We start from the raw sequence: 115,343 nt of genomic DNA, 5'->3' as shown, positions 1-115,343 counted from the left end.
AATCTACAAAGGAATATCTGTTTTCTACAGAACAGCATTAGGATGGATTCCATTCAGCATTGGAGACCTTGTTTATATAATCTTTGCATTAATTTTTATAAGATTTTTATATGTCATTTTTAGGGATAAAATGACAGAATTACGCTCTTATCGACTGTCTATTGGTGCAGCATTATCTGTATTGTATTTTTTATTTTACTTTAGTTGGGGAATGAATTATTATCGAATTCCTTTGGCTCAAAAACTTCAATTAGAAAGAGAAAACTACAGTACCGAGACACTCAATCATTTTACTCTTAAAACTATTGAGACTATTAACAGGCTTCATTCCTCTGTGGTTAAAAATGACACCATCCCTTATAGAATTCCATATACTAAAATAGAACTCTATAAAAAGACTAAGGTTGGATTCTATGAATTATCAAAAACGCATCAAAATTTCAAATATCAAGTTCCCTCTATTAAACACTCTTTGCTAAGTACACCTTTAACCTATATGGGATTTGCAGGCTACCTGAACCCTTTTACCGGAGAAGCGCAAGTAAATTCAAAAATTCCATTATATACATACCCATTCACTATTAGTCATGAAGTTGCGCATCAACTAGGCTATGCCGCAGAAAACGAGGCTAACTTTATCGGCTATCTAGCCTGCACAAAACATCCTGATATTTATTTTCAACTTGCTGGTCATGTTACGGCCTTAAAATATTTATTGAATGAATTGGCTAAAAGAGACGAGGATCTCTATAAAGAAGCGACTCAAATACTTCACCAAGGAATTTTAATCAACTTTAGGGAATCCTATAATTTTTGGAATTCTTATGAAAACCCATTAGAACCTATTTTCAAAAAATCTTATAACGTTTATCTAAAAGCAAACAAGCAAAAATCTGGAATCAAAAGTTATAACTATATGGTTGATTTGTTAATTCATTACTCAATAGACAAATAATAAACTTAAAACCTGCGTGAAGACACAGATAAAATAACTGATATAAATCATTGATTTATATTTATTTAATTCTTAAATTAGGGTAATTAATAAAACAAGTACTGTTTATAAACTTTTGTTTATTTACACCCCTAGTGTTGTTGAGTTAGTCTATTGTATAATGTTCTAAATCAATTGCTATGAAAAGAATTTACACACTTATTGGGCTCCTCATGTTCGCCTTGCTCATCGCTTGCGACAATTCTGAAATATTACCGAGAGAAGATAACTACAACTATGAAATCGCGGTAAACATTCTCAACTATTCAGATCTTGAATTCCCTGAAGGTACCTTTATTTACATCGGCGCAACCGTTAAAGACACCTTTATCGCGGTTGACTCCATGAAAATCAACCAAGTAATACCTTCTAAAGAAAACTTAAGCGGCAAATCACATTCCAAAATTGTTGTTCCTCAAAAAACAAGAGCAGAAGAGCGGCTGAAACTTTGGGAAATAAATTTGCTGAAAGTAAAAAACATCTCAAACAATGGTTGTATTCTAATTAGATTTCCTGAAAAGAAATATGAAATTGTCTGTCATTCCTTTAACTTTAATGAAAACACAAACGCTATATTAGAATTAGAAATGGAATTTACTGAATATGGTGAATATTTCTATAGCATGGATATTGACATTGACCAATATAATCTTAAAGACCGAAAAAGCTCTAAATTAGTTTTCAAGCAATTATAAAAATTACCAAAGCCTCTTTTTAGGACATATGGATTATTAATTTATTTTTGCACAAAACAAAATTGATGCATAAAAAAATTTCCAGCTTACAAAATCCACTGATAAAGGAATTGGTACAATTGAAAGAAAAATCAAGAGTTAGAAAAAAAAGTGGAAAATTTTTATTGGAAGGACAACGGGAAATTGAACTAGCAACTCTGGGAGCATATACATTAGAAAAAATAATTTATTGCTCCCAGATTTCAAGTCTAGATAAAATAAATTCCTTAGAGTCTAGCCTTAATCCTTCAATTGAATATTTAGAGGTTACAAAAGAAGTGTATCAAAAAATTGCGTACAGAGAAACTACAGAAGGAATTCTAGCAGTTGTCTGTGCAAAAAAACACGAATTAGAAAACATTGTCTTCAAAAGAAACAAACCGCTATTATTAATTGCAGAAGCACCAGAAAAACCAGGTAATATAGGTGCCTTATTGAGGACTGCCGACGCGGCAAACGTAGATGCTGTTTTGATTGCCAACCCTAAAACAGATTTATACAATCCAAATATTATTAGAAGTAGTGTTGGTTGCCTATTTACTACACAAATTGCCACTGGTTCAACTAACGAAATTTTAACCTACCTCAAGAATCATAATATTACCTCTTACGCTGCTGCTTTAAAAGAAGATTCTCAACCTTATCAAAATCAAGATTTTAAAGAAGCAAGTGCCATTGTTGTTGGTACAGAATCTACAGGACTTTCAGATTTATGGCTAGATAACGCCTCCAAAAAAATAATCATTCCAATGAATGGAAAAATAGATTCAATGAATGTTTCTGTTGCGGCTTCAATTCTTATCTTTGAGGCCAGTAGGCAAAGAAACTTCGAGTAATTCTGCAGAATATAATAACCTGAAACATTTTGCACAATCCTGAAACAATCTTCCTATTTTTGTAATCTTAAACCATTTCAATTAATTAAACATGACTGCATCTTTAGTATTTAAAATTTTAATTGGAATCATAATTATTAATTTCATCAAGGAAGAAGTTCTTTCTTTCTTAAACGCGAAACATTTTAACGACAAATTACCAGATGAGTTAAAAGATGTTTATGATGATAAAGCCTATAAAAAATCTCAGAATTACAAGAAAACTAATTATGATTTTTCATTTTATACCAATAGTTTTTCTATCATTCTCACATTATCTTTATTCTTTTTTGAAGGTTTTGCTTGGATTGATTCCTTTGTTAGAGGTTTCACGAACAATGAAATCACTCAAACCTTAATATATTTTGCAATTTTGTTTTTCGGAAGTGATATTTTAAACACTCCCTTTGCATTCTATAAAACCTTTGTAATCGAAGAAAGATTCGGATTTAACAAGTCGACCAAAAGACTTTTTATTTTAGACAAACTAAAAGGATGGGCTTTAGCTATCGTTGTTGGAGGACCTCTTTTAGCCTTAATCACATGGTTTTATCTAAAAACAGAAAATAATTTTTGGATCTACTCTTGGGCAGTGATTACCCTATTTACTTTATTCATGAATTTATTTTATTCTTCATTAATTGTTCCATTATTTAACAAACAAACAGCCTTAGAAGCTGGAGAATTAAAAACAGAACTAGAAAACTTTGCTGCAAAAATTGGGTTTCAATTGGATAAAATATTTGTCATTGATGGCTCTAAAAGATCAACAAAAGCAAATGCATATTTTTCAGGTTTTGGTCCTAAAAAGCGTATTGTACTTTACGACACGCTGATAAAGGAACTCACAACACAAGAAATTGTTGCAGTCTTTGCTCATGAAGTAGGCCATTATAAAAAAAAGCATATTATTTTTAATTTATTTGCTTCCATATTATTAACAGGGTTCACTTTATTCATATTATCCCTTTTGATTGGAAACCCCTTACTATCAGATGCTCTACGTATTGAGGAACCAAGTTTTCATATTGGACTGATAACATTTAGCATACTGTATAGTCCAATCTCAGAAATTACAGGCCTTGCTATGAATGCAATTTCTCGTACTTTTGAATATCAAGCAGACAGTTATGCTAAAAAATATACAAATGCAGAAAACCTGATAAGTTCCTTGAAAAAACTATCCAAAAATAGTTTGAGTAACTTAACACCGCACAAAGCAACTGTTTTTGCGCACTACTCTCATCCTACTTTATTGCAACGTATTCGTAGTCTGAGAAAATAATATTTAGAATTAAAATGTCTTTTATTTTATGACGTATAATGTAACTATAGAAGAAGAAAATAAAGAAATAGCCAATAGGTATAAAGATCTTTTAAAAGGTACTTATCAAACATTATCCGAAAGTGATAAAGTTTTAATTAGAAAAGCCTTTGATCTTGCACTTGAAGCGCACAGTGATCAAAGGAGAAAAACAGGAGAGCCTTATATTTTTCATCCTATTGCTGTTGCGAAAATTGTGGCCTATGAAATTGGTTTAGGTGCAGAATCCATTGCTGCTGCTTTATTGCATGATGTTGTTGAAGACACTCCTTACACTGTTAATGATATGGAACGTCTTTTTGGTGAAACCATAGCCAAAATTGTAAGTGGACTTACCAAGATTTCCAGACTTAATAAGGAACAAGACGCCTCAATTCAAGCAGAGAATTTTAGAAAAATGCTACTTACATTACATGATGATGTTCGTGTAATTCTAATCAAAATTGCTGACCGTTTGCATAATATGCAAACCATGGAATCAATGCCTGGTTACAAACAGGTTAAAATTTCCTCAGAAACACTATATATCTACGCTCCTTTAGCACATCGTTTAGGACTTTATAATATCAAAACGGAACTAGAAGACTTAGGTTTGAAATATACAGAACCAGAAGTATTTAATGATATTAAAGATAAACTTAATGCAAACAAAGAAGAACAGAACGCATATATTGAACGATTTTCTGATAACATTCGAGAGAATCTAGATAAAGAAGGTTTCTCATATAAAATTAAAGGGCGTACAAAATCTATCTATTCTATTCGCAGAAAAATGCGAGCGCAGAATGTTTCCTTTGATGAAGTTTATGATAAGTTCGCCATTAGAATTATCTATGATTCTGATGTAAACAATGAAAAATTTGATGCATGGAAAATCTACTCCATCATCACAGAACAATACAACCCGAACCCTTTACGATTAAGAGACTGGATAACAAATCCAAAAACCACTGGATATGAATCCCTGCATATAACTGTTATGGGTCCAGGTGGTAACTGGGTAGAGGTTCAAATTCGTTCAAATCGAATGGACGAAATTGCTGAAAAGGGATATGCTGCACATTTTAAATACAAACAAGGAAACCAGAATGAAAAAGGTCTAGAAACTTGGTTAGATCGTTTAAAAGACTCTCTAGAGAATGGTAACATCAATGCTGTTGATTTTGTAGAAGATTTTAAATTAAATTTATATTCAGAAGAGATTTTTGTTTTTACTCCAAAAGGGGAATTAAAAACACTTCCAAAAGGTGCGTCGGCTCTTGATTTTGCCTTTTCAATTCATACGGATATCGGCCTAAAATGTAGGGGAGCAAAAGTAAATGGTAAACTGACACCGTTAGATACTGTTTTAGGAAGTGGAGATCAAGTAGAGGTCCTCACCTCTAACGTTAAAAAACCTAATAATAGATGGCTAGAATTTGTAGTGACTGCAAGAGCACGTGCTAGAATTAGAGCCGCTTTAAAAGAAGAAGAAAAAGGAATCGCAGAAGAAGGAAAAGTTTTATTAACTCGTAAATTACGACAACTAAAAATTCCTTTTAATGATAAAACAGTAAACGACCTTGTTCGTTTTAACAAATTAAAAACTAGCTTCGATCTATTTTACAGGGTTGGAACTGGGGCAATTGAAAACTCTGAATTAAAAGCATTTGCAAATCAAAGAAGTAATTCTATTTACAACTTCTTTAAAAATAAAATTCAACGAAGCGGGAGCAACAAAAAAGGAAAAGACCAGGAACCAGATGAGCTTACCAATAATTATGATTTATTAGTTTTTGGAAAAGACGAGGAAAAACTAGAATACAAATTATCTAAATGTTGTAATCCTATTCCGGGTGATAAAGTATTTGGTTTCCTAACAATAAACGATGGAATAAAAGTTCATAAGCATGATTGTCCCAATGCAATTAGCATGCAATCAAACTATGCCTACCGTGTTATGTTTGCAAAGTGGATTGATTCCTCAAAGCAAAATTTCAAAGTGACCTTAAAAATTAGTGGTGAAGATAAACTTGGAATTCTAAATAACTTGACTCGAATTATATCTGGGAATTCCAATATGAACATCTACAACATCAACTCTGTTACTAGAGGTTCTATTTTCCAAGGAAAAATTACTATTGATGTAAAGAATAAAACCCAGTTAAAAAAGCTAACTGAAAACATTCTTAAAATTGATGGAATCAATAAAGTCTCAAGAGTAGACTAATATAAAGCCCATAAAAACTACCGTTTTTCACTTAAAAGAGATCGGTAGTTTATATGTATCTGACTTCCTAAAATTCAATTATTTGCTTTTAAGTATTTTTTCTTTAAAATCAGGTAAATAAATTGACAAATCCACTCGTCTAAATGAAAAATAAAGTTAAATTTGCGTTTTGCTATTTTAAATAGTTTATAGGATGAAAGAAAACAATAATAATCAAGAAACAGTTAAGGCCGTTTTTGTGAAGTTTCTAGAGAAACACAGTCACAGAAAAACACCGGAAAGGTTTGCTATACTTCAAGAAATCTATGATTTAGATGATCATTTTGACATTGAATCTTTATACATAAGTATGAAGAACAAGAACTACCGAGTAAGTCGTGCTACCTTATACAATACGATTGAATTATTATTAAGTAGTGGTTTGGTAAGAAAACACCAATTTGGTCAAAACCAAGCTCACTATGAAAAAAGTTTCTTCAACAAACAACATGATCACGTAATCCTAGATACTGGTGAGGTTATTGAATTTTGCGATCCAAGAATTCAAAATATCAAAAAATCAATAGAAGAGTTTTTCAATATAGATATTGAAGATCACTCGCTATATTTCTATGGGAAAAAAAGACAATCAAAACAATAAAACAAATTAATTTTTAGATAATGGCTGTAGATTTATTATTAGGCTTACAATGGGGAGATGAAGGGAAAGGTAAGATTGTAGACGTTCTTACAAAAAATTACAACTTAATTTCTCGTTTCCAAGGAGGACCTAACGCAGGACACACTTTGATTTTTGATGGACACAAACACGTGTTACATACAATTCCTTCAGGGATATTTCATGATGATGCTTTAAACATTATTGGAAACGGAGTAGTTATTGACCCTGTTATCTTTAAAAAAGAATTAGAAAACTTAGATAAGTTTAACTTAGACTTGAATGCTAAAATTCTTATTTCAAGAAAAGCGCATTTAATTCTACCAACGCACCGTTTATTAGATGCTGCTTCTGAAGCATCAAAAGGTAAGGCTAAAATTGGTTCTACTTTAAAAGGAATTGGACCAACTTACATGGACAAAACAGGACGTAACGGAATGCGTGTTGGTGATTTAGAATTAAGTAACTGGGAAGAAATTTTTGACATCTTAACTCAGAAACACTTAAAAATGTTAGAGTTCTTTGATGTAGCACTAGAATACAACTTAGAAGAATTAAAAGCTGAATTCTTTACTGCTGTTGCTCGCTTAAAAGAAATGACTTTTATCGATAGTGAAGAGTACTTACATAAAGCAATAAAATCTAACCAAACAATTTTGGCGGAAGGTGCACAAGGTTCTTTATTAGATGTTGATTTTGGAACATACCCATTTGTTACTTCTTCAAATACTACAGCAGCTGGGGCTTGTACTGGTTTAGGAATTGCTCCTAACTCGATTGGTGAAGTATACGGTATCTTTAAGGCTTACACTACTCGTGTAGGATCTGGACCATTCCCAACGGAATTATTTGATGCTGATGGTGAAAGAATGGCTAAAGTAGGTCATGAATTTGGAGCTACTACAGGTAGAGCTAGAAGATGTGGTTGGTTAGACTTAGTAGCTTTAAAATACGCTTGTCAGGTAAACGGAGTTACACAACTAAATATGATGAAAGGTGATGTTCTTTCTGGTTTTGAAACTTTGAAAGTATGTACTGCTTATGAATACAAAGGAGAAGTAATTGAACACTTCCCATACAATATTGAGCCAGAAAACGTAAAACCTATTTACACGGAGTTTAAAGGATGGAAAGAAGATATTACAGAAATTTCTTCTGAAGCAGAATTCCCAAAAGAATTATCAGAATACATTGCATTTATAGAAAAAGAAACTGAAATTAAAATCAGTATCGTTTCTGTAGGACCTGATAGAAAACAAACAATTGTAAGATAATTACAAATCGTTTAAATGTAAAAAAAAGCCCAATCTTAACAGATTGGGCTTTTTTATGAACTCAAGTAATTATTTTTTTGCTTTTGCTTTTGCTTTTTCTTCCTTTGCATGAGCCCAATACTTATTCATTTGTTTTTTACCTCCAACAGCTTCTGTTTGAGCAGCTACAAAAGGTGCTATAAGTACCTTAAACTTTTCATTACTTACCTTTTTACCGCCGTTCGCCTGTTTCGCTTCGTAAATAGCCTTTTGCTTTTTTACCTCTTCATCATATACAATTTTCGTTTGTGCATCATCCAAAGACAAAAATGTTTTCATATCCTGAGATACAGCTGTTGCTTTTTTATCTATCCATTTTGGTGTTTTTTGTGCTGATACAGAAAATGCAAAAAATAAAACTGCTACGATACTTAATAATTTTTTCATGTTTAATTGTTTTGGTTATTAATTATTATAAATATAATTTAAAAATATATAAATTCTGACATACCAATGTCAATAACAGTTCTTAAAATGTATTTATCTGTCAAAATCAAAAAAGCACCTCTTTAAAGAGATGCTTTTTTTAATATAAATAAGATGTAGGTCTTTAACTATACATCTTTTTTCTCTGTTCTTTTACTTTCGGATCAGACAAATACTCATCAAATGTAGCATATTTGTCAATCACTCCTTTAGGAGTAATTTCAATAATTCTATTGGCAACAGTTTGCGCAAACTCATGATCATGCGTAGAGAACAATACAGTACCTTTAAAATTAGTCAAAGAGTTATTCAATGCCTGAATCGATTCCAAATCTAAGTGATTGGTTGGCTCATCTAACATTAAAACATTTGCTCTTACCATCATCATACGAGACAACATACATCTCACTTTTTCTCCTCCAGAAAGAACGTTACATTTTTTCAATGCCTCTTCCCCACTAAAAATCATTTTACCTAAAAACCCTCTTAAATGAACCGCTTCACGCTCTTCTTCAGTTTTAGCATATTGACGTAACCAATCTACCAAGTCCAACTCAGCATTCTGAAAGAACTCTGCATTTTCTAATGGTAAATAAGATTGATTTGTAGTCACACCAAAATCAAACGAACCTGAATCTGCATCCAAATTACCATTCAAAATTTCATAAAAAGAAGTTACCGCTTTAGAACTTTTAGATATTACCGCAACTTTATCTCCCTTTGCTAAATTGATATTTACATTCTGAAACAAAACTTCTCCATCAATTTCTTTTGATAAATTCTCAACATTTAAAATCTGATCTCCAGCCTCACGTTCTCTTTCAAAAATGATCGCAGGATATCTTCTACTTGAAGGCTTGATATCATCAACATTTAATTTTTCAATCATCTTCTTTCTACTGGTAGCCTGTTTAGACTTTGCCATATTTGCAGAAAAACGACGGATAAACTCTTCTAGTTCTTTCTTTTTATCCTCTGCCTTTTTATTTTGTTGCGCTCTTTGCTTGGCAGCTAGCTGACTTGACTCATACCAAAAAGTATAATTTCCTGAGTATTGATTTACTTTTCCAAAATCAATATCTGAAATATGCGTACATACAGCATCTAAAAAGTGACGGTCATGAGAAACAACAATTACAGTATTTTCATAATTTGCCAAAAAATGCTCTAACCAAGCAATTGTTTCAAAATCCAAATCATTGGTTGGCTCATCCATAATCAATACATCTGGATTACCAAACAAAGCCTGAGCTATTAATACACGTACTTTTTGTTTACCGTCCAAATCGCCCATAAGCGTATAATGCATATCATCTTTAATTCCCAAAGACGACAAAAGCGTGGCTGCATCACTTTCTGCAGTCCAACCTCCCATTTCTTCAAATGTAACTTGAAGTTCTCCAATTTTATCAGCATTTTCATCTGTATAATTGGCATACAAATCATCAATTTCTTTCTTTACACTAAACATTTCCTTGTTCCCCATCATTACTGATTCTAAAACTGGAAATTCGTCAAAAGCAAAGTGATCCTGAGATAAAACAGACATTCTTTTACCTTTCTCCAAAGAAACATATCCTGAAGTAGGCTCTAATTGACCCGTTAATATTTTTAGAAAAGTAGATTTACCGGCTCCATTGGCCCCAATAATTCCATAACAGTTTCCTTGAACGAATTTTGTATTTACTTCGTCGAATAAAACACGTTTACCGAACTGAACTGATAAGTTTGATACTGAAAGCATTGTATGATTTTTTATTTTTTTGCAAAAATAAATAAAAAGCATGATATATGCCTGAAAATGTAAGAATACTTAAGGTATTAAAGTAATTTCTATTGTTTTTGAAGCTGACGCAAACCTTCTCCTAAAGCCATTGCAACGGCATTCCCTAAATTAAAACTTCGCACAGTACCTGGGAAAGGAATTTTAATACATTGTTTTATATAGGTATCTACAATATCTTGAGATAAACCATCTGATTCTCTTCCAAAAATCAACCAATCTCCTTCCCTATAGTCCACATCGTAATAAGCCTTCTCCGCACGTGTTGTAAAAAAGAAGACTCTAGAGATATCTGGTATACTTTCTATCAATTTTTCAAAATTCTCATGATATGAAAGATTCAAATCGCCCCAATAATCTAAACCTGCTCTTTTTACGCGACTGTCTGTAATTTCAAAGCCCAAAGGTTTTACCAAGTGCAATGTACTCAAGCTACCCACACACAAACGTCCTATATTCCCCGTGTTATTTGGAATTTGTGGATTGACTAAAACAATATTAAAATTAGGTTTCACGTTTTGATTATTCGACATTGGCTCAAAAGAAAAAATAGATTAAACAGCAATAAAAAAAATTTACTTAAAACGATAAGTCTATTTTATTTGAGTTTCTAAATAATGTTCCTCAATACCATAAGTAGTTTTGATTCCCTTAATTTTCTGATTCAAAGCCTTTTCATCAACTTCTTTATTAGATTTTGTTGCAACCAACATTACATTTTTACGTGTATGTTCATTGGATACAAATTCGAAAATTTTAGTCTGGTAGTGCCTCTTCTCTAAAATCAATGCACGAATAGTATCCGTTACCATTTCAAATTGACGCTCTTTAAAAATTCCGTATTTTAAAATAGGATCTTCCTGCTCCTTCCCTTTTAAGGACTGACGCACTTGTTTATGACAACAAGGAGCACAAACTATCAAACCTGCCCTTGCCATAATTCCTTTCGTTATAGCATCATCAGTAGCAGTATCACATGCGTGCAAGGCAATTAAAATATCAATTTTTTTATTTTCATATTCTTGAATTGGTTTGCATTCAAACTTTAAATTCTCAAACTCACACTTTTCAGCAACATCATTACAGTAATCTACTAATTCTTTTCGTAATTCTATTCCGGTAACTGTAACGTTCATTTTTCTTTGAACTACCAAATAATCATACAAAGCGAAAGTCAAATATCCTTTACCTGATCCCATATCCACAATTTGAATCTGCTTCGGTAATTTAGCATTAGAAATCAAACCTTCCATGATTTCCAAATATTTGTTTATTTGACGGAATTTATCAGCCATTTTAGGAATCACAGTATTACTAGCATCTGTTACCCCTAAATAACGCAAATACGCCCCCATTTCCGCACGTTTTTCTTTTGGTTTATCGTGTGTTATCGGTGGCTTATTCGTAAAACTTGGTGCCCCTTTTTTAAATGAAACAACTTTCTTTTTTGAAACAAAAACTTGTAAATCCTCTCTCAGTGTAAAAACTACAGCTGTTCTAAAGGTAGTTAATAAAAAGTTTTGCAACTCTTCAATCCCTTCATTAATTCCATAGTTCTTCACCTGATCATTAGTTTTGTAATGATAGGTGAAAGACATTTTTACTTCCTCTTTAATCAAAACCAGTCGAACATAGATATTTCTTAATCCATCGTTTTTACGAAGCGGTTTACTTAAAGTAATTTTAACAAAATCATCTGCTGCAATACTAGTTTGTATTACTTCTGAAAATGTATCAAATGAGCTCATGATTCTGTTTTTTAATATTGAAATTAATATACTTTAATTATTATAGTGCAGCAAGGCTCGCCTTTAACGTTTCTATTTTAGCCAAAGCATCTGCTTCCTTATTTCTCTCTAAGGTAATCACTTTTTCAGGGGCGTTATTTACAAAACGCTCATTGCTTAACTTCTTTTGAACGGACTTTAAAAAACCTTCAGTATATTTTAATTCTTCGGTAATTTTTGCAATCTCTTCCTCTACATTAATGGCTCCTGAAATTGGAATAAAATACTCGTTTGATTTGATTCTAAAACTTAAAGCTCCTTCAACAGCAGCATCAACTTTATTAATTTTTGAAGTATTCCCTAGTTTTTCAATAACAGCATCAAAAGTGGCACTTGACTTCTCATTGTCTAAAACAGATAATTCAATGGCGTCTTTAAAACTGATATTTTTATCTTTTCTAATTTTTCTTATTCCAGAGATTACTTCTGAAGCAAACTCAAAATCATGGATAATTTTTTCATCAAAAGAAACCAATTCCGGATATTCTGCAATAATTAAAGCTTCTTCTGTTGATCTCTCCTCTAAGTGTTGCCAAATTTCTTCTGTCAAGAAAGGCATGTAAGGATGCAAAACCTTAAGATTATCCTCTAAGCAAGAAATAGCAGCTTTATAGGTAACCGCATCAATTGGTTGTTGGTAACCAGGTTTGATCATTTCTAAGAACCATGAAGAAAAATCATCGTAAATCAATTTATAAATTGTCATCAAAGCCTCAGATATTCTGTATTCTTCAAATGACTTTTCGATACTTAACAATGCCTTTTGGAACTTTGCGTTGTACCAAGCAATCGCTGTTTTAGAAGATGCTGGTTGTTCAATTGCTTCTGAAACTTCCCATCCATTAATCAAACGGAAGGCATTCCAAATTTTACTAGAAAAATTACGTCCTTGTTCACATAATTCTTCGTCGAATAATAAATCATTTCCAGCTGCTGCACTTAACAACAACCCTGTACGAACACCATCTGCGCCATATTTTTTCATCAACTCAATCGGATCCGGTGAGTTTCCTAAAGATTTAGACATTTTTCTTCTTTGCTTATCTCTTACAATTCCCGTAAAATAAACATTGCTAAATGGTTTAGCATCTGCAAACTCATATCCTGCAAAAATCATTCTAGCAACCCAAAAGAAAATAATATCCGGCCCAGTAACCAAGTCATTTGTAGGATAATAGTAATTAAATTCTTCGTTATCCGGATTTTTTATTCCATCAAATAACGAAATTGGCCATAACCAAGATGAAAACCATGTGTCCAAAGCATCTGGATCTTGTTTGATTTCGTCTAAAGTCAATTCTTTATTCCCTGTTACCTCTTGAGCATTTTGCAATGCTTCCTCTTTAGATTCAGCCACTACATAGTCTTCTAAACCTTCTCCATAGAAATATGCGGGAATTTGGTGTCCCCACCATAATTGACGAGATATATTCCAATCTCTAATATTTTCTAACCAATATTTATAAGTGCTGTTATAATGCTTCGGATAAAATTTAATATCCTCATCCTTCAATACAGCGTCCAACGCAGGCTTTACAATTTCTTCCATTTTAAGGAACCATTGTACTGATATTTTTGGTTCAATTACAGCTTTAGTTCTTTCAGAAACCCCCACCTTATTGATGTGCTTTTCTGTTTTTACCAATGCGCCTAAAGATTCTAATTCTTCAGCAATTTCTTTTCTAACTACAAAACGATCTTTCCCTTCATAGTGTAACCCTAAAGAATTTAAAGATCCATCATCATTCAGAATATCAATCACTTCCAAATTATGCTTCTCTCCAATCGCCTTGTCATTTTGATCATGCGCTGGTGTAATTTTCAAACACCCGGTACCAAATTCTAAATCTACATATTCATCTTCTATGATAGGAATGACTCTATTTGCAATAGGTACGATAACTTTTTTCCCCTTTAAATGTGCAAAACGTTCGTCTGTTGGATTGATACAAACTGCAGTATCTCCTAATAAAGTTTCAGGCCTTGTTGTAGCAACAGTAACTGTCTCTTCAGATCCCTCTATTTTATAGTTTATGTAGTATAATTTACCTTGTTTTTCAACAAACTCAACTTCCTCATCAGATAATGTTGTTTTTGCTTCAGGATCCCAATTCACCATTCTATATCCACGATAAATAAGTCCTTTCGCATATAAATCAACAAAAACCTTAGTTACTGCTTCACTCAAATCATTATCCATAGTGAAAGCTGTTCGCTCCCAATCACAAGAAGCACCTAATTTCTTAAGTTGCTCTAAAATGATTCCACCATGTTTATCAGTCCATTCCCAAGCATGTTTTAAGAACTCATCACGAGTTAAATCGTCTTTATGAATCCCCTCTTCTTTCAACTTTGCTACTACTTTTGCCTCTGTAGCAATAGAAGCATGATCCGTTCCTGGTACCCAACATGCATTGAAACCTTTCAATCTAGCACGACGAATCAAAACATCTTGAATGGTATTATTCAACATGTGCCCCATATGCAATACACCCGTTACATTAGGTGGAGGAATGACAATAGTGTAAGCCTCTTTTTCGTTAGGTGTAGAATGAAAATATCCATTCTCCATCCAATAGCTATACCATTTATCTTCTACTTTTTCCGGATTGTATTTATTTGGGATCATTTGAAATGAATTGAAATTATTTTTCTTTTTATTCTAAAAGTCTTCTTAACTTTTTAGGTGATGGCAAAAGTACAATTATCTCTTTTAACTAAAAAGTTAACAAACCTATATTTTGTAGGGTCATAAATATGTTTATTTTTGTTTTTGTAAAACTATAATTATGAAAAATATATTAATGGCTATAGCCTTGTTTGCAGGGACTTTTGCTATCAATGCACAAGAAACCACTGTACCAAAAGATTCACTTAATTCTCCAATAGCACAACCCGTTGAAGATTTTGATGCAAATGCTGCAGTATTTCAATTTGAAGAAGAAGTAATTAACTATGGTGTCATAGAAAAAGACTCTGATGGGAATAGAGTTTTTAAATTTACCAATACAGGAGGAAGTCCACTAATTATTGCGAATGCAAAAGGTAGCTGTGGATGTACAGTTCCTACCTATGATAAAGAACCAATCATGCCAGGAGAATCTGGAGAAATAAGAGTAAAATATGCAACAAACCGAGTAGGACGTTTTTCTAAAACGGTAACGTTAACCTCAAATGCCTCAGAGCCTAAAAAAGTATTGAGAATAAAAGGGGAAGTATTACCTGAAAAAAAATAAAGATTCATAAAAACAAAAAAAAGCCTTTCAAATGAAAGGCTTTTTTTATGACTAGTTTTTGTAAACTTTAGTCGCTTCAAAAAGATGTTTTAATATTTCTTTATCTTTAATATCAAAGTTTCCTTTTTTCAATTCACACATTTTTTGTGCATCTACAATAGCTTTTTCCATTTCGTACTCATGTTGTGCTTCACTCCCCCCCCAACTAAACGAAGGAACAAACTTGGAAGGAAAACCAGATCCAAATACATTTGATGAAACGCCAATAACTGTTCCTGTATTTATCATTGTGTTAATTCCTAACTTTGAGTAATCTCCCAGAAACAGACCGCAAAAACGCAAACCTGTGGTCACAAAATCATTTTCTGCATAATCCCATACACTTACTTCACTATGGTTATTTTTCATATTTGAAACATTGGTATCAGCCCCAAAATTACACCACTCTCCTACTACAGAATTTCCTAAATATCCATCATGCCCTTTATTAGAATTCCCCAAAAAGACCACATTCTTAATTTCTCCTCCAACCGTACAATTAGGCCCCACTGTTGTTCCTCCATATATTTTAGCCCCCATCTTTACAACAGCATTCTCTCCTATTGAAATAGGACCTCTTAGTAAGGATCCCTCCATCACAACAGCACTTTTTCCAATGTACACAGGTCCGTCCATTACATTAATCACAGCACACTCCAAAACAACACCTTCTTCTAGAAATACATTATCTCGGGCTCCTACTATTGTATTGGTACTAGAAATTTCTGCAGAAGTTCTATCTCCTTTTAACAACTTGAAATCCTCATTAATCTCCTTATAATTATTTAAAAAAATATCTGATTTTGTTTCTAGTTTATAAAATTCATCTTGAAACTCTACCAATTCGTAAGATTCAAAATCTATTTCTTCTTGCTCTTTTGAAGCAAAAAACGCAATCATATCTTCATTACTCATCAAAGCCTGATTCTCGCAAAGAAAACTTATCTCGGTGGCTAGCGTTTTATTAGGAATCACAGAAGCATCAATATAAATATTTTCATCAAACTCAACTATAGGAAATTTGGATTCCAAATATTCTTCTGTCAGATAAGTAACAGTACAACCAAGCAATTTCTCCCATTTTTCTTTAATTGTAAGAACCCCTATTCTCATCTCAGAAACAGGTTTGGTAAATGTAAACGGCAATAGATTATCCCTTGTTGGGCCATCAAATAAAATATAATTCATTGTCAATTTCTTTTAAGCAAAGGTATCGAATTGACATCAAATTTTGCTCTCATAATTCATATGGTTTCTCTATATCAATTAAAATCATTAATTTTAATAACATCATCTTTTGTAAGATGATGCTATTAAATCGACCAAAAATCAAACTAAACTTATTTATGAAAAAAATCACAGCCGCGGCATTACTATCTATCATATTGATATTTGGGGCCTGCTCCTCTTCAAGTTCTGAAGAAATCGAAACAAAGACTTTTACAACTCAACTCTCTGGAACCTCTTTAAGTTTCGGAAATGTAGAAGTTACCCAAACCACCGAAAAAACATTTACAGTTACAAATACAGGGACCGAAGAAATTACTATCAGTAACATCACTACCCCTGAAGGTTTTACAGTTACCCCTACTTCTGGTAGTATTGCTACAGGAACTTCTAAAACCTTTACCGTTGGGTTTAGTCCAACAACAATCTCCAGCTATAATGGAAGTATGGCTATTACATCAAATTCAACCAGTACCGCTGCTACAATTAGTGTTTCAGGTACAGGTATCGCTTCAACTAGCGCGAAAACCTATGACAATACCATTGCACCAATTATGGCACAAAGTTGTTCAACGACAGGTTGTCATAGTGGTAACAACCCAGCAGGTCAAGTGGCACTAACAACTTTTACTGAAGTTAAAAATGGATTTACAATTGATGATTCCTGGGGAGAAATAGAATCAGGAAGGATGCCAAAGGCTGGTGTGCCAGCTTTAACACAAGAAGACAAAGACAACCTGCAAGAATGGATAAATTCCGGATATCCCTCTGGAGAATTGGTAACCGTCAGTTATGTTAATGACATTGCTCCCTTGGTCAATCAAAGTTGCGCCACAACTAACTGTCATGGCGGAGCAACCTCTCCAACACTTACAAGCTACTCTTTAGTAAAAACGGCTTTTGAAGCAACAGGGGCAAGCAGTTCTATAGGCAGAATTGAAAGCGGTAATATGCCTAAAAACAGCTCAAAATTAGCACAGTCTAATATTGATTTATTAAATACTTGGATTGAAACTGGTTTCATTCAACAATAGCAACCGTACAATTTTACTACAACTCTTAAACAAACTCACTGTATTAGATAAAAAAAGGCTTTCCAAATGGAAAGCCTTTTTAATTTTCAAAAGCGATTCGCTTTTATTTATTTAAGTACATTTTTCTTCTTGAGTACAACTCATAAAATGCATCATCTTTAAGATCATCTATAAACAAGATACTCTCACCTGTTGATTTCATTTCAGGTCCTAATTTCTTATCTACATTCGGGAACTTATTGAAAGAGAAAACTGGTTGCTTGATTGCAAAACCTTCCAATTCAGGTTTGAAATCAAAATCAGTTACCTTATTTGCTCCTAACATCACTTTTGTTGCATAGTTCACATAAGGTTCCCCATAAGCTTTTGCGATAAATGGAACCGTACGAGATGCTCTTGGGTTTGCCTCGATAATGTATACTGTATCATCTTTTACAGCAAACTGAATATTGATCAATCCTTTAGTTTTTAAAGCAACCGCTATTTTTTTAGTATGCTCCTTGATTTGATTCATTACAAATTCCCCTAAGTTAAATGGAGGCAACGTAGCATTTGAATCCCCAGAGTGTACTCCACAAGGCTCAATATGCTCCATAATTCCGATAATGTAAACATTACCATCCTCATCACAAATTGCATCAGCTTCAGCTTCAATGGCACCTTCTAAATAGTGATCCAATAATAATTTATTTCCAGGAATAGAACGCAATAACTCAACAACATGAGCTTCTAATTCTTCTTTGTTAATTACAATTTTCATTCCCTGCCCTCCTAATACATAAGATGGACGAACTAATATTGGGAAATCTAAATTATCTGCAATCTCTAATGCTTCATCAGCATTTGTAGCCGTTCCAAATTGTGGGAAAGGAATTTCTAAAGATGTTAACATATCAGAGAAACGACCTCTATCTTCTGCTAAATCCAACGCCTCAAAACTAGTTCCCATGATTTTTACACCATACGCTTCTAATTTCTCAGCCAATTTCAATGCTGTTTGTCCACCTAACTGAACTATCACTCCTTCTGGCTTCTCATGACGAATAATGTCATAAATATGCTCCCAGAACACAGGCTCAAAATATAATTTATCAGCTGTATCAAAATCTGTAGAAACAGTTTCTGGGTTACAGTTGATCATTACAGTTTCATAACCTGCTTCTTTTGCAGCTAATACACCGTGTACACAACAGTAATCAAACTCAATCCCTTGACCAATTCTATTCGGTCCAGAACCTAATACAACTACTTTTTTCTTATCTGTAACAACAGACTCATTTGCAGAAAAAGTTTTTCCATCTGCAGTAGTCATGGTATTTTCAAAAGTTGAATAGTAGTATGGTGTCTGTGCAGCAAACTCAGCAGCACAAGTATCTACTAATTTATACACACGGTTGATGTTTAACTCCTCACGTTTTTTGTAAACTTCAGATTCTAAACAACCTAACATATGTGCAATTTGTCTATCACCGTAACCTTTTTGCTTTGCCTCTAACAACAAGTCTTTAGACAAAGTATCTAATTTGAAAGAAGAAATTTCTTTTTCCAAAGTAAATAACTCTTCATATTGCTTTAAGTACCACATATCAATTTTAGTGATATCATGAATCTTACTTAAAGAAATTCCAGCTTTGATTGCATCGTAAATAGAGAATACTCTATCCCAAGATGCATAAGTTAATTTAGAGATAATCGTATCATAATGAGTTTCCTCTTTACCATCCGCTCCTAAACCGTTACGTTTAATTTCTAATGATTGTGTTGCTTTGTGCAATGCTTCTTGGAAAGAACGTCCAATTCCCATTACCTCTCCTACCGCTTTCATTTGAAGACCTAAAGTTCTATCAGCCCCTTCAAATTTATCGAAGTTAAAACGAGGAATTTTTACAATTACATAATCCAAAGTTGGCTCAAACAAAGCAGAAGTAAATCCTGTAATTTGATTGTTCAACTCATCTAAACTATACCCTAGAGCTAATTTAGTTGCAATTTTTGCTATTGGGTATCCAGTCGCTTTCGATGCCAATGCAGAAGAACGAGATACACGTGGATTAATTTCAATAGCAATGATATCTTCTTTCTCATCTGGAGAAACTGCGAACTGAACGTTACATCCTCCTTCGAAATCACCGATTGAACGCATCATATGGATTGCCATATCACGCATTTTTTGGAAAGTAGAATCACTCAAAGTCATTGCCGGTGCAACAGTGATTGAATCTCCAGTATGGATTCCCATTGGATCCATATTTTCAATAGAACAAACGATTACAACATTATCATTACGGTCACGTAACAATTCAAGTTCGTATTCTTTCCATCCCATCATTGCTTTATCGATCATCACCTCATGAATTGGAGAAATTTCCAAACCATGTGATAATAAATCATCAAAATCAGCTTCATCATAAACAATTGCAGCTCCTGCTCCCCCTAAAGTAAACGAAGAACGAATACATAATGGGAAACCAAACTCTTGAGCAATTGTTTTTCCTTGTAAGAAAGATGTTGCCGTTGCTTGAGGCGCCATATCAACACCTATTTTCCCCATTAACTCACGGAATTGTTCTCTATCTTCTGTAATATTAATGGCGTCAATATCCACACCAATCATATTTACATTAAAATCTTCCCAAATTCCTTTTTCGTCAGCTTCAATACAAAGATTCAACGCTGTTTGACCACCCATTGTAGGTAAAACCGAATCAATGTTTGGATGATTTTTTAAGATTTCAATAATTGACTTTGTAGTCAACGGCTTCAAATAAACATTATCCGCTAATGACGGATCTGTCATAATTGTTGCAGGGTTAGAGTTGATCAATGTCACCTCAATACCTTCCTCCTTTAAAGATCGTATAGATTGAGAACCTGAATAATCAAATTCACATGCTTGTCCAATTACAATTGGACCAGAACCTATAATTAAAACCGACTTAATGTTTTTGTTTTTTGGCATCCTATTAATTTTATAACGAAAAGGTAATCAGCACCTTTAATTTTTAACTTACTTCTGATTCGTTTATTCAAAAAAAAGGTGTTACTAATAAATAGTAACACCTGTTTTATATGAATTAAATATTCATTATTTTTTTGGTCTAGCTGAAGATGAAACAGATAATCTCTTTCTTCCTTTAGCTCTTCTTCTAGCTAAAACTTTACGTCCATTAGCTGAAGCCATTCTTTCTCTAAAACCGTGTTTGTTTCTTCTTTTTCTCTTTGATGGTTGGAATGTTCTTTTCGGCATTACTTATATTTTTAAAAATCTTATTTTATTTATACTAGCTTCGGTACAAAAACCATCCACTAAAAGCGTTGGCAAATATACAAAACCTTTTACGTCTAGCAAGATGTTTTTCAAAAAAAATAAAAATATTTTCTTCCCCACTTACAACATCAATTTACAAAAAACTTAAAGCATTAGTTTTAACAAACTTAACAATCAAAACACAGATAATTTATATTTTAAAATCATATAAATTAATGGTCCAATAGGCAATGCTTATAACTTTATCTTCAAATGCCAACTTGTCAGCCAACACTGTCTTGTAGTCAGAAAACTCTTTTTGGTATTTTTTTTGTCAAGTAAATGGTATTCTAAATTAAAATAATAATTAAAACATATAATTATGGCTAAAGGAAACATTAATGTATCGGTAGAAAATATCTTTCCGTTAATTAAAAAATTCTTGTACTCTGATCACGAAATATTTTTACGTGAATTAATTTCAAACGCTACAGATGCAACTTCAAAAATGAAACACCTTATTACTATGGGTGAAGCTGGAAGTGAAGAGTATGGTAATCCAGTTGTAGAAGTTATTGCTGATAAAGAAAACAAAACACTTCGAATTATTGATCAAGGAATTGGTATGAACGAAGAAGAAGTTGAAAAATACATCAACCAGATTGCTTTCTCTGGAGCTGAAGAATTTATCGACAAATACAAAGACAAAGTTGAAGATTCTGGAATTATTGGTCATTTTGGTTTAGGATTTTACTCTGCCTTTATGGTTGCCGATAAAGTTGAAATTATTACAAAATCTTTCAAAGATCCAGCTGCTGTTAAATGGACTTGTGATGGATCTCCTAATTATGAAATTGAACCTGTTGAAAAAGAAACAAGAGGTTCTGAAATTATACTTCATATTGCGGAAGACTCATTAGACTTTTTAGAAGACTCTAAAATAAATGAGCTTTTAAACAAATACAATCGTTTCAATCAAATTCCAATTAAGTTTGGAACTAAAGAAATCAATGATCCAGAATTTACTCCGCAGACAACTACGGATGCTGATGGAAAAGAAACTACAGAGCCGCACAAGCAAATTACTGTTGATAATATCATCAATAATGTGAACCCAGCATGGACAAAAAAACCATCTGATTTAGAAGCGGATGACTACAATTCTTTTTACAGAGAATTATATCCTACTCAATTTGAAGAGCCATTATTCAACATCCACTTAAATGTTGATTATCCATTTAACTTAACAGGAATCTTATACTTTCCTAAATTAAGTCAAAGCATGGATATCCAAAAGGATAAAATTCAATTATACCAAAACCAGGTGTTTATTACAGATAACGTAGAAGGAATTGTTCCTGATTTCTTACAAATGTTAAAAGGTGTAATTGACTCACCAGACATTCCTTTAAATGTATCTCGTTCTTACTTACAGGCTGATGGTGCTGTAAAAAAGATTTCTGGATATATCACTAAAAAAATTGCAGACAAACTAACATCATTATTCAAAAAAGACCGAGCAGATTTCGAACAAAAATGGAACGATATCAAGGTAATTATTGAGTACGGAATGTTGTCTGATGATAAATTTTACGACAAGGCTAAAAAATTCTCTTTGTTCCCAACAGTAGATGATACTTTCTTTACTATTGAAGAACTTCAAGAAAAAATTAAAGCTGCTCAAACTGACAAAGATGGAAATACAATTGTATTGTATGCAGCCAACAAAGAAGCACAACACGGATACATTCAAGAAGCTAAAGAAAAAGGTTACGAAGTATTACTTTTAGATTCTCCTATTGTATCTCACTTAATTCAGAAAATTGAAGCAAGTAATGAAAAACTTAAATTTACTCGTGTAGATTCTGACCATATCGACAACCTTATCAAAAAGGATGAAGAGAAAATCAGCAAACTTTCTGATGAAGAAAAAGAAGCGTTAAAACCTATTATTGAAGCAAATGTGCCAAAAGAGAGCTACACCGTTCAATTGGAAGCTTTAGATTCAAACGCAAATCCATTTAGCATCACTGTACCAGAATTCATGAGAAGAATGAAAGAAATGAGTCAGACCGGTGGCGGTGGAATGTTTGGAATGCAAAACATGCCAGAAATGTACAATTTGGTTGTAAATACAAACAATGATTTAGTAAAAGAAATTCTTGACAATAAAGATGAAGCGATCCAAAAAGAACTGATTGGTCAAGCTTTTGATTTAGCAAAATTATCTCAAAACTTACTTCATGGTGAGGAATTGACTAATTTTATCAAACGTAGCTATAAAATGATCAAGTAATTGATTTTACCCAAACTGACTAAAATCGTCGTTACTCTGGTAGCGACGATTTTTTTTTAACAAGCAAGCCGTAAACTGCAGGAATATCAATTAAAGAATCCGATTCAATTACAACTTATCGTAATTAATAATTTACATTTGCATTCAAATTAAAATCATGTTTAGCAAAGAAGAAGCAGCTAGGTTAAGAAAACATTTCTGGACAAGTTACGGCAAATCGTTTCCAAGAAAATGGCTCCTATACAATACAAAAATCAAAGGCTTTAGTTTTAAATTTTATGCAGACAACAAAACGGCAATGGTCCTTTTGGATATAGAACCCAATAGCGAAACCAAAAGAGATTTATTGTACCAACAAGTAGCTGCTTTAAAAACCGTTACAGAAAACGACTATATTCCTGAAGTTATATTTGATGAACAGCATGTTTTAGAAGAAACCGGAAAAAAAATCTCTCGAGTCTACGTAAAACTAGATCAAAAATTCAGTATCTACAACCAGAATACATGGGGTAATGCTTTTCAGTTTTTTAATAAAAACATGTCTGCTTTTGAACTTTGGTTCTACGAATTCGAAGACTTTATCAAACAAGCGGATATTTAAACCACCACAGAAACTCTAAACAATAAATAGTATCTTTGATATTATTACACCTAGTATTATGAAAAAAGCAGTTTTTCCAGGATCTTTTGACCCTATCACTTTAGGTCATTATGACATTATCAACAGAGCTTTACCTTTATTTGATGAAATTGTTATCGCAATTGGAATCAATGCAGATAAAAAATATATGTTCTCCCTTGAGCAACGCATGAATTTTATCAAAAAAACCTTTCAAGACGAACCCAAAATCACAGTTACTACTTACAAAGGATTAACCGTTGATTATTGCAAAACTATTGATGCTGATTTTATTTTAAGAGGCTTAAGAAATCCTGCCGATTTTGAGTTTGAAAAAGCAATTGCCATTGCCAATCGAAAATTATCTGGGATTGAAACTGTTTTTTTACTTACAAGTGCAGAAACTTCTTATATTAGTTCAAGTATCGTTAGAGACATTATGAGAAATAATGGTGACGCTAGTATTCTTGTTCCAAACAGTGTTTTGGAAACGAATTAAACTAGTGTAAAAAGAAAAATTGCATACAGACCAAACCTCAAAAATCGAAATAAGCCTAAATACACTACCCATTTAAATGGGTATCCTGTCAATCCGCAAATCATAAGTACGATAGAAAACGGAATAGGCAATAAGGCAGAGATAACAACAAAAAAACCTCCCCATTTTTTCAGGTTCTTAAACAGTTCCCCATACTTCTTAAGCGCCCAATCATGTATTTTAGGTACATGAATTAATTTGGCTCCAATAAAATAGGAAATCAATCCTCCTACATAGGAAAGACAAGCCAAGAATAATGTAAGCAACCAAGGATTAATACCAATATCTCCTCCCAACTCTTTAGTCCATACAATAAAAAAATCAGGAGGCAACAACCCAAGGAATGATTCTGAAACAATAAATATCACAAAAACCATCCAAGCTTCAACGTTATCCACAATAATAGAGAAAACCTCTTTCAAAGAAATCACAAACTTCTCTAACAAAAATACCGTTGCAAAAAACAAAGCAACAACAGCACCTAATTTCAACAAGTTTTTACCTAAAAACTGAAATAATCCAGATCTATTTAAGTATTGATAATATAAATTTAGGTAACGCTGCATCGTAGCTTTTTATTTAGAATAAAGTCCTTTAGTAAATCTTTCTGGATTGGCAGCAAGATGGTAACGAGGGTCATCAATATCCTGAATTATCAAACGCTCAAATTTATCATCTCCTTTTGTTAACAAAATCTTACACTCTTCGCTTAAATGTTTCAAACGAATTGTTTTCCCCGCTTCTTCGTATTTAGCAACTATATTAGAAATAGCCTCAATCGCAGAGTGATCACTAATACGCGACTCCACAAAATCAATTTCTACGTGATCTGGATCATTCTTTATATCAAACTTTTCTAAAAATCCTGAAACAGAACCAAAAAACAAAGGCCCCCAAATTTCATAAATTTTTGTTCCATCCTCTTTTACACGTTTTCTCGCTCTAATTTTAGTGGCATTTTCCCAAGCAAAAACTAGCGCAGAGATAATTACACCAACAAATACTGCAATTGCTAAATCAAAAACAACAGTAACCGCAGAAACAATGACTAACACCACAGCATCCGCAACAGGAATTTTTCTAATAATTCTAAAACTAGACCAAGCAAAAGTTTCTATAACCATCATAAACATCACTCCAACTAATGCGGCAATCGGAACCTGTTCAATATATTTATCTGTAAACAAAATAAACGTCAATAAAGTTAGAGCCATCATAATACCAGACAAACGACCTCTACCTCCTGCATTGATATTAATAACTGTTTGCCCAATCATTCCGCAACCACCAGTTCCACCAAACAAACCACTTACAATATTTCCAGCACCTTGAGCCACACATTCTCTATTTCCATTTCCACGTGTTTCCGTCAAATCATCAACTAGATTCATCGTCATCAATGATTCAATCAGACCAACTGACGCCGCCAAGAAGGCATATGGCAATATAAATTTTAACGTATCTAAATTGATTGGTAAATTCTTCCAAAGATCCGTATTTGGCGTAGGAAACTCTCCTTTTAACCCTTCTCCTCCACCTTCAACAATATAAGAACCAACCGTACTTACATCCAAACCACCAAATACAACAACTGCTGTTGTTACTAAAATAGCTGTTAAGGCCGCTGGGATTTTGGTTGTTATTTTTGGTAAGAGCCATATGATCCCCATCGTTAACCCAACCAAAGCAAGCATCGTATACAATTCCACTCCCTCCATTGGAATATTGAGATATTGTTTTACTCCATCAGCTGCAACAGACATTTCTTTATGTGAAAACATTCTCACTTGAGCCATAAAGATTACAATTGCCAAACCATTTACAAACCCCATCATTACCGGGTGCGGAATCAATCTTACAAATCTTCCTAGCTTCAAAACTCCTGCTCCTATTTGAATGATCCCCATCAATACAACCGCCGCTAAAAGATAAAAGTACCCCATATTCTCAACTGGCGCATCGAACAACATCCCTTTCGAATGACCTTCAGCAATCATGTTTACAAAAATCACGGCTACAGCACCTGCAGCACCAGAAATTAAACCGGGTCTACCTCCAAAAAATGCCGTTATCAAACCAATCATAAAAGCCCCTGATAGCGCTACTAATGGATCTATTTGAGCAACAAATGCAAATGCTACCACTTCAGGAATCATTGCCAAAGAAACTGTAACCCCAGCTAATATATCATCTTTAGGATTTTGAGCAATTTTTCTAATAAATTCAGTCATTTCTCGTGTTTTTTTTGAATTGCAAAAGTACAGCTATTATTTGCACTGGCAATATGAAACCTAAAAAAACAAAAGTCCCGATTTTAAGCAGGTTAATTATCAAAAAAATGAAATCTTTAGATTAATAAATTATTAAAATAATAATCTAATATTAGGATATGTATTCTCTAAAGCCTGTACTAAATCTTCTCCTTTTTTAAAAGCTACTTTTGTAATTCCTTCTTCTAGTTGAGCAACTAATTTATCGTTATAAGTAGTTTCCATCAAATACCAATAGGTAACTTTTAAACGCAGCTCTTCTTTATAATAAAATGAATGATAGGTAGTTTCTAAAGACTTTAAAATAGACAATCCAGAAATACCACACTCCTCCTCTACTTCTCTAATTGCGGCGGTTCTCCTATCCTCACCAACTTCTATATGTCCCTTTGGTAAATCCCATGTATCAAACCTGTAAATAAACAGTATTTCATTTTCAGCATTCAATACTTTTCCTCCAGCTGCCTCTATTACTTTAAAGTTCTCTTGAAAAGAAATCCAGTCTTTATTTAAATCCCTTGACTTTAAAAAAACACATGAAACATCCTCTGAATTTATAAGTGCTTGTACTTCTGTGAATTTAATTTCATCAAACTCAAATACTTTACAATTTTTTAATTTCTGTGAAGAATCGGCAATGATAATTGGCTTATCATTCATAAAAACTTTATACATTTGCAACATGATTTTGAACAAAGATACAGCAAATGCTACAGCAAAATTGCTTTTACAAATTAAAGCAATAAAATTAGAACCTAAAGAGCCATTTACATGGGCTTCTGGATGGAAATCACCAATCTATTGTGACAATAGAATCACATTATCATACCCTTCTATTCGTAATTTCTTAAAGGAAAACATGGCCAAAGCCATTGTAGAAAAATACGGAAAACCAGATGTTATTGCTGGGGTTGCCACAGGGGCAATCGCTATTGGAGTATTGGTAGCTCAAGAACTAGGAGTTCCTTTTGTATATGTGCGCCCTGAAGCAAAAAAGCACGGTCGTCAGAATCAAATAGAAGGATTCTTGGAAACCGGAAGTAACGTTGTAGTGGTAGAAGATTTAATAAGCACTGGAATGAGTAGTTTACTTGCTGTGGATGCTTTAAATGCTGCAAATGTAAATGTGAAAGGTATGATTGCCATATTTACTTATGGTTTTGAAGTAGCACTTGAAAACTTTAAAAAAGCAAACGTAGACTTAACTACTTTAAGTGATTATGAAAACATGTTAAAACAAGCTCATAAAGATAGCTATATCTCAAAAAAGGAATTAGATACTTTATCAGAATGGAGAGAATCTCCAAGCACTTGGAACCAATAACAAATATTTAAACCGCATCCTATGAAATTAGAAAGTCGAAAAATTACTGTATCAAAATCATCTGAATATCTTTTTACTACTTTAGAACAATTGAATTCTTATGAAGGATTAATGCCTGAAAGTATTGAAAAATTTGAAATAGACAACGACTCATTCATTTTCGGACTTAAAGGAATGCCAGAAATTAGATTGGTTTTAAAAGAAAAAACACCAAATTCTAAAATTGTTTTAGGAGCTGCAAGTAGTAAAATGCCATTTACCCTTGAAGTTAACATTAATGAAACTACTTCAGATTCTTCTGATGTACAGATGTTTTTTAACGGTGAGTTCAACCCGATGATTAGCATGATGGTTAAAAAACCATTATCAAAATTCATGGAAACGCTGATTGATAATATTGAAAAATTATAATTTATTTGGGCTTAACGTAAAAATTCAATTTCTTTAAGCCCAAAATTTTCCACAGACTCATCTTCTAATTCTATTTCTAAATCCCCTTTAGAATTTACGCCTACGATTTTCCCTATAAAAACTCCCTTTCTAGAATTCCTAAACATTGCGGGAATCTCCATTTTATAAAGCAAAGAGAGATAGGTGTCTTTCAATTTCAAGAAATTTTCTGAGTTACATTTCTCTATCTGCTTTTTTATATTTTTTACAACAAAAACTAACAAATTCTCTCTGTCAATAGTTTTTTCGATACAATTTTTCATCGAAGTTGCACTACTAAGATCTTCTGGGAATATTTGTTGATTTACATTTAAACCGATTCCAATAATTGTGTTTTTAACAACATGATTGTTAAGAGAATTCTCTATTAATATGCCACATAACTTTTTGTTACCTGCCAAAATGTCGTTAGGCCATTTTATTCTTAAATTAGGAATTCCATATTCATTTAGAGACTCATACAAAGCAATTGAAACGGCATAATTCAGAAACACAGAATTCTTTGTACTTAGCTCTAAGTCCTTAATATACACACTAAATAAAAGGTTTTTCCCTGGTTCCGAAATCCACTTTGCTCCCATCTGTCCTCTACCTCCAAATTGGCTTTCAGAACTAACAATTGTATAATTTTCCATAACCTGTTTTGTCACTAATTCTTTCAAAAAAGTACTGGTAGATTCAATGGCATCAAGTTTGATTATATGCATTTGTAAAATATAATGGAAACAAGGTTTTATTTCGTGTTTTGTTACGGAAAAAACGATAACTTTGCCACAAATTAAATAAAATTTAATGTCTAAAAAAAATATAAGTACCGACGAATTAATTTCTATCATCATTAAAGGAATTGAAGAGGTAAAAGGAGAAGATATCCAACTATTAGACCTAAGAGAAATAGACAATACTGTATGTGATTATTTTGTAGTTTGTTCAGGAAACTCAAACACTCAAGTAAAAGCTATATCCAATTCTGTACAAAAAATTGTAGGAAAAGAAGGTCAAGAAAAAGCATGGCACGTAGAAGGTGAATCTGTTGCTGAATGGATTTTAATGGACTACGTAAACGTAGTTGTTCATGTTTTTCAAAAATCAATTAGAGAATTTTATGATATTGAAGGTTTGTGGGGTGATGCTAAAATCACTACAATCTCAACATCTAAATAATTCAAATCTTAAAGAATTACCACGCTATGGCTACAAATAACAAAAAAGACAAAAAAAATATAATCAAAGATTCAAACTTCAAACCCAAGTTTAATTTTTACTGGGTGTATGGAGCTTTATTTGTTTTATTTGTCGTATTTCAATTTTTTAACAGTGAGAATTTAACTCAAAAAGAAATCTCACAAAATAAGTTTGAGAGCATTTTAGAAAGCAATGACATTTCTAAAATTGTAATTCTTAACAGAAGTATTGCGCAACTTTATATCAAAGAGGAAGCTCTTTCTAAGGATGAGTATTCTAAATTGTCTAATGGTAGTCCCCTTTTCAATAAAAACGCACCAATGTTTGAATACAATTTTGGTGATCTACAAAATTTTGAAAAAAAGTTAGCAGAACTGAAAAAAGAAAACGATTTAGACTTTGATAAGCAAAATGATGAACAAACAGACCTGTTTGATTCTTTACTTTCTTATTTACCATTTATCTTTTTAATTGGATTGTGGATCTTTTTTATGAGAAGAATGTCTGGTGGTGGAGCTGGTGGTGGTGCCGGTGGACAAATCTTTAATATTGGAAAATCTAAAGCAAAATTATTTGACGAAAATCAAAAAGTTAAGGTAACCTTTAAAGATGTGGCTGGTTTACAAGGAGCCAAAGAAGAGGTGCAAGAAATTGTTGATTTCTTAAAAACACCTGAAAAATATACATCGTTAGGAGGAAAAATACCGAAAGGTGCCTTATTAGTAGGTTCACCAGGAACTGGTAAAACTTTGCTTGCGAAAGCTGTAGCCGGAGAAGCTGGCGTACCTTTTTTCTCTTTGTCAGGATCTGATTTTGTTGAAATGTTTGTGGGTGTAGGTGCCTCCAGAGTTAGAGACTTATTCAAACAAGCACAGCAAAAGTCTCCATCAATTATTTTTATTGATGAAATTGATGCTATTGGACGCGCACGTGGTAAAAATAACATGACAGGTGGTAATGACGAACGCGAAAATACACTTAATCAGTTGTTAACTGAGATGGATGGTTTTGGTACTGATACAAATGTAATTGTATTAGCAGCAACCAACCGTGCAGATGTTTTAGACAAAGCTTTAATGCGTGCAGGTCGTTTTGATAGACAAATATTTGTAGATCTTCCTGACTTAAATGAAAGAAAAGCGATTTTTGAAGTACATATGAAACCTCTTAAGCTAGGGAAAGATGTGAATGCTGATTTCTTATCTCAACAGACTCCTGGTTTCTCCGGAGCAGATATTGCGAACCTTTGTAATGAAGCTGCTTTGATTGCTGCACGTAAAGGCAACAATGAAATTCATAATCAAGATTTCTTAGACGCTGTAGACAGAATTGTAGGTGGATTAGAAAAGAAAAATAAAATCATTTCTGTAAAAGAAAAGAAAACCATCGCTTACCATGAAGCAGGACATGCAACAGCAAGTTGGATGTTAGAGCATGCTGCACCTTTAGTAAAAGTAACGATTGTTCCTAGAGGACAATCTTTAGGAGCTGCCTGGTATTTACCTGAAGAAAGAATGATTGTTCAAACAGAACAAATGTTAGATGAAATGTGCGCAACATTGGCAGGTAGAGCTGCTGAGAAAGTGATGTTTGATAAAATTTCAACAGGGGCATTAAATGATTTAGAAAAAGTTACACGTCAAGCAAAAGCAATTGTGAGTGTCTATGGATTGAACGAAAAAATTGGAAATATTACTTATTACGATTCTTCCGGGCAAAGTGAATATAGTTTCTCTAAACCTTATAGTGAAGAGACTGCTAAAACAATTGATGAAGAGATTTCTACAATTATTGAAACTCAATACCAAAGAGCGATTACTATCTTAACAGAAAACAAAGATAAACTAGTCACTTTAGCAGAAAAACTACTTGAAAAAGAGGTTATTTTTAAAGATGATTTGGTTCATATTTTTGGAGAAAGACCCTTTGAAACTGAAGAATTGGTTTCAAAAAAAGAAGAGACTGTAGAGATCCCTGCAGAAATTGTTGAAGACGATAAAAAAGTAGCAGAATAACTCTACTACATTTTAAACGAACTAGAATACAAAGACCCGAGAATGAATTTTTTTAAAAAATTATTTTCTAATAAATTAGAGTCGCCTAAAGAAAAGAATATCCAGAAACAAGAGGTACATCTTTCTTTAGACGACTTATTTGTTCATAATTTCATTAATAAAGGTGGTAAGTTTTTATACTGTACAAGCAACCAAGAAGTATTAGACAACCTTGTTGGTATACTTGATGAAAACAAATGGAAAAGCATTACCTGTTTAGACGAAAATAATTTATCCAATTTTACAGACGCTTTGTCTATTGACATTAGTTTTGATATTAATAATACAGCTCCAATTTTTACCACATGTGAGCATATTATATCGGATTCAGGAAGTGTATTATTTTCATCACATCAATTGAAAGAAAAGAAGATTCACGAACTCTCTAATAACTTTATTGTTTTTGCCAAAACGAGTCAACTAGTAAAGGATATGGGGCAAAGTCTAACTGGAATTAAAAATAATTATAAAGAATCTATACCCACAAATATTAGTGCTATAAAGAATTTTGCTCCTGAAAAAGACGAAGATAATTTCCTTTCGACTCCGAATAGCAATTCAAAAAATTTATATTTACTTTTGTTCGAAGACCTATAACCTATGAACAACATGCTAACCAGAGCAATTTCAGGTGCTGTATTTGTATCAGTTCTTGTATTCTCTATCTTATACAGCCCTATTACCTTTCTTGGGTTGTTCCTCCTACTGATGCTTGTAAGCGTCAACGAATTTTCTAAAATGCTTAAGCTTAAAGGACTCGATCCTTATCTCATAAGTATTGCGTTATTTATCTCTACTATACTACCGTTTTGGGGTTATGATTCCTTTTATACCGACACACTAAGTATTCTTATCATTCTTTTTGTTTTTATAAAAGTACTTTTCAAACAAAACAGCAATGCAATTGAACAACTAGGAAAACTAATGCTCTGTGTTGTATACTCATGTGTAAGCTACCTTTTTATTGTTAAAATACCATATACTGTCGACCCAACTGAATATAATGGAATTTTAATCCTTGGTGTTTTTGTTCTTATTTGGTCTAGTGACACATTCGCCTATTTAACTGGTGTTACCATCGGAAAAACAAAATTACTCGAAAGAATTTCTCCAAAAAAAACAATTGAAGGATTCGTTGGTGGCGTAATAGCAACCATGTTGATTTCTTATTTAATTTCATTAAAATTTACTATACTACTCCCGCACCAATGGATCATCCTAGGAGTCATTGTTAGTGTATTTGGAGTGATTGGAGATCTTATCGCATCTATGTTTAAACGTCAAACAGGTGTAAAAGACACCGGGAAAATTATTCCAGGTCATGGAGGAGTTATAGATCGCCTAGATAGTATTATCTTTGCGGCACCATTTATCTATTTATATTTAAAATTTATCACGGAACATGTTTCATAAAGAAGGAAATGCAAGTATTGCAATTGCTGCTATTGTAGTAGCTGGAGGTTATTTATTAACAGATCATTTTATCAGTATTGCTTGGTTACAATACACAATCTATTTTGCATTACTGTTTTTGTTAGTAATCATTCTTCAATTTTTCAGAAATCCAAGTAGAAAAACTTCGATTGGAGAAAACCACGTAGTGTCTCCTGTAGACGGAAAAGTGGTTGTTATTGAGGAAGTTTATGAACCTGAATATTTTAAAGATAAAAGAATACAAGTTTCAATTTTCATGTCTCCGATCAACGTACATGTTACCAGATATGCCTTAAGTGGAATCGTGAAATTTAGCAAATACCATCCAGGTAAATATCTTGTGGCTTGGCACCCTAAAGCTTCAGAAGAAAATGAAAGAACGACGGTGGTATTAGAAAGCCCTGTATTTGGAGAAGTTTTATACCGACAAATTGCTGGAGCCTTAGCAAGAAGAATTGTCAACTACGCAAAAAAAGATATGCAAGTTGTTCAAGGAACTGACGCTGGATTTATTAAATTTGGTTCAAGAGTAGATTTATTCTTACCTTTAAATTCAAATATTAAAGTTGAATTAAATGATGTAGTAAAAGGTGCTGAAAACATTATTGCTACTCTATAAAATGTAAGATTAATGGGTGTAGATAAAGAACTACATGAAGAGTTTGAAAAGGCATATGCAAAAGCTAGTGCCATGGAAACTCCACTTCCACAAGACGTTATGTTATTGTTCTATGCATATTACAAACAAGCCACTGCAGGAGATAACTTTTCTTTCAATGCAAATTTTGATGTTCGTAATGCTTTTAAATTTAATGCATGGATGCAATTAAAGGGAATTAGTCCGGATGAGGCTAAAAGAAAATATATAGATTTAGTAAATAAATACTCAAAATAATTATGAAAAAAGTTCTTCTATTCGTTGCTGTTATTGCAATTTCCATGTCTTCAACTTCTTGTAAGCAAAAAACGGGAAAAGAAAAAAAAGTTGAAACACAGGAAAAACAATTCTCGATAAACACTAACAAGTCGGAAATTAATTGGACTGCATTTAAAACTACTGAAAAGGTACCAGTAAAAGGAAAGTTTACCAAACTTAATATAAAGAAAAGTACTCCAGGAAAAACATTCGCAGAAGCTTTAAATGGAACTGAATTTTCAATCCCAGTAAGCAGTATATTTTCAAATAATGCAGATAGAGATCACAAGTTAAAAACACTTTTCTTTGGGGTTATGAAAAATGCAGAAATCCTTTCAGGAACCATTCATATAGACACACCTCAATCTGGTTATGTAGACTTTTCTATGAATGGAATTATTGAAAAACTTCCTTTTTCTTATACAACAACTGAAAACTCATTAGAAATTAAATCAATTATGGATACGAATAACTGGCAAGCGCAAGCTGCTATCGAATCTATAAACAAAGCTTGTTTTGAACTACATAAAGGAGCCGATGGAATTAGTAAAACTTGGAGCGATGTAGCGATAGATATTTCAGTTTTTTTTAATTAATAAACGAACAAAATAAAAAAAAAGGTCTTTCATAAATGAAAGACCTTTTTTTATATCCTATCCGCAATCATTAATAAACTCCACCATAAAACAGGAATTCCTTCTACCCAAAAAGAGGCATAAAATTGAGATTGTTTTCTTGTAGATTTTAGAACCAATAATAATAAAACTATACTTACGACTCCTTCAACTTGAAAAAAAACAAACGGAATATTCATATTTCTTGTTATTAACAAAGAAACTAGTAATATCACAATAGAAAGCAGCTTTGTATATTTCAGCCCAATCACTCTAGGAATCGTTTTTAAATCATGCGAATCAAAGTCAAAATCCCTAATATCAAAAGGAATTGTCCATACAATAACAAATAATAACCGGTTTATAAATAACAATAATTCATCACTACCGATTTCATAAAAATTATGATAAGCAGGGTATAAAGTTGTCAATCCAGCCCAAGAAAAGGCAATTAAAAATATTTTAAGCCCCGGAACATTTCTTAAAAAAATACTTTTTTTAAAAATAACGACTGAAGGCAACATATAAAAAAGTGTACAAAGAGCAAAAGGAATGATAAAAATCACTTCACGTAATGTTAATTTCATTACACAAAAAAGCAACAAAATAAACACCATAAAATTCAAAGCCAACAATGACTTTAAATTTTGATCAAACCAAATTTTTATTTCTTGCTTGAGCAACTTATTATCGGACTTCAAGAACCTAATAAGATTATAGGAAAAAAAAGTGGACAACCCTACAAAAACTGCCGGAAACAAAGTATTTAAATTCAAATACTTTCCTGTAATCATCACCAATAACGCAGCAGATATTGACACATGAATATTACTTTGCACATAAAACAAAAACAGTTTGGCTATCAATGACATTAAGCAATCTTTTATGCAACGTATATTAATGTAAATAGTTGCAGATGTAAAAAGTTGATACTGCGAAAATAACAAATGTTCAGAGAACAATAATTATTTCCACCAAGAACATCAGTTAATTCCTACCCCATAATTAATATTGTTCATAACCCTGTTCCTTTCGTTAACAATTTAAGATGCTTTATTCATAACTTGCTTTATTTATATTTATTTTTGCAGCACAAATTTGACACAATAATTCATATTAAACACGAATGAAGACAGATTCTTTTGTTGCGAGACACGTTGGTCCAAGAGGTACAAATGTTCAAGAAATGCTAAAAACCATTGGAGTTGATTCAATGGACGAGTTGATAAAAAAAACAATTCCTTCAGATATTTTTATTTCTAAAGGCTTGAATTTAGACAAAGCAATGAGTGAACATGAATATTTAGGCCATGTTCATGACTTATCTATTCAAAATAAATTGTTTAAAAATTACATCGGTTTAGGATATCACCCAACAATAACTCCTGGAGTAATTCAAAGAAATATATTAGAAAACCCTGGATGGTACACTGCTTACACTCCCTATCAAGCTGAGATAGCTCAGGGTAGACTTGAGGCGTTACTGAACTATCAAACAATGGTTTCTGAACTTACAGGAATGGAACTTGCAAATGCTTCTTTATTAGATGAAGGAACTGCAGCAGGTGAGGCAATGATAATGCTTTACAATACACGTTCTAGAAGTCAGAAAAAGAATAATTCTATGCAATTTTTCGTTTCGGAAAATGTGTTACCACAAACCATAGACATTTTAAAAACAAGAGCTACTCCACTAGATATCGAATTAATTATTGGAGATTATGAATCAATTACTTTTACAGAAAATTATTTTGGTGCCTTAATCCAATACCCTGGGAAAAACGGTCAAGTTTTAGACTACTCAGACTTTACGAAAGCAGCGAACGAAAAAGAAGTTCGTGTTGCCGTGGCCGCGGACCTACTAAGTTTATCAATACTTACTCCACCTGGAGAATGGGGAGCAGATGTCGTTATCGGAACTACTCAAAGATTTGGAATTCCAATGGGATATGGAGGACCTCATGCTGCCTTCTTTGCTACAAAACAAGCTTATAAACGTAATATTCCTGGTAGAATTATAGGTGTAACAAAAGATGCTAATGGAGATCGTGCTCTTCGTATGGCGTTACAGACAAGAGAGCAGCACATCAAAAGAGAAAAAGCAACATCTAATATTTGTACCGCTCAGGTGCTATTAGCTGTTATGGCCGGTATGTATGGTGTATATCATGGTCCTAAAGGATTAAGGTATATCGCGAATACGATTCATCAACTTGCCTATACATTGCACGATGAACTAACAAAATTGGGGATCTTACAAATCAACAAAACGTTTTTTGATACCCTTAATATTGAGGTGAATGATATCAAAACAATTAAAGATAATGCTGAATTGTTAAATGTAAATTTTTATTACACAAACAAAAATACAGTTAGCATTTCCCTTAACGAAACTACTACCCTAGAGGATGTCAATGAAATAGTAAAAATCATTGCGAAATCTGAAGGAAAAATATTTACGGAGGTCACTTCAATAAACCCACAAATAACGATACCTCAAAACCTTTCAAGGACATCTGAATTTATGCAGAATCCTGTTTTTAATAGCTATCATTCAGAAACAGAAATGATGCGTTACATAAAAAAACTTGAAAGAAAAGATCTATCTCTCAACCATTCCATGATCTCTTTAGGTTCATGTACTATGAAATTGAATGCCGCTTCTGAGATGTTTCCACTAAGTTGGGCAAACTGGGCTAATATCCACCCTTTTGTCCCAATCGAACAAGCTGCAGGGTACCAAGAGGTTTTTAGACAACTTGAAAGTGATCTAAATGAAATCACTGGTTTTCATGCTACTTCCCTTCAACCCAATTCAGGTGCACAAGGTGAATATGCAGGATTACTTGTTATCAAAGCTTACCATGAAGCTAGAGGAGATCATCATAGAAATATATGCTTGATTCCATCTTCTGCTCACGGTACGAATCCTGCCTCAGCTGTAATGGCGGGAATGAAAGTCGTTGTTACCAAAGCAACAGCAGAAGGTAATATTGATTTTGATGATCTTAGGGAAAAGGCGCTATTACATAAAGACAACCTTTCTGCTCTAATGGTAACCTATCCATCTACTCATGGTGTTTTTGAAAGTGGAATTAAGGAAATCACTCAATTAATTCATGAAAATGGTGGACAAGTTTATATGGATGGAGCTAATATGAACGCACAAGTAGGTTTAACAAACCCGGCAACTATTGGTGCGGATGTTTGTCATCTTAACTTACACAAAACCTTTGCGATACCACATGGTGGTGGTGGACCTGGAGTAGGACCTATATGTGTTGTTGAACATTTAGCACCTTATTTACCTTCGAATCCCGTCATCCCTACTGGTGGAGATTCTCCGATTACTTCTGTATCTTCAGCTCCTTGGGGATCTGCTTTAGTGCTTTTAATATCCTATGGTTATATAAAAATGCTTGGTGCTAACGGACTTAAAACCGCTACAGAGAACGCTATACTAAATGCAAACTACATCAAGAAAAACTTGGAAGATTCTTACGATATTTTGTACACAGGTGAAAATGGATTTTGTGCTCATGAAATGATCGTTGACTTCCGATCCTTCAAAGAAAAAGGAATAGAAGTTGTAGATATTGCTAAACGACTAATGGATTATGGTTATCATGCTCCTACCGTTTCATTCCCAGTAGCAGGAACCTTAATGATTGAACCAACGGAAAGTGAATCAAAAGGGGAATTGGACAATTTTATTACAGCTTTAAAAAGTATCAAAAAAGAAATTGAAGCTTCTGAGAAGCATGGTGAAGAGTCTATTTTGAAAAATGCACCACATACGCAACAAATGCTAACTAGTGATGCTTGGAATTTCTCATACACTAGAAAACAAGCTGCTTTTCCAATGGACTCGATAGCAGATAATAAATTCTGGCCTTCAGTAAGACGTGTTGATGATGCCTTTGGCGATCGTAATTTAATTTGCTCTTGCACACCAATTGAAGCCTATATGTAATAACATATTTTAGATTTTGTTAGATGATTCATAAAAATCATCCAAAAAACAGAATAAAATTACGATACCCACATTCTTAATTCTGTTAAAAAACAGTTTACAAATTGTAAAATTGCAAAAAAGCCAAACTAAAATGTTTGGCTTTTTTGTTTTTAACTACCAAAAATTGCCATATTCAAAGTTATGACGTTCAGCAACAAAAAAAGTACTTAGAATACTTCAATATGATACAGTAATATATTATTTTTGCGGTCATACTTTGAATAATTATTAAAATTCATCATGAAAGAAATTACAAAAGAAACATACATCAATTGGTACAAGGACATGTTATTCTGGAGAAAATTTGAAGACAAATTAGCTGCAGTTTACATCCAACAAAAAGTAAGAGGTTTCTTACATTTATACAATGGTCAAGAAGCTATCTTAGCTGGAGCTTTACACGTGATGGACCTTTCAAAGGATAAAATGATTACCGCTTATAGAAATCACGTTCAACCAATTGGAATGGGTGTTGATCCTAAAAGAGTAATGGCTGAATTGTATGGAAAAGTAACTGGAACTTCTCATGGTATGGGAGGTTCTATGCATATCTTCTCTAAAGAAAAAGGTTTTTACGGTGGTCACGGTATTGTTGGTGGTCAAATTCCTTTAGGTGCTGGAATGGCATTTGGGGATAAATATCACAACACCGGTGCTGTAACAATCTGTTGTTTTGGTGATGGTGCTGCTCGTCAAGGATCGTTACATGAAACCTTCAATATGGCTATGTTATGGAAATTACCAGTAGTATTTATTGTTGAAAACAATGGATATGCAATGGGAACTTCTGTAGAAAGAACTGCAAACCATGAAGATATCTGGAAACTAGGATTAGGATACGAAATGCCTTCTGGTCCTGTTGATGCCATGAATCCAATTAAAGTTGCTGAAGCAATGGACGAAGCTATGGAAAGAGCTCGTAGAGGAGATGGACCAACATTCTTAGAAATGAAAACATACAGATATAGAGGACACTCAATGTCTGATGCACAACACTATCGAACAAAAGACGAAGTTGCAGAATACAAAAAAATTGATCCAATTACACAAGTTTTAGATATCATTAAAGAAAATGATTATTTATCTGCTGATGAGATCAAGCAAGTTGAAAAAGACGTAAAAGCTAAAGTATCTGAATGTGAGAAATTCGCTGAAGAATCTCCATATCCAGAAGTACAACAATTATACGATGTAGTTTACGAACAAGAAGACTACCCATTTATCAAAAGTGTTTAAACCACTTGTTCTAACAACTTATATTAAAAACATAACGAAATAATAGTATGGCACAAATTATTACAATGCCCCGTTTGAGTGATACAATGACTGAAGGAGTCGTTGCTAAATGGTTGAAAGCTGTGGGTGATAAAATTGAAGAAGGAGATATTCTTGCTGAAATTGAAACTGACAAAGCAACCATGGAGTTTGAGTCTTTTAACGAAGGTACTTTATTACATATTGGTCTGCAAGAAGGTGAAACAGCACCTGTTGATAGCTTATTAGCTATTATAGGAGAAGAAGGAGAAGATTTTTCTGCTTTACTTTCTGGTGATGCTGCCGCTGCTCCAGCTGCCGAAGCTGAACCAGCATCAGAAGCACCTGCAACGGAAGCACCAAAGGCTGAAGCTGCTGCTCCTGCTGCAGCCGCTATTCCTGAAGGGATTACAGTTGTCACCATGCCTCGTTTAAGTGATACAATGACGGATGGAACTGTTGCTACTTGGCTTAAAAAAGTTGGTGATGAAGTTTCTGAAGGAGACATACTTGCTGAGATTGAAACGGACAAGGCTACCATGGAATTTGAATCTTTTAACGAAGGTACTTTATTATATATTGGTCTTGAAGAAGGACAAACTGCACCAGTTGATAGTTTGTTAGCTGTTATTGGTGATGCAGGAACTGATGTTTCTGGTGTTGTTTCTTCTTTTCAAATTGGAGGAGGTTCAAGCGAACCAGTTGTGGAAGCACCGAAAGCTGAGGCTACTCCCGCTCCTGCTGCAACAGAAAAAAAAGCTGCTCCTGCGGCTCCAAAACAAGCGACAGGTTCTACAGCAAGTGCTACAAAAACTGTAAGCAACATAAAATCTGAAAATGGAAGAATCGTTGCTTCTCCTTTAGCAAAAGCGTTAGCTGCTGAAAAAGGAATCAACCTTGCGAAAGTTGTTGGTACTGGTGAAGGTGGACGTATTGTTAAAACCGATATTGAAAACTTTACGGATGTTGTCATTTCTGAAGCTCCTGCTGCAAGTGTTGTTGCTGCTCCTGCTGGAGAAGTTAGTCAAACAGAAGTTAAAAACTCTCAAATGCGTAAAGCAATTGTAAGAGCTTTGGACAACTCTCAGACTACTGCTGTGAATTTCACTATTGGAATGGATATCAATATGGATAATGCTATTGCATCTCGTAAAGAGATCAACAGTTTACCTGACACAAAAGTTTCTTTCAACGACTTGGTTGTAAAGGCATGTGCTATGGCATTAAAATCACATCCACAAATTAATACTCAATGGACAGATGAGCAAACTATCTACAACAACCACATTAGTATTGGAGTTGCTGTGGCCATTGAAGATGGACTAGTGGTGCCTGTTATTCCTTTTACTGATACAAAGAGTTTAACTCAAATTGGTGCTGAAGTAAAAGATTTAGCAATCAAGGCTAAAACTAAAAAATTAACTCCTGCAGAGATGTCAGGTTCAACTTTTACTGTTTCTAACCTAGGTATGTTTGGTGTTGATAATTTTACTTCCATCATAAACCAACCAAACTCTGCAATTTTATCAGTTGGAGGAATTAAACAAAAGCCTGTTGTAAAAGACGGAGCGATTGTAGTTGGAAATATTATGAATTTAACTTTAGCTTGTGATCATAGAACGATTGATGGTGCTGTTGGTGCCGCATTTATGAATACTGTAAAGCAATATATTGAGAATCCAGTTACTATGTTAGCTTAAGATTCTACTTAATCATATCTGAAGCCCTTGTAAATATACAAGGGCTTTTTTTGGCTCCTATTCTAGCCTAATATTATGTTAAAGTCTGTAAAATATAAGATTTGTCTTCGTCTATAAATTGTATATTTGAAACTCAATAAAACAATCTAAAATGAAAAATATAGTATTAGTTATAGCATCAGTCTTTTTATTTTCATGTACTAATGAAAAAAAAGATTATTTGACTATATCAGGAACTGTTGTAGATAAGTCTGAAAAAGTTTTGATAATTGAAAATCAAAATTACAACAAGCAGATTAGCATCGATGAAAATGGACACTTTAAAGATACTTTGCATCTTAAAAAAGTTACAGAACTAGCTTCTTATGAAGAAAATTTTTATGGCATAACAGTCGGTCAAAATAGAACATTTTCTTACATCCAAAATGGTTTTGATTTAAAATTAACAATTAGTGGTGATGAATTTACATTTGACGGAAAAGGAGCTCAAAACACTAATTATATTAAAGAAAAGCTAGAAACAGGAAGTAAATTTATGAATATTCCTGAGTACTTTAGTTTAGAAAAACAAGATTTTGACTCAAAATTAAATGAAGCTAAATCAACTTTTGACCAATTATTGATAAAATATAATGATCTAGATCCAGCTTTTGCCAAAGCCGAAAAAGATAATAACGAGCAATTATATACTACTTTAACTGAAAACTACGAGGAACAACATAATTTATTAAAAAGCACGGCTAAAGGTAGTGATTCTCCTAAATTCCAGAACTACGAGAACTTTAAAGGAGGAACAAGCTCATTAGACGATTTTAAAGGGAAATACGTTTATATTGATGTTTGGGCTACTTGGTGTGGTCCCTGTAAACAACAGATTCCATTTTTACAATCTTTAGAGAAAAAATACCACGGTAAAAATATCGAGTTTGTTAGCATATCAATTGATAAACCCAATGCGAAAAATGCTTGGAAACAAATGATTACTGATAAAAACATGGGCGGAGTTCAACTTTTTGCAGGTACTGATCAATCTTTCGCCAATTCTTATCAGATATCTGGAATTCCTAGATTTATCTTAATTGACCCTCAAGGGAAAATAGTTGAAGCAAATGCTCCTAGACCCTCTGACCCCAATTTAACATCTATTTTTGATGAACTAGGTTTATAGAATTACCATAAAAAATAAAAAAGTCCCATTATAAATATAATGGGACTTTTTTATTTGCTCTTCTTGTATAAACTAAAAGAAATCTATTTATGTCTTCCTTTCAATTCGTTTTCAATATCCTTTAAAGTAAATCCTTTTGCTTGAAGTAACATTAAATAGTGAAATAATAAATCTGCTGATTCATACAAAAACAACTCATCGTTGTTATCCATTGCTTCAATAACAGTCTCTACTGCCTCTTCTCCGACCTTCTGAGCTACTTTATTGATACCTTTAGAAAACAAACTTGCTACATAAGATTTTTTAGTATCCTTGTTTTCTACTCTTTCTGTTATCACGTCCTCTAAGGTTGAAAAGAAACCATAAGTTTGTTTGTTCTCTTCTTTCCAACATGTATCCGTACCGGTATGACACGTTGGCCCAACAGGGTTTACTTTTACTAATAAAGAGTCGTTATCACAATCATTTGCAATGCTCACAAGCTCTAAAAAGTTACCACTTTCCTCTCCTTTTGTCCATAAACGCTCCTTGCTTCGGCTAAAAAAAGTTACTTTTCCAGTTTCCATTGTTTTATCAAAAGCATCTTGATTCATATAGCCCAACATCAACACATTTTTTGTTGTGGCATCTTGAACAATTGCCGGTACCAAACCGTTGTCTTTAGAAAAATCTATTTTCATTATTATCTATTTTTTATAAGCCTTAAACTAGTCAAACGGCTCTTTATTATGAAAACTTAGAAAAAACTAAGTCTACGAAACTATTCCTTATATTCTAACAGCAATCCCTTGCTTTTTCAATTCCTTTTTTAGGTCTTGTATATCAATTTCTTTAAAGTGAAAAACACTTGCAGCCAATGCCGCATCAGATTTACCTTTGATAAAAGTATCTGCAAAATGCTGCATATTCCCCGCCCCACCAGAAGCAATTATCGGTATGTTTAACATTTCAGATAAAATTTCTAAGGCCTCATTAGCAAATCCATCTTTAGTTCCATCATGATCCATTGAGGTAAACAAAATTTCACCAGCTCCACGTGCTTCAACTTCTTGAGCCCATTCAAATAAGTTAATATCTGTAGGTACTTTTCCTCCAACCAAATGCACATACCACTCTCCTTCAATTTGCTTTGCATCAATAGCAACTGTAATGCACTGAGAACCAAATTTAGCGGAAGCATCATTTATTAATTGTGGATTTTTGACTGCTGATGAATTAATAGAAACTTTATCCGCACCTGCATGCAAAAGATTGTCAATATCTTCAACAGAAGAAATCCCACCACCAACGGTAAATGGAATATCCACCGCTGCAGCCACACGCATTACTAGATCTAAAAGCGTTCTTCTTTTTTCTTCCGTGGCCGATATATCCAAAAACACCAATTCGTCCGCTCCTGTGTCCGCATAAATCTTTGCCAATTCAACTGGATCTCCAGCATCTCTTAAATCTACAAAATTTACTCCTTTTACAGTTCGTCCATTCTTGATATCTAGACATGGAACTATTCTCTTTGTTAACATTCTATTGAGTATTAAGTATTTTACATCCGCCATTTTAGCTTTATGCAAAATACATTTTTACACTAATCTTTTTTAAACTACTAGCTGGCAGAAACAATATAGTTTTCTAACTGTTTCAAGCTTATTTTATTCTCATAAATAGCTTTACCAATAATCGTTCCTTCACAACCTAACTCCGCTAGTCTAGGTAATTCCTCAAACGTAGAGATTCCACCACTTGCAATCAATTTTACTCCCGGAAGTTGCTCTAACATTTTTTTATATAAATCAAAAGAAGGTCCTTGCAACATCCCGTCTTTAGCAATGTCCGTACAAATCACATAAGATACACCATCTTTCATGTAACTTTCTACAAATGGAATCAACTCTTTATCAGATTCTTCTAACCAACCACTAATAGCTATTTTTTCATTATTGGCGTCTGCACCTAAAATAATCTTGTCTGCTCCAAACTTAGACAACCAATTTCTAAATACTTCTGGCTGTTTTACAGCGATACTTCCTCCGGTAATTTGACCAGCACCTGACTCAAAAGCAATTCTTAAATCATCATCTGTTTTTAAACCACCACCAAAATCAATTTTCAAACTTGTTTTAGTTGCAATCTCCTCTAAAACTTTATGATTTACAATATGACTTGCTTTCGCACCATCTAAATCTACCAAGTGCAGATGTTCAATTCCATGAGCTTCGTATTGTTTTGCGATCTCTAAAGGGTTTTCATTGTATACTTTTTTAGTATTGTAATCTCCTTTCGATAACCGAACACATTGTCCGTCTATTATATCAATTGCGGGTATTAATCTCATTTTTCAACTCGTATTTAATATCAGGTATCAAGTACTCGATACTTTTTTATTTATAAAATAAGTAACATTACGAAATCAATTCTTGATGCTCGCTAGCTGCTACTTGATTCAGAACCTATAGGTTCAAAAAATTCTTTAATATTTGTGTTCCTGCTTTGCTACTTTTTTCTGGGTGAAATTGTGTTCCATAGAAATTATTCTTTTGCAAAGCCGTTGAATATTTCAATCCATAGTTTGTAGTTGCAATAGTTTCAGAACAAATCGGTGCATAAAAACTATGAACTAAATAAATAAACTCATCTTCTTTAATTCCGGCAAATAAGTCACTTTTTAATTCAGCAACCTGATTCCATCCTATTTGAGGCACTTTTACATCATTAGAAAATCGATGCACATCTACATCAAAAATACTCAAACCTTTTGTATCCCCTTCTTCACTTGAATGACACATCAGTTGCATTCCCAAACAAATACCTAATACCGGTTGTTTTAAATTAGGTATAATTTCATCTAAACCTGTAGCACGCAACATTTTCATTGCACTACTAGCTTCTCCAACTCCAGGAAAAATAACCTTATCCGCAGCCTTTATCTCTTCAGCATCATTACTTAAAACAGCTTCATGTCCTAAACGTTGCACTGCAAATTTAATAGACTGAATATTTCCTGCTCCGTAATTTATTATTACTATTTTCATATATTTTCAGTAGTTAAGGAGTTAAGTAAATAGGAAGTTAGCATAATCATAACTTCAAGATTCTTAACTACTCAATTATAACATTCCCTTTGTACTCGGTAAAAACATTTTATTCGCATCTCTTTTCACCGCCATTTTCATTGCTTTTGCAAAGGCTTTGAAAATTCCTTCTATTTTATGATGTTCGTTTACACCTTCTGCTTTGATATTTAAATTACATTTTGCACCATCTGAAAATGATTTAAATAAATGGAAAAACATTTCCGTTGGCATGTCACCTATCATTTCTCGCTTAAAGTCTGCATCCCATTCTATCCAAGGTCTACCTCCAAAATCAACCGCAGCTTGTGCCAAACAATCGTCCATTGGTAAACAGAAACCGTATCTTTCAATACCTAATTTATTCCCCAAGGCTTTACTAAACAACTCCCCTAAAGCAATCATTGTATCTTCTATGGTATGATGTTCATCAACTTCTAAATCACCATCAACTTTTACAGTCAAATCCATAGCTCCATGACGTCCTATCTGATCTAACATGTGATCAAAAAACTTCACTCCTGTTGAAATATCATTCTTTCCTGAACCATCTAAATTTAATTTGATATAAATTTTAGTTTCATTTGTGTTTCTTGTAATTTCAGCTGATCTATCTTCCAGTTTTAAAAACTCATATATCGCTTTCCAATCAGTACTTGTCAGTGCTATACAATCAATTATTTCTTGCTTATCAGACTCTATTTCATCAGCTCCTAATTCTGGGTTCTCAGATAAATAAATACCTTTAGCTCCAAGATTTTTTGCCAATTCCATATCTGTGATTCTATCGCCTAACACAAAGGAATTTTCTAAATCGTACGCTTCAGTATTTAAATACTTCTTCAACAATCCTGTACGAGGTTTACGTGTTGGAGCATTTTCATGAGGAAATGTTCTATCAATCGCTATGTCAGAAAAAACTACACCTTCATTTTCAAAAGCCTGAATAACCTTATTTTGAGCAGGCCAAAAAGTATCTTCAGGAAATGAATCCGTTCCAAGTCCATCTTGATTGGTTACCATCACTAAATCATAATCCAACTCAGCAGCAATTTTTGCCATGTATTGGAATACTTTAGGATAAAACTCTAGTTTTTCTAAACTATCTAATTGATAATCTACAGGAGGCTCAATACATAAAGTTCCGTCTCTGTCGATAAATAATACTTTCTTCATTCTGTCTTTTATTTAGCTAAATACAATTTTATCAAACAATTATGATGTATTAGATTTTGCTATCTTTTAATTTCTATTCTATACTTTCTAAAGCTTCAATCAATTTCTTGTTCTCTTCCTTAGTACCAACGGTCAAACGTAACGTATTTTCGCATAAAGCTTGAGTTGTTCTATTACGAATTACAATTCCTTTTTCAATCAACTGATTATAACGTTTGTTCGCATCATCCACTTTTACCAAAACAAAGTTTGAATCTGATGGATATATTCTAGAAACATAAGAAATGGTCTCTAGACTTTTTTCTAGATCTACCCTACTTTCTAAAATTCTAGCTATTTCTTCTTTAACCTCATCATATTTCAACAAGCGTTCTTTTGCTCTTTGCTGTGTTAACTCATTAACATTATATGGAGGTTTAATCCTATTCAGCACCTCAATAATTTCCTCTGATGCATAACAAATCCCTAAACGAATTCCAGCCATTCCAAAAGCTTTAGATAAGGTTTGTGTTATAATTAAGTTTGGATATAATTTTAATTTTTCTAACCAACTCTCTGAACCAGAAAAATCTATATATGCCTCATCGATCACTACTAACCCATTAAATCCTTTAACAATTGCCTTTATCTTTTCTTCAGAAAAAGCGTTCCCTGATGGATTATTAGGAGAACATAAAAAGATAATTTTGGAATGCTCCGATACACTAGCTAAAGTTTCTTCTACTCGGATATCAAAATCTTCCGTAAGTAATACCTCTTTTGTCTCAATATTATTTAAAGCCGCTAAAACCCCATACATTCCATAGGTAGGAGGTAAAAACACGACATTATCCTCTTTTGGCTCGCAAAAAGCTCTGAATATAAGATCCAATACTTCATCACTTCCATTCCCCAACAAGATCTGTTCTGTTGGAATCCCTTTCAACTTAGAAAGCAATTCTTTTACATTCTGCTGTTTGGGATCAGGATAACGATTTACCCCATTTTGAAAAGGATTTTCGTTTGCATCCAAGAAAATCATATTTGCAGTCGCCTCTTCAAATTCATCCCTTGCAGAAGAATAAGCTTTTAACTTTGCAATATTATCTCTTACTATTTTATTTAAATCAAATTTCATTTCTTTTCTCTAAACTTTATCAAGGAAACTTATGACTCCTTCTCTATAGCTTTCAACCTCAACGTTACTGCATTTTTATGAGCTTGTAACCCCTCTGCTTCAGCCATTAATTCAATAGCTTGTCCTATATTCTGAATCCCTTCTTTTGAAAGCTTCTGAAAGGTAATCTTTTTGGTAAAAGCATCCATATTGACACCACTATACATACGAGCATAGGCATTAGTTGGTAATGTATGATTCGTACCAGAAGCATAGTCACCTGCACTTTCTGGCGTATAAGGACCAATAAAAACAGACCCTGAATTTACGATTCTATCTAAATATAAATCCTCATTCTGAACATTTAGAATCAAATGCTCTGGAGCATATTCATTTATAAAATCAATTTGATCTACCAAACTTGGAATTAATACAAACTGAGAATTATCAATTGCACTCTGTGCCATTTCTTTTCTTGGTAAAACCGCTAATTGAGAAGCAACTTCCTCTTGAATTGCCTCTAAACTCTCCTTAGAATTTGAAACACAAATAACTTGACTATCATGCCCGTGTTCAGCTTGCGACAATAAATCAGAAGCTACAAAGGCAGGAGAAGCCATTTGATCTGCCACCACCATCAATTCTGAGGGTCCCGCTGGCATATCAATCGCAACACCTTTTGTTAGAGCGAATTGTTTAGCTCCTGTAACAAATTGATTTCCTGGTCCAAATATTTTATAAACATTTGGTACGGATTCCGTTCCTAACGTCATGGCTGCAATTGCCTGTACTCCACCAAGTTTAAAAATATCTGTGACCCCTACTAATTTTGCAGCGTACAAAATAGCCGGATTGATTTTTCCATTTTCATCAGGAGGTGTACAAAGAACAATCTCTTTACAACCAGCTAATTTTGCCGGAATCCCTAACATTAATATCGTAGAGAACAATGGAGCTGTACCGCCTGGAATATACAAACCAACTTTTTCAATAGGTCTCATTTCTTGCCAACATTCAACACCTTCTGTAGTTTTAACTACTTTTTTAGATATGAATTGGGAGGCATGAAAGATTTTAATATTTTGTTTTGCTAAAGCAATAGCATCCTTAAGTTCCTCCGAAACTAATGAAACTCCCTGATTGATTTCCTCTTCAGAAACTTTCAAGCTTCTTAAATTCGCCTTATCAAACTTTAGCGTATATTCTTTCAAAGCCTTATCTCCTTCCGCTTCTACTTTATCGAAAACTTCAGATATAATTTTCCCTAGATCACTTGCTTCTTTAGCCGGACGTTCCGTTAAAGAGTTCCAAGTTTCTCTTGCTGGGTTTTCTATAATATTCATTGCTTTTATAATTAAGAATAAATTACAATACCATTTTCTCTATCGGTACCACCAAAATTCCTTCAGCACCACGTTTTTTCAATTCATCTATGATATCCCAGAATTTCGTTTTTCCTTCAACCACAGTATGAATAGAACTCCACCCCTCTTGAGCAAGTGGCAAAACCGTTGGGCTTCTCATTCCTGGTAATAACTCTAAAATTGAATCAATTTTATCATTAGGAGCGTTTAATAGGATATATTTAGAGTTCTGACCTCTCAAGACTGATTGAATACGGAATTGAATTGTATCTAATATTTCTTGTTTTTCAGCAGATAAATTTGGTCCAGCAGTTAAAACAGCTTCGCTTTCATCCATCTTCACCACTTCCTTCAATCCATTTTTGAACAAAGTACTTCCACTAGAAACAATATCACAAATTGCATCCGCTAATCCAATATTCGGTGCAATCTCTACAGATCCGTTAATGATATGTAAATCAGCTGAGATTCCATTTTTTGCAAAAAATTTCTTTACTGTATTTGGGTATGAAGTTGCAATTCTTTTACCATCTAAATCTTGCAAAGTATTAAACTCAACTTCCTTAGGCACCGCTAAAGACACTCTACATTTAGAAAAACCTAAACGCTCAATTATCGCAAGATCTTCACCTTTTTCTACCAAGGTATTTTCACCTAATATAGCAACATCAACAACTCCATCTCTCAAATATTGAGGAATGTCACCGTTTCTTAAATACAAAACTTCTACAGGAAAATTACGTGCTGAAGCCTTCAATTGATCCTTTCCATTATCTATAGAAATTCCACAATTTTTTAATAAACCTAACGATTCTTGGTTAAGTCTTCCTGATTTCTGAATGGCGATTTTTAATTTTGTCATTTTGATTTTTAATTGTGTTTAAGCAACTGTCAATGATTTTATTTTTACTAAAAAAACCCATTTGAGCTACTCAAACGGGTTTTTTGAAAATATGTTTATAAACTACATAACATTCCTAGCTCGTTTGATCACAAGATTTAGAATGATGATGATGTAGTTTATTTGTATTCATTTGTTTTATTTTTACGACGCAAATATAATTAATTTAATTATAAATTACTTCACCAATTCCTGCTTTTTTTAGCAGCTCACAAGAATTAATCTTTTGTTAACTGACTACCCCACCAATCCTTATTTGGTTCAAAATTCTCCTTCAGCATTTTCTTTCGGTATTTTTCTAAAATCACCTTGTATTGTTGTTGTTTTGCAGCCCTCATTTTGCCTGCAATAACTTTGCTATAAGTACTATCAACAGTCGGATATTTCGCTCCTACTTCCTTAAGATATGCTTTTAACATGGTATGCATGATTCCTGTTCGTTCTATTAACTCTGAAGACAAATCATTATCCTCATGTATATCATTTTCTAGATCGTATAGCTCATTTCTTGAATCCTCATAATAATGAATCAACTTCCATTTCCCTAATCGAATAATAGAGGAAGGCTCTCCCCCTTGATTCCCATAATGAGGGTAATGCCAATACAAAGGCCTTTCTTTAATAGATTTACCCTCTAATAAAGGTTTTAAACTTATTCCATCTCTATGTTCAGAAGGCATAAGTGACATTCCAGACAAATCTAATAAAGTTGGATACAAGTCAGTTCCCGTTACAGGTATATCTATAAAGTTTATCTTAGTATTCAACCAAGGAACCTTTATAAAATATGGCTCTCTTATTCCTCCTTCCCATTGATAACCCTTCCCTCCTCTTAACGGCAAGTTTGAAGTAGAAAAAGCATCACCAGAAGCAACTCCTCCATTATCAGAGGTAAAAACCACTATCGTATTTTCTTCTAAACCAAATTCCTTTAAACTATTCAAAACTTTCCCAACAGCGGAATCCATCGACTCAACCAAACCAGCATAAATAGGATTATCCTGACTTACACGTACAGGTAAAACACGTTCCAACTGGTATCCTTCATCAGACAAACCTAATGCTACGGCCTTATTCCTGTATTTCATTCTAAGTTCCTTTGTTGTTTGCAAAGGACCATGTACGGCATAAAAAGATAGAAATGCAAAAAATGGTTCTTCTTTATGCTCTTTCATAAATTCAACTGTTTCATTAGCTAAACGCATTGAAAGATTCTCTCCAGCTATTTCGTCCTTTAATTTCGGATTTTTAAAAGGTGAAAAATATCCTCCTGCTGGACTTCCTTTATGATAACCAGCTTTATTGATATCAAAACCATGATCTTCGGGCAACGACCCAACACCGCCTAAATGCCACTTTCCAGCAAAAAAAGTTTTGTAACCTTGATTTTGGAAAGCTTCTGCTAAAACAATGTTTTTAGCAGGCAACTCTTTTTTATAATTAGCCGGCAACATTTTATCATATCGATTCAAATCTCTCCATTGCTCTCCTGATTTAGCTCCAATCCAATCCGTAACCCCATGTCTTGCGGTAGATTGACCTGTCATAATACTTGCCCGAGAAGGACTGCACACCCTACAACTAGCATACCCCTGTGTAAACACAGTGCTTTGATTCGCTAAACTATCGATATGAGGTGTTTCGTAAAACTTACTTCCTGAACTACTGGTATCATACACCCCAAAATCATCTACCAAAATAAATAAAACATTAGGACTGTTTTTGTTTACCTTCTTTTCTTTTTCGCAAGAGAACAAAAATACAAATACCATTATTCCCCAAACATTTTTTATCATTTTTATATTTTTTAAATACATCTAATATTTAAGTTCTTTAACAGGCATTACTTTGCCGGGCTCTAAACTTCCCAACAGGATATTCCCAATTCTTACACGCACCAATCTTAATGTAGGAAAACCAACTGCAGAAGTCATTTTTCTAACCTGCCTAAACTTTCCTTCCTTGATTCGAACTGAAATCCATGAAGTGGGTCCATGCCGATCATCACGGATTTTTGTAGATCGGTCTGCAAAATCAGGTTCCTTTTCTAACAACACACAAATACTTGGTTTGGTAATATACTTCACGCCTTTTATTCCAATCTCAACACCCTTGTTTAATTTCTGTAATGCCTCAGCATTCATCACGCCATCAACCTGCACATAATACTCCTTTTCAACTTTCGTACTGCAAATAGTATGACTTAACTTACCATCAGTAGTTAATAATAATAAACCTTCCGATTTTACATCAAGTCGCCCAACAGCCATGGTTCCCTCTGGAAAATCATGTAAATCTCCCAATAACTTTTTCTTTCTAGTTTTATTATTTACAAACTGAGAGATATAACCAAAAGGTTTGTGAATGATAAAATGTGAATGTATTTTCTCTGACATATTTATGTATAAAAAAACCATCTATAAATAGATGGTTTTTAATATTTACAGCGATTTACTATTCTTTGTAAACTCCCATGTTCTCATATTTAGCAATACGAGATTCAATCATTTTCTCTACAGATAACTTTTTGATCGCAGCCAATTCATCCATTACTGTTTTCCTTACTGTTTCAAAAGTCTCTTCCCTATTAAAATGTGCTCCTCCAACAGGTTCTCTAATCACCCCATCAACTAAGTTAAGACTAGACATATCTTTAGATGTCAATTTCAAAGCAGATGCAGCTTCAATTTTATAATCCCAACTTCTCCACAAAATAGTAGAACAGTTTTCAGGAGAAATAACAGAATACCATGAGTTCTCCATCATCATTACCCTATCACCAACACCTATACCTAAAGCTCCACCTGAAGCTCCTTCTCCAATAATTACAGTAATAATAGGCACTTTCAACACACACATTTCAAAAATATTACGAGCTATTGCTTCCCCTTGTCCTCTTTCCTCTGCCTCTAAGCCAGGATAAGCACCAGGAGTATCAACAAAAGTAAGTACAGGGATATCAAACTTTTCAGCCATACGCATTAAACGCAATGCTTTTCTGTATCCCTCAGGATTTGCCATCCCAAAATTTCTATATTGACGTGTTTTTGTGTTGTAACCTTTTTGCTGTCCGATAAACATAAAAGATTGATCTCCTATTTTACCTAAACCACCAATAATAGCTTTATCGTCTTTTACACTTCTATCTCCGTGTAACTCCATAAAAGTATCTCCTGCTAATGCTTTTACATAATCCAAAGTATACGGTCTGTTAGGATGTCTTGACAACTGAACTCTTTGCCAAGGAGATAAATTTTTATAGATTTCTTTTTTAGTTACCTCTAATTTCTCTGTTAATTTCTTACATGTTTCAGAAACATCAACAGCACTTTCCTCTCCGATCACTTGGCATTTATCCAATTGTTCTTCAAGTTCCTTAATTGGTAATTCAAAGTCTAAATATTCCATATTGTTATTGTTATAAGATGACAAAGATACTAACTTAATGAAAGTATCAAAATCATATTTTTTATTTTTTTGATTTTAAATACAAGTAAAAGGCTAACGCCCCAAATGCTATATTCGGCATCCAGATAAGTAACACAGTATTGCTACCCGCAACTGCACCTAGCACTTCTGCCACTTTCATAAAGAAAACATATATAAACATCAACCCAATTCCTACAGCCATATTGATTCCCATTCCTCCACGTTTTTTACGGAAAGACAAACAAACAGCTAGTAATGTCATGATATAAGAAGATACAGGTAATGTAGTTCTCTTATAAAGCTCCACATAATAGGCATTCAAATTTTTCACACCTCTATCTTGTGATTTTTTTATAAAATTCTTTAGTTCCGCAGAAGTCATCTCTTTAGACAAGTAATCAACATACAAAAGATCTTTAGGAGAAAAATCAAAAATAGTATCAAACTTTCTTCCAACTTCGATACTATCCATATCATTAAACCTCTTTCTTTTGGTAAAATTCTTTAAAGAAAATGTACTGTCTTTTTTAGACCATGTGATTTCGTTTGCAGTCAAACGATACTTCATTTTTAATCCATCATATTCTTCATATGAAAAATCATACCCTCTATTAGTTCTAATACCAAAATTCTGAATATAAATATACCTCCCTTTTCCTAGGCGCATACTAAATTCTTTTACATAATTTTCTTTAACATTATTTCTATTTGCTAAATACTTTTTATCAAATTTTGTAAGCGTTTCATTACTATTTGGCACCACATAATGATTCATAAACAAAGCATAAACCGTTACAAGTGTAGCTCCTATAAAATAAGGTTTTAAAAACCTGGTAAAGGAGATACTTGCACTATTAATGGCAATAATCTCTGTATTATTTGACAGCTTTGAGGTAAAGAATATTACAGATATAAACAAAGCCAATGGCATAAACGTATTGGCATAATAAATAATAAAATTGACGTAATAATCTTCTATTATCTCTCCTACTGATAAATTAGTATGACGTAAGAATTTATCAATTTTCTCTGACACATCAATCGCTATTGCAATGGGTATCAAAATAAATAAGGTAAAGAAAAAAGACCCTAAGTATTTTTTTAATATGTATTTATCTAATATTCTCAAGTTCAAAAATTGAATCGTAAATATATAAGAATTACAAACGGTTATTCATTTGACGAACCATTTTATTTTTCCACTCAGCAAAATCACCTGCCAAAATATGTTTTCTAGCTTCACGGGTTAGCCATAAATAGAATCCTAAATTATGAATAGTTGCAATTTGCTTCCCTAACATTTCATTAGAAGCAAACAAATGACGCAAATAAGCCTTTGAATAAAAAGTATCTACATAAGTAATTCCCATAGAATCAATTGGAGAGAAATCATCTTCCCATTTTTTGTTTTTTATATTAATACTACCATAAGCTGTAAACAACATTCCATTCCTAGCATTACGTGTTGGCATAACACAATCAAACATATCTACTCCAAGAGCTATATTCTCTAAAATATTAATCGGTGTTCCAACCCCCATTAAATATCTTGGTTTATCCTCTGGCAATACACTACAAACAACATCTGTCATTGCGTACATTTCTTCAGCTGGTTCCCCAACAGACAATCCTCCAATGGCATTTCCTTCAGCTCCTACACCAGCAATAAACTCTGCAGATTGTTTACGCAAATCTTTATAAGTACTTCCTTGAACAATTGGAAAAAACGTTTGTGAATACCCATATTTAAAAGGTAGTTTTTCTAAATGCGTCATGCACCTATTCAACCAACGATGCGTCATATGCATAGATCGCTTTGCATATTTATAATCGCATGGATAAGGTGTACATTCATCAAAAGCCATGATAATATCAGCCCCAATGGTACGCTGTGTTTCCATCACATTTTCTGGAGAAAAGAAATGATAAGAGCCATCAATATGACTTTTAAACTTCACTCCTTCTTCTTTAATTTTTCTCCTACCAGACAAAGAGTATACTTGATATCCACCACTATCTGTCAAAACAGGTCTATCCCAGTTCATGAATTTATGAATCCCACCTGCTTTTTCAAGAATATCCATTTTGGGACGTAAATACAAATGATAAGTATTCGCAAGAATAATATCTGGATTTACTTCTTCCTTTAATTCTTTTTGGTGCACTCCTTTTACGGTTCCCATAGTTCCTACGGGCATAAAAATTGGAGTTTCTATAGGACCATGATCAGTTGTCATTACACCTGCTCTGGCTTTACTTTGTGGATCTTTCGATTTTATTTCAAACTTCATAAGCGACAAAGATACTTAGAAACAAATGAAAACTAAAAGTTAATTTTTTAAAAGTTATAGACAAGAAATTATAATAAATCCTTAAAAAAACGGAACTCGATTAAAAGTAAAACATCAACCCAAAACTGATTCGCATAGCATCTCTAGCTTTATTGACATCCAATTCAGCTCCATTAACCTGACCATTCATGACTAACCTTTTTGCTCCATAATCTAACTCCACCCCATAGGTCATCCTACTATAATGGTCATACATAATATTTACAATCCCATAATAATGAATATGATCTACATCACCGTTTAAAACAACAAGCTCTGGACTCTCATTTTCAGAAACCAGAAATCTAGAAATATCATTTGTAAAAAATCTTGTATAACCACCTACTAAATTTGTATGTAATTTATCTGTCCAAAAATGTTCATAGGCCATCCAACCTCCATAGGAAGGTGTCGCATCAAGCTCATTGTTAACAGTAGGAAATCCATCATACCCAAACCCTGCAATACTCGTTATATAAGAGGTTATTCCTTTTCCGGCCGTTCCTTGAAATTGAAAGCTATTTTTACCTTTCAATAATCGTCCTGAAAAAGAAACACCATATCCGAAAAACGAACTTTTGACATCATCATACTCATAATTGATATTTCGAAACATTGTTGACATTCTCAAATGTCCCCATTTTTTTTCATGTTTCACACCCAAAATAAGATCCGGAGTTGTTTGATGTGCATTCCCAATTAGTGGTTCAATTTCATCATACCTATTATAATCAGTAATCGGTGCATCTAAGGCAATAATATATCTCCAGTCAGGATCATTTCCTATTTTATTGAAATATTTAATATGTGGACTACGAACCCAAACCCCTGAAGGTGGTCCTTCCCACTCCAAAATATTCGGCCATAAAGCTTCGTCTCCAAAGGATGCCCACCCCTGACCTATTTGCCAATGATCAAACTCAACATAAGCCTTTCTTAAACGCATGGTTCCATTTCCTCCCCAAAAATCAAATTCTACAATCGCATAAATACGTTCTCCTTCTTTAGTCATAATCGTAGACTCAAACTTTAGTTGCGTTTGATACATGTCCATTTTAAAACTACCTGAATCATCTGTTCCAAAAACATTAATCTTACCTATATTAAACGTCTCACTATCCTGAAGTCCACCAAAAACATCATAATAACCGTTCAATTTAATATTGGCTCCAAAACTACTTTTAAAATAAGGTTTCCCATTAATAGAATCTTTTGAAGTTACTGTCAAAAATCGATCTTGCGCAAAACTTTGAAAGCCTACAGATAGAAAAAACACAAAGCCTAAAAAATAATATTTCATATCATAACATTTATTAGAAATTAAATTTAAGCTTTTTATTTAATTCCTTTTTATGAAACAACTCTATTTGATGTAGCGTAAAATATTATGATAACAGAACCTACTTTGAAAACCAAAATATCTAAAAAGAAATTCATCCAAGAATAATAGAATTGTGATGTTAAGTATAGAAATATTTTATCTTTTTTATTTGAATAATACATAAAATAAGTATCTTAGTTTTTATATAGCTACCTGAACAAACTACTTTTTAAGTCTGCCGATAACAAAACCAAAAGGCGTAAACCATTTTTAAAACGTAGTGCTATTTATTAAAAAATAATAATTTATGAAAAAGTGTATCTTAATTGATGATGATGCTACTGCAAGATTGATAACCCAACAAATGATTTCTAAAGTAGAAGATTTAGAGGTAGTTGGAGATTTTGAAAATGCAATTGATGCCATTAAATTTTTAAATGACCAAACGGTAGATCTCATTTTTCTTGATATTCATATGCCTACTTTTTCTGGATTTGATTTTATAAAAACGCTTAAAACACCTCCTAGTATTGTTCTTGTAACTTCTGACAGAAATTTTGCTTTAGACGCCTTCGAATATAACTGCGTAGTAGATTATCTTGTAAAACCTTTGACATTTGAAAGATTTCAAAAATCCATGGACAAAATATCTTCATTGGGAGCACCAATTCAACAGAAAAAAGAAGAAAACAAGGATACTACAGAAGATAAACTTTATGTAAACATTGATAGAAGATTAGTAAAAATACATATCCCTGATATTTATTTAATCGAAGCCAAAGGCGACTATATAAACATCAAAACAGAGAGTAAAAACTATATTGTACATTCTACTTTAAAAAAAATAGAAAACAAATTACCTTCTCAGACTTTTATAAAAGTACACAGATCTTATATTATTAACTTTAACAAAATAGTTGATATTGAAGACAACAGTGTTCTGATAAAACAAGACATAATTCCTGTAAGCAGATCAAATAGAAGTGAATTAATGCGACGATTAAATTTACTTTAACCCTTCTTTGTTTTTGTACCAAGGACCACGTCTCAAAACGGTATTTGCTTATGGTATAAACCAAAATAATGTTGTTACATTTCAAAAGAAAACAGCTTCAAAACATTTCAACAAAAACTCTGATAAGACAATCTCATTAGCTATCCTTAGAAATTTATAGTTGTTTACTAGCTATTAACACTTAAGAGAGATTAATTGATATCTTTGTCACTAGACATTACAATAAATTACAAATGAACTATTACTATATAAAGGCCTTACATATAATTTTTATCGTTACCTGGTTTGCAGGTTTATTTTACATAGTTAGATTATTTATTTATCATGTAGAAGCAGACAAAAAGCAACAACCTGACAAAGGGATTTTACAAAGGCAATACAAAATTATGAGCAAAAGGCTTTGGTATATTATTACCTGGCCCTCTGCAGTACTGGCTAGTTTTTTTGCGTTTTGGTTACTTTATGAAAACCCTACTCTTTTAAAACAGCAATGGATGTGGATCAAACTATCGTTTGTAATTTTATTATATTTTTATCAATGGGGATGTCATGTCATCTACAAACAACTTCAAGATGACATTATTAAATATAGCTCAGCTAAACTAAGGTTATGGAACGAAGTGGCAACAGTGGTTTTATTTGCGGTAGTCTTTTTGGTAGAATTACAAAACAACATAGATTGGATATGGGGTGTTGTGGGAATATTTTCTTTTGGAATAATTTTAATGCTACTTGTAAAACTTTACAAAAAATCTAGAAAAAAGAGAAGCTGGGATCCAGATGATTCACTAGAGTAAATCAATGATTTCTCCTCGTCCATCAGAAGAATTACTACCGATTACATAATGGGTATCTTGCGAATGGATTTTATAAATTAGTTTATCGGAATGTAATGTAGAAATCAGATCAATTATCTTTTCATAGTTTAAAGAAGATTCATCTAACCACACTTCTTCTATTTTATTTTTCTGAGCGTAGCGCTGTAATTGTTTCATAGAATTAAACTTGACAAAACTTAATTTTCTACGAATATTTTTATCTATCGCTACTTTTTTATCTCCAACATACAATACATTTTCTCTGTCTTCAATAAGAATTGTTTGATCTGAAAGCTGAAAATACTTAAATAAATACCACAATTTGATGCAAATCTTCATTCCTGCATCCTGAAAAAAGTTGGAAGTAAAATGTTTTTTGTAAAATATTTCCATAGCTCCATGAAAATATTTTAAATATTTCACATCCTTTCGAGTAGACTCTCCTTTAAAATGAATGCATTTCAAACTTCCTAAATAATAGTTTTTGTAACCTGCCTGTAGTAACTTATAACTAAGATCAATGTCTTCTCCATACATAAAGTAATCCTCATCGAAACCACCAACCTCCTTGTAAACTTTGGTTTTAAGAAACATAAACGCCCCTACAAGTATCTCAATCTCGCCCTCTCCATCTTGCTCTACATTGTTAGCATAGTAAGTTCCTTTATTTTTATCTTTCCCTAAAAACCTATTGAACGATGCTTTTAGGGTAGGGATTCCACGTTTACTTTCTGGTAAATATGCACCAGTACCGTCTACCAATTGCACTCCCACGGCTCCCATATTTTCATGTTCAACTGCAAACGACAATAACTCTAAGAAAGTTGATTCACCAACAACTGTATCGGGATTCAATATTAAAACGTACTCTCCTCTTGCAAGAGCTACTCCTTGATTATTCGCCTTAGAAAAACCAATATTATCTTTATTACAAATAAGGTTTACAGATGAAAAGTTTTTAGAAATTAAAGCGCAGCTATTATCTGTAGAAGCATTGTCTACAACAATAATTTCCGCATTTAAGTGCAAACATGCTTTTTCAACACTTCTTAGACATAAATCTAAAAAATGATACACATTATAATTGACTATAACAACGGAGAGTTGAATGTTAGGTTTAGAAGTCAAGTAAGTTAATTAAATTGGTTTCTGTATAACGAAAATACAGAGTGGTTATTGTATTTGAAAGATAAAAAAATTATTGATTTAATGAATCACTAAAAGGCACCCTATTTGCAATACTTCTACCTAAAGTGACTTCATCAGTATATTGCAGCTCATCTCCCACGGAAATACCTCGTGCAATGGTAGAAATAGTAATAGAATAATTTTGTAATTGTTTATACAAATAAAAATTCGTGGTATCCCCTTCCATAGTAGAACTAAGAGCCAATACAACTTCAGTAACACGCCCCTCTTTCACTTTATCTATAAGACTTTCTATAGTTAAATTATGAGGACCTATGCCCTCCATTGGTGAAATTCTACCACCCAAAACATGGTACAAACCCTTATATTGAACTGTATTCTCAATAGCCATTACATCTCTAATATCTTCAACTACACAAACAATATTTTCACTACGATTATGGTTTGAGCAAATTTCACAAAGCTCTACATCAGAAATATTATGGCATTTTTCACACAACTTTACCTCTTCTACCAAATCATTCAAAGCGTTCGCTAAATGATTCGTATGAGATTTAGGTTGCTTTAAAAGGTGTAATACAAGTCTTAACGCAGTTCTTTTACCTATTCCAGGTAACTGTGAAACTTCATTCACAGCTTTTTCTAACAATTTTGATGAAAAATTCATATCACAAATGTACTAATTTAGACAAGTAAATAGCTACATCATCAAATCAAAAAACGATAAAAACTAATCAATTTGTATTAATTCCAGAATAATTCTTCTCAAATAAGCCGCTGCTAATAAATCTTTAGTATTTTCACTTTTTTTAACACTTTATTTCATGCAAGCCTATCAAATAGTTTTTATTGTCTTAGCCTACTTTTTCGTACTGTTAGGAATTTCTTATTTCACTGGTAAAAACGACTCCAATGATTCCTTTTTTAAAGCCGAAAAAAAATCTCCTTGGTATGTTGTTGCCTTTGGTATGATTGGTGCTTCTTTGTCTGGCGTCACATTTATATCAGTTCCTGGTTGGGTGCAAGCAAGTCAATTTAGCTATATGCAAATAGTACTAGGGTACTTAGCTGGATATATAGTGATCGCCTATATTTTACTCCCAATATATTATAGAACTAACATTACTTCTATTTATGAATACCTACAAAATAGATTCGGAAATGTTACCCACAAAACAGGGGCTTTATTTTTCTTTGTTTCTAGGGTATTAGGTGCATCATTTAGACTTTTCCTAGTAGCTTCTGTTTTTCAGTATTTTATTTTTGACGCTTGGAATATTCCGTTTGAATTCACGGTAGTAATCTCGATTTTATTAATCTGGATGTACACCTATAAAGGAGGAATGAAAACAATTGTTTGGACAGACACACTTCAAACAACTTTTATGTTAACTGCTGTAATAGTTGCTATTTATATAATTTGTGATAGTTTTAATTGGACCATCATTGAAGCATTTCAATCTCATGAATTTAAAAATTATTCAAAAATATTTTTCTATGATAACTTAAACAACAATAAGCATCTTGTAAAATCATTTTTTGGAGGAATGTTTATTGCCATAGCAATGACTGGACTAGATCAAGATATGATGCAAAAAAACCTCACTTGTAAAAGCACAAAAGAGGCTCAGTGGAATATTTTATCTCTTGGTTTTGTTCTCATTTTTGTCAATTTTATTTTTTTATCTCTAGGAGCTCTATTATACATATATGCTGACAAACATGGAATTTCAATACCTATGGTAGATGGGAATCCAAAAACAGATTTATTATTTCCAGAGATTGCCTTAAACCAAAACTTAGGATTCCCTATCGCACTTGTTTTTATTTTAGGCTTGATCGCAGCAGCCTATTCAAGTGCTGACAGTGCTCTTACATCCTTAACAACTTCATTCTGCTATGATTTTCTTTCTATTGAAAACCTGCCTGAACTCGACCAAAAAAAGACAAGAAAAAAAGTACATATCGGTGTTTCAATTTTATTAATCTTTGTCATCATATTATTCAAACACGTACTAGAAGACAATGTTATTAGCAGTCTCTTAAAAGTTGCTAGCTACACTTATGGTCCACTGTTAGGACTATTCGCATTTGGAATATTTTCAAAAAACAAAATTCAAGAAAAAAGAGTACCTTTTGTTGCGATTGTTTCTCTATTAATCACTGCGTTATTAGATATTTATGCTGAAACATGGTTTTCAGGTTATAAATTCGGCTATGAATTGTTAATTTTAAATGGATTGATCACTTACGTTGGCCTCATTTTTTTGAAGATTAAAACCAATAAAATAGGGTAAAAACAACGTTTTCATTCCAAAATATAAGTATTTTTACAGCATGGAAAAAGACCTAAGTAACTATAGAAAAGTTTACGTAAAAAAAGAACTCCTAAAAAAAGATGTTCCCGAAAACCCAATGGAATTATTTCAAAAATGGTTTCATGATGTAGAACAATCAAATACAGTTGATGAAGCCAATGCTATGACTATTTCAACAATTGGAACAGACGGTTTTCCAAAAAGTAGAATTGTACTATTAAAAAAGTTTACTTGGGAAGGTTTTATCTTTTATACAAATTACACAAGTGAAAAAGGGAAGGCAATTACTGCGAATCCAAATGTTTGTCTATCCTTTTTTTGGCAAGGAATGGAGCAACAAATCATTATTAAAGGACAAGCTGAAAAAATTGCAGAAAATTTATCTGATGGTTATTTTGAGTCTAGACCTAACGGAAGTAAACTTGGAGCATGGGCCTCTAATCAGAGTGAAGTGGTAACCTCAAAAAAGGTATTAACTTCTAATTTAGAAAAATTTGAAAATCAATTCAAAGACAAAGAAATCCCAAGACCCGATCACTGGGGCGGATATATAATTAAACCTCAGTCAATTGAGTTTTGGCAAGGTAGACCCAATAGAATGCATGATAGAATCAGATATCAACTTCAAAAAGATTACAGCTGGAAAATTGATCGGCTAGCTCCATAAAAACAACGATACAAACCAGTTATTAATAGGGATTAACCAAGAGTAATTAGCAAATTAATCAGTCCCCATAAAACATTTTTAGTATCTTTGAACCATTAATTTGTATACATGAAAACAGTATATATTGTACGTCACGCCAAATCTTCTTGGGAGTACAAGGGCATAGAGGACATTGATAGACCCTTAAAAAAGAGAGGTATAAAAGACTCTTATTTAGTTGCCTCGGCACTTGTTAAAAAAATTGATAAGCCTGATGTTTTTATTACCAGTAGTGCATCTAGAGCCCTATCAACAGCGGTAATTTTCTCAAATGTTTTTAGCTATCCTCTCTCAAACTTGCAAATAAAAAAATCTTTGTATAATTTTAGTGATGGCTATTTGGTAAAAACCATAAAAGCACTTGATGATGAATTTGATTCTGCAATCATTTTTAGTCATGATCATGGAATCAATGATTTTGTAAATAAATTTGGTGACACTTTTATTCCTCATGTTCCTACATGTGGTGTTGTTGCTATTCAATTTGAAAACAATCATTGGAAGAGTGTAAAAAAGGGAAAAACTTTGTTTCAAGACTTTCCTAAAAACCACAAATAAAAACGAATTACATTGTTAGAAATTAAAAAATATGCAGCCATAGATATAGGATCTAATGCTGTGCGCTTATTAATATCAAATATTGTTCTTGTTAAAGACGAAGAACCTAAATTTAAAAAATCAGCTTTGATTCGTGTTCCAATACGTTTGGGGGCAGATGCTTTTATATCTGGAACTATTTCTGAAGAAAACTCTATTAGAATGATAGATGCAATGAAAGCATTTAAACTTTTAATGAAAGTACATGGTGTAGAAAAATACAAAGCATGTGCTACTTCTGCAATGCGCGACTCCTCTAATGGTAAGGAACTGATTGAAAGAATTAAAAAAGAAGCGGACATATCCATTGAAATAATTGATGGGAAAAAGGAAGCTCAAATTATTGCTTCTACAGATTTATCTCAATTAATTGAAGGTCATAAATCTTATTTATATGTAGATGTAGGTGGTGGTAGTACCGAGTTTACCGTCTTTTCAAAGCAAAAACTGGTTGCTTCAAAATCTTTTAAAATGGGAACTGTCCGTTTGCTTAATAAAGAAGTGGACAAAAAAGAAACTTGGAAAGAAATAAAAAAATGGATTGAAGCCAACACCAAAGACATGAAAAAAATCGTGTTGATTGGTTCTGGTGGAAACATTAATAAGATTTTTAAAATGTCTGGCCAAAAAATTGACAAGCCACTTTCTTATATTTATATGAATGCGCATTATCAATTTTTAAAGAAAATGAGTTATGATGAACGTATTTCTGAACTTGGGCTTAACCCTGACCGAGCAGATGTAATAATTCCAGCAACAAAAATTTATCTATCTGCCATGAAATGGAGTGGTGCTAAAAAAATCTATGTCCCAAAAATTGGTCTTTCAGATGGAATTATTAAAAGTTTGTATAGCGGAGTTCTAGAAGCATAATCAATGTCGAAATATATTCCGTTTTTAATTTGTTGTATGTTATCTATTGTCGTTTCATGTAAAACTGAAACTACTAAAAAAGAAACTAATGTAGAAAGCAAACAAACCGAAATAAAAGTAAAAAAAACGCCTCAAAAAAGACTTTTAGCACCTGAAGATCGTCAATATATTTTTGATTCTATCAGTACTGAAAATGCGGTTGCTTTTTTTACTGAATACGGAAAATCTCATCCACAAACAAAATTAAAAATAACTACACGATTAGGAGATATTTATGTTCGTTTATACAAAGACACACCAATACACAGAGCCAGTTTTCTATATTTAGTAGAAAAAGGCTATTACGATACAACTTGCTTTTATAGAATTGTTCCTGATTTTATTGTACAAGGAGGAAGTTCTGATAACTTAGTAACACCAGCGTACAAAACTCAATTAAATGATTACAGAATCCCTTCTGAGTTTAGAAAAAATAGAGTTCATAAAAGAGGCTGTATGGCAGCTGCTCGAGACTGGGAAAACAATCCCACAAAAGAATCTACACCTTTCGAATTTTATTTTATTCAAGCAACCAAAGATCAGTCACATTTAAATTATGAACACACTGTTTTTGGCGAAATTACAAAAGGACTAGATGTTATTGATAAAATAACACAAGTAAGCATTGACAGATACGAATGGCCCGAAAAAGACATTCCTATGAAAATAACAATCTTAGATTAATTATTTAATCAAACCAAACAACAAAGGTCTTTGGCTTCACCAAATTAGGTATTTGTTCTAATTGCACATCATTCGTTTGAATTGTGTTAATTCCCAAATCCAACTTATCCAAAGTCATAGTAGCATTCATTTTATCCAAATACAAGACCACTTTAGTAAAAGTAGACTCAATTTTAGACACATTCATTGCCAAATTTATCTCTTCAAATTTAGACCCCAATCCAACGCCACCTTGCTTTGTAATATATTTTGCATCGTGAATATCAACCGTTCTTATGGTAGATAAAGAATCTAATGATTCTTTTGGTGTTAAGGTTAACAAATGCTTCCCTTCCTTTGAGTATATCAAATAATAATCATCTTCTTGAGCGTACCTTCCCTTATAACCAAGTATTCCTTCACTCAACCTTTTTACAACGGAATCATTTTCAAATAAAGATTCTATTTCCATTACTTTAGTCTCTGAAGTAAGCACTCCCACCCTATTTTTCTCAACGGTATATTCATCTTTATTAGAACAACTGGAAAGCAATATCGCTAAGACTAAGATGGAAAAAGATTTAAAACTAAATTTACGCATGGCTATTTGGGTATTATATTATAATGGCTAAAAGTAGTTTTTTTCTTTTAAAAAAGCTGCTATAATTTTCACAAAATGACCACAAAAGAAGGGGGCATAACTTTTATATTCTCCTTGCTACACTATAAATTTCAAATAAAAATATAATTATTCTAGATAGCTTGTAAACTATTTGGTTTGAGTATCTTTGCACCCTGAAATTTAGATTATGAGTACGGAAAACAATAAAGAATTAATTGCCTCTGGAGAAATGCTCCCATTAATGGAAGAATTTTATACCATTCAAGGGGAAGGTGGTTATACCGGTACAGCAGCATATTTTATTAGAATTGGTGGTTGCGATGTAGGTTGTCATTGGTGTGATGTTAAAGAAAGTTGGGATGCTAATTTACACCCTCCTACCTTAACCGACACGATTGTTTCTAATGCTAAAAACTATGCTAAAACGGTTGTTGTTACTGGTGGAGAACCCTTGATGTGGTCTCTAGATTATATCACCTCAAAATTAAGAACCGAAGGAATTCGTACCCATATTGAAACTTCAGGCGCTTATAAACTTTCAGGAACGTGGGATTGGTTCTGTTTATCTCCTAAAAAGACAAAACTTCCATTAAAAGAGTGTCATCAAGCTGCAGATGAACTTAAAATGATAATTCACAACGCAAACGATTTTATTTTTGCAGAAGAGCAAGCGGCAAAAGTTTCTAGTTCTTGTCAATTATACCTGCAACCAGAATGGAGTAAAAAAGAAAAAATGATTCCTCAAATCATTGATTATGTAATGAAACACCCTAAATGGAAAATTTCTTTACAAACTCATAAATACTTAAACATCCCTTAGTCCATAACTACTTTTGCAGCTTCTAAATAGTTATTTATAACAAGCTTGTAAATAAAACTTTAGTCCCTATCTATTTATATTTGCTACTTAGATTTTGTCACATCCTTTCAAATTGTAAATAACTTCTGAAAAAGTTATCTATTTCCTTCTATTGAAAATTATATATTCGCTTGCATTCATTTTGCTACAATAGAATTATAGAAACCAAACAGGATCAATGAATAACGTAAAGAATTGGCTTAATTACTATCGAAATAGTTTATTTGATAGTGAAAATTTAGCTGTTGATATTGCTCGTATCAAAAATTTATACCACCAAGTTAATTGCAACCTAGAAACTGGAACCATCCAGGAGAAAAATGCAACACAAATGTTGGATCTTGAAGAAAGAAGAATCAACAGACTTAAAGGTATCACTAAAAAAGATAGTCCGAACTGGTACGAAGTAACGGATACTGAAATCATCATTGCTCCCTTTGAGTTGGAATTACAAAATTCAAATTTTAAAGCTGCTCCAATCCACCCTTTTTGGATCAGAGCTAGGGTGAATAGGTCAGGTCAATTAACGGCTCCAAAAGATATGTTTCCGCTAATCGTAAGAAACTATTTAGCTCCTATTGCTGATATAGGAAACGATTTTATTTTTTCAAAAATGGATCTTGTTGAAGAAGCCAGAGAAATGGAAGAACCTTTTCCTTTAGATGATGAAGAACTTGTTTCTTGGGATATTTACTGGGCTTATATCAATGATGTATTTGAAGCTATTGCTTTTAGCGACATGAATTATTTTAATGCTGAAGGATACACAACACGACACAAAGTAACTTATTTTGCGAAAAGCTCAAAAATTGCTACCGCTAAAAGTATTCTTTTTTTGTATGAAAATCTTCTCAACGAAACCATTGATTTTCCATTAATTGAGAAATTAGTTGACCCAATTGATAGAGAAAGAAAAACTGCAATTACTGATGATGGTTTTTTAAATTACAACCACTTGCATTTAGGGCAAATGTCCAATGAATTCCCACTCTCAATAAGTCAAAGAAAAACACTTTTATCGTACCTCACAGCAGAAGCCAATTCAGTAACTGCGGTAAACGGCCCTCCTGGGACAGGAAAAACTACGTTGTTACAAAGTCTAGTTGCCACCGAAGTTGTTAGATCTGCGATAAAAGGTGAAGAAGCCCCAGTGATACTTGCCTGCTCTACGAACAACCAAGCTGTAACAAATATTATTGATAGTTTTATAAATTCTGTCAGTACCATGGATGACCTTTCTGAACGCTGGATCCCAGGTTTTCATGGGTATGCAACTTACCTACCTTCGAATTCAAAGAGCGAAAAAACTTTAAAAAATATAAATTTCTTAAAAGGAAATCTATTCGGACATGAAGGAACCCTATGTGATCTTGAAAACGAAACATTTGTATATGATGCTGAAAACTTTTTCTTTGACAAATACTACGACTACTTTGGTTTTGAAGCCGACTCACTTGAGGATGCCTGCGACCATCTTCAAGAAGAAATAACAATTGTTGAAGACAATCTAATCAATGGGGTTAATATTTCAAGAGAATTTATTCAATACATCAATAAAACCAATAAAGTTTTAATTGATGACCAACAATACATCAAAAAAGATCAAGTCAATGTCTTAAAAATTCAACAATGGAGAAAATCACTTACAGCATTAAAATCCAAATCTAAAGACCTAGATTTTAAAGATCAAATTTCGACTTTTTTTAAGTTATCGGAATCACAAGAAATTAGTGCTTCTCAAATATTTATTATCCCGTTAGACATTCTTGAAAACATAGAATCTGCATTGGACTTTATAAAACAAGTAATTTCTGACCTGAATGGTGTGTTGAATTCTTTCGCTCGATTAAAAGAATGGAAAGAACAAAATAACATCAAAGGGTTCCCTTTAGTTTCTGAAGAAGAAATGTGGAATTATGAATATGAGAAAATGGATACCAAAGATTTTTCTCAGCGATTTTTCTATGATGAAATTGATATCACATTAAGACATAAAGCATTCTTATTAGCCACTCATTACTGGGAAGCAAGATGGATTAGTGCTACGCTGGAAATGTTAGAGGAAAACACCGAGAAAGGAACAGGGGAACTTGTAATTCAACAAAAATGGAAAAGAAGAGCGATGTTAACTCCTTGTTTTGTAGCTACTTTTTACATGGCTCCAACACATTTTGTTTACAGCCAATTTCAGGGTGAGAACGAAGAAGGAAATCCTATATTTGAGTACCTCCCACTTTATAATTTCTTGGATTTATTAATTATTGATGAAGCCGGACAAGTAACTCCAGAGGTGAGTATTCCATTATTTTCTTTAGCACGTAAAGCGATTGTAGTAGGTGATTTAAAACAAATAGAACCTATTTGGATGATCCCTCCAGGCATTGATGCCGGTAACTTGAGTAATCAAAATATCACTTCGTCAAAGGAAGAAAACAGCTACTTAGAAAACCTTGGTTTCCTTTCATCAAGTGGAAGCATCATGAAAATGGCTCAAAATGCTTGTGAGTTTGAAACCCCATTAATTAAGGAAGCTGAAAAAGAAAAAGGTCTCTTATTACTAGAACACAGAAGGTGTAATGACGAAATTATCGGTTTTTGCAATGAACTTGCTTATGGTGGAATCCTAAAACCTATGAAGGGTACCGCAAAACCTGATCAAATTTTCCCTTCAATGATGGCTTATCATATTGAGGGTGTAAGTGAAAGAAAATACAACAGTAGATGTAACCTTATTGAAGTAAAGTCAATTGTTTCTTGGTTAAATAAAAATAAAGAAGCGATTAAAGAGGCTTATAATGTAGAATCTGTAGAAAAAGTTTTAGGAATAATTACTCCCTTTACAAGTCAGAAAAGCGAACTTTCCAAAGCGCTAACCGACTCAGGATACAAAATAAATGACATCAAACTAGGAACCGTACATGCGTTGCAAGGAGCTGAACGAAACATCGTTCTATTCAGCTCAGTTTACACTAATGAAGACGAAGGAACTTTATTTTTTGATAGAGATAACAAACCTAATATGCTAAACGTTGCAGTATCTAGAGCGAGAGATAGTTTTATTTTGTTTGGGGATACACGTGTTTTTGATGAAAATAATGAAACACCATCAGGGGTTCTAAAAAAACATCTCAATTTAGTAGAAGTAGAACATTAACTAAAATATTTTATACAAAAGAGAGTCGCAACTCAACTTTTCAACAATTTGAAAGTCAACAACCATCCTTAAAAACTATTAAGTAGCATCCTTAAATACTGCTAGTCTGCGCAATAAAAAATCAGTTAGTGTTTTTCCACTAAAAACAACACAAAACACTACAAACCAACAACTTAAAAATTAAATGTATTAAATACAGGTTAAAATAATTGCATTTTTTTTTTAGATACTTGTTGTTTTTATAAATAATTATTTCCTATCTTTACTATGCTATGAAAAGGGACTTATTAACATTACGAATATTTCTAAATGAAACAATGTTTTGACTCTGTTTGAAAAATTTCAAACAAAGAATTGACATTTCATTTAGAAATATTTTTTTTCATAGCCGATTGACGGAAATTAATTTATGACAACCTCACATAAATTAAAGGTAAAATGATTTTTTTACAACGTTTTATTCAACCAACTACCAATTATACTGACTATGAATTCACTATTAACCCAAATTGAATCGTCTCAAGATGCTATTAATTTTTTGACGAAAAATGTTTCACTTGACAACTGGAATTACATTGAGGAATCCTTAATTATGGCAAAATTTAAGGCTGATTTAAATCTTGACAAGGATTTATTCGATGCTTTAGATTGGCCTTTAGACAGAACTTCTTATTTAAATTACTTAGAAAGTTTCCAAAAATGGGTACCACAACAAAGTAACTCTAAAGTCTGGAAAAAACCTGGTACACCACACAGCCAAGAAGTATATGATCGTTTGTGCCATTTTTATTTCCTTGTAGACCAACAAACGGGAATTGGTGTTTTATCTGAAAATATTGAATGGTTTACGGAGTTTTTACTTCATTTCTCGGAAAACTGGGGATCATTCCTAGACACTAATGAATCTTTTAATGATGCCATTTTAACAGAACACATTAAATTTTCACCACAATACCGTGTGCAAGACTCCTTAATTAACGGAAGACCCAATAGTAACTGGGATTGCTTTAACGATTTTTTTGCCAGAGAATTAAATCCTGGATTACGAAAAATAGATAGCCCAGAGGATAACTCAATCGTTACGAGTCCTGCAGATTCTACCTTTAAAAAGAAATACTCTATAAATTCAAATTCCGAAATTGAAGAGATCACCATAAAACAAACGCATATATTTAATAACATTCCGGACCTATTAAAAGATAGTAAATACAAAGATTCTTTTGCTAATGGGACTTTTGTCCATTACTTTTTAGGTCCCTATTCTTACCACAGATTCCACTCTCCTGTGTGTGGATTAGTAAAAGAAAGTTATCCTGTTTATGGTTTGACTTCTTTGGATGTAAACATTGAAGACAACGGACAATTTAATACTACTAGTAATGCAGCAAATGGCTATCAATTTTCTCAATCTAGAGGAATCTTGATATTAGACACAAGAAACTCACCTTATGGAGACATGGGCTTAGTAGGTGTGGTTCCAGTTGGAATGTCTCAAATCTCATCTGTGCATATGTTAGCTACGCCGGATACAGTGATTGAAAAAGGAGAAGAATTTGGTTACTTCAAATTTGGAGGATCTGATGTGATTTTACTTTTCCAAGAAGGAAAAGCTCCTGAAATTAATGAATCCGAAGGATATCGCCATTATGGGAATAGCGTAAGCAGAGCACAAAAAAACATAAAATAAATATTGAAACTAGTTCGCACAATATGGATCGGGGGAAAAAATATTGTTTAAAGGCGAATTAGTTTCATTTTTAAGACTTTTCGTAAATTAAGGTTAAGTTAGATTTTAAAACTAATCCGAATAACTATTAAATAGGGGGTATTTGATAATTATTTTTTCGGATTAGTTTTATTTATTTGTAAGCAGTATTTTTGCCGACATGGAAAACAGAAAGTCGGTTTTAAAAAAACTTCACAGGGCAGTTGGAGAATCTATTGAGCAATACTCAATGATTCAAGATGGAGATAAAATAATGGTTTGTCTCTCGGGAGGTAAGGATAGTTACACCCTTCTCCATATGTTAATGCACTTTCAAAAAGTTGCTCCTATTAATTTTGATATTATTGCAGTCAATCTAGATCAAAAACAACCTGGATTTCCAGAAGAGGTTCTACCTACCTATTTAACAAAATTAGACGTCCCTTTTAAAATTATCGAAAAAAACACCTATAAAGTGGTGATGGAGAAAACTCCTGAAGGGAAAACCACCTGTAGTTTATGCTCGAGACTAAGGCGAGGAACACTCTATGAAGCGGCCAAAGATTTGGGCTGTAATAAAATTGCACTTGGACATCATAGAGATGATATTCTAGAAACATTTTTACTTAATTTTTTCTTCTCAGGAAAACTTGAAACGATGCCCCCTAAATTTTTAAATGACGCAAAGGATTTAGAAGTGCTACGTCCTCTTGCTTTGTGTAAAGAAAGTGACATAGAAGCATATGCAAGTCACATGAATTTCCCTATCATCCCTTGCAACCTTTGTGGCTCACAAGAAAATTTGCAGCGAAAAAAAGTAAAACAGATGATTTCAGATTGGGAATCCGAATTCCCAGACAGAAGCTCTATTATGATGAATGCATTATCAAATGTATTTCCGTCACACTTACTAGATAAAAAATTATACAATTTTAAAGAGTTAAAAGGAAAGGATTTATCATCATTAGTTTAATTTTCATTTTTTTTATAACTTAGAAAAAAACTAACTTATGAAAAAAACAATCTTTCTTTTACTTCTATTTGCTATAACTTTTCAATCACAGGCACAGACCATAATCGGACAATGGGAAACATATGATGACAAAACAAATGAGAAAAAAGCCATTATAGAAATTTATAAACAGAACGAATCTTATTTTGCCAAAATCGTCAAAAATTTTGTTAGAGATGAAAATGCTGTGTGTGAAAAATGTGAAGGTGCTCAAAAAAACCAACCGATAATTGGCCTTGTGATCATAGAAAACCTAAAAGAAAATAAGGATGAGTACGACGGAGGAACTATTCTTGACCCTGAATCTGGTGATATCTACAAATGCTACTTAAAATTAGTTGAAGACAACAAGCTTAAAGTAAGAGGTTTTATTGGCTTTTCTCTTCTAGGAAGAACGCAGTATTGGCTCAGAAAACAACAGTAATCCTTATAGTTTGGTTAATTAACCAAGCTTTATGATTCTATAAACCACATATCTTTCATTGCAGCGGTGAGAGTTAACACCACTACTATCAATTTGAAATAGATGAAGGGAATTCAATTTTCATTTTCTCTGATGAAATTAATTTATCAAAAAAAGAATTTAAGAAAACCTGATATTTAAAAGAAAACTTGCCCTTTCTCAAATCAAAATAACAGCTAAAATTTTGTATCTTTTAATAAAAAAAAATAATGAAAAATATTCTCCTATTACTTGCATTTGGGTCAATTATAATGAGTTGTACCCCAAAAAACACTCCTTCTAAGGCGGTTAAACCAAACATTTTATTGTTAGTAGGAGATGATATTGGTTTCGGAGACTTAAGTTCATATGGATCAGAAATAGAAACACCCCACATGAACAAACTTGCAGAAGCTGGTGTAAGATTTACAAATTTTCATGCCTCACCCGTTTGTAGTGTTACTCGCTCGATGTTAATGACTGGTTGTAACAATATTGAAATTGGATTAGGTTCTTTCGATTACTCCTTTTACCCACCTACAAAAGGAAAATCGGGTTACGAAGGTTATTTAACTAAAAATGCAGTTGCAATTTCTGAATTAATGAAAGATGCCGGCTACGAAGTATATAAATCCGGAAAATGGCATTTAGGTGGAGAAGCAGCAGGTGGATACGGCCCTTTAGAATGGGGATTCACAAAAGAATTTGGTATTTTATCAGGTGGCTCAAACCACTGGAATAACTGGGCAATGACACCAGATTTTAGTGATCCAAATGGATTAAACGTAAAAAGAAAAGAACATTTTACACTAAATGGAAAACATTTTGAAAGACCAAATGGTGTATACTCAGGAGAGCTATACACAAATCAAATGTTAGAGTTTATAAAAGAAGGTGCTTCTGAAAACAAGCCTTGGTTTGCATATATGGCTTTTACAACAGCACATTTTCCTATTCAAGCACCGGCTGATAAAATTGACAAGCACTATAAAAAATATTTAAAATTAGGATTTTCAGGTCTCAAAAAAGAACGATACGAAAGTTTAAAAAAACAAGGATTAATAACTAAAACAGCAACAGAACCTTTGTTTAATGATATTACCCATAAATGGGAAAGTTTATCTCAAAAAGAAAAAGAAATACAGGCTAAGGTAATGGCAACTTATGCTGCTATGATTGAGGATCAAGATGACAGAACTGGACAAATTTTAAATTATTTAAAAACTTCTGGGCAGCTTGACAATACCTTAATTATATACCTTACTGACAATGGTCCTGAAGGTTTCGAAGCTACCCATCCGAAAACAGGAAATCCTGAAATGGCAAAATGGATTGAAACACAATTTGATCAAAGTTTTGAAGCAATAGGTAGCGCTAATTCTGAACATACAATTGGGGTTTCTTGGGCAAATGCAGCAACAGGAGGTCTTCAATGGTGGAAATGGTTTATTGGTGAGGGAGGAATTAGAGTTCCTATGATGATCGTTCCACCAGGAGCATTTTCAACCGATTATAGCAAAGCAGGACATATTTCAAATGCTGTAATTTCTGTTAAAGATTTACCAATGACAATTTTAGATTATGCAGGTATCAAGCACCCACAAACAAAATACAAAGACAGAGAAATTGTAGCACCATCAGGAGTTAGTGCTCGACCATTTTTAGAAGGACAAAAAAAACATGTACGATCGGAAGATCAATGGTATGCATTTGAACTTTTTGGAAATGGGTATCTAATGCAAGGTAATTATAAAGTAATAAAAGTTAGAAAAGGGATGTTTGGTGATGGTAAATGGCATTTGTATGATGTTGTTTCTGATCCATCTGAAATGAAACCCTTAGAAGCAAGTATGCCTGAAAAATTTATTAAGATGAAAAACTTATATTTATCCTATGCCAAAGAACATAATATAATGGAGGTAGTTCCCGAATGGAATCCTTTCAAGGCCGCAAGTGAATAAATCTGAACCATATGAAATACATCAAATTATTGTTATTTATTTTGATTTTTGGATTAGGGCTTCCAAGCTGTTCCAAGAACAATGAAAAAAGTGATGTTATCAAAGTAACAGGTAAACTAGAAGAATTAGGAATGACGACCTTTCAATATGGAACACATCGTATCAATAGTTATGTCGTTAAAAGTGAAAAGATCCAGCTTGAAAATTATTTAAACAAGACCATTACAATCTCTGCAAAAATTGCTAAAGGCTATCCTATAGAGGGTGGCCCTACCCTATTAATCGTTGACAGTATTAAAGAATAAAATTTACAATCCTGTTTGACAATCTTTTTATATTTACACTCCCATAATCGCAAACCAAAACCGTTTCCAATCAAAAAAATGAAATTTAAAAATCTTTCTATTCTTATAATTTTAGGGCTATTACTATCATGTTCGACTATCCCTAAAAAAGCGCAAGCAGTCACACCTTTTTCAAAAGAACGTTATTTAGGAAAATGGTTTGAAATTGCACGGTTAGATTTTAAATTTGAAAAAAACTTAAACAACACGACGGCAGAATATAGTCTCAACACCAACGGAACAATTAAAGTGGTCAATAAGGGATATGATATAAAAAAAGAGAAATGGAAACAAGCCATTGGCAAAGCTAAATTTGTTACCGCAGATTCTATAGCAATGCTCAAGGTTTCATTTTTTGGACCATTTTATGGTGGATATAATATACTATCTATCGATGATGATTATAAATATGCTTTAGTTGGTGGCGGATCCTTAAAATATTTATGGTTCCTTTCCAGAGAAACAACTATTCCTGAAACTATAAAGATTAAATATCTAAAAATTGCCAAGGAAATTGGTTACAACACAAACGAACTTATTTGGGTAAAACAAACAGCACAAAAGAGCTAAACAAAAAGTGAACCTTACCATTCTTTCAAAATTCCCTACCAAACATCAAAAGCCAAATCTAGATTAAATTGAGTCTTCATCAATGTATTATCTAGTTACCAAACAAAGCATTAACACTTGTTTTATATAAGTTTACCATCAACTAAACTAAATCAATATGAAACAAACATTAAAAACTCTAAGTAGTATTTTTCTACTTGGATGCGGGAGTCTTATGGCTCAAGATTGGTCCAACACTCCTATTCCTGTTTCTGCAGGCTCAGGAAAAACATGGGAACTATTAGAGTCTCATTCAGATCAATTTAATTACACAGGAAAAACAACAGCTTTCACAAATAAGTGGAAGGATGGTTATTTCAATGGCTGGCTAGGACCTGGTCTTACTGAATGGGCTAGCAATCATTCTTGGGTTGCTGATGGCAACTTAATTCTAAGATCATCCAGAAAATCGGGAACAAACAAAGTAAACACTGGAATCATTACTTCTAAAACCAAAGTAAAATACCCAGTCTATATGGAGGCTAGAATTTTGGTAAATAAACTAGAACTGTCCTCTAATTTCTGGTTCTTAAGTGAAAACTCAAAACGAGAAATTGACGTTTTAGAAGTTTATGGAGGAGCAAGTTCAGAATGGTTTGCGAAAAACATGTCAACGAATTTCCACGTTTTTTATAGAGATAATAACGATAATTCAATCATTAGTGACTTTAATGCTCAAAACCATATTCCTGCCCCAAACAATGGTAAATGGAGCGACACTTGGCACACATATGGTGTTTATTGGAAAAGTCCAACAGAAGTTCGTTTCTTTATTGACGGAGTAGAATCTACGTCTGGTTCTTGGCAAAATTCTATTATGAAGGACAAAGATTACACGGGTGCTATTCTGGATAAAACTCAATATAACATGAGTGAGGAAATGTTTATGATATTAGACACAGAAGATCATGAATGGAGATCAAATACCGGTATTGTTGCATCTGACAATGACTTAGCAAATAAAAATAAAAATAAAATGTACGTTGATTGGGTGAGAACTTATAAACCTGTTTCTAACAATGTTTCCAATGCTCCTATCGGTCAAACCATTTGGCTAAAAGCAAATAATGGCTCTGGAAAATATGTTTGTGCAGAGAAATCAGTAACAAACAACCCACTAGAAGCGGACAGAAATACAGTTGGGGCTTGGGAAAAATTTACGATTGAAGATGCTGGAAATGGTTTAATTGCATTAAAAGCGAACTCAACTAACACCTATGTTAGTGCAAGAATTGATGTAAGCGGAAGTCCTATAAGAGCGTTTCAGACTTACATTGGTAGTTGGGAAAAATTTTCTTGGGAGAGTCAAGGAACCGGAAAGGTTGCATTAAAAGCCAACGCAAATGGTAAATACGTACAAGCTAGGTTACATCTTACGGATGCTCCATTAGCAGCAGTAGGACCAGATGTACAAGGTTGGGAGACTTTCAATTGGGGTAGTACAAGTGCAAAATTCGGTAAACAATCGAACATAGAAAAAGAAGTTAAATTAACCAATATATACCCCAATCCTGCTAAGGATAAAATTTCGGTTTCGTTTAATGAAGATGACAACTATTCCTCTATTCAGATATTAAGCATGAATGGTCAGATTATTTTAGAAGAAACAATATCAAGTGATGTAAATAATAAAACTGTTGATATTTCTCAATTTGCGAGTGGAGTTTATATTCTGATCCTAAAAGGAGAAAACTCTAAAACGTTGAAGTTTATTAAAAATTAATCAAATTATTATTTCAAAAAATTAAGCTATCCAAATTTCTTGGATAGCTTTTTTTATGCAATGAAAATAGAATAAACCACCTTCTTATTATATAATTGCCTAACTTAACATAACTAAAAAATTATGCTATGAGTTTCCTTAAAAACAATTCCGCAAGAGCTTTAATTATTATCTTTTTCTTAAGCTCCATTTTTATTTTTACATTTGAATCTTGTGAAATTAAAAAAGATAAAAATCAAGATCCAATGCAAGGGGTTTGGGAACTAACTCATTTTTATCATACTGCAAATGGGGATACACTGATTATTGATACAAAAAAAACACAACATAAAATATATTTGGATGGCTATGTTATTTGGAATGTGAGTCCAACACATAAAAATGATGAATGGCACGGGTTTGGAACCTATAATTTTTCTAATGATACCCTTACCGAAAAGTTAACATCTATGTCCAATTCGATGAAAAGCGACAATAATACGTATTCTATTCCTATTGAATTAAATAAAAATAGTTACAAACAAATTAACACTTACATTTCTAACGATACACTCTATCAAAATATTGAAATTTATAAAAAACTAAAAAAATAATTTATGAAATGCTCTGTATACATTGCAACAAGTTTAGATGGCTATATTGCTACCAAAGATGATAATATTGATTGGCTACATGCTGCAGGAAATGGAAAGCAATTAAAACCTGAAAACGCGGATATGGGATTTGGAAAATTCTTAGACTCCGTTGATTGTATCATCATGGGTAGAAAATGTATGGAAGTAATTGCTAACATGAATCTTACTGAAGAACAATGGCCCTATAGAAATTTAAAAATAATTGTTCTAAGCAACACACTTACAAAAATTCCTGAAAGTTTAACTGGTAAAATAGAATATTACTCCGGTAATCTTTTGGAACTAACAAATTCCTTAGAAAAAAATGGTTTTAAACACGCCTATATAGATGGTGGAACAACAATTCAAAACTTCATCAATCTTGGGCTCATCGAAGAAATTACCATTACAAGAGTTCCTTTGCTTCTAGGTGAAGGGAAACCATTGTTTGGCAAAATTTCTAAAAATATAACACTCGTAAATCCATCAGTTTCTGTCTTTGAAAATGATTTTGTACAATTAAAATACAAGGTTGTTTATTGATATAACCTGAAATAAAAAAAGCACCTTTATTCAATAAAACAAAGGTGCTTTTAATTATTTAAAAAGAACTATTTATCTTCTAAAACCCAGGTACGCACCCAGTCATATTTTGTAGTTCTATCATCCCATGAAGCTGTTTCAAAAATACTCCCCGTTTCATCAACTGGATTCCAATCATAGGTTTCAATTGCCATTGTTATATATCCTGCAATATCAAAATCTGTGGTAGGTGTAACCGTATACATGTATTCTCCATCTAAATAAAACAATAATTCTGTTGGCGATTTCCACCAGCAACCATATACAAAAAATCGAGAATGATTTTTTTCTGTAAGATTTTTAACTCCAGATTTTCTTGTTTCTTCATTAATATCACAAGATCTTTTATGACGAATGGCATTTGAATGATATATATTATCCCATTTTTTTGCCCATGAGTGAGTTCCACTATGCACACGTCCTACACATTCTTGGATATCTAATTCTAATTTTCGTATCGGTCCATTGTTACAATTCTGTTGCATTGCAATCCAAAATGTAGACGACATAATTGTTTTATTAGCCTGCATTCTACATTCATAATACCTACCTGGCTCAGCTTTTACTTTAGATCTAATAATTGCACCTCCATGTGTCCAATCAGCACCTCTAAAACTTTTCGGAGTTTCATATTTTACCGTTGTTACATTTAAATTCCCATCACTAACTGAAACATTTTTTGATTCAAACAAGGCAGGTTCCCTACCATACCAACGAAAACCATCCGTTGCTGGATCACGATGCCATTTATCATCATCAAAGTGAGCATCGTTGAACTCATCTGAAAGTTCTTCAACTTTCACCCATTTCTTTCCGTCTGGTACCCCTACTCCATTTTGAACAGCATAAGGTCCCTCTTTTTTTACCGAGACAATTACTTCAAAACTACAAGAAGTAATATTACCAGCTTTATCTATAACTGTAAATTCATTTCTAGTGGTACCTATTGAAAATTGAGATCCTGAGCTCAAACCAGCCGTTTGATTTGTTACCGCTCCAGCTTTGTTGTCATACCCTTTGGGTGCAACATATGTAACTGTTACCGAATTTACACCTTCAGGAACTTGTACCTCTATATTTTCGACACATTCAATGGTTGGCTTTACATTATCTATCGTTAAATTATTATTCTCCTCATTTTTTGCACAGGCAATATTAGATAAACTTAATACTGCTCCAAATGCTAAACAAATTTTTGAAATCATCATATAAAATATTTTTCATCAAATATATAAGAACAAAAAAGCATTTTGAATTCGAAATGAATTTCCAATTAGAACATATGTTTTTAAGGTCTTGTAAAAAACTTGATTAAAACTTAATATACCATTTAATGACTTTTCCACTCTTACCATTAATAGCAACATCCTAACCCTAAAAACAAATAAAACACTGTAAACAAACATATTAAAAACCAACAACATTCATAGACATCTGTGAAATTCTATTTGGAGGAATCCCTTACAACTACGGTAATAAAACAAACATATTTTACTGAAGCATCTTAAAATATTGATTCAAAAACTTCAAAAAAAATCCGAACAGCCATTACGGCTATTCGGATCTTAATAGAATTCCAAAAAACATCAATTTTGAAACTGAGCATTATCTCTACCGATGTTTGTACAGTTACGTTTGTACAATTTTGTGTTACTCATTATATCTTTAAATAAAATATTTTTACTGTCATACATAAGTGTGTATTTGTAACTTTTGTTAGAATCCAATGTTAAATTCTGAAACGTCAAATCGTAAGCTGTAGTAGTACTAAATTCGTTAATTTTTTGAAGAATCATAGATGCATGACTAACACTAACATTACCACCATCAACCACCGTGTTGAATATTTCTGACTTGTATCCAATAAAACCATAACATTTGATATCTAAATTGCTAATAATATCATTGTTCAAAACTGAAGCGTTAGATAGTATTCCAAAAGAAATTCCATTTCTACAATCTGTAATTATATTATTCTCAGCAGTAATGTTATTTCCGCCCAAGGTTAATCCTGTATAATAACCTGTAATTTGATTTCCCGAAACCATGATATTTTGAACAATTTCTTCTCCCAATATTTTTTTAGATTTCACATTTATCGCAAAAATACCATTTACAGATGCCGCTTCCCTATTTACAAATACATTGTTTTTTACAACAACATTATTAGAATGTCCCGTACCTAACCTTTTATCCATTCTATTATTTTCTATAACCACATAACTTGCAGAATAACTAACAATGTCACCAGCTTCATTCTCATACAAATCGCAATTATCTATCACAACCCCCTCAACTTTTTGATATTCCAATAAAGCACCATCAGCAGTACGTTCACGATATGCTTCTAGATCAATTCCATATTTAGGAGCTACACCTGCACTACTGTAAACCAAATTCCCTGAACTATCATAATGTTGATTGCCATTTCCTACATGATGTATATGACAATTTTCAATCCTAGTTTCGTATGCATCAGTTATAGAAATACCATTTCTTCTCACATTAAATATTTCACAATCGTTAATAAGCAATCTTTCAGTAGTCCTATTTCCATCTGTCAAACTTCCATCCGGATTTCTTAATTTACTTTGACTTACCATGATTCCATCACCAATAGCTTCACTCATCTTAACTCCCTCAACAACTGCATCATGAGCGCCAATTATATTTAACAAATAACCAAACTCATGAGTATCTCTAGAAACTCCGTAAACACTTGTAAAAGGACTGTAGTCATGTGCAGCTCTATCTCCCACAAGATGCCCGCCAGTAATAGAAGAATTCTCCGTATCGTACATGGATATCAAAGCATAAGCAGGCATATGGGTAGGCTGTACTTTGATATAAGCCATCTCCCCTAGTCTCAAATGGAAATTAGAAGGTATTAAAATTGAATTTTCAGTCATTTTTACATTATTTGCAAATGCTGTTTCTACATTGAAAAATGCGTCAAGATCATCAATATACATAGAACTACCATTCAATCCTTTTACCGTTGCAATGGCCCTATTCATCTGTAAGGTATTTTTACTAGCTATTGAATCCTCAACAATACCTTCTGTAACATTCCATCTAGCTGCTTCAAAATTATATTCATTTGATAACAAAGAAACGTTTCCTTCAATATTCAAAGTTGAATTCAACAAAGCACCATCCAATCCTCCACCATCAAAAACCAAAGTACCATTAACTATATCTCCTCCATTAAAAACAAAATTTATATTGGGTTCAAGGATAACAACCGCTCCTCCTAAATCCCAAATACACGATACAAGATTCGTTGAATTACTTTGGAAACTCAAATCATCAAACAAACATATTTCTGAAACTCTTTTTAAGGAATTACTTTTAACTGTAGGATCTGAAATTTTTGTAATGCTATTTTCTTCGATTACATCTTCTTTGCAAGACTGCAAACCTAATAACAAGGTTGTACATAAAAATAGGCCTGTGACCTTCATTGTTTTTTTCATTGTAATTTTTTAAAAGTTATACTTAGTTTATCAAACTAAAAGCAGCAAACGTATATATATTTTAAATTTATTGAACAATTAATATATCTTCGGCAAGTTAGCCCCGATAGAAACGACCTCAACAGATTAATAATAAACTACTTAAAAAAAACAGAGCATATTTCAAATAAACAAATGGAAAACAGTAATGAAACGCCTACTGTTTTATATATGACATTTCAATAAAAAAACTCGTAAGCCTGTTCTTATTCATCAATAACAAAAAAAATGTCATTAAAATCAAAAACATTATTTTCTAAATAGTAGTACCTTTCTTAGATAAAAATTTTCGCTTCATGTTTACTAAAAAAATATACCCCGTAGCAACTGTAATAAAATGGACCAGGAGATATATTTATTATTTTATACCCATTTCTTTAATCCCTGTAATCCTTTATGACCTATTAGATTGGAATTGGCTTCACCTACCTTGGTTGCCTATTAGTTTAATCGGTACCGCACTCGCATTTATTAGTGGTTTCAAAAACAATGCATCTTACGGGAGGTTATGGGAGGCCAGAAAAATTTACGGTGGAATTGTCAACAGCTCGAGGCTATTAGCAACAATGCTAAACGACTTCCTTACGAATGAATTCACAGAGACGCCAAGATCTGAGGAAGATTTTTTTCAAATTAAGAAAGCAATTATTTTAAGACATATCGCTTGGATGACCTGCTTAAGACACGCTTTAAGATCAAAAAAAGGATGGGAAACCACCCATACGAATACTTCAGATAAAGAACATATGTTTGGTATAAAAGTAAGGGAGTATGAATTCTCATTAGAGGAGGAATTACAAGGATATTTATCCGATAGTGAAACCAATGACGTTCTTAGCATGACGAACAAACAAGTCGGTTGCTTAAAACTTCAATCAAACCATTTCAAAGAACTAAAACTCGCAGGATTAATTGATGATTTTAGACATATAGAATTTAAAAATTTAATAGAAGAATTCTTTACCTTACAGGGAAAAGCAGAAAGAATAAAAAATTTCCCCTATCCAAGGCAATTCGCGACCCTTAATAATTTTTTCGTGTGGATTTTTGTACTACTACTTCCCTTTGGATTGATGAATGAATTTGATCAAATTGGAGAAGAACTACTTAAAACAAATTCAAATAACCCCATGTATACTTTTATTGCATCACATTTTGTATGGCTTACCATCCCTTTTAACATTATTATTTCATGGGTATTTATGTTGATGGAGCGTGTTGGTGATGTTTCAGAAAATCCTTTTGAAGGAATGAGTAATGATGTTCCTATTACAACAATTTCTAGAGGAATTGAAATTGACATTAGAGAGATCATAGGAGATTCGAAAGAAAACATCCCCAAACAACATCCTGAACTATTTCATACACAAATGTAAACTGATTCAATTAAAAAACTTATTGAATCAAAGTAAGATCTTCATAAAAAAATCACTTGTCTATTGGGTAATTTCAAACCAAATAAACAAGTGATTTTTTTATACTTAGATATGAATCAGGCAACTTTCATTATTTTTAATTAAAAAACATAGCTCCTTAACAATAGTTAATTTTCAATATTAATAAGGGTTTGTAAACTTTCAAATCAAAATCTAAAAAAAAAGATTGTGCAACAAATGATTTTCATTCTACCCCAAAAATCATCTTTATGGCACAAACCAAAACTAAATCTCCCCCTTTAAAAAAGCTGCAAACCCTGTATTTATCACACTATTACAAAAACTAGACAAAGTGATAATCTGTACAACTCACCTCTAAAAAAGGAAAAACACCCCTAAAAAAAGCTCTTTTATACCTTAAATTGTGACTTTCATTAACTAAACCAAACCAAATGTTAAAAAACAAACAATTTAAACTTTTGTTGTTCTTTATTTCCAGTACAACAATGTTTGCACAATTAGATGAAGACTATTTTCAAAAATTACAAACGAAAAGGGTCACCTCTTCAGAAAAGTTAGTCTGGACTCAATTCGGTCCTGGAACTTCAGGTTATACCGAGTTTTTTTGGTGCCACCCTACCGATCCCTCTACAATTCATATGGCACCTGATATGTTCAATGCATATGGCTCTTTCGATGGTGGAAACTCCTGGCAAACTATTTTAGATTATGATGGGAACCCAAGAGATATGAGCAGAACTTATGATATAGAATTCTCTCGACAAAATGCAAAATTAGGATTTGCTACCGATGAACTAGGTGGATTATTCAAAACCACTGACAAGGGAAAAACATGGCAGAAACAAAGTTTTTCATTAGGCAAAGCCCACAATGAAATCTCTGTAGATCCATCAAACGACAACAATTGGTTTATTGGAGCCGGAACCTTTTGGGATGTTAAAAGAAACCACAGAACCAAGGCCAATAAAACAGGGGAACAAAGGTCAACTGCTGTCACAGGGCACATTTACCGCTCTACCAACAAAGGAGTAAGTTGGCAAAAAATAACAGCAGGACTTCCTTCTACTTTAAGTGTTTGTAAAATCTTAGTAAACCCTAAAAACTCAAACAAAGTACTAATGGCGGCTAATACCGGTGTTTATAAAAGTTTAGATGGCGGTAAAACATGGAGTTCAAGCAAAAACGGTCTTCCTAATAATGCACCAAAGGATATGATCTATTACTACGACAAAGCAACTAATGTTTTAAAGTATTATTTGATTGAACAAACTAATTATTACAAATCTGGAAACACCTATGCTTCTACAGGCGGAATATATCTAAGTGAAGATATGGGAGATAGCTGGACCTCCATTACTGGTGATTTAGCAATTGATTTAACAGAAATCAACAGTAATTTAACAAAAAACTATTACAAAAAAACGGTTGCTCATTGGTTGGGAATAAACCAATCCGACATAAGTAATACCTACCCTAAAAGTATATTGCCAACCTTCAACCGAATCGTAATAAACCCAAAAAACTCAAAAGAAATTTACATTTCACACAATGTAAAACACGATTATTCTTTTGGACCTGGGGATGTTTGGAAAACAACGAATGGGGGAAAAAATTGGTTTCCTGCAACAAGAACTGGTTCCTATTGGAAAAACGAAACAGACAAAAATTATTGGAACAATATAAGAAATACACCAAAGACAACTATAAACACAAAGTTCGCCCATCTTCAACATGAAATGGATATTAGAGAAGAGCTTTGGGGATGTAGGTTTTTATCAATCAATTCTAATGGTGATGTCTTTATAAGTTTAGACCAACAAATATTAAAATCTACTGACAATGGGAATAACTGGAAACAAATTGATGATATAGAATCAAGTCCTGGAAGTAAAGCTTGGACAGGTCGAGGTGGTAGTAATTTGCCGGGTCGAATGATGCTTGTTGAAACAGGAATTCCCGGTAGAAAACTGTTTGCTAGTGGTGAGCATGGTTTATGGAAATCTGCAAATTCAGAATCAACCCAAAGACCTATTGCTGTAAAACAACTTGAAGGACAAGTGAATCCTGGAGGAGCACATTCTACCGCTACAGTAGCAGTGCATCCTAATAATCCTGACATTATTTTTACACTTCAACACCGTCAAAATTTCCGAGATGATTTAAGAAAATCTACAGATGCTGGTAAAACTTGGAAAACAGCAGGTGAAATTATTGATTACCCGAATTCAAACTTATCACAAGATGTGATGCATTGGAATTCGTTGTTAATTGATAAAGTCAATCCGAATAACATGCTTGCTTGTCTAACGAGTAATCCAATTTCCGAAGTAGGTGGTTTTAATAAATTAGATCATGGTAAATTTGGAGTATACAAAAGCACTAATGGAGGAGCAAATTGGAGTCTATCAAATAGCGGACTACCTTCCGGTTGCAGTGTGAATCGAATGGCACTTTTTCCTTCAAACAACAATACTGTGTATGCCGCATTAAACCAAGGAAGAAATGGCGTAAAGGGGGGCTTATATAGATCGTATAACAATGGTGGTTCATGGAATAAAATCAACAGCCTCCCTTCCGATATTACCTCAGTAAACAATGTCTTTATAAGTCCAAAAAACAATGATATTTACATTGCATGTGGAACTTACAGTGCTTCTGCAGCGCAAGGGGGTATTTGGAAAAGTACCGACAAAGCGGTTACCTGGACAAAAATATTTGAAATGCCTCAAGTATGGCATGTTGATGTCTCTCAAAAAAACAGCAACATTATAGTAGCAGCTGTAGGTAGACATAAGAATTTTCTTAACGGAGGAGCTTATATTTCAAGGAATGGAGGTAACACATGGATAAAAGTTAGTAAAAACCTTGCCAATCATGATAGAATAACAGACATTAAAACTGACCCTGATAACGAAAATGTTTTTTGGCTATCCGAATTAGGTAGTGGATGGTACCGAGGTCAATGGTACCCAACAAGTACTGCTACTCCCGAAAATAATCAACAATTTTACATCATAAATAAACAAACTGGAAAAAAGATTCGTCCAACGAACAATACAGATGGTGCCAATTTAATACAAGTCCCGTCATCTTGGACCGGTGATTATACGAGGTGGACAACTATTGCAACGAGTGATGATTACTTTTATTTAAAAAATGTAGAGACGGGAATGTATTTTAGACCTGATGACATGAACGATGGAGATGCATTGAGTCAAAGACCAACAAATTATACTGGAAACTATACTCAGTGGAAAAAAACAAATACTTCAGACGGATATTTCTATTTGCAAAACAGAACTACAGGAATGTACTTTAGACCAGAAACAAATTCTGATAATTCAATTTTACTCCAAAGGCCTACAACATATTCTGGGGACTGGACGCAGTGGAAATTTGAATACATCTCTGGAACCTCAGCAAAAACTGGAATCACCAAAAACAGCGATCCAATTATAGCATCAGATAAAATTAATATCTACCCGAACCCATCGTCAATTGGTGCAATTAATATTGCATTACCCGAAAACTCAAACGCAACGGTTAGAATATTCGATATCCACGGAAAACAAGTTTATTTTGGTAGCCATAATAATACTATTTCAACGGTGACTACAGAAAACCTAAAAAAGGGAATGTATTTTGTTGAAATAAACACAGGGACAAAAAAATTAGTGACTAAATTAATTATAAAATAGGTATACAAGTCCCAAGCAAAAGCCGCTTTTTTTCTTCAAAGCGGCTTTTTTGATAGATAAGAACTAACAGCTTTAAAAAAAATCACTTTTGAACATCTGTTCTAATTCTTAACCGATTTGAACAAGTCCTTATTCGTAAAAAGCAATAATATTGTACTACAATAATAACCAATAAACATTATAACATGAAAAAAGTAACACAAGTATTCTTTGTTTTATTCCTATTTGTAGCAGTAAGTGGATTCTCTCAAGAGAAAAAAACTTTTCAAGGTGCCATAGAGCATGCTAACTTTACAGAACAAGAAACTGTAGAAGCTAATAAAATCAATGCTGAAAAGACAAAAGAAATCAAAGCCATAAGAAAACAAAAATTACCAAAAGACCAGGAAAAAGCTCAAATTAAAAAAGCTAAACAAAAAGCAACTAAAAAAATTAAAGACCTAGTAGGTCCAGAAAAAATGAAGGCAATGAACTCATACTGGAAAAAGTAATTGATTTCATATGATTAGTTTAGTTAAAAGAGAAACCAAAGGTTTCTCTTTTTTTTTAAATAAACACTAACAACTTAACCTCGGATACTTTTCAAAACATTTGAAAAAAATTAACATTTAACCATCTATACAAATGTAACTTTGTAACAGGATTTCAAATACCTAATATGGAAGCCATACCAACCTACTAAAAAAGTTATATGGCAAATAAAAAATATTCAGAATTAGAATTTATAGCTTTAATGGCATTACTTATGGCAAATGTTGCCATGTCCATAGATTCTATATTACCGGGACTAGCACAAATAGGAAATTCGATTGGGAATCCTAGCAGCACAAACCTGCAGTTACTAATTACAATGATCTTTTTAGGCTTAGGTATCGGTCAACTAATTTTCGGTACAATTTCAGATAGCTTGGGAAGAAAACCTGTTGTTTATTACGGATTTTCAATTTTTATAATTGCGAGTATTATTTGCCTATTTTCTCAAGATTTAACCACAATGCTCATAGGTAGGGTACTTCAAGGAATTGGACTCTCCGCTCCTAGAACTATCAGTGTTTCAATTATAAGAGATAAATACACAGGAAACCATATGGCAAGAATTATGTCATTTGTTACTGTAATTTTTATTCTTATTCCAATGATAGCCCCTATCATCGGACAACAAATAATAGTTTATTCTAATTGGCAAGGAATATTCTATTTTCAAATACTTTTTGCCATGATAGTCCTGTTATGGTTTATTCTACGCCAAGAAGAAACTTTAAAAAAGTCTAAGAGACTAAAACTAACAAAAGTGCTTTTTATCAACGGTACAAAAGAGTTTTTCAAATTCAAAAGCACCCTGTTGTATACAGCTATCACTGGGATCATTACAGGATGTTTTATGGTGTTTTTGAGTGCTTCAAAACAAATATTTCAGGATCAATACGGACTCACAAATGCTTATGTTTACATCATTGCTGCAATTTCCTTCTTTCTTGGACTTGCCACACTTTTTAACGGAAGTATAGTTTTAAAACTAGGTATGAGCAAAATTTCAAATCTTGCATTGTATGTATTTTCAACTGTTTCTTTATCTTATGTACTCCTATTTTACCAACAACCAAATCCACATATTCTTATACTGTATTCTTATTTATCTTTTCTATTTCTATGCCTTGGATTTATTTTTGGGAACATAAGGGCACTTACTATGGAACCTATTGGACATGTTGCAGGAATCGGAGCAGCTTTATCAGGCTTTTTATCTACGGTAATTGCTGTCCCTATAGCACTGTGGATAGGACGAAATATAGATACAACAGCGCTTCCTATGTTCGTTGGTTTTTTTATTTGTAGTTCGATTTCAATTCTCCTAATCCACCTGATGGAAAATGCTTCTATTTTTCGCTATTTTTATAAACACAAAAAAACATAATTGCTTCCTTTTTTCTAAATTTACCATAACATAAAAAAAAGCAATGGAAATAATTTGGTGGAAAGTTTTGGTATCAGTAATAGCAGCAATAGGTCTTTTCACACATAGTCTAGAAAGTTTTTCTGAAAATCTATTAAAATATTTAAGTGGTACAATGCAGACCAGCATTGAACGTTTTACTCAAAATAGATTCAAAGGAATTATTTTTGGATTTTCCGCTACAGCATTAGTTCAGTCTAGTAGCGCCGTAGTTGCAATTGTTATAAGCATTGTGGACAGCGGGGTTATTTCATTTGGGAATTCCTTACCCATTTTACTTGGGAGTAACATTGGAACGACGGTAACCGCCTGGTTGGTTTCATTTAAGATAGAAGCTTTAGGAGTATCTCTAATTGCCTTAGGTTTTATTTTAGGCTATTTTAAAGGAAAACTCTCTGTAGTTTCAAAACCAATTTTTTATTTAGGTCTGATTTTATTTAGTTTAGAGCTAATCAGTCAAAACCTTGATCCAATCAAAAATAGCCCTCTATTGGAAACCTTACTTTCCTATGCTACCATACCGTTAATTGGTGTTCTCATAGGTGCTTTTGTTACAGCAATATGTCAATCTAGTTCGGTCACTATAGGTTTAGCCATTATTTTATGTTCGAATGGAGTTCTAGATCTTAGTGGTGCCATTGCCATTGTGGTAGGGTCTAACATAGGAACAACAAGTACCGCTTTTTTGGCCGCTATAAACTTACAACACGCTGCAAAAAGAACTGCAGTTGCTAACTTAATATTCAACAGTATCGGAGTTTTAATATACTTACCTCTTTCCTCCTACTTTGTTATACTGGTAGAATCACTAACCAACTCACTAGCCTATCAAGTAGCTTTTGCTCACTTATTTTTCAATATAGCCATTGCCTGTATTCTTTTACCTTTTACTAAAAAAACAGCGCAACTTTTAGGATCTAAAAATTAAGTACGTTTTCAAAACTTTTGACTATTCAAAAACTAATATTAAAATAGTTTCAAAACTGTCTAGTTTATTGCTTTCTGTTGTTGACTCATGACATTTCTAGCGATTCATTTTTATTTTTTGTCTATTTTTAATCAAGTATAGTTCTGATTTCACAAAGATGTAGTGTTTTAAATTTGACACCTTAATAAACTTAGATATCATAATATGAAAACCAATATGATCAGCTTAATTTCACTTCTAATATTTACTTTCAATATAATGACCTCATGCAGTAGCGATGACGACATCCATCAAAATGATGTAAAAACGGAAACTGAAGTGCCATCAACTCCAACTGAAGAAGATGATAATGAGGAAGGGCAATCTGAAGAGAATAACAATCTACCTGAATTACCAGATGATAAAAAATGGGTACTGCAAGAAAAGTTATCTAATGAGTTCAACTATGAAGGAAAAGAAACAGACGAATTTAATAACGACTGGAAAGTTGGCTATATAAATGCTTGGACTGGACCAGGTATGACTCAATACAGCGGTTCTCAGTCAACGATTACAAATGGTGAAATGATATACAAAGCAACAATACTTGGTGAGACTATTAAGACAGGATGTATCAGTTCTAAAAATTCCGTACAATATCCAATGTATATGGTTGTAAGAGCAAAAATTAGTGAATCTTCATTAGCCACTGCAGTATGGATGTTAAGTCAAGATTCAACTCAAGAAATCGACAACTTAGAAGCGTATGGAGATAAAACAAATGACTACTTCTCCAAACGTTTACATTTAAGTCATCATACATTTATCAGAGACCCTTTTGATGACTATCAACCTTCTGGACCGGAAACTTATTACGCAGACGGAAAAGGAACTTATTGGGCTGATGATTTTCATGAATATGGGGTTTTATGGGAAGACCCATGGACGTTAAAATATTATGTGGATGGTGAACTAGTAAGGACAACACCAAAAAACGAAATTGATCCTAGAAATCACACAAACGGAAATGGATTGACGAAACCTATGTTTTTAATAATTAGTGCCGCTGCACAGCCATGGAGAGCGAACCAAGGTATCAACTACCTTACAGATCCATCTGTTCTCTCTGAAGCCAGGTCCACTGCCCGTTTTGATTGGATTAGAGTTTATAAGCCAGAATGATATAAACTCCTATAGAATTACAGAAACTACTTTTACCTAGTATTTTTAATTTTGGTTGAAATTCAGTAACTTTTAAAATAAATAGTTACTACTATGTCTAGGAAAATTGATGCGCTATTAGAAGAATATGGTGAAAGTCACAAAAATAAAACCAACAAAGCTATTCACTGGATCTGTGTTCCCTTAATTTTTTGGTCTATTGTTGCATTATTGTACAGTATTCCTAAAATACACTTACACAATTTAATAGGAGCCAGTACATTTTCTAATTGGGCCACTATTTCCTTGTTTTTCGTACTCATATATTATGTTACGCTTTCAAAATCACTAGCCATAGGGATGCTTGTATTTAGCCTTGTTTGCATTTTTTTGTGTGAATTTTTAGAAATTTATATTCAACTTCCTTTGTGGCAAATAAGTTTGATCGTTTTTGTTCTTGCTTGGATTGGGCAATTTTATGGGCATAAAGTTGAGGGTAAAAAACCATCATTTTTTAAAGATCTGCAATTTTTACTAGTTGGTCCAGGGTGGCTATTACATTTTATTTACAGTAACCTGGAAATAAAATACTAAGCTACCTAAACAAAATAATCTATTCTAAGATTTCATCTATAAAAACAATTTTAAACTACTTGTTTGAAAAAGTTTAAAATTACGCCGCACTACCTGGCACATTAAAAGGTTGTAATCATGGTGAACACTAATCCAATAAATAACTGTTCCGCATAATTAAAATGCTCATGAGATAATCATGAGCATTTTATAATTTCATTTAACTGTTTATTATATTTTTTCCATATTTCTCATATGTACATCCAACTGTGGGAAGGGAACATTTATGTTATTTATTTGGAATTTCTTTTCAATTGCAATTCGTATATCACTTTTTATCCTTTCAATTTCAAATATATTTACACTCGAAAATAGCAGTGTAAAATCTAAAGAGGAATTTCCAAAATTTGACAATCTAGCTTGAATACTTCCATCATTTAAAACCTCAATATGGTTAGAAGCGGCATCACACAACAACTGCATTACCAAATTCACATCACTCCCATATGCAACCCCAACAGAAATACTAAACTGTGTTTTTCTTGTCTGATTACTCCAATTGATCACCTTGTTTGTTGTGATGATAGAATTTGGAATAAGAATTACAATATTCATTCTCGTTTTTGCCTGTGAGGTACGTAATCCTATCTCTTCTATAATAACAATCTCTCCATCAATATCTAAAATATCACCTACTTTTACCGACTTCTCAAAAAGTAGCAGTACCCCAGACAGAATATCATTAAATGTTTGCTGTAAACCAAGACCAATACCCACTAACAATGCCGCAGATCCAGCCAACAAAACACTTATTTTAACTCCAACAATCTCGAGAATCAAAATCACCACTACAATCCAAATAAAATATTTTATTATTTGAAACATGGCAAAGGAATTACCTGTATCAATATTATGAACTCTAGTTTCTCTATCTAATGCCTTTTTTATCAACCACAAAATTAATTTTGTAGCAAAAAACAAAATAATCGCTGTGACCACCTCAAATACCGTCAAGGAGTGTTCTTGATACACATACAATTCAAAATTTAATAGTTCATTAAGTTCTTCCATAAAAGAATTATTTATGGCAAAATAAGATAAAAATAACAAAAAAGAAACTGTGAATTCTAATCTCTACTCTACTGTAAACTTCCAAACTTGTCCAATAGCTTGAGCTCCATCAATATCGCTAACATCAATTCTCCAGAAATATGTCCCCGTTGTTAAACTAATCTCAAAATAGTTGTTAGAAATACGCATGGCCTCATTCTGTAACATATTTTGAGAAGTTCCCATGTACACATCAAAAGTTAAAACCTCATTTTCGTCTAAATCTTCTGCTTGCCATTGCAATCTAATGTCACCTGCTATAACATTCCCATTCATAGAAGGCTCTAACAAATTTGCAGCAAAAGGAACATGATTTTCAACTCCTTCTGTTTCTGAATAAAAACCATAAACACTACTATATTCACTTGTTGCACCAGAATTATCTCTTGCTTGAACTCTCCAATAATAAACAGCATCACCAGTTACAGTAATCGTCTTTGTTGCTTCTTCAACTACCTCTTCATGCACTAATTGAGAAAAAGAAACTGTATTGGAAACCTCTAATAAATAAGAAACTTTATCACCTTCAGAATCAACCGATGGTTCCCATTGCAATATTAGATTTAAATCTGTACATGCTTGATTATTTGTGGGGAACACCAGCTCAGGAATTGTAGGTGCACTATTTGAATCTTCTTTCCCGCAATTATAAAACAAAACAGCTAGCCCGATGATATATATTATTTTTTTCATAATTTATTCTTTAATAATTTTTAATTGAACCGTTTCATCTAATTCCAACTGCACATAGTACACACCTTTAGATAAATGATCTACTTTTAATGAGATACGTTGATTTTCCACAGAAACTTTCTCTGAAAACATAAGTGCTCCATAGGCTGTATAGATATTTAATTGCACCTGATCCTCAAGGTTTGGTGTATAGATAAATAGGTCCGCCTTCACTGGATTTGGATAGGTCTTAATATCAGCGTATAAATTAATTTTTTCCTTATATTCTCCTTCACAATCAGCGTCAGTTTTCACAGATACAATATCCCCTTGACCCGCTGGAATAGTAAAAGTGGTTAAATCTGTTTTCAAAATTATAGCATCGTTTACATACACTTGATAAGGTGCTGTTCCTTTTTGCATCGTAATGGTCGTATATTTATTTGAAGTAACGCTTTTTGCTGCCACAGAAACACCAGCTTCAATTGCTACATTAAAACACTGAGTATGATTCATTCCAATGGCTTCAATACAAATTTCATAATCACCAGGATCCAAACCTTCAAGCATTAATTTATTATCTTCAAAATCGTATTGAACTGAATTCAAACTAGCTTTATAATTAAAGTTTTCATTTGCAGATATTTCAATCACTCCATTTCCTTTACCTACACAACCTTCTCCGATAGTTTTAATCGTAAAATTATTTGATGGAATTTCATAATCAGTAGGACAACCATTGGCATCTACCATTGTGTTTTCTGGAGTACCAGGACATAAATCGCTAATATCAACCACACCATCACCATCACTATCTAAACCACCTCCAGTATCTTCACAATCTTGACCAACTTCATACGTTAAATAATCCGTTACCGCTAAACCTCCTGCAAAAGCAAACTTACATGCATAATTCAAAACTGTTCCAGTACTTACATTGCTAATCGTTTTGGAGAATTTTTTTCCAGAAACCAAATCCATTTGAGTTTCAATAAAAGGACTTTTTTGCCATAAAAATGCTATCACACCATCTTTATCATCTAACAATTCAAATGTTATCTTAACATCGTTTCCAATGGTCTCAAATGTATAATTATACCCAACACCAAAACTTCCTTCAATTGCACCTGATTTCTGTCCTTCACAATCTGTATTTGTATCTACAGATGTGGTGGCTGAAACAACAATGGGAGCATTGGATGCTATATTTCCAGCCAAATCAGCAGCAGAAACATTAAAAGTATAGGCTGTATTAGGATTCAACGCCGTGATCGTAATCGCCTCTGTTTTACCAGACTCAGCAGATACAACAACTTCTTTATTTCCGTAGTTTATTGTATACACAACTACACCAGAATCATCATTTGCAAATGCATCTAAAACCACTGAACTTCCAGTAACACTTGCTGAGCTAGCGGTAAAGTTAGTTGGAGCCGTTGTATCATTGCCACCATTTCCACTACAATCAGTACCTACCACATAGCTAAGATATTTTGTTACTGCCTGTCCTCCATTAAAGGCAAACTTACATGCATAACTAATGGTTTCACCATTGCTCACTCCTGCTATTGTTTTAGAATAAACTCCATCCCCTAAATAATCCATTTCTGATTCTTCAAACGGACTTTCTTTCCATAGATAAGCAGCAGCTCCTAGCTTGTCTGAATCTAACAACTCGAAGAAAATTGTTACGGTTTCCCCTACTGATTCGAATGTTGCCTTATAACCTACTGAAAAACTACCTTGTTGACTTTCGGAGGAAGTTTCTTCACAAAATTTAACAGCTTCAACAGCTATAACCACTGCTTCTGAAACACCTTCCAAACCATCTTGATCAAACGCTTTGGCCGTAATCGTATGACTCCCAACATTAGCCTCTTGAAAAACGAACTCGAATGGAGCTGTTAAATCCTCACCTAATTTTAATTCGCCATCATAAAATTCAACTTTAACAACCTCACCTTCTAGATCATTAGCCAACGTATTAATTTCTATGTTTTGTCCTTGTTTAAAGGTAGTTCCCGCTTCTGGTGATGTAATTGTTACGGTTGGGTTGGTATTCCCGGTTGCAGAAACAATCACCAACACTTCACTAGTTGCTGCATTCACTCCTTTATTTACCTTTAACCTGAATTTATATACTCCATCAACTAAATTGTTAATGTTAGGAGACATATTAGTTTGATCAGAGAAACCTACTACTGTTGGTCCATATATTTGTTCCCACAAATAACTTGCTCCCTCTGAAACAGGACTACTAGCAGAGCCATCTAAAGAAATTGTACTAGCAGGAGATACCACCACCACATTTTCACCTGCATTTGCATAAGGAGCAGCATAATTTAAATCGCCCGTTCTTGAGAATGTCAGCTTCCCAAGATTAAATTCTCCCTGGTCAAAATTCAACCTCAGTACTTGTTTACCTTTATATAGCGGAATGGCATTTACCGTTTTACTAGTAAAAGTAGACCAATTGCTATTACTTGTCGAATTCAAATTAATATCAGAACTGATTTTTGTTCCGTTCACCTCTAAATGGAATGGACCACCACCGTTGGCATTACCTGATGCATATCTCAAACTTAAATCATAAAATCCTGAACTTTCAACATCTATTGTATACTCAACCCACTCTCCTGATGAAATCCAACCTATCGTGGCTCCTTCTCCATTCACAGATGCCACATCTACCGCTTCATCCAATCTAAAATCCCCTTCATTTACAGTAGAAACATCAACATAAGAGATGCCACTTGCATTTCCACCTTCAAAACTATCATAATGTCCTGCTTCAAAACTACCTGGAATCGAAAATGGGGTACCGCTATATGGTTGCTGCTCTCCTACAATTACTTCAACAGTATTCGATACATTAAAATTGGCTCCATCATAAATTTTAGAGTACATTCCATGTTTCCCTAAACTCAAATTTGTAGCCTCTATATCATAAGGTGCAGTAGCATCTTCGCCGATCAATTTACCATTATCGTAAAACTCAACTTTAGAAACATTTCCTGCCCCTACTTCAACCGTTAATGCAACACTTCCATTTGCATAAGCACTATCAAAGCTTGAAGCAAGGGTACCTGTAATTTGGACATCTTTGTTCGTTCCCATAGAATTTGGAGCCACCGTCAACTGAAATCCATCAGAAAACGAAACCACTAACTCTTGATTGGAATAATTGTGAGCAACATATGTTTTATCACCATTTTTTTCAAAAACAGCTGCGATTGGATAATTTGCTTTTATTTCATTTTTCAACTGCCCCATAGCATTCATGCTATGAATCCAATGATAAGTTTGTGCATCTGAAACGCCGAACTTCATTACTCTATCTGGATAAGAATCGTACAGTTCAATTGCTCTCTCTGGATCTAAAAACGATAGATATTTCCATATGGTATCGTGCCATAAATTTGGATTTGTATCATTAGTACTTAAAATACCTGTATTCGCTTGAAGTTCATCCCAAATTTTCTGTAAGTAATCTTGATTTTGACCTAAATACAAAGATCCTCCATGCATCGGATACAACTCTATTCCATAGGATGCGGTAATATCTGAAGTCCAAAAAGTTCCATTGTCATATGAGTTACCCCAAACCCTAGAAACCAATCCGTACAATTGATCGTCTTTAAAATTACGTTCTTCCATATCAAACCAATACTCTTCAATAGCAGTTTGTTCTGTGGTATACAAATAAACACCCAAGTCTCTAATTTCATCATTACCAGTGATGGTTCCCCAGTGAATTAATGAAGAATTAAATTGCATGCTCTCTGAGGTTGATTCTTGATCGTTTCCTTGTGGAAAAGAGGCAAAACCATTGGCCCAACAATGTCCTGCATAAGGACTGAAATTCCTTAAAAAAGGAAATTTATCATCATTTCTATCTGCACTTGCGGCATCTCTCACCAAAATATTTATGAACTCACCCCATTCATTTGCCCATCCTGGTTCAAATTGCTCCATAAATGCAGCAGCATGAATAAAATACCCCCAATGGAAATGATGATCATTAATATTTGAATCTTGACCATGACCTGCAGGATATCCCAGCATTGCAGACCACGTTTCATTATAATAAAACAGAAACGCTACTTCTCCAGATTGATAGTTCAACCAATCTTCTAACCTTTCTTTTACGGTTGCAATCATTTTATCACGCGCCTCTATATCACCCGTTTGATCCGCAATCCTTGCGGTTTGAATCAATCGATTCATTACTTGACCTTCATTATAAGAATCTGTCCAAGTAGCCAACCCATCATTCTCTAGTTGACTAATCTTCTCAGACAATTCAGAAGGACTAAAACTATCACTATAATTAGATAAATATGGTAACGTAGGTAGAATTCCACTGTAATCGTTAGATACTGTAAAACTGTTACCACTCATAGACTTGACTTCTCCTCTAACCGATTCATAACTATGCTCTTCTGGTGTGTTTGACCCGACGGCTAAATTATTCCATTGATGAGGTAACAAACCTAACAACATGTTTGTATCCGTTCCTTCTTTCACTTCTGTAGCAACACTAAAATCGGTTACCACCGTACCCTCTGAAGGATTATAATCCCAATTGACTTCAGTATTTACAGGAAATACGTAGGCATATTTTTTATATTCATTCGCTATAGTCGAAAGATTTGTTGCGTTTTGAGGTAGCATTGCTGCGGACCAATAATTTTTTCCATTTAGTGTAGAAGTATATACGTTTCCTGAAACAGTCCATTGACTTCCTACAGGTGCATATATAACAAAGTCTGCTCCATGACTAGCATTTTCAACTAATAGCATTTCATTTGAAACCGTTGTCGTACCTGAAACCACCTGAATTCTAACTTCAGAGCTAGCATCTTTTTCAAAATACAAAAAAGGCATTGCGATACCTGCAGTGGTTTTCATATTTCTTGAACCATCCGTCCAATCTAAAGTAACAGTCCAGTCAGAATAATCTGAAACTGTAGTCTTAGAAGTATTTAAATTAGTAAGACCAATAGTTATTGGAGCAGAATCACCAATAACCCCCCATGGAATATAAGTCACCACGAGTCCAGCATCAGTAGTTTTCAAGGTCATAGGATAGGTAAATAAGTTTGAGGCATGATCTTCCTTTACCACACTTGACCACCAGTCATTTGTAGGCACTGGTTTTCCTAAAGCTTCACCACTTAATTGTGGAGCACCACTTGGATATCCATTTCTTCCCGCCTCATCTACTCCAGGAAAAGTTTTGGTATAGCTACCACTACCGACTCCTACAGTTTGCGCGGTTAAAATACCTTGAGTATAGCTTATAAATAGTAACAAGATGAAACCTGTGTACTTTAATTGAGAATACTTCATAATTACGTTTTGGTTTAATTTATTTGGTTGTAACCAAAATTAATAAAAGCTGCAACCAGCAGCTATAATTACGACACTACACAAACCTTACATTATAGAAAGAAATCCTACGACTCTAAAACATCTTAAAAACTCCAGTAAACAATGGTATTTAAAGGAGTAAAAACGCAATAGCGTATAAAAATAACTCAGGATAAAACTTAAATGTATAGTCAATGTATGGTTTATTCAATTACAAAACACCTCCTTAATATACTTCAACAAGAATAAAACAAACAAATGTTAATCAAATTATTAAAACTGTACATGTATTATCAAAATTAAATTTTTAAACTAAGTACACATTTTATAAACAGTATAGTTTTTAAAAAGAGGTAAGGCTGATCTAAATTCCTTTTACATTTTATAACTATTCAATCCAAAAAATACTTTGTTCCTATGGACTTTGACTTGTTGAATTGCTTTTGTAAAATGGCTTTATTTTCAATTCGATATGTTCAACTCTGTTCTCACAGTTTTCAATAGTCCCTTCAAAACGAATTTCTTTTGGGACACCAAAAGCATAAATACCTTTCCCTCCAGCCATTCTATTTAACTTTTTTATGGCTTTAGGAGATAGTTCATGATACAGAGGTTCTATGATTTCACATTGCTCAATTCTCCCATAATCGACATCCCATTGAAGCGCCTGATCATTTTGAATTCGAATCGGACTATTATATACTTCTTTAAGTAATGGAAACGAAAATTCAAGAACCCTAAAGGACCCAGCCTTAATAAATGCAACAATTTCTTTATTTCTAACTACCAAAAATCGAATAATATCAATATCAATTTTTGACAACTGTTTGGATGCAATTGCAGCATAACCAACCCACTCTATTTCATCGCCTTTTTTTCTCCGAACCCCATCAAACCATATGTAAAAATCTCTTATTTCAGAAACACTTTTATATTTTTTAAATCCTAATGAGTCTTGAAGATTAAAAGAGTTAGCCTTCTTCCAACGTTCTGTATTTTTTTTTCTATCTTCTTTTAACCAACATCCATTTCTTAACAAAGTTGACCCCATCTCACGGTTATAGGCTTTCAAATTTTTCCACTCCTGAGAACATAACGAATGGTTAACAAACAGAACTCCCAATAAGAATATTATTTTTCTATCAAGCAACGTTTTCTTTATTTCAAAGTAAGATACAAAAGATTTAACAGCTAAAAACAGTCAAAATTATTTTTTAATTATGCAACTAAAAAATTAAGAATAGGGACGAAAAAACTATATTTGTTGGCTTATAAAAGTTTATTTTTTCGATGTCTCAAAAAGAATTATTACACAGTACTTTAAAAGAATATTTTGGTTATGAAAACTTCAGACCTCATCAAGAAAAAATAATTACATCCATTCTAGATGGTAACGATAATCTTGTCATAATGCCAACTGGTGGTGGTAAATCTGTTTGTTTTCAGCTACCTGCCCTTATCTTAGAAGGTGTAACATTAGTGATATCTCCCTTAATCGCTTTAATGAAAGATCAGGTGGATGGGTTAAATGCCAACGGAATCCCCTCTGCATTTTTAAACAGTTCTCAAACTGAAGAAGAAAATCAAATTATCATTAACAAACTTAAAAAAGGAGCCATTAAATTATTATACCTAGCTCCAGAAAGTTTGGCCTTTTTTGAAATGGTAGTGCAAGAAATCAAAATTAGCTTAATCGCAATTGACGAGGCGCATTGCATTTCATCTTGGGGGCATGACTTTAGACCTGCTTATACGCAGCTAGGTTTTTTAAAGAAAAGACTCCCTCAAACTCCTATAGTGGCACTTACAGCTACCGCTGATAAAGCCACAAGAGAAGATATCCTTAATCAATTAGGACTTCCTCGTGCCGAGCGACATATTGCATCTTTTGACAGACCAAATATTTCCCTTGAAGTTAGAAGTGCACAGGATAGAATAATTCAAATTGTAAAATTCATAAAAGAACGACCTAACACCTCTGGAATCATATATTGTTTAAGTCGAAAGGCTACTGAACAAGTTGCTGCTAGGTTGTCTAAAAACGGCTTCAAAGCGAAAGCCTATCACGCTGGATTACCACATGAGGAAAGAGCACAAATTCAAGAAGATTTCATTTACGACAAAAGTCAAATAATTTGTGCTACCATTGCTTTTGGAATGGGAATTGACAAATCTAATGTACGCTGGGTAATTCATTATAATTTACCCAAAAACATGGAAGGGTATTATCAAGAAATTGGTAGAGCTGGTAGGGATGGTGTTAACTCAGAAACCATTTTGTTTTATAGCTACGCTGATGTTATTCAACTTCAAAAGTTTGCCCAAAACTCAGGAAATAAAGAAGTACAACTTTCTAAATTAGAAAGAATGCAGCAATATACAGAGGCGCTGAGCTGCAGACGAAAGATTTTATTAAGTTATTTTGGTGAATTCATTGAAAAAGACTGTGGCAACTGTGATGTCTGCAAAAACCCACCTGAATTTTTCGATGGAACTGTCATAGCTCAAAAAATACTCTCTGGTGTTTTCAGACTTAAGGAAAGTGAACCAATCGGAACACTAGTTGATTTTTTAAGAGGTTCTCAAAATGCAGTCATTTATGATAAAGGGTATCAAAATTTAAAAACCTATGGAATTGCCAAAGATGTACCCTGGAGAGATGTTCAGCAGTACATCATACAGTTAATTAACCACGGGTATTGTGAAATTGCGTTTCATCAAAACAATGCTTTAAAATTTAGTTCACTTGCAAAGAACGTCCTATTTGAAGGAGAAAAAGTTAGATTAACAAAAGTGCTACCTGTTCCATTGACTAAAAAGGAGCTTGCTAAAGCTGGTAAAACCAAAAAATCTACTACTGATTTGTTTGAAAGATTACGCTTGTTACGATTGAAAATAGCTCAAGAACATGAAATTCCAGCCTATTTAGTATTTAATGATGCGGCATTGAAACAAATGGAAAAAGAAAGACCGATGACCGATGAGGACTTCCTAGCCATTGATGGTGTCGGACGAAAAAAGTTTGAAGATTTTGGATTTGATTTTATCAAAGAAATTATAGCTTTTCAAAAAGAAAAAACAATTACAAAAAAGAAAGTAAAAAAAAACAAGGGAGATACACTTTTGGAAACTTTAAAACTATATAAAAAAGGGTTTTCCGCTGACGAAATTTCAAAAGAAAGAAAACTTAATTTAATGACTATTCAAACACATTTTATCAAATTATATCAAGAAAATCACGATATAGATTTAAATGAATTTGTAAATAGCAAAGAATTAGAACTTTTAGAAAACGCCAAAATTGACCTTAAAAACTCCAAAAGTTTAAAGACATATTACGAATATTTTAAAGAAGAACTTTCTTACAACACCATAAAATTCGGACTTGCTATTTTAGAAAGAGACCACTAGTTACTTATCTCTTTCCGCATCCAAATCTGCATATATTTTTTCGTATGAAGGCAATATTTCATCAATCGCAAATTTCCTAGAATGTAACCAAGCATTATTTTTAAACTTCTTTAAACGCTCAGAGTCACTAAGGATATGAATCGCATTTTTAGCCATACTATCTACATCTCCTACATCGCTTAAATAACCGGTCACCCCATCCACATTAACCTCTGGCAACCCACCGGAATTACTTGAAATAACAGGACTTTTTGCAGCCATTGCTTCTAGCGCTGCCAATCCAAAACTTTCTGTTTCGGAAGGAAGTAAAAACAAATCAGTATAACACAGAATTTTTTCCAATTCCACACTATTCCCCAATATTAATACATTGTCATAAATTCCTAATTCTTTGGCTTTCAATCTTGCCGAATGCAAATCTGGTCCATCTCCCACCAATAATAATTTAGAGGGTACTTCTTTTTGAACTTTATAAAAAATCTCGACAACATCAGAAGTTCTTTTAACCGGTCTAAAATTACTTATATGAGTAAGTATTCTTTCATTTTCTTCGGCTATTGAATTTCTTTGACATTCCTCATGAAGAATATCTGGGTATTTCTCTAATTCAATAAAATTATAAATGACATGTATTTTCTTTTTAATATCAAACAAGTCTAACGTTTGATTTTTTAAACTGTTAGAAACGGTTGTTACCGCATCAGAACTATTGATACTAAATTCTACTGATTTTTTATAACTTGGATGGCTCCCAACCAAAGTAATATCAGTCCCGTGTAAGGTTGTTACTACTTTTATGTCTATGCCTTGTTCCTTTAGCATCTGCTTCGCCATAAACGCAGCATAAGCATGTGGAATAGCATAATGCACATGCAATATTTCTAAATCAAATTTTGAAACAATTTCTACCATTTTGGCAGATAATGCCAACTCGTAGGGCTGGTATTCAAAAAGAGGGTATTCTTTAATCTGCACTTGATGAAAATGCAAACCACTAGAAATAAAATCCAAGCGAACCGGCTGATTGTAAGTAATAAAATGTACTTCATGGTTCTTATGAGCCAAAGCCATTCCTAATTCAGTCGCTACTACACCACTCCCACCAAAAGTAGGATAACACACAATTCCGATCTTCATGAATCTTATTTTCTATAATTTGTTCTATTTGTTCGATACATCAAACATTACTTACAAAAAGGTAACAATTAAATATCAGTATCTTTCAGTATTTTTCTTATACCAGCAATTTCTTTTAATTTTTCTCTTGCTTCAGATACAGGAGACCCAAAATAAGTTTTCCCTCCTTCTAATCCTTTAGAAACACCTGTTTGTGCCAATACAACCGCCTTTTCTCCAATGGTAATTCCGGAAGTAACACCAACTTGCCCCCATAAAGTAACCTCATCTTCTACAATCACACATCCTGCTATACCTGTTTGAGAAGCGATCAAACATCGTTTCCCTATCACGGTATCGTGACCAATATGAACTTGATTATCAATTTTTGTGCCTTCTTTTACCAAGGTATCACCAGTCACACCTCTATCTAAAGTACAGAGTGCCCCCAAATCAACATTATCCTCTAAAACAACCCTTCCTCCTGATATTAATTTATCAAAACCTGTTTCTCTTTTCTTGTAATAAAAAGCATCTCCACCTAATACTGTACCACTATGTATGGTTACATTATCACCAAGAATACAATTATCATATATAGCTACATTCGGATGAATCAAGCAATTCTTTCCAATAATTACATTATTTCCTATAAACACATTTGGCTGAATAACAGTATTCTCTCCAATTACAGAAGATTCGCTAATACTTGCTGTACTGGCTATAAATGGGTTAAAATGTTTCGTTAATGTATTAAAATCTCGAAAAGGATCCTCAGAAATTAAGAGTGCTTTTCCTTCTGGACAAGCTACCTCTTTATTAATCAAAACAATAGTCGCTGCTGATTCTAAAGCTTTATCATAATATTTCGGATGATCTACAAAAACGATATCTCCTGGCGTGACAACATGAATTTCATTCATTCCCAAAACAGGAAAGGAATCAGGTCCAACGTATTTACAATTTAATATTGTAGCAATATCTTTCAATTCTTGTTGTTCTTTGAATTTCATCTTGTTTACTTTTAAAAGAAAAAGGAACCTTACTCAACTAGAATTAGTTAACCGTAAGATTCCTTTATGATGGTTTTATTGTAATTTCTAAACGATATAATTACTCCTTGATACGCTCTTGGTAAGTACCTTTCGTCGTTTCAATTTTAATCTTGTCTCCTTCATTGATAAATAAAGGTACATTAATTGTTGCTCCTGTTTCAACAGTAGCAGGTTTTGTAGCATTCGTAGCCGTATTCCCTTTTACTCCAGGTTCAGTATACGTTACTTCTAAGATTACATTTGCTGGCATATCTACAGCTAATGGTAATTCATCTTCTGCTCTTACAACTACGGTTACAACCTCTCCTTCTTTCATCAATCCTGGAGAATCTAAAATCGCTTTTTCCAAAGTAATTTGATTGTAATCAATTGTATTCATAAAGTTGTACATATCCCCTTCTGCATATAAATATTGATACTTTCTAGTTTCAACTCTTACCTCTTCAATCTTATGACCTGCAGAGAAGGTATTATCAATTACTTTCCCTGTTGTTAAACTTTTTAATTTTGTTCTTACAAAAGCAGGTCCTTTTCCTGGTTTTACATGTTGGAACTCAATTATTTTATAGGTATCACTGTTATACTTGATACACAATCCATTTTTAATATCTGATGTTGATGCCATTATATGTTTTCTTTTAACTATTAAAATATCCTTTCATAATACCTCTTTGTGAAGTTTGTATGAACCTTATGATTTCATCTCTCTCGTTTGATACTTCCATTTCAGCCTCAATAATTCTTATCGCTTGGCTGTTGTTGTATTTACTTTGAAATAAAATTCTGTATATATTCTGAATTTCTCTAATTTTCTCAGTTGTAAACCCTCTACGTCTTAGTCCCACAGAATTAATACCAACGTACGATAAAGGTTCTCTTGCTGCCTTCACAAATGGTGGTACATCTTTTCTTACCAAAGATCCTCCCGTTACAAAAGCATGATCTCCAATAGAACAAAACTGATGAATTGCTGTCATTCCTGCTAAAATTACACTGTTTCCAATATTAGCATGCCCAGCTAAAGTACTTCCATTTGAAAAAATACAATCATTACCCACAATACAATCATGTGCAACGTGACAATAAGCCATGATCAAACAGTTGTTACCAATCACAGTTTTCAATCTGTCAGAAGTTCCTCTGTTGATTGTAACACATTCTCTTATGGTTACATTATCACCAATAATTGTTTTTGTTTCTTCCCCATTATACTTCAAGTCTTGAGGCATTGCAGAAATAACTGCTCCAGGAAAAATTTTACAATTCTCACCAATTACAGCCCCCTCCATAATGGTAACATTAGAACCAATCCAAGTTCCTGAACCAATAGTAACATTATTATGAATTGTAGAAAAGGGTTCAATTACCACGTTTCTAGCAATTTTTGCTTGAGGATGAATATATGCTAACGGTTGATTCATATTATTGTTTTTTTGCGATTTGTGCCATTAATTCAGCTTCTACTACTACTTTATTATTTGCATATCCAAAAGCTTGCATATGACAAATACCTCTTCTAATAGGAGACATTAATTCGGCTTTAAAAATCAAGGTATCACCTGGTAATACTTTTTGTTTAAATTTAACATTATCCATTTTCATAAAGAACGTAAGATAATTCTCTGGATCTGGTACCGTACTTAATACTAAAACACCACCACATTGTGCCATTGCTTCAATTTGCAATACTCCTGGCATTACGGGTGCATCTGGAAAATGTCCTACAAAAAATGGTTCATTCATTGAAACATTCTTAGAACCCACTACATAAGTATCCGTCAACTCCAATATTTTATCTATCAATAAAAAAGGAGGTCTATGAGGAAGAATCTCCATAATTCTATGAATATCCATCAAAGGAGGTGTATTCAAATCGTATTGAGGCACCTTATTTCTTTTCTCTTTTTTTATAATGTTTGCTAATTTTTTTGCAAATTTAGTATTGATTGAATGCCCTGGCTTGTTGGCTATTACTTTCCCTCTTATAGGTGTTCCTACCAAAGCTAAATCACCAATTACATCTAACAATTTATGCTTTGCTGCTTCATTTGCCCAATGCAAGGTTAAATTATCTAAAACACCATTTGCCGTAACTGAAATAGCATCTTTATTGAATGCTTTTTTCAATTTTGTCATGGTATTGTCTGAAATTTCTTTATCAACATAGACAATAGCATTATTCAAATCTCCACCTTTAATCAAGTTGTTATCCAATAACATCTCTAATTCATGTAGAAAACTAAAAGTACGTGCATTTGCAATTTCCGACTTAAAGTTACTCATCTTCTCTAAAGAAGCATTCTGAGTACCTAAAATTTGAGTCCCAAAATCAACCATTGTAGTTACTTGGTACTCCTCAGAAGGAACAATCATTATCTCACTACCAGACTCCTCATCACGGTAACTGATAATTTCTTTTACTATGTATTCATCAACAACAGCTTCTTGTGATACAATACCCGCTTCTTCAATTGCTTGCACAAAAAACTTAGAAGAACCATCCATAATTGGTGGCTCAGACGCATCTAATTCGATAATTAAATTAGTAACTCCCAATCCTACAGCTGCCGCCAAAACATGCTCAGAAGTATTTATACTTACTCCATTTTTCTCTAAATTAGTACCTCTTTGTGTATCCGTAACATATTCAGCTTTCGGCTCAATACTAGGTTGCCCTTCTAAGTCAACCCTAACAAAAGCATACCCATGATTTTCAGGTGCAGGTTTAAAAGTTAACGTTACCTCTTTTCCTGTATGTAATCCAATACCCTTAAGAGTAATTTCTTTTTCTATAGTTTGTTGGTTGCGTTGCATTCTATTTTTCTTTTAATGCTTTAATTTCTTTTTCTAATTCGTTTATTTTCTCGACATATGATGGTAGGTTCCTAACAATAGCAGATGACTTATTCCATTTCTGAATATTGTACGCAGGAAAACCAATAACAATGTCCTTATCTTTTACATTCTTGCGCACCCCAGAAAATCCTGAAACAACTACATCATCTCCAATCTTTATATGTCCAGCAAAGGCTGCTTGACCACCAATCATTGTTCTCTTACCAATTTTAGTAGAACCTGAAATTCCAGTTTGCGCCGCGATAACGGTATTCTCATCAATTTCACAGTTGTGGGCTACTTGAATTAAATTATCCAATTTCACACCTTTTCTAATAATTGTAGATCCCAATGTAGCTCTATCAATTGTTGTATTAGCACCAATATCTACATTATCTTCTATAACTACATTCCCAATTTGAGGAATAGCCGTGTATACTTTATGTTCATCTGGAGCAAACCCAAAACCATCAGCACCAATAATAGCACCTGAATGAATTTTACAATTATTACCTATTTTACAATCTGAGTAGACTTTTACACCACTGAATAAAGTAGTACCACTTTCAATTGTAACATTGTCACCAATGTAACAGTGAGGATAAATTTTTACGTCATCTCCTATTTTTACATTGTTTCCTATATAGGCAAAAGCACCTAAATAAATATTAATTCCTATCTCAGCTGAATCACTTACAAAATGTGGTTCTTCTTTACCTGATTTATTCTGTTTTACTTCGTTATAAAAAGTAAGCAGTTTGGTAAAAGCCGCATAGGCATCATCTACTTTTATTAAAGTTGCCGAAATTTCTTTTGTTGGCTCAAAACTCTTATTTACAATTGCCAAAGAGGCGTTTGTTGTATATATATAAGAGGTATACTTTTCATTAGATAAAAAGGTCAAAGCTCCCTCTGTCCCTTCTTCTATTTTTGCGAGTTTAGAAACCTCAACATTGGGATCTCCCACAATATCGCCTTCTAATAACTCTGCTATTTGCGTTGCTGTAAATTTCATTGCTTGCAAAAGTATAAAATTAATATGGTTTCTGCCAATCCTATTTCTTTGGATAACATATGAAGTATTTGACCACAGGTTTGGTCAAGGCTTGAATATTTAATTGATCTGATGCCTCAGTAATATCCTTTATGTCTCCCTTTTTGAAATAAATATTTATTTTACTTTTCAAAGAGTCATACGCTTGATTTTGAACACAATCTGTAAAAACAAAATAACTCAACTCTTCCTCTGACAATCCTAATTCCTTTTGTTTCGATTGAAATACCGAATTGAAATAGTCTTCATCAATCGGTTCATTTTTCAATTCAATTTTCAGCAGGCTTCTATTAATAATCATTTTAGATAAGCTTGATAATACTTTATCCTCATGACTGATCCAATCTTTTATGGCTGAAAGAATATCATAATCATCTAATTTGGCAAAGGTTTTTAGTACGTCAAAATCAAAATTATTCTCCGATATTTGATTTTCTAAAAAGAAACTAAATGCCTTACTTCCGCTTAAGGAATTTCCTTTTTTCGATAATTCATTCGCTCTCCTCAGTAAATTGACAAGCATTTTTTCTGCAACTACACCTGTTTTATGTAGGTATACTTGCCAATACATTAACCGTCTACCTACAATAAATTTTTCAGCAGAATAAATTCCTTTTTCTTCCAGTACCAATTCATCATCCACTACATATAACATGGCGATCAGACGTTCAGAATTTATATTTCCTTCAGCAACCCCACTGTAAAAGCTATCTCGTTTCAAGTAATCTAATCGATCCATATCTAATTGACTAGAAATCAATTGATGCATGAATTTTCTTGGATATTTCCCTTCAAATACTTGAATAGCTAAACTTAATTGCCCTTCAAATTCTTTATTTAATTCCTTCATATAAAATAAAGAAATTTCTTCATGACTAATTCCTGTAACGATACTATGTTCTAGTGCATGTGAAAATGGACCATGCCCAATATCATGTAATAAAATAGCAATATAAAGAGCTGTTGCCTCCTCATCAGATATTTCTACACCTTTAGACCTCAACGTTTGAACGGCACTCTGCATCAAATGCATACATCCAATTGCGTGATGAAATCTCGTATGATGTGCTCCAGGGTATACCAAATAAGAAAGTCCCATTTGAGAAATCCGTCTTAATCGCTGAAAATAAGAGTGTTCTATTAAATCAAAAATTAATGCATTCGGAATAGCAATAAATCCGTAAATTGGGTCGTTTAATATTTTTAATTTATTTGTTTGTTTGGCGCTCAAAATTTTGTTTTTTTGATTGTAACAAATATAACATTCTTTAATAAACAGTAACCAAATATTCAATTATTAGCTCTATTGCAAATGATTGCTTTAAATAACACGAAAGGCAAAAAATGAAAAACATACATATTCTTTGGGTTGATGACGAAATTGAATTATTAAAACCTCATATTTTATTTCTAGAAGGTAAAAACTATGAGGTTTCAAAATGTACAAATGGAGCAGATGCCATTGATTTAATCGCTGAAAACAATTATGATATTGTTTTCTTAGATGAAAACATGCCTGGATTGACAGGTATTGAAACATTGACAGAAATCAAAAACTCAAAATCAAATCTGCCGGTAATCATGATTACAAAGAGTGAGGAGGAGTATATCATGGAAGATGCTATAGGCTCTAAAATTGCAGATTACCTTATCAAACCAGTTAACCCTAGTCAAATATTATTAAGTTTAAAGAAAAACTTAGATCACTCTCGATTGATTTCTCAAAAAACAACTTCAAATTACCAACAGGAGTTTAGAAAAATCTCAATGGATTTAGCAATGGTTAACTCTTATGAAGAATGGATTGAACTGTATCAAAAACTGCTGCATTGGGAGCTAGAATTAGAAAACATTAGTGATTCAGGAATGCTAAGTATTTTAGAAAGCCAGAAACAGGAAGCTAATAGCTTGTTTTTTAAGTTTATTAAAAAAAACTATCAGGATCTTTTAACAGAAAATAACAGGCCAGCTTTTTCTCATACACTTTTTAAAGAGGAAATACTTCCTGAAATGACCAATAAAAATGGAACTTTGCTAATTGTCATTGACAACCTTAGATACGATCAATGGAAATCTATTGAAACGCATATCAGTCCGTTCTATAAAAAAACAAAAGAAACTCCTTATTTTAGCATCCTACCCACAGCAACGCAATACGCACGAAATGCTTTTTTCTCAGGAATGACTCCATTAGATATGGAAAAGCAATATCCTGAATTTTGGAAAAATGATGAGGATGAAGGTGGTAAAAACTTGCACGAAAAAGATTTTCTAGCTGCTCAGATCAAAAGATTAAAACCAGAGCTTACATTTGACTACAACAAAATAACAACTTTAAAAGGCGCCAAAGAATTAGATGCCAATTTCAATAGTTTAAAGGCGACTGATCTTTCTGTGATCGTGTATAATTTTGTGGATATGTTATCACATTCTAGAACAGAACTAGATGTCATAAAAGAGCTTACTGGTGATGAAAAAGCATATAGATCTCTCACACTAAGTTGGTTTAAAAACAGTCCTATTTTTAACACAATTCAAAAAGCAAAAAAAGCGGGTATGCAGTTAATAATTACCACAGATCATGGGACTATCAATAGTAAAACACCAACAAAAGTAATCGGAACTAAAAGCATCAGTTCCAATCTTAGGTATAAAACGGGTAGAAGTTTAACCTATGAAGACAAAGATGTTTATGCTGTCCAAAACCCAAAAGATATTTTTCTACCAACACAACATATGAATAGCTCGTTTATATTTGCAAAAGAAGATCTGTTTTTTGCGTATCCAAATAATTACAATCATTTTGTGAAATATTATAAAAACACCTACCAACATGGAGGAATTTCTTTAGAGGAAATGATCATTCCATGTGCTATCTTTGAACCAAAATAATTTTCTATTAAAATCATCATGGAATTAGAATACACCCTAGAAAACTTAAAGGACACAGTACAAGAAATCCTTAAAAATGCAAAACATAAAACATTTTTATTTTATGGTGAAATGGGAATGGGCAAAACAACATTGATCAAGGAACTAGCAAAACAACTAGGTGTTGAAGAAGAGGCAAGTTCCCCTACATTTTCACTAGTAAATGAATACGTTACAAATAGCAAAGAAAAACTATACCATTTTGACTTCTATAGAATTAATCATGAAGAAGAAGCATATGACATTGGCCTAGAAGAATATTTATATAATGACGCTTGGTGTTTTATTGAATGGCCTTCTGTACTAGAAAATTTATTACCTTTAGAAAGTGTTAAGCTACGCATCACCAAAAATGATGACAATTCTAGAACGATAAGTATAGAAAATTAACGCAAAAAAACTGCTAACCTACGTACCAAATAAATATGAGTCAACATTTTTCCCCATTCAGCAAAGAAGAATTAATGCCGCAAGAAGAAAAACTTGAAACTCAAAAACAAAAAGGAGAACTTTTTATTGGACTTCCCAAAGAAACCTATTTTGAAGAAAAAAGAATTTGTCTGACCCCTGATGCAGTGGCGGCAATGACTCAATGTGGTCATAGAATCGTAGTAGAAACAGGTGCTGGTGAAGGAGCAAATTTTACAGATCAAAATTATTCTGAAGCTGGAGCCAAAATCGCTTATAACCCTAAGGAAGTGTTTGGTTGTAATATTATTTTAAAAATTGAACCTCCTACACTTAAGGAAATAGAAATGATCAAACCGCAGACTATTTTAGTTTCTGCACTCCAATTAAAAACGCAGGAAAAAAAATATTTTGAAGCCTTAGCCATCAAAAGAATTACTGCTATTGCCTTTGACTTCATTAAAGATCATGAAGGAATGTATCCAGTAGTTCAATCACTTAGTGAAATTGCTGGAACTGCCTCTATCCTTATTGCGGCAGAGTTAATGAGTACTCAAAACAAAGGGAACGGATTACTGCTTGGAAACATCGGAGGAGTTCCTCCGGCAGAAGTAGTTATTATTGGAGCTGGTACCGTAGGAGAATTTGCTGCAAAATCAGCCATTGGACTCGGCGCTTCAGTGAAAGTTTTTGACAATTCCATCTCCAAACTAAGATGCCTGCAAAAAAGTCTAAACCAACCAATTTACACTTCTACCCTGCAACCTCGAACTTTACAAAAAGCATTGATGCGATGTGACGTTCTAATTGGAGCTATTAGAGGTAAATCTAGAGCCCCGATTGTAATAACAGATGCTATGGTTCAATTAATGAAACCAGGATCCGTTATCGTTGATGTTAGTATTGATCGTGGTGGTTGCATTGAAACCTCAGAAGTAACAACACATAGTCATCCAACATTTAACAAACATGATGTTGTACATTATTGTGTCCCTAATATTCCTTCCAGGTATGCTCGAACAGCAACTGTATCGATAAGTAATATTCTAACACCTTTTTTAATACATATTGCCAATGAAGGAGGTTTTGAACAAGCATTTAGAAAAGAAAGAACGCTAAGAAGTGGAATGTATTACTACCATGGAATTCTAACGAATAAAGCCGTTGGAGAATGGTTCAACTTACCTTATAATGATATCAATCTGTTAATCTTATAAATATCTGTTTTTCTTTATGTTTTTCGCTTTATAATGGTATTTTTGCGCCTTAAAATCATCTTATGAACATAGCTAATCGCTTCATATATTTCTTTTTCGGACTAACGCTAGGTGTTATTGCTGTACTATTTTTAGCAAAAAAAAAGAACATACAATTTCCATATGGACCTGATGCAAGGACCTTAAAAAGTATTCGTGTTAAAGAAAAACGTTTTTTTTCTGATCAAGCAAAAAAAGCCTACACTCAATATAATTTAGACTCTATTCAAATGGAGTATCTATTAACGCAAAGTGATGTAGACTTTTCCGAAAGTGATACTGATACGAAAAAACCATGTCAAACCTACAAAATCAATGGAGAGCTAAAAGACATGGAAGTTTCTCTGTTGGTTAAAAGATGTGATTCATCTGCTACCTTTGAAGAAATCTTTATTAAAAAAAAAATAAAAAAATGAGCCTCAACTTAGTGAACCCAAACAATTTTGAAAAAATCATTGATGGTAAAAATGTGCAACTTTTTACCTTGGCTAACAATAACGGTCTCACTTCTCAAATCACCAATTTCGGAGGAAGAGTAGTTTCTCTTTGGGCTCCCGATGCTAATGGCAACTTTGAAGATGTCGTTTTAGGCTATGATAATTTAGAAACTTATATAACACCTCCTAGTGAAGTTTATTTAGGAGCACTTATTGGAAGATACGGAAACAGAATCGCTGAAGGAAGATTTGAATTGAACGGGAAAGAATTTAATGGAGCTATTAACAATGGTCCAAACCATTTACACGGTGGTTTAAAAGGTTTTTCGCATGTAGTTTGGGATGCTGTATTACTAAATGAATCTCAACTAGAATTGAGTTATATTTCTAAAGATGGAGAGGAAGGATACCCAGGTAATTTAAAAGTTACTGTTTTATATAGTCTAACAGATAACAATGCATTGGAAATTGAATACAAAGCTACAACAGACCAAGCAACTCATGTGAACCTTACGAATCACTCGTACTTTAATCTAAATGGTGCTGGTTCTGGAACTATAAAAAATCACTTGTTACAGTTAAATGCAAACAGTTATTTACCTACAGATGAAACTGCCATTCCACTGGGTAATCCTGAAAATGTAGAAAACACTCCTTTTGATTTTAGAACTTTGAAACCAATAGGTCAAAACATCAACGATTCTAATAAACAATTAGAAATGGCACATGGATATGACCACACCTTTGTTTTCGCAAATCAAGATAAAAAAGAAATTGCTGCATTCGCAATTGATCCGATCTCAAAAAGAACATTGACCGTTTATACCAACGAGCCAGGAGCTCAATTCTATACAGGTAATTGGGTAACAGGATGTGGAACAGGAAAACAAAACAAAACGTACCTTAACCAAGATGCCTTTTGTATTGAAACACAACATTTCCCTAACACCCCAAATACATCAGAATACCCTACAACCTTATTAAACCCGGGAGAAGAGTATTATTCTTTTTGTAGTTATCAATTCGGAATCCAAAAATAAAAGCCATCCATTATTTGATTGCTTTCTAGCAATGGGTTAAAATAGTCAGACAAACAGGTAAAAACGTTACTGAAAAATTGAATCACAATAAGTTACTTTGTAATTCAGATCAGTTACTTTTTACCTGTTTTGATTTTAACCCTATTTGATACTAAAAGAAAACAATGAAATATACATCCACAAAAGGCCAGGTAAAGTTTACAATTTTTGTATTATTATCTAATTTT

100 protein-coding genes (2 of these 100 running past the window's edge) are annotated in these 115,343 nt (G+C 33.2%); 57 read left to right on the top strand and 43 right to left on the bottom strand.

Features of this window, described 5'->3' with window-relative positions; all coding sequences use genetic code 11:
• From AC2DZ0_RS02140 to AC2DZ0_RS02110, 7 genes are all read left to right on the top strand, one after another.
• Positions 1–955 carry the 3' portion of a DUF3810 domain-containing protein gene (locus tag AC2DZ0_RS02140; RefSeq protein WP_484643379.1) on the top strand. 113 nt of this gene lie to the left of the window's left edge, so only the last 955 of its 1,068 coding nucleotides appear in the window; its start codon lies off the left edge, out of view; its stop codon occupies positions 953–955.
• Between the two features lie 179 nt (positions 956–1,134).
• Positions 1,135–1,689, top strand: a complete 555-nt coding sequence (locus AC2DZ0_RS02135; protein ID WP_484643377.1) for a hypothetical protein — start codon at positions 1,135–1,137, stop codon at positions 1,687–1,689.
• 65 nt (positions 1,690–1,754) lie between these two features.
• Positions 1,755–2,564, top strand: coding sequence for a TrmH family RNA methyltransferase (locus AC2DZ0_RS02130; protein WP_484491385.1), 810 nt, complete (start codon positions 1,755–1,757; stop codon positions 2,562–2,564).
• 91 nt (positions 2,565–2,655) lie between these two features.
• Positions 2,656–3,888, top strand: coding sequence for a M48 family metallopeptidase (locus AC2DZ0_RS02125; protein WP_484643376.1), 1,233 nt, complete (start codon positions 2,656–2,658; stop codon positions 3,886–3,888).
• A gap of 28 nt (positions 3,889–3,916) precedes the next feature.
• Positions 3,917–6,136, top strand: coding sequence for a RelA/SpoT family protein (locus tag AC2DZ0_RS02120; RefSeq protein ID WP_484643375.1), 2,220 nt, complete (start codon positions 3,917–3,919; stop codon positions 6,134–6,136).
• Positions 6,137–6,329: 193 nt separating this feature from the next.
• Positions 6,330–6,776, top strand: coding sequence for a Fur family transcriptional regulator (locus tag AC2DZ0_RS02115; protein ID WP_300323110.1), 447 nt, complete (start codon positions 6,330–6,332; stop codon positions 6,774–6,776).
• Positions 6,777–6,796: 20 nt separating this feature from the next.
• Positions 6,797–8,068, top strand: coding sequence for an adenylosuccinate synthase (locus AC2DZ0_RS02110; protein ID WP_484643373.1), 1,272 nt, complete (start codon positions 6,797–6,799; stop codon positions 8,066–8,068).
• 69 nt (positions 8,069–8,137) lie between these two features.
• Here AC2DZ0_RS02110 and AC2DZ0_RS02105 read toward each other — a convergent pair whose 3' ends face one another.
• The 5 genes from AC2DZ0_RS02105 to AC2DZ0_RS02085 all read right to left on the bottom strand — a co-directional run bounded on the left by AC2DZ0_RS02105 (position 8,138) and on the right by AC2DZ0_RS02085 (position 14,732).
• Positions 8,138–8,494 carry a hypothetical protein gene (locus tag AC2DZ0_RS02105; protein ID WP_484643371.1) on the bottom strand — a complete coding sequence of 119 codons (357 nt, stop codon included), beginning with the start codon at positions 8,492–8,494 and terminating at the stop codon, positions 8,138–8,140.
• Between the two features lie 163 nt (positions 8,495–8,657).
• Positions 8,658–10,277 (bottom strand): ABC-F family ATP-binding cassette domain-containing protein, encoded by a 1,620-nt coding sequence (locus tag AC2DZ0_RS02100; protein ID WP_484491380.1) that lies wholly within the window; start codon positions 10,275–10,277, stop codon positions 8,658–8,660.
• A gap of 89 nt (positions 10,278–10,366) precedes the next feature.
• Positions 10,367–10,831 (bottom strand): tRNA (cytidine(34)-2'-O)-methyltransferase, encoded by a 465-nt coding sequence (locus AC2DZ0_RS02095; protein ID WP_484643369.1) that lies wholly within the window; start codon positions 10,829–10,831, stop codon positions 10,367–10,369.
• 78 nt (positions 10,832–10,909) lie between these two features.
• Positions 10,910–12,064: a class I SAM-dependent methyltransferase gene (locus tag AC2DZ0_RS02090; RefSeq protein WP_484643367.1), complete on the bottom strand. Its 1,155-nt coding sequence runs from the start codon at positions 12,062–12,064 to the stop codon at positions 10,910–10,912.
• A gap of 40 nt (positions 12,065–12,104) precedes the next feature.
• Positions 12,105–14,732: a valine--tRNA ligase gene (locus AC2DZ0_RS02085; protein WP_484643366.1), complete on the bottom strand. Its 2,628-nt coding sequence runs from the start codon at positions 14,730–14,732 to the stop codon at positions 12,105–12,107.
• A gap of 160 nt (positions 14,733–14,892) precedes the next feature.
• Between AC2DZ0_RS02085 and AC2DZ0_RS02080 the strand changes: the two genes are divergently transcribed.
• Entirely contained in the window at positions 14,893–15,339 is a 447-nt protein-coding gene (locus AC2DZ0_RS02080) for a DUF1573 domain-containing protein (RefSeq protein WP_484491376.1), read from the top strand.
• 51 nt (positions 15,340–15,390) lie between these two features.
• Here the strand turns inward: AC2DZ0_RS02080 and AC2DZ0_RS02075 are convergent, their stop codons facing one another.
• Positions 15,391–16,566, bottom strand: a complete 1,176-nt coding sequence (locus AC2DZ0_RS02075; protein WP_484643364.1) for a GlmU family protein — start codon at positions 16,564–16,566, stop codon at positions 15,391–15,393.
• A 158-nt stretch (positions 16,567–16,724) separates the two neighbouring features.
• On the opposite strand from AC2DZ0_RS02075, the gene AC2DZ0_RS02070 reads away from it, so the two are divergent.
• Positions 16,725–17,639, top strand: coding sequence for a choice-of-anchor D domain-containing protein (locus AC2DZ0_RS02070; protein ID WP_484643363.1), 915 nt, complete (start codon positions 16,725–16,727; stop codon positions 17,637–17,639).
• A gap of 103 nt (positions 17,640–17,742) precedes the next feature.
• On the opposite strand, the gene carB is transcribed toward AC2DZ0_RS02070, so the two are convergent.
• Both carB and rpmH read right to left on the bottom strand, forming a co-directional pair.
• Positions 17,743–20,598 (bottom strand): carbamoyl-phosphate synthase large subunit, encoded by a 2,856-nt coding sequence (gene carB, locus AC2DZ0_RS02065; RefSeq protein ID WP_484491373.1) that lies wholly within the window; start codon positions 20,596–20,598, stop codon positions 17,743–17,745.
• Between the two features lie 126 nt (positions 20,599–20,724).
• Positions 20,725–20,886: a 50S ribosomal protein L34 gene (gene rpmH / locus AC2DZ0_RS02060; RefSeq protein ID WP_484491372.1), complete on the bottom strand. Its 162-nt coding sequence runs from the start codon at positions 20,884–20,886 to the stop codon at positions 20,725–20,727.
• Positions 20,887–21,268: 382 nt separating this feature from the next.
• On the opposite strand from rpmH, the gene htpG reads away from it, so the two are divergent.
• From htpG to coaD, 3 genes are all read left to right on the top strand, one after another.
• Positions 21,269–23,182: a molecular chaperone HtpG gene (gene htpG / locus AC2DZ0_RS02055; RefSeq protein WP_484643361.1), complete on the top strand. Its 1,914-nt coding sequence runs from the start codon at positions 21,269–21,271 to the stop codon at positions 23,180–23,182.
• A gap of 157 nt (positions 23,183–23,339) precedes the next feature.
• Positions 23,340–23,783 (top strand): DUF4268 domain-containing protein, encoded by a 444-nt coding sequence (locus tag AC2DZ0_RS02050; protein WP_484643360.1) that lies wholly within the window; start codon positions 23,340–23,342, stop codon positions 23,781–23,783.
• 58 nt (positions 23,784–23,841) lie between these two features.
• Positions 23,842–24,300 (top strand): pantetheine-phosphate adenylyltransferase, encoded by a 459-nt coding sequence (gene coaD, locus AC2DZ0_RS02045; protein ID WP_484643359.1) that lies wholly within the window; start codon positions 23,842–23,844, stop codon positions 24,298–24,300.
• Here the strand turns inward: coaD and AC2DZ0_RS02040 are convergent.
• From AC2DZ0_RS02040 to AC2DZ0_RS02030, 3 genes are all read right to left on the bottom strand, one after another.
• Entirely contained in the window at positions 24,297–24,905 is a 609-nt protein-coding gene (locus AC2DZ0_RS02040) for a YqaA family protein (RefSeq protein ID WP_484491368.1), read from the bottom strand. The two genes, coaD and AC2DZ0_RS02040, sit on opposite strands and share 4 nt — an antisense overlap.
• 9 nt (positions 24,906–24,914) lie before the next feature.
• Positions 24,915–26,570, bottom strand: coding sequence for a SulP family inorganic anion transporter (locus AC2DZ0_RS02035; RefSeq protein ID WP_484643357.1), 1,656 nt, complete (start codon positions 26,568–26,570; stop codon positions 24,915–24,917).
• A gap of 132 nt (positions 26,571–26,702) precedes the next feature.
• Entirely contained in the window at positions 26,703–27,284 is a 582-nt protein-coding gene (locus AC2DZ0_RS02030) for an NUDIX hydrolase (protein WP_484643356.1), read from the bottom strand.
• A gap of 7 nt (positions 27,285–27,291) precedes the next feature.
• Here AC2DZ0_RS02030 and pyrE point away from each other — a divergent pair, with 7 nt between their 5' ends.
• Complete coding sequence (gene pyrE / locus AC2DZ0_RS02025) at positions 27,292–27,933, top strand: orotate phosphoribosyltransferase (protein ID WP_484643355.1); 642 nt, start codon at positions 27,292–27,294, stop codon at positions 27,931–27,933.
• A 21-nt stretch (positions 27,934–27,954) separates the two neighbouring features.
• Positions 27,955–28,344: an SRPBCC family protein gene (locus tag AC2DZ0_RS02020; protein WP_484643353.1), complete on the top strand. Its 390-nt coding sequence runs from the start codon at positions 27,955–27,957 to the stop codon at positions 28,342–28,344.
• Positions 28,345–28,355: 11 nt separating this feature from the next.
• Here the strand turns inward: AC2DZ0_RS02020 and AC2DZ0_RS02015 are convergent, their stop codons facing one another.
• On the bottom strand, positions 28,356–29,090 hold the full coding sequence (locus AC2DZ0_RS02015; RefSeq protein ID WP_484643352.1) for a biotin--[acetyl-CoA-carboxylase] ligase: 735 nt from the start codon (positions 29,088–29,090) through the stop codon (positions 28,356–28,358).
• Positions 29,091–29,175: 85 nt separating this feature from the next.
• Between AC2DZ0_RS02015 and rsfS the strand changes: the two genes are divergently transcribed.
• The 7 genes from rsfS to AC2DZ0_RS01980 are packed head-to-tail and all read left to right on the top strand — an operon-like array spanning position 29,176 to position 34,568.
• A complete protein-coding gene (gene rsfS, locus AC2DZ0_RS02010; RefSeq protein WP_484643351.1) occupies positions 29,176–29,547 on the top strand; it encodes a ribosome silencing factor in 372 nt (123 codons plus the stop codon).
• 26 nt (positions 29,548–29,573) lie between these two features.
• Positions 29,574–31,583, top strand: a complete 2,010-nt coding sequence (ftsH, locus tag AC2DZ0_RS02005; protein ID WP_484491361.1) for an ATP-dependent zinc metalloprotease FtsH — start codon at positions 29,574–29,576, stop codon at positions 31,581–31,583.
• Between the two features lie 42 nt (positions 31,584–31,625).
• Positions 31,626–32,219 carry a hypothetical protein gene (locus AC2DZ0_RS02000; RefSeq protein WP_484643350.1) on the top strand — a complete coding sequence of 198 codons (594 nt, stop codon included), beginning with the start codon at positions 31,626–31,628 and terminating at the stop codon, positions 32,217–32,219.
• A gap of 3 nt (positions 32,220–32,222) precedes the next feature.
• Positions 32,223–33,035 carry a phosphatidate cytidylyltransferase gene (locus AC2DZ0_RS01995; RefSeq protein ID WP_484643348.1) on the top strand — a complete coding sequence of 271 codons (813 nt, stop codon included), beginning with the start codon at positions 32,223–32,225 and terminating at the stop codon, positions 33,033–33,035.
• On the top strand, positions 33,025–33,675 hold the full coding sequence (locus AC2DZ0_RS01990) for a phosphatidylserine decarboxylase family protein (protein ID WP_484643347.1): 651 nt from the start codon (positions 33,025–33,027) through the stop codon (positions 33,673–33,675). Before AC2DZ0_RS01995 ends, AC2DZ0_RS01990 begins: the two co-directional genes overlap by 11 nt.
• A gap of 12 nt (positions 33,676–33,687) precedes the next feature.
• Positions 33,688–33,951, top strand: coding sequence for an acyl-CoA-binding protein (locus AC2DZ0_RS01985; protein WP_484491357.1), 264 nt, complete (start codon positions 33,688–33,690; stop codon positions 33,949–33,951).
• A gap of 2 nt (positions 33,952–33,953) precedes the next feature.
• The gene (locus AC2DZ0_RS01980) at positions 33,954–34,568 is read left to right on the top strand and encodes a YceI family protein (protein WP_484643345.1); all 615 of its coding nucleotides are present in this window, start codon (positions 33,954–33,956) and stop codon (positions 34,566–34,568) included.
• A 50-nt stretch (positions 34,569–34,618) separates the two neighbouring features.
• On the opposite strand, the gene AC2DZ0_RS01975 is transcribed toward AC2DZ0_RS01980, so the two are convergent.
• Positions 34,619–35,458 carry a UbiA prenyltransferase family protein gene (locus AC2DZ0_RS01975; RefSeq protein ID WP_484643344.1) on the bottom strand — a complete coding sequence of 280 codons (840 nt, stop codon included), beginning with the start codon at positions 35,456–35,458 and terminating at the stop codon, positions 34,619–34,621.
• Positions 35,459–35,712: 254 nt separating this feature from the next.
• Between AC2DZ0_RS01975 and gcvP the strand changes: the two genes are divergently transcribed.
• From gcvP to AC2DZ0_RS01955, 4 genes are all read left to right on the top strand, one after another.
• Positions 35,713–38,559 (top strand): aminomethyl-transferring glycine dehydrogenase, encoded by a 2,847-nt coding sequence (gene gcvP, locus AC2DZ0_RS01970; protein WP_484643343.1) that lies wholly within the window; start codon positions 35,713–35,715, stop codon positions 38,557–38,559.
• Positions 38,560–38,841: 282 nt separating this feature from the next.
• Positions 38,842–39,837, top strand: a complete 996-nt coding sequence (gene pdhA, locus AC2DZ0_RS01965) for a pyruvate dehydrogenase (acetyl-transferring) E1 component subunit alpha (RefSeq protein ID WP_484643342.1) — start codon at positions 38,842–38,844, stop codon at positions 39,835–39,837.
• A gap of 47 nt (positions 39,838–39,884) precedes the next feature.
• Positions 39,885–41,555: a 2-oxo acid dehydrogenase subunit E2 gene (locus AC2DZ0_RS01960; protein WP_484643341.1), complete on the top strand. Its 1,671-nt coding sequence runs from the start codon at positions 39,885–39,887 to the stop codon at positions 41,553–41,555.
• 151 nt (positions 41,556–41,706) lie between these two features.
• Entirely contained in the window at positions 41,707–42,723 is a 1,017-nt protein-coding gene (locus tag AC2DZ0_RS01955) for a TlpA family protein disulfide reductase (protein WP_484643339.1), read from the top strand.
• An 83-nt stretch (positions 42,724–42,806) separates the two neighbouring features.
• Here the strand turns inward: AC2DZ0_RS01955 and hisIE are convergent, their stop codons facing one another.
• The 14 genes from hisIE to AC2DZ0_RS01885 all read right to left on the bottom strand — a co-directional run bounded on the left by hisIE (position 42,807) and on the right by AC2DZ0_RS01885 (position 57,387).
• Positions 42,807–43,403, bottom strand: coding sequence for a bifunctional phosphoribosyl-AMP cyclohydrolase/phosphoribosyl-ATP diphosphatase HisIE (gene hisIE, locus AC2DZ0_RS01950; RefSeq protein ID WP_484491350.1), 597 nt, complete (start codon positions 43,401–43,403; stop codon positions 42,807–42,809).
• Between the two features lie 87 nt (positions 43,404–43,490).
• Positions 43,491–44,246 (bottom strand): imidazole glycerol phosphate synthase subunit HisF, encoded by a 756-nt coding sequence (gene hisF, locus AC2DZ0_RS01945; RefSeq protein WP_484491349.1) that lies wholly within the window; start codon positions 44,244–44,246, stop codon positions 43,491–43,493.
• A gap of 80 nt (positions 44,247–44,326) precedes the next feature.
• Positions 44,327–45,055 carry a 1-(5-phosphoribosyl)-5-[(5-phosphoribosylamino)methylideneamino]imidazole-4-carboxamide isomerase gene (gene hisA, locus AC2DZ0_RS01940; protein WP_484643338.1) on the bottom strand — a complete coding sequence of 243 codons (729 nt, stop codon included), beginning with the start codon at positions 45,053–45,055 and terminating at the stop codon, positions 44,327–44,329.
• Positions 45,056–45,170: 115 nt separating this feature from the next.
• Positions 45,171–45,752, bottom strand: a complete 582-nt coding sequence (hisH, locus tag AC2DZ0_RS01935; RefSeq protein WP_484643336.1) for an imidazole glycerol phosphate synthase subunit HisH — start codon at positions 45,750–45,752, stop codon at positions 45,171–45,173.
• A 75-nt stretch (positions 45,753–45,827) separates the two neighbouring features.
• Positions 45,828–46,967: a bifunctional histidinol-phosphatase/imidazoleglycerol-phosphate dehydratase HisB gene (gene hisB / locus AC2DZ0_RS01930; protein WP_484643335.1), complete on the bottom strand. Its 1,140-nt coding sequence runs from the start codon at positions 46,965–46,967 to the stop codon at positions 45,828–45,830.
• A 73-nt stretch (positions 46,968–47,040) separates the two neighbouring features.
• A complete protein-coding gene (hisC, locus tag AC2DZ0_RS01925; protein ID WP_484643334.1) occupies positions 47,041–48,084 on the bottom strand; it encodes a histidinol-phosphate transaminase in 1,044 nt (347 codons plus the stop codon).
• Between the two features lie 29 nt (positions 48,085–48,113).
• The gene (gene hisD / locus AC2DZ0_RS01920; RefSeq protein WP_484643333.1) at positions 48,114–49,406 is read right to left on the bottom strand and encodes a histidinol dehydrogenase; all 1,293 of its coding nucleotides are present in this window, start codon (positions 49,404–49,406) and stop codon (positions 48,114–48,116) included.
• A 22-nt stretch (positions 49,407–49,428) separates the two neighbouring features.
• Positions 49,429–50,289 carry an ATP phosphoribosyltransferase gene (gene hisG, locus AC2DZ0_RS01915; RefSeq protein WP_484643331.1) on the bottom strand — a complete coding sequence of 287 codons (861 nt, stop codon included), beginning with the start codon at positions 50,287–50,289 and terminating at the stop codon, positions 49,429–49,431.
• 257 nt (positions 50,290–50,546) lie between these two features.
• Positions 50,547–52,124 (bottom strand): sulfatase, encoded by a 1,578-nt coding sequence (locus AC2DZ0_RS01910; RefSeq protein ID WP_484643330.1) that lies wholly within the window; start codon positions 52,122–52,124, stop codon positions 50,547–50,549.
• Positions 52,125–52,145: 21 nt separating this feature from the next.
• Entirely contained in the window at positions 52,146–52,724 is a 579-nt protein-coding gene (locus AC2DZ0_RS01905) for a pseudouridine synthase (RefSeq protein WP_484643328.1), read from the bottom strand.
• A gap of 58 nt (positions 52,725–52,782) precedes the next feature.
• Positions 52,783–53,736 carry an acetyl-CoA carboxylase carboxyltransferase subunit alpha gene (locus AC2DZ0_RS01900; RefSeq protein WP_484491340.1) on the bottom strand — a complete coding sequence of 318 codons (954 nt, stop codon included), beginning with the start codon at positions 53,734–53,736 and terminating at the stop codon, positions 52,783–52,785.
• Between the two features lie 61 nt (positions 53,737–53,797).
• On the bottom strand, positions 53,798–54,886 hold the full coding sequence (locus tag AC2DZ0_RS01895) for an LptF/LptG family permease (RefSeq protein ID WP_484643326.1): 1,089 nt from the start codon (positions 54,884–54,886) through the stop codon (positions 53,798–53,800).
• Between the two features lie 31 nt (positions 54,887–54,917).
• A complete protein-coding gene (tgt, locus tag AC2DZ0_RS01890) occupies positions 54,918–56,048 on the bottom strand; it encodes a tRNA guanosine(34) transglycosylase Tgt (RefSeq protein ID WP_484491338.1) in 1,131 nt (376 codons plus the stop codon).
• A gap of 100 nt (positions 56,049–56,148) precedes the next feature.
• Positions 56,149–57,387 carry a hypothetical protein gene (locus AC2DZ0_RS01885; protein WP_484643324.1) on the bottom strand — a complete coding sequence of 413 codons (1,239 nt, stop codon included), beginning with the start codon at positions 57,385–57,387 and terminating at the stop codon, positions 56,149–56,151.
• Between the two features lie 328 nt (positions 57,388–57,715).
• On the opposite strand from AC2DZ0_RS01885, the gene AC2DZ0_RS01880 reads away from it, so the two are divergent.
• Together AC2DZ0_RS01880 and AC2DZ0_RS01875 are read left to right on the top strand one after the other, a co-directional pair.
• A complete protein-coding gene (locus AC2DZ0_RS01880) occupies positions 57,716–58,423 on the top strand; it encodes a LytR/AlgR family response regulator transcription factor (protein ID WP_484643322.1) in 708 nt (235 codons plus the stop codon).
• A 233-nt stretch (positions 58,424–58,656) separates the two neighbouring features.
• Entirely contained in the window at positions 58,657–59,220 is a 564-nt protein-coding gene (locus AC2DZ0_RS01875) for a CopD family protein (protein ID WP_484491335.1), read from the top strand.
• On the opposite strand, the gene AC2DZ0_RS01870 is transcribed toward AC2DZ0_RS01875, so the two are convergent.
• Positions 59,212–60,369 (bottom strand): glycosyltransferase family 2 protein, encoded by a 1,158-nt coding sequence (locus AC2DZ0_RS01870; protein ID WP_484491334.1) that lies wholly within the window; start codon positions 60,367–60,369, stop codon positions 59,212–59,214. The genes AC2DZ0_RS01875 and AC2DZ0_RS01870 overlap by 9 nt on opposite strands.
• A 70-nt stretch (positions 60,370–60,439) precedes the next feature.
• The gene (gene recR, locus AC2DZ0_RS01865) at positions 60,440–61,057 is read right to left on the bottom strand and encodes a recombination mediator RecR (protein WP_484643320.1); all 618 of its coding nucleotides are present in this window, start codon (positions 61,055–61,057) and stop codon (positions 60,440–60,442) included.
• Between the two features lie 157 nt (positions 61,058–61,214).
• Here recR and AC2DZ0_RS01860 point away from each other — a divergent pair, with 157 nt between their 5' ends.
• The 5 genes from AC2DZ0_RS01860 (at position 61,215) to AC2DZ0_RS01840 (ending at position 65,607) form a co-directional block, all read left to right on the top strand.
• The gene (locus AC2DZ0_RS01860) at positions 61,215–62,687 is read left to right on the top strand and encodes a sodium:solute symporter (RefSeq protein WP_484643319.1); all 1,473 of its coding nucleotides are present in this window, start codon (positions 61,215–61,217) and stop codon (positions 62,685–62,687) included.
• A gap of 40 nt (positions 62,688–62,727) precedes the next feature.
• Positions 62,728–63,375 carry a pyridoxamine 5'-phosphate oxidase gene (gene pdxH / locus AC2DZ0_RS01855; RefSeq protein ID WP_484643318.1) on the top strand — a complete coding sequence of 216 codons (648 nt, stop codon included), beginning with the start codon at positions 62,728–62,730 and terminating at the stop codon, positions 63,373–63,375.
• Positions 63,376–63,483: 108 nt separating this feature from the next.
• Positions 63,484–63,972: a SixA phosphatase family protein gene (locus AC2DZ0_RS01850; protein WP_484491330.1), complete on the top strand. Its 489-nt coding sequence runs from the start codon at positions 63,484–63,486 to the stop codon at positions 63,970–63,972.
• A gap of 12 nt (positions 63,973–63,984) precedes the next feature.
• Entirely contained in the window at positions 63,985–64,884 is a 900-nt protein-coding gene (locus AC2DZ0_RS01845) for a Ppx/GppA phosphatase family protein (protein ID WP_484643317.1), read from the top strand.
• A 3-nt stretch (positions 64,885–64,887) separates the two neighbouring features.
• The gene (locus tag AC2DZ0_RS01840; RefSeq protein WP_484643316.1) at positions 64,888–65,607 is read left to right on the top strand and encodes a peptidylprolyl isomerase; all 720 of its coding nucleotides are present in this window, start codon (positions 64,888–64,890) and stop codon (positions 65,605–65,607) included.
• Positions 65,608–65,611: 4 nt separating this feature from the next.
• On the opposite strand, the gene AC2DZ0_RS01835 is transcribed toward AC2DZ0_RS01840, so the two are convergent.
• Positions 65,612–66,187 (bottom strand): hypothetical protein, encoded by a 576-nt coding sequence (locus tag AC2DZ0_RS01835; RefSeq protein WP_484643314.1) that lies wholly within the window; start codon positions 66,185–66,187, stop codon positions 65,612–65,614.
• 208 nt (positions 66,188–66,395) lie between these two features.
• Between AC2DZ0_RS01835 and AC2DZ0_RS01830 the strand changes: the two genes are divergently transcribed.
• From AC2DZ0_RS01830 to AC2DZ0_RS01780, 11 genes are all read left to right on the top strand, one after another.
• Positions 66,396–67,028 carry a 7-carboxy-7-deazaguanine synthase QueE gene (locus AC2DZ0_RS01830; protein WP_484643312.1) on the top strand — a complete coding sequence of 211 codons (633 nt, stop codon included), beginning with the start codon at positions 66,396–66,398 and terminating at the stop codon, positions 67,026–67,028.
• 217 nt (positions 67,029–67,245) lie between these two features.
• Positions 67,246–70,221 carry a DEAD/DEAH box helicase gene (locus tag AC2DZ0_RS01825; protein WP_484643311.1) on the top strand — a complete coding sequence of 992 codons (2,976 nt, stop codon included), beginning with the start codon at positions 67,246–67,248 and terminating at the stop codon, positions 70,219–70,221.
• Between the two features lie 487 nt (positions 70,222–70,708).
• Positions 70,709–71,908: a phosphatidylserine decarboxylase gene (locus AC2DZ0_RS01820; protein ID WP_484643309.1), complete on the top strand. Its 1,200-nt coding sequence runs from the start codon at positions 70,709–70,711 to the stop codon at positions 71,906–71,908.
• Between the two features lie 199 nt (positions 71,909–72,107).
• On the top strand, positions 72,108–72,899 hold the full coding sequence (gene ttcA, locus AC2DZ0_RS01815) for a tRNA 2-thiocytidine(32) synthetase TtcA (protein WP_484491323.1): 792 nt from the start codon (positions 72,108–72,110) through the stop codon (positions 72,897–72,899).
• A 37-nt stretch (positions 72,900–72,936) separates the two neighbouring features.
• Complete coding sequence (locus AC2DZ0_RS01810) at positions 72,937–73,362, top strand: DUF2147 domain-containing protein (RefSeq protein ID WP_484643308.1); 426 nt, start codon at positions 72,937–72,939, stop codon at positions 73,360–73,362.
• 248 nt (positions 73,363–73,610) lie between these two features.
• Entirely contained in the window at positions 73,611–75,341 is a 1,731-nt protein-coding gene (locus AC2DZ0_RS01805) for an arylsulfatase (protein WP_484643307.1), read from the top strand.
• 11 nt (positions 75,342–75,352) lie between these two features.
• Positions 75,353–75,646, top strand: a complete 294-nt coding sequence (locus AC2DZ0_RS01800) for a hypothetical protein (RefSeq protein ID WP_484643306.1) — start codon at positions 75,353–75,355, stop codon at positions 75,644–75,646.
• 78 nt (positions 75,647–75,724) lie between these two features.
• A complete protein-coding gene (locus AC2DZ0_RS01795) occupies positions 75,725–76,255 on the top strand; it encodes a lipocalin family protein (protein WP_484643304.1) in 531 nt (176 codons plus the stop codon).
• Between the two features lie 157 nt (positions 76,256–76,412).
• Positions 76,413–78,017 (top strand): T9SS type A sorting domain-containing protein, encoded by a 1,605-nt coding sequence (locus tag AC2DZ0_RS01790; protein ID WP_484643303.1) that lies wholly within the window; start codon positions 76,413–76,415, stop codon positions 78,015–78,017.
• Between the two features lie 128 nt (positions 78,018–78,145).
• On the top strand, positions 78,146–78,610 hold the full coding sequence (locus tag AC2DZ0_RS01785) for a hypothetical protein (RefSeq protein ID WP_484643302.1): 465 nt from the start codon (positions 78,146–78,148) through the stop codon (positions 78,608–78,610).
• 3 nt (positions 78,611–78,613) lie between these two features.
• Positions 78,614–79,174: a dihydrofolate reductase family protein gene (locus AC2DZ0_RS01780; protein ID WP_484643301.1), complete on the top strand. Its 561-nt coding sequence runs from the start codon at positions 78,614–78,616 to the stop codon at positions 79,172–79,174.
• A gap of 68 nt (positions 79,175–79,242) precedes the next feature.
• Here the strand turns inward: AC2DZ0_RS01780 and AC2DZ0_RS01775 are convergent, their stop codons facing one another.
• On the bottom strand, positions 79,243–80,421 hold the full coding sequence (locus AC2DZ0_RS01775) for an HYR domain-containing protein (RefSeq protein ID WP_484643299.1): 1,179 nt from the start codon (positions 80,419–80,421) through the stop codon (positions 79,243–79,245).
• Positions 80,422–80,799: 378 nt separating this feature from the next.
• Positions 80,800–82,689, bottom strand: coding sequence for a right-handed parallel beta-helix repeat-containing protein (locus tag AC2DZ0_RS01770; RefSeq protein ID WP_484643298.1), 1,890 nt, complete (start codon positions 82,687–82,689; stop codon positions 80,800–80,802).
• A gap of 335 nt (positions 82,690–83,024) precedes the next feature.
• Between AC2DZ0_RS01770 and AC2DZ0_RS01765 the strand changes: the two genes are divergently transcribed.
• The 7 genes from AC2DZ0_RS01765 (at position 83,025) to AC2DZ0_RS01735 (ending at position 92,439) form a co-directional block, all read left to right on the top strand.
• Positions 83,025–84,104, top strand: a complete 1,080-nt coding sequence (locus AC2DZ0_RS01765) for a bestrophin family protein (protein WP_484643296.1) — start codon at positions 83,025–83,027, stop codon at positions 84,102–84,104.
• A gap of 452 nt (positions 84,105–84,556) precedes the next feature.
• Entirely contained in the window at positions 84,557–87,823 is a 3,267-nt protein-coding gene (locus AC2DZ0_RS01760) for a VPS10 domain-containing protein (protein ID WP_484643295.1), read from the top strand.
• Between the two features lie 185 nt (positions 87,824–88,008).
• Complete coding sequence (locus AC2DZ0_RS01755) at positions 88,009–88,314, top strand: hypothetical protein (RefSeq protein ID WP_484643293.1); 306 nt, start codon at positions 88,009–88,011, stop codon at positions 88,312–88,314.
• 200 nt (positions 88,315–88,514) lie between these two features.
• Positions 88,515–89,738, top strand: coding sequence for a multidrug effflux MFS transporter (locus tag AC2DZ0_RS01750; protein WP_484643292.1), 1,224 nt, complete (start codon positions 88,515–88,517; stop codon positions 89,736–89,738).
• A 43-nt stretch (positions 89,739–89,781) separates the two neighbouring features.
• Positions 89,782–90,705 (top strand): Na/Pi cotransporter family protein, encoded by a 924-nt coding sequence (locus AC2DZ0_RS01745; RefSeq protein WP_484643290.1) that lies wholly within the window; start codon positions 89,782–89,784, stop codon positions 90,703–90,705.
• A gap of 204 nt (positions 90,706–90,909) precedes the next feature.
• Positions 90,910–91,866: a family 16 glycosylhydrolase gene (locus AC2DZ0_RS01740; protein ID WP_484643288.1), complete on the top strand. Its 957-nt coding sequence runs from the start codon at positions 90,910–90,912 to the stop codon at positions 91,864–91,866.
• Positions 91,867–91,959: 93 nt separating this feature from the next.
• On the top strand, positions 91,960–92,439 hold the full coding sequence (locus AC2DZ0_RS01735; RefSeq protein ID WP_484643286.1) for an Mpo1 family 2-hydroxy fatty acid dioxygenase: 480 nt from the start codon (positions 91,960–91,962) through the stop codon (positions 92,437–92,439).
• A 210-nt stretch (positions 92,440–92,649) separates the two neighbouring features.
• On the opposite strand, the gene AC2DZ0_RS01730 is transcribed toward AC2DZ0_RS01735, so the two are convergent.
• From AC2DZ0_RS01730 to AC2DZ0_RS01715, 4 genes are all read right to left on the bottom strand, one after another.
• Positions 92,650–93,489, bottom strand: coding sequence for a mechanosensitive ion channel family protein (locus tag AC2DZ0_RS01730; RefSeq protein ID WP_484643285.1), 840 nt, complete (start codon positions 93,487–93,489; stop codon positions 92,650–92,652).
• A gap of 63 nt (positions 93,490–93,552) precedes the next feature.
• Positions 93,553–94,221, bottom strand: a complete 669-nt coding sequence (locus AC2DZ0_RS01725) for a fibronectin type III domain-containing protein (protein WP_484643283.1) — start codon at positions 94,219–94,221, stop codon at positions 93,553–93,555.
• Positions 94,222–94,224: 3 nt separating this feature from the next.
• Positions 94,225–99,552: a glycosyl hydrolase gene (locus AC2DZ0_RS01720; protein WP_484643281.1), complete on the bottom strand. Its 5,328-nt coding sequence runs from the start codon at positions 99,550–99,552 to the stop codon at positions 94,225–94,227.
• Positions 99,553–99,988: 436 nt separating this feature from the next.
• Positions 99,989–100,645 (bottom strand): hypothetical protein, encoded by a 657-nt coding sequence (locus AC2DZ0_RS01715; protein ID WP_484643280.1) that lies wholly within the window; start codon positions 100,643–100,645, stop codon positions 99,989–99,991.
• A gap of 218 nt (positions 100,646–100,863) precedes the next feature.
• Here AC2DZ0_RS01715 and recQ point away from each other — a divergent pair, with 218 nt between their 5' ends.
• A complete protein-coding gene (recQ, locus tag AC2DZ0_RS01710) occupies positions 100,864–102,984 on the top strand; it encodes a DNA helicase RecQ (protein WP_484643278.1) in 2,121 nt (706 codons plus the stop codon).
• On the opposite strand, the gene bshA is transcribed toward recQ, so the two are convergent.
• The 7 genes from bshA to AC2DZ0_RS01675 all read right to left on the bottom strand — a co-directional run bounded on the left by bshA (position 102,985) and on the right by AC2DZ0_RS01675 (position 110,275).
• Positions 102,985–104,121: an N-acetyl-alpha-D-glucosaminyl L-malate synthase BshA gene (bshA, locus tag AC2DZ0_RS01705; RefSeq protein ID WP_484643277.1), complete on the bottom strand. Its 1,137-nt coding sequence runs from the start codon at positions 104,119–104,121 to the stop codon at positions 102,985–102,987.
• Between the two features lie 68 nt (positions 104,122–104,189).
• On the bottom strand, positions 104,190–105,113 hold the full coding sequence (locus tag AC2DZ0_RS01700) for a UDP-3-O-(3-hydroxymyristoyl)glucosamine N-acyltransferase (protein ID WP_484643276.1): 924 nt from the start codon (positions 105,111–105,113) through the stop codon (positions 104,190–104,192).
• Between the two features lie 100 nt (positions 105,114–105,213).
• Positions 105,214–105,780: an elongation factor P gene (efp, locus tag AC2DZ0_RS01695; RefSeq protein ID WP_484491298.1), complete on the bottom strand. Its 567-nt coding sequence runs from the start codon at positions 105,778–105,780 to the stop codon at positions 105,214–105,216.
• A 13-nt stretch (positions 105,781–105,793) separates the two neighbouring features.
• Complete coding sequence (gene lpxA, locus AC2DZ0_RS01690; RefSeq protein ID WP_484491297.1) at positions 105,794–106,576, bottom strand: acyl-ACP--UDP-N-acetylglucosamine O-acyltransferase; 783 nt, start codon at positions 106,574–106,576, stop codon at positions 105,794–105,796.
• 1 nt (position 106,577) lies between these two features.
• A complete protein-coding gene (locus tag AC2DZ0_RS01685) occupies positions 106,578–107,969 on the bottom strand; it encodes a bifunctional UDP-3-O-[3-hydroxymyristoyl] N-acetylglucosamine deacetylase/3-hydroxyacyl-ACP dehydratase (protein WP_484643275.1) in 1,392 nt (463 codons plus the stop codon).
• 1 nt (position 107,970) lies between these two features.
• On the bottom strand, positions 107,971–109,005 hold the full coding sequence (gene lpxD / locus AC2DZ0_RS01680) for a UDP-3-O-(3-hydroxymyristoyl)glucosamine N-acyltransferase (RefSeq protein ID WP_484491295.1): 1,035 nt from the start codon (positions 109,003–109,005) through the stop codon (positions 107,971–107,973).
• 40 nt (positions 109,006–109,045) lie between these two features.
• Positions 109,046–110,275 carry an HD domain-containing protein gene (locus tag AC2DZ0_RS01675; protein ID WP_484643273.1) on the bottom strand — a complete coding sequence of 410 codons (1,230 nt, stop codon included), beginning with the start codon at positions 110,273–110,275 and terminating at the stop codon, positions 109,046–109,048.
• Positions 110,276–110,388: 113 nt separating this feature from the next.
• Here AC2DZ0_RS01675 and porX point away from each other — a divergent pair, with 113 nt between their 5' ends.
• From porX to AC2DZ0_RS01645, 6 genes are all read left to right on the top strand, one after another.
• Positions 110,389–111,936 (top strand): T9SS response regulator signal transducer PorX, encoded by a 1,548-nt coding sequence (gene porX / locus AC2DZ0_RS01670; protein WP_484643272.1) that lies wholly within the window; start codon positions 110,389–110,391, stop codon positions 111,934–111,936.
• Between the two features lie 18 nt (positions 111,937–111,954).
• Entirely contained in the window at positions 111,955–112,365 is a 411-nt protein-coding gene (tsaE, locus tag AC2DZ0_RS01665; protein WP_484643270.1) for a tRNA (adenosine(37)-N6)-threonylcarbamoyltransferase complex ATPase subunit type 1 TsaE, read from the top strand.
• A 35-nt stretch (positions 112,366–112,400) separates the two neighbouring features.
• Complete coding sequence (locus tag AC2DZ0_RS01660; protein WP_484491291.1) at positions 112,401–113,600, top strand: alanine dehydrogenase; 1,200 nt, start codon at positions 112,401–112,403, stop codon at positions 113,598–113,600.
• A gap of 62 nt (positions 113,601–113,662) precedes the next feature.
• Positions 113,663–114,055, top strand: a complete 393-nt coding sequence (locus AC2DZ0_RS01655) for a DUF4258 domain-containing protein (RefSeq protein ID WP_484491290.1) — start codon at positions 113,663–113,665, stop codon at positions 114,053–114,055.
• Complete coding sequence (locus tag AC2DZ0_RS01650; protein WP_484643268.1) at positions 114,052–115,116, top strand: aldose epimerase family protein; 1,065 nt, start codon at positions 114,052–114,054, stop codon at positions 115,114–115,116. The genes AC2DZ0_RS01655 and AC2DZ0_RS01650 overlap by 4 nt, the downstream gene beginning before the upstream one ends.
• A 164-nt stretch (positions 115,117–115,280) precedes the next feature.
• Positions 115,281–115,343: the beginning of a T9SS type A sorting domain-containing protein gene (locus AC2DZ0_RS01645; RefSeq protein WP_484643267.1), read on the top strand. 1,584 nt of this gene lie beyond the right edge of the window; 63 of the gene's 1,647 nt are visible here — the first part of the coding sequence; the start codon lies at positions 115,281–115,283; its stop codon lies beyond the right edge, outside the window.

It is taken from the genome of Flavicella sp. IMCC45668, from assembly GCF_057219105.1.
This window is presented reverse-complemented; position numbering and strand designations above follow the sequence as displayed.

Excerpts from the sequence above, each read along its gene's own strand:
- htpG (WP_484643361.1), top strand. The coding sequence starts at position 21,269 with ATGGCTAAAGGAAACATTAATGTATCGGTAGAAAATATCTTTCCGTTA.
- tsaE (WP_484643270.1), top strand. The coding sequence starts at position 111,955 with ATGGAATTAGAATACACCCTAGAAAACTTAAAGGACACAGTACAAGAA.
- AC2DZ0_RS01995 (WP_484643348.1), top strand. The coding sequence starts at position 32,223 with ATGAACAACATGCTAACCAGAGCAATTTCAGGTGCTGTATTTGTATCA.
- AC2DZ0_RS01725 (WP_484643283.1), bottom strand. The coding sequence starts at position 94,221 with ATGAAAAAAATAATATATATCATCGGGCTAGCTGTTTTGTTTTATAAT.
- AC2DZ0_RS01700 (WP_484643276.1), bottom strand. The coding sequence starts at position 105,113 with ATGAAATTCAAAGAACAACAAGAATTGAAAGATATTGCTACAATATTA.
- AC2DZ0_RS01760 (WP_484643295.1), top strand. The coding sequence starts at position 84,557 with ATGTTAAAAAACAAACAATTTAAACTTTTGTTGTTCTTTATTTCCAGT.
- pdxH (WP_484643318.1), top strand. The coding sequence starts at position 62,728 with ATGGAAAAAGACCTAAGTAACTATAGAAAAGTTTACGTAAAAAAAGAA.
- AC2DZ0_RS02100 (WP_484491380.1), bottom strand. The coding sequence starts at position 10,277 with ATGCTTTCAGTATCAAACTTATCAGTTCAGTTCGGTAAACGTGTTTTA.
- AC2DZ0_RS01820 (WP_484643309.1), top strand. The coding sequence starts at position 70,709 with ATGAATTCACTATTAACCCAAATTGAATCGTCTCAAGATGCTATTAAT.
- AC2DZ0_RS01805 (WP_484643307.1), top strand. The coding sequence starts at position 73,611 with ATGAAAAATATTCTCCTATTACTTGCATTTGGGTCAATTATAATGAGT.
- AC2DZ0_RS01850 (WP_484491330.1), top strand. The coding sequence starts at position 63,484 with ATGAAAACAGTATATATTGTACGTCACGCCAAATCTTCTTGGGAGTAC.
- AC2DZ0_RS01875 (WP_484491335.1), top strand. The coding sequence starts at position 58,657 with ATGAACTATTACTATATAAAGGCCTTACATATAATTTTTATCGTTACC.
- coaD (WP_484643359.1), top strand. The coding sequence starts at position 23,842 with ATGAAAAAAGCAGTTTTTCCAGGATCTTTTGACCCTATCACTTTAGGT.
- rsfS (WP_484643351.1), top strand. The coding sequence starts at position 29,176 with ATGTCTAAAAAAAATATAAGTACCGACGAATTAATTTCTATCATCATT.
- AC2DZ0_RS02130 (WP_484491385.1), top strand. The coding sequence starts at position 1,755 with ATGCATAAAAAAATTTCCAGCTTACAAAATCCACTGATAAAGGAATTG.
- carB (WP_484491373.1), bottom strand. The coding sequence starts at position 20,598 with ATGCCAAAAAACAAAAACATTAAGTCGGTTTTAATTATAGGTTCTGGT.
- AC2DZ0_RS01810 (WP_484643308.1), top strand. The coding sequence starts at position 72,937 with ATGAAAAAAACAATCTTTCTTTTACTTCTATTTGCTATAACTTTTCAA.
- AC2DZ0_RS02020 (WP_484643353.1), top strand. The coding sequence starts at position 27,955 with ATGAAATTAGAAAGTCGAAAAATTACTGTATCAAAATCATCTGAATAT.
- AC2DZ0_RS02015 (WP_484643352.1), bottom strand. The coding sequence starts at position 29,090 with ATGCATATAATCAAACTTGATGCCATTGAATCTACCAGTACTTTTTTG.
- hisC (WP_484643334.1), bottom strand. The coding sequence starts at position 48,084 with ATGAAATTTGATTTAAATAAAATAGTAAGAGATAATATTGCAAAGTTA.
- AC2DZ0_RS02035 (WP_484643357.1), bottom strand. The coding sequence starts at position 26,570 with ATGACTGAATTTATTAGAAAAATTGCTCAAAATCCTAAAGATGATATA.
- AC2DZ0_RS02125 (WP_484643376.1), top strand. The coding sequence starts at position 2,656 with ATGACTGCATCTTTAGTATTTAAAATTTTAATTGGAATCATAATTATT.
- AC2DZ0_RS01745 (WP_484643290.1), top strand. The coding sequence starts at position 89,782 with ATGGAAATAATTTGGTGGAAAGTTTTGGTATCAGTAATAGCAGCAATA.
- AC2DZ0_RS02105 (WP_484643371.1), bottom strand. The coding sequence starts at position 8,494 with ATGAAAAAATTATTAAGTATCGTAGCAGTTTTATTTTTTGCATTTTCT.
- AC2DZ0_RS01980 (WP_484643345.1), top strand. The coding sequence starts at position 33,954 with ATGAAAAAAGTTCTTCTATTCGTTGCTGTTATTGCAATTTCCATGTCT.
- AC2DZ0_RS01975 (WP_484643344.1), bottom strand. The coding sequence starts at position 35,458 with ATGTCATTGATAGCCAAACTGTTTTTGTTTTATGTGCAAAGTAATATT.
- AC2DZ0_RS01740 (WP_484643288.1), top strand. The coding sequence starts at position 90,910 with ATGAAAACCAATATGATCAGCTTAATTTCACTTCTAATATTTACTTTC.
- recQ (WP_484643278.1), top strand. The coding sequence starts at position 100,864 with ATGTCTCAAAAAGAATTATTACACAGTACTTTAAAAGAATATTTTGGT.
- AC2DZ0_RS01790 (WP_484643303.1), top strand. The coding sequence starts at position 76,413 with ATGAAACAAACATTAAAAACTCTAAGTAGTATTTTTCTACTTGGATGC.
- hisA (WP_484643338.1), bottom strand. The coding sequence starts at position 45,055 with ATGAGATTAATACCCGCAATTGATATAATAGACGGACAATGTGTTCGG.
- AC2DZ0_RS01900 (WP_484491340.1), bottom strand. The coding sequence starts at position 53,736 with ATGGAATATTTAGACTTTGAATTACCAATTAAGGAACTTGAAGAACAA.
- AC2DZ0_RS02000 (WP_484643350.1), top strand. The coding sequence starts at position 31,626 with ATGAATTTTTTTAAAAAATTATTTTCTAATAAATTAGAGTCGCCTAAA.
- AC2DZ0_RS02070 (WP_484643363.1), top strand. The coding sequence starts at position 16,725 with ATGAAAAAAATCACAGCCGCGGCATTACTATCTATCATATTGATATTT.
- AC2DZ0_RS01960 (WP_484643341.1), top strand. The coding sequence starts at position 39,885 with ATGGCACAAATTATTACAATGCCCCGTTTGAGTGATACAATGACTGAA.
- AC2DZ0_RS01905 (WP_484643328.1), bottom strand. The coding sequence starts at position 52,724 with ATGTCAGAGAAAATACATTCACATTTTATCATTCACAAACCTTTTGGT.
- ftsH (WP_484491361.1), top strand. The coding sequence starts at position 29,574 with ATGGCTACAAATAACAAAAAAGACAAAAAAAATATAATCAAAGATTCA.
- AC2DZ0_RS01880 (WP_484643322.1), top strand. The coding sequence starts at position 57,716 with ATGAAAAAGTGTATCTTAATTGATGATGATGCTACTGCAAGATTGATA.
- hisF (WP_484491349.1), bottom strand. The coding sequence starts at position 44,246 with ATGTTAACAAAGAGAATAGTTCCATGTCTAGATATCAAGAATGGACGA.
- pdhA (WP_484643342.1), top strand. The coding sequence starts at position 38,842 with ATGAAAGAAATTACAAAAGAAACATACATCAATTGGTACAAGGACATG.
- AC2DZ0_RS01885 (WP_484643324.1), bottom strand. The coding sequence starts at position 57,387 with ATGAAATATTATTTTTTAGGCTTTGTGTTTTTTCTATCTGTAGGCTTT.
- AC2DZ0_RS02120 (WP_484643375.1), top strand. The coding sequence starts at position 3,917 with ATGACGTATAATGTAACTATAGAAGAAGAAAATAAAGAAATAGCCAAT.
- AC2DZ0_RS01860 (WP_484643319.1), top strand. The coding sequence starts at position 61,215 with ATGCAAGCCTATCAAATAGTTTTTATTGTCTTAGCCTACTTTTTCGTA.
- recR (WP_484643320.1), bottom strand. The coding sequence starts at position 61,057 with ATGAATTTTTCATCAAAATTGTTAGAAAAAGCTGTGAATGAAGTTTCA.
- AC2DZ0_RS02075 (WP_484643364.1), bottom strand. The coding sequence starts at position 16,566 with ATGAATTATATTTTATTTGATGGCCCAACAAGGGATAATCTATTGCCG.
- AC2DZ0_RS01985 (WP_484491357.1), top strand. The coding sequence starts at position 33,688 with ATGGGTGTAGATAAAGAACTACATGAAGAGTTTGAAAAGGCATATGCA.
- AC2DZ0_RS01955 (WP_484643339.1), top strand. The coding sequence starts at position 41,707 with ATGAAAAATATAGTATTAGTTATAGCATCAGTCTTTTTATTTTCATGT.
- AC2DZ0_RS02085 (WP_484643366.1), bottom strand. The coding sequence starts at position 14,732 with ATGATCCCAAATAAATACAATCCGGAAAAAGTAGAAGATAAATGGTAT.
- AC2DZ0_RS01655 (WP_484491290.1), top strand. The coding sequence starts at position 113,663 with ATGAACATAGCTAATCGCTTCATATATTTCTTTTTCGGACTAACGCTA.
- AC2DZ0_RS01735 (WP_484643286.1), top strand. The coding sequence starts at position 91,960 with ATGTCTAGGAAAATTGATGCGCTATTAGAAGAATATGGTGAAAGTCAC.
- AC2DZ0_RS02090 (WP_484643367.1), bottom strand. The coding sequence starts at position 12,064 with ATGAGCTCATTTGATACATTTTCAGAAGTAATACAAACTAGTATTGCA.
- AC2DZ0_RS01840 (WP_484643316.1), top strand. The coding sequence starts at position 64,888 with ATGTCGAAATATATTCCGTTTTTAATTTGTTGTATGTTATCTATTGTC.
- porX (WP_484643272.1), top strand. The coding sequence starts at position 110,389 with ATGAAAAACATACATATTCTTTGGGTTGATGACGAAATTGAATTATTA.
- hisG (WP_484643331.1), bottom strand. The coding sequence starts at position 50,289 with ATGACAAAATTAAAAATCGCCATTCAGAAATCAGGAAGACTTAACCAA.
- AC2DZ0_RS01685 (WP_484643275.1), bottom strand. The coding sequence starts at position 107,969 with ATGCAACGCAACCAACAAACTATAGAAAAAGAAATTACTCTTAAGGGT.
- AC2DZ0_RS02030 (WP_484643356.1), bottom strand. The coding sequence starts at position 27,284 with ATGTATAAAGTTTTTATGAATGATAAGCCAATTATCATTGCCGATTCT.
- AC2DZ0_RS01720 (WP_484643281.1), bottom strand. The coding sequence starts at position 99,552 with ATGAAGTATTCTCAATTAAAGTACACAGGTTTCATCTTGTTACTATTT.
- efp (WP_484491298.1), bottom strand. The coding sequence starts at position 105,780 with ATGGCATCAACATCAGATATTAAAAATGGATTGTGTATCAAGTATAAC.
- AC2DZ0_RS01660 (WP_484491291.1), top strand. The coding sequence starts at position 112,401 with ATGAGTCAACATTTTTCCCCATTCAGCAAAGAAGAATTAATGCCGCAA.
- AC2DZ0_RS01910 (WP_484643330.1), bottom strand. The coding sequence starts at position 52,124 with ATGATAAAAAATGTTTGGGGAATAATGGTATTTGTATTTTTGTTCTCT.
- AC2DZ0_RS01825 (WP_484643311.1), top strand. The coding sequence starts at position 67,246 with ATGAATAACGTAAAGAATTGGCTTAATTACTATCGAAATAGTTTATTT.
- AC2DZ0_RS01835 (WP_484643314.1), bottom strand. The coding sequence starts at position 66,187 with ATGCGTAAATTTAGTTTTAAATCTTTTTCCATCTTAGTCTTAGCGATA.
- AC2DZ0_RS01750 (WP_484643292.1), top strand. The coding sequence starts at position 88,515 with ATGGCAAATAAAAAATATTCAGAATTAGAATTTATAGCTTTAATGGCA.
- AC2DZ0_RS01755 (WP_484643293.1), top strand. The coding sequence starts at position 88,009 with ATGAAAAAAGTAACACAAGTATTCTTTGTTTTATTCCTATTTGTAGCA.
- AC2DZ0_RS01730 (WP_484643285.1), bottom strand. The coding sequence starts at position 93,489 with ATGGAAGAACTTAATGAACTATTAAATTTTGAATTGTATGTGTATCAA.
- ttcA (WP_484491323.1), top strand. The coding sequence starts at position 72,108 with ATGGAAAACAGAAAGTCGGTTTTAAAAAAACTTCACAGGGCAGTTGGA.
- bshA (WP_484643277.1), bottom strand. The coding sequence starts at position 104,121 with ATGAAGATCGGAATTGTGTGTTATCCTACTTTTGGTGGGAGTGGTGTA.
- AC2DZ0_RS01800 (WP_484643306.1), top strand. The coding sequence starts at position 75,353 with ATGAAATACATCAAATTATTGTTATTTATTTTGATTTTTGGATTAGGG.
- AC2DZ0_RS01830 (WP_484643312.1), top strand. The coding sequence starts at position 66,396 with ATGAGTACGGAAAACAATAAAGAATTAATTGCCTCTGGAGAAATGCTC.
- AC2DZ0_RS01785 (WP_484643302.1), top strand. The coding sequence starts at position 78,146 with ATGAGTTTCCTTAAAAACAATTCCGCAAGAGCTTTAATTATTATCTTT.
- lpxD (WP_484491295.1), bottom strand. The coding sequence starts at position 109,005 with ATGAAATTTACAGCAACGCAAATAGCAGAGTTATTAGAAGGCGATATT.
- AC2DZ0_RS02050 (WP_484643360.1), top strand. The coding sequence starts at position 23,340 with ATGTTTAGCAAAGAAGAAGCAGCTAGGTTAAGAAAACATTTCTGGACA.
- AC2DZ0_RS01770 (WP_484643298.1), bottom strand. The coding sequence starts at position 82,689 with ATGAAAAAAACAATGAAGGTCACAGGCCTATTTTTATGTACAACCTTG.
- AC2DZ0_RS02115 (WP_300323110.1), top strand. The coding sequence starts at position 6,330 with ATGAAAGAAAACAATAATAATCAAGAAACAGTTAAGGCCGTTTTTGTG.
- hisH (WP_484643336.1), bottom strand. The coding sequence starts at position 45,752 with ATGAAAATAGTAATAATAAATTACGGAGCAGGAAATATTCAGTCTATT.
- AC2DZ0_RS02080 (WP_484491376.1), top strand. The coding sequence starts at position 14,893 with ATGAAAAATATATTAATGGCTATAGCCTTGTTTGCAGGGACTTTTGCT.
- gcvP (WP_484643343.1), top strand. The coding sequence starts at position 35,713 with ATGAAGACAGATTCTTTTGTTGCGAGACACGTTGGTCCAAGAGGTACA.
- AC2DZ0_RS01780 (WP_484643301.1), top strand. The coding sequence starts at position 78,614 with ATGAAATGCTCTGTATACATTGCAACAAGTTTAGATGGCTATATTGCT.
- AC2DZ0_RS01990 (WP_484643347.1), top strand. The coding sequence starts at position 33,025 with ATGTTTCATAAAGAAGGAAATGCAAGTATTGCAATTGCTGCTATTGTA.
- AC2DZ0_RS01650 (WP_484643268.1), top strand. The coding sequence starts at position 114,052 with ATGAGCCTCAACTTAGTGAACCCAAACAATTTTGAAAAAATCATTGAT.
- rpmH (WP_484491372.1), bottom strand. The coding sequence starts at position 20,886 with ATGCCGAAAAGAACATTCCAACCATCAAAGAGAAAAAGAAGAAACAAA.
- AC2DZ0_RS02110 (WP_484643373.1), top strand. The coding sequence starts at position 6,797 with ATGGCTGTAGATTTATTATTAGGCTTACAATGGGGAGATGAAGGGAAA.
- lpxA (WP_484491297.1), bottom strand. The coding sequence starts at position 106,576 with ATGAATCAACCGTTAGCATATATTCATCCTCAAGCAAAAATTGCTAGA.
- AC2DZ0_RS02040 (WP_484491368.1), bottom strand. The coding sequence starts at position 24,905 with ATGCAGCGTTACCTAAATTTATATTATCAATACTTAAATAGATCTGGA.
- hisD (WP_484643333.1), bottom strand. The coding sequence starts at position 49,406 with ATGAATATTATAGAAAACCCAGCAAGAGAAACTTGGAACTCTTTAACG.
- AC2DZ0_RS01775 (WP_484643299.1), bottom strand. The coding sequence starts at position 80,421 with ATGATGATTTCAAAAATTTGTTTAGCATTTGGAGCAGTATTAAGTTTA.
- tgt (WP_484491338.1), bottom strand. The coding sequence starts at position 56,048 with ATGAAGTTTGAAATAAAATCGAAAGATCCACAAAGTAAAGCCAGAGCA.
- hisB (WP_484643335.1), bottom strand. The coding sequence starts at position 46,967 with ATGAAGAAAGTATTATTTATCGACAGAGACGGAACTTTATGTATTGAG.
- AC2DZ0_RS01795 (WP_484643304.1), top strand. The coding sequence starts at position 75,725 with ATGAAATTTAAAAATCTTTCTATTCTTATAATTTTAGGGCTATTACTA.
- AC2DZ0_RS02135 (WP_484643377.1), top strand. The coding sequence starts at position 1,135 with ATGAAAAGAATTTACACACTTATTGGGCTCCTCATGTTCGCCTTGCTC.
- AC2DZ0_RS01765 (WP_484643296.1), top strand. The coding sequence starts at position 83,025 with ATGTTTACTAAAAAAATATACCCCGTAGCAACTGTAATAAAATGGACC.
- pyrE (WP_484643355.1), top strand. The coding sequence starts at position 27,292 with ATGATTTTGAACAAAGATACAGCAAATGCTACAGCAAAATTGCTTTTA.
- hisIE (WP_484491350.1), bottom strand. The coding sequence starts at position 43,403 with ATGAAAATAGATTTTTCTAAAGACAACGGTTTGGTACCGGCAATTGTT.